Source organism: Acidisoma silvae (assembly GCF_020618775.1).
Taxonomy (GTDB): domain Bacteria; phylum Pseudomonadota; class Alphaproteobacteria; order Acetobacterales; family Acetobacteraceae; genus Acidisoma; species Acidisoma silvae.
In genome coordinates, this window is the sequence record NZ_JAESVB010000008.1 from 1 (window position 1) to 114,964 (window position 114,964).

The 114,964-nt window shown below is 62.4% G+C and carries 99 protein-coding genes and 1 pseudogene (1 of these 100 cut by a window edge); 36 read left to right on the forward strand and 64 right to left on the reverse strand.

The features are described from left to right. Positions 1–777: 777 nt before the first annotated feature. Positions 778–1,319, reverse strand: a pseudogene (locus tag ASILVAE211_RS16380) (IS3 family transposase); the annotation flags it as partial. 113 nt (positions 1,320–1,432) lie between these two features. On the opposite strand from ASILVAE211_RS16380, the gene ASILVAE211_RS16385 reads away from it, so the two are divergent. Both ASILVAE211_RS16385 and ASILVAE211_RS16390 read left to right on the forward strand, forming a co-directional pair. After that, complete coding sequence (locus tag ASILVAE211_RS16385) at positions 1,433–2,449, forward strand: ornithine cyclodeaminase family protein (protein WP_227322423.1); 1,017 nt, start codon at positions 1,433–1,435, stop codon at positions 2,447–2,449. Between the two features lie 5 nt (positions 2,450–2,454). Continuing rightward, positions 2,455–3,993 carry an HAL/PAL/TAL family ammonia-lyase gene (locus ASILVAE211_RS16390; RefSeq protein WP_227322567.1) on the forward strand — a complete coding sequence of 513 codons (1,539 nt, stop codon included), beginning with the start codon at positions 2,455–2,457 and terminating at the stop codon, positions 3,991–3,993. A 13-nt stretch (positions 3,994–4,006) separates the two neighbouring features. Here ASILVAE211_RS16390 and ASILVAE211_RS16395 read toward each other — a convergent pair whose 3' ends face one another. Genes ASILVAE211_RS16395 through ASILVAE211_RS16415 form a run of 5 tightly spaced genes read right to left on the reverse strand, consistent with a single transcriptional unit; the run spans position 4,007 to position 8,704 of the window. Beyond that, the gene (locus ASILVAE211_RS16395) at positions 4,007–4,828 is read right to left on the reverse strand and encodes a carbohydrate ABC transporter permease (RefSeq protein ID WP_227322424.1); all 822 of its coding nucleotides are present in this window, start codon (positions 4,826–4,828) and stop codon (positions 4,007–4,009) included. After that, positions 4,825–5,703, reverse strand: coding sequence for a carbohydrate ABC transporter permease (locus ASILVAE211_RS16400; RefSeq protein ID WP_227322425.1), 879 nt, complete (start codon positions 5,701–5,703; stop codon positions 4,825–4,827). The genes ASILVAE211_RS16395 and ASILVAE211_RS16400 overlap by 4 nt, the downstream gene beginning before the upstream one ends. A gap of 21 nt (positions 5,704–5,724) precedes the next feature. Then, positions 5,725–7,116 carry an ABC transporter substrate-binding protein gene (locus tag ASILVAE211_RS16405; RefSeq protein WP_227322426.1) on the reverse strand — a complete coding sequence of 464 codons (1,392 nt, stop codon included), beginning with the start codon at positions 7,114–7,116 and terminating at the stop codon, positions 5,725–5,727. Positions 7,117–7,158: 42 nt separating this feature from the next. Further along, positions 7,159–7,926, reverse strand: coding sequence for a FadR/GntR family transcriptional regulator (locus tag ASILVAE211_RS16410; RefSeq protein ID WP_227322427.1), 768 nt, complete (start codon positions 7,924–7,926; stop codon positions 7,159–7,161). Beyond that, positions 7,913–8,704 (reverse strand): SDR family oxidoreductase, encoded by a 792-nt coding sequence (locus ASILVAE211_RS16415; RefSeq protein ID WP_227322428.1) that lies wholly within the window; start codon positions 8,702–8,704, stop codon positions 7,913–7,915. Before ASILVAE211_RS16415 ends, ASILVAE211_RS16410 begins: the two co-directional genes overlap by 14 nt. A gap of 94 nt (positions 8,705–8,798) precedes the next feature. Between ASILVAE211_RS16415 and ASILVAE211_RS16420 the strand changes: the two genes are divergently transcribed. Together ASILVAE211_RS16420 and ASILVAE211_RS16425 are read left to right on the forward strand one after the other, a co-directional pair. After that, entirely contained in the window at positions 8,799–10,013 is a 1,215-nt protein-coding gene (locus ASILVAE211_RS16420; protein ID WP_227322429.1) for an NAD(P)/FAD-dependent oxidoreductase, read from the forward strand. Between the two features lie 32 nt (positions 10,014–10,045). Next, the gene (locus tag ASILVAE211_RS16425; RefSeq protein WP_264478921.1) at positions 10,046–11,155 is read left to right on the forward strand and encodes a M24 family metallopeptidase; all 1,110 of its coding nucleotides are present in this window, start codon (positions 10,046–10,048) and stop codon (positions 11,153–11,155) included. On the opposite strand, the gene ASILVAE211_RS16430 is transcribed toward ASILVAE211_RS16425, so the two are convergent. Then, positions 11,139–12,062, reverse strand: a complete 924-nt coding sequence (locus ASILVAE211_RS16430; protein ID WP_227322431.1) for a LysR family transcriptional regulator — start codon at positions 12,060–12,062, stop codon at positions 11,139–11,141. The genes ASILVAE211_RS16425 and ASILVAE211_RS16430 overlap by 17 nt on opposite strands. A 286-nt stretch (positions 12,063–12,348) precedes the next feature. Between ASILVAE211_RS16430 and ASILVAE211_RS16435 the strand changes: the two genes are divergently transcribed. Then, positions 12,349–14,508, forward strand: a complete 2,160-nt coding sequence (locus ASILVAE211_RS16435) for an FUSC family protein (protein WP_227322432.1) — start codon at positions 12,349–12,351, stop codon at positions 14,506–14,508. 101 nt (positions 14,509–14,609) lie between these two features. After that, complete coding sequence (locus ASILVAE211_RS16440) at positions 14,610–15,533, forward strand: DMT family transporter (RefSeq protein ID WP_227322433.1); 924 nt, start codon at positions 14,610–14,612, stop codon at positions 15,531–15,533. A gap of 9 nt (positions 15,534–15,542) precedes the next feature. On the opposite strand, the gene ASILVAE211_RS16445 is transcribed toward ASILVAE211_RS16440, so the two are convergent. The 8 genes from ASILVAE211_RS16445 to ASILVAE211_RS16480 all read right to left on the reverse strand — a co-directional run bounded on the left by ASILVAE211_RS16445 (position 15,543) and on the right by ASILVAE211_RS16480 (position 23,030). Next, positions 15,543–16,790: an aminotransferase class III-fold pyridoxal phosphate-dependent enzyme gene (locus ASILVAE211_RS16445; protein ID WP_227322434.1), complete on the reverse strand. Its 1,248-nt coding sequence runs from the start codon at positions 16,788–16,790 to the stop codon at positions 15,543–15,545. Beyond that, positions 16,787–18,073 carry a TRAP transporter large permease gene (locus tag ASILVAE211_RS16450; protein WP_227322435.1) on the reverse strand — a complete coding sequence of 429 codons (1,287 nt, stop codon included), beginning with the start codon at positions 18,071–18,073 and terminating at the stop codon, positions 16,787–16,789. Before ASILVAE211_RS16450 ends, ASILVAE211_RS16445 begins: the two co-directional genes overlap by 4 nt. Beyond that, positions 18,070–18,537, reverse strand: a complete 468-nt coding sequence (locus ASILVAE211_RS16455; RefSeq protein ID WP_227322436.1) for a TRAP transporter small permease — start codon at positions 18,535–18,537, stop codon at positions 18,070–18,072. The genes ASILVAE211_RS16450 and ASILVAE211_RS16455 overlap by 4 nt, the downstream gene beginning before the upstream one ends. Before the next feature lie 19 nt (positions 18,538–18,556). Continuing rightward, positions 18,557–19,552 (reverse strand): TRAP transporter substrate-binding protein, encoded by a 996-nt coding sequence (locus tag ASILVAE211_RS16460; protein ID WP_227322437.1) that lies wholly within the window; start codon positions 19,550–19,552, stop codon positions 18,557–18,559. Positions 19,553–19,692: 140 nt separating this feature from the next. Continuing rightward, complete coding sequence (locus ASILVAE211_RS16465; protein ID WP_227322438.1) at positions 19,693–20,052, reverse strand: MmcQ/YjbR family DNA-binding protein; 360 nt, start codon at positions 20,050–20,052, stop codon at positions 19,693–19,695. Positions 20,053–20,129: 77 nt separating this feature from the next. Further along, the gene (locus ASILVAE211_RS16470) at positions 20,130–21,026 is read right to left on the reverse strand and encodes a DMT family transporter (protein WP_227322439.1); all 897 of its coding nucleotides are present in this window, start codon (positions 21,024–21,026) and stop codon (positions 20,130–20,132) included. 134 nt (positions 21,027–21,160) lie between these two features. Then, complete coding sequence (locus tag ASILVAE211_RS16475; protein WP_227322440.1) at positions 21,161–21,940, reverse strand: manganese catalase family protein; 780 nt, start codon at positions 21,938–21,940, stop codon at positions 21,161–21,163. Positions 21,941–22,280: 340 nt separating this feature from the next. Next, the gene (locus tag ASILVAE211_RS16480; RefSeq protein ID WP_227322441.1) at positions 22,281–23,030 is read right to left on the reverse strand and encodes an MBL fold metallo-hydrolase; all 750 of its coding nucleotides are present in this window, start codon (positions 23,028–23,030) and stop codon (positions 22,281–22,283) included. A 134-nt stretch (positions 23,031–23,164) separates the two neighbouring features. Between ASILVAE211_RS16480 and ASILVAE211_RS16485 the strand changes: the two genes are divergently transcribed. The 3 genes from ASILVAE211_RS16485 to ASILVAE211_RS16495 are packed head-to-tail and all read left to right on the forward strand — an operon-like array spanning position 23,165 to position 26,153. Next, positions 23,165–23,917 (forward strand): SDR family NAD(P)-dependent oxidoreductase, encoded by a 753-nt coding sequence (locus ASILVAE211_RS16485; RefSeq protein ID WP_227322442.1) that lies wholly within the window; start codon positions 23,165–23,167, stop codon positions 23,915–23,917. Next, a complete protein-coding gene (locus ASILVAE211_RS16490) occupies positions 23,914–25,425 on the forward strand; it encodes an FGGY-family carbohydrate kinase (RefSeq protein WP_227322443.1) in 1,512 nt (503 codons plus the stop codon). The genes ASILVAE211_RS16485 and ASILVAE211_RS16490 overlap by 4 nt, the downstream gene beginning before the upstream one ends. Continuing rightward, positions 25,422–26,153, forward strand: coding sequence for a sugar isomerase domain-containing protein (locus ASILVAE211_RS16495; protein ID WP_227322444.1), 732 nt, complete (start codon positions 25,422–25,424; stop codon positions 26,151–26,153). The genes ASILVAE211_RS16490 and ASILVAE211_RS16495 overlap by 4 nt, the downstream gene beginning before the upstream one ends. 8 nt (positions 26,154–26,161) lie before the next feature. Here the strand turns inward: ASILVAE211_RS16495 and ASILVAE211_RS16500 are convergent, their stop codons facing one another. The 11 genes from ASILVAE211_RS16500 to ASILVAE211_RS16550 all read right to left on the reverse strand — a co-directional run bounded on the left by ASILVAE211_RS16500 (position 26,162) and on the right by ASILVAE211_RS16550 (position 40,401). Next, the gene (locus tag ASILVAE211_RS16500; protein WP_227322445.1) at positions 26,162–28,117 is read right to left on the reverse strand and encodes a primary-amine oxidase; all 1,956 of its coding nucleotides are present in this window, start codon (positions 28,115–28,117) and stop codon (positions 26,162–26,164) included. A gap of 34 nt (positions 28,118–28,151) precedes the next feature. After that, the gene (locus tag ASILVAE211_RS16505) at positions 28,152–30,380 is read right to left on the reverse strand and encodes a N,N-dimethylformamidase beta subunit family domain-containing protein (RefSeq protein WP_227322446.1); all 2,229 of its coding nucleotides are present in this window, start codon (positions 30,378–30,380) and stop codon (positions 28,152–28,154) included. A gap of 21 nt (positions 30,381–30,401) precedes the next feature. Beyond that, complete coding sequence (locus ASILVAE211_RS16510; RefSeq protein WP_227322447.1) at positions 30,402–30,731, reverse strand: hypothetical protein; 330 nt, start codon at positions 30,729–30,731, stop codon at positions 30,402–30,404. Between the two features lie 23 nt (positions 30,732–30,754). Continuing rightward, positions 30,755–31,816, reverse strand: coding sequence for an ABC transporter ATP-binding protein (locus ASILVAE211_RS16515; RefSeq protein WP_227322448.1), 1,062 nt, complete (start codon positions 31,814–31,816; stop codon positions 30,755–30,757). 38 nt (positions 31,817–31,854) lie between these two features. Next, the gene (locus ASILVAE211_RS16520; RefSeq protein WP_227322449.1) at positions 31,855–32,715 is read right to left on the reverse strand and encodes a carbohydrate ABC transporter permease; all 861 of its coding nucleotides are present in this window, start codon (positions 32,713–32,715) and stop codon (positions 31,855–31,857) included. Then, the gene (locus ASILVAE211_RS16525) at positions 32,712–33,626 is read right to left on the reverse strand and encodes a carbohydrate ABC transporter permease (RefSeq protein WP_227322450.1); all 915 of its coding nucleotides are present in this window, start codon (positions 33,624–33,626) and stop codon (positions 32,712–32,714) included. The genes ASILVAE211_RS16520 and ASILVAE211_RS16525 overlap by 4 nt, the downstream gene beginning before the upstream one ends. A 7-nt stretch (positions 33,627–33,633) precedes the next feature. Continuing rightward, a complete protein-coding gene (locus ASILVAE211_RS16530; protein ID WP_227322451.1) occupies positions 33,634–34,977 on the reverse strand; it encodes an ABC transporter substrate-binding protein in 1,344 nt (447 codons plus the stop codon). A 180-nt stretch (positions 34,978–35,157) separates the two neighbouring features. Further along, positions 35,158–36,102: a threonine ammonia-lyase gene (locus ASILVAE211_RS16535; protein ID WP_227322452.1), complete on the reverse strand. Its 945-nt coding sequence runs from the start codon at positions 36,100–36,102 to the stop codon at positions 35,158–35,160. After that, complete coding sequence (locus ASILVAE211_RS16540; RefSeq protein ID WP_227322453.1) at positions 36,099–37,697, reverse strand: GMC family oxidoreductase; 1,599 nt, start codon at positions 37,695–37,697, stop codon at positions 36,099–36,101. The genes ASILVAE211_RS16535 and ASILVAE211_RS16540 overlap by 4 nt, the downstream gene beginning before the upstream one ends. An 11-nt stretch (positions 37,698–37,708) precedes the next feature. Beyond that, complete coding sequence (locus tag ASILVAE211_RS16545) at positions 37,709–38,908, reverse strand: M20/M25/M40 family metallo-hydrolase (RefSeq protein WP_227322454.1); 1,200 nt, start codon at positions 38,906–38,908, stop codon at positions 37,709–37,711. After that, entirely contained in the window at positions 38,908–40,401 is a 1,494-nt protein-coding gene (locus ASILVAE211_RS16550; protein ID WP_227322455.1) for an aldehyde dehydrogenase family protein, read from the reverse strand. Before ASILVAE211_RS16550 ends, ASILVAE211_RS16545 begins: the two co-directional genes overlap by 1 nt. A gap of 105 nt (positions 40,402–40,506) precedes the next feature. Here ASILVAE211_RS16550 and ASILVAE211_RS16555 point away from each other — a divergent pair, with 105 nt between their 5' ends. Together ASILVAE211_RS16555 and ASILVAE211_RS16560 are read left to right on the forward strand one after the other, a co-directional pair. After that, positions 40,507–41,262, forward strand: coding sequence for an IclR family transcriptional regulator (locus tag ASILVAE211_RS16555; protein ID WP_227322456.1), 756 nt, complete (start codon positions 40,507–40,509; stop codon positions 41,260–41,262). A 115-nt stretch (positions 41,263–41,377) separates the two neighbouring features. After that, complete coding sequence (locus ASILVAE211_RS16560) at positions 41,378–42,556, forward strand: Gfo/Idh/MocA family protein (protein WP_227322457.1); 1,179 nt, start codon at positions 41,378–41,380, stop codon at positions 42,554–42,556. 19 nt (positions 42,557–42,575) lie between these two features. Here ASILVAE211_RS16560 and ASILVAE211_RS16565 read toward each other — a convergent pair whose 3' ends face one another. The 9 genes from ASILVAE211_RS16565 to ASILVAE211_RS16605 form a co-directional block, all read right to left on the reverse strand. After that, entirely contained in the window at positions 42,576–43,634 is a 1,059-nt protein-coding gene (locus ASILVAE211_RS16565; protein WP_227322458.1) for a sugar phosphate isomerase/epimerase family protein, read from the reverse strand. A gap of 239 nt (positions 43,635–43,873) precedes the next feature. Continuing rightward, positions 43,874–45,064 (reverse strand): amidase, encoded by a 1,191-nt coding sequence (locus ASILVAE211_RS16570; protein WP_227322459.1) that lies wholly within the window; start codon positions 45,062–45,064, stop codon positions 43,874–43,876. After that, positions 45,061–46,677 (reverse strand): ABC transporter substrate-binding protein, encoded by a 1,617-nt coding sequence (locus ASILVAE211_RS16575; protein ID WP_227322460.1) that lies wholly within the window; start codon positions 46,675–46,677, stop codon positions 45,061–45,063. Before ASILVAE211_RS16575 ends, ASILVAE211_RS16570 begins: the two co-directional genes overlap by 4 nt. Then, positions 46,674–48,095, reverse strand: coding sequence for an amidase family protein (locus tag ASILVAE211_RS16580; RefSeq protein WP_227322461.1), 1,422 nt, complete (start codon positions 48,093–48,095; stop codon positions 46,674–46,676). The genes ASILVAE211_RS16575 and ASILVAE211_RS16580 overlap by 4 nt, the downstream gene beginning before the upstream one ends. After that, complete coding sequence (locus ASILVAE211_RS16585; RefSeq protein WP_227322462.1) at positions 48,092–49,549, reverse strand: amidase; 1,458 nt, start codon at positions 49,547–49,549, stop codon at positions 48,092–48,094. Before ASILVAE211_RS16585 ends, ASILVAE211_RS16580 begins: the two co-directional genes overlap by 4 nt. Beyond that, positions 49,546–50,517, reverse strand: coding sequence for an oligopeptide/dipeptide ABC transporter ATP-binding protein (locus ASILVAE211_RS16590; protein WP_227322463.1), 972 nt, complete (start codon positions 50,515–50,517; stop codon positions 49,546–49,548). Before ASILVAE211_RS16590 ends, ASILVAE211_RS16585 begins: the two co-directional genes overlap by 4 nt. After that, entirely contained in the window at positions 50,514–51,500 is a 987-nt protein-coding gene (locus ASILVAE211_RS16595) for an ABC transporter ATP-binding protein (protein ID WP_227322464.1), read from the reverse strand. Before ASILVAE211_RS16595 ends, ASILVAE211_RS16590 begins: the two co-directional genes overlap by 4 nt. After that, a complete protein-coding gene (locus tag ASILVAE211_RS16600) occupies positions 51,497–52,348 on the reverse strand; it encodes an ABC transporter permease (RefSeq protein ID WP_227322465.1) in 852 nt (283 codons plus the stop codon). Before ASILVAE211_RS16600 ends, ASILVAE211_RS16595 begins: the two co-directional genes overlap by 4 nt. Positions 52,349–52,350: 2 nt before the next feature. After that, positions 52,351–53,376 (reverse strand): ABC transporter permease, encoded by a 1,026-nt coding sequence (locus ASILVAE211_RS16605; RefSeq protein WP_227322466.1) that lies wholly within the window; start codon positions 53,374–53,376, stop codon positions 52,351–52,353. A gap of 401 nt (positions 53,377–53,777) precedes the next feature. Here ASILVAE211_RS16605 and ASILVAE211_RS16610 point away from each other — a divergent pair, with 401 nt between their 5' ends. Continuing rightward, positions 53,778–54,944, forward strand: coding sequence for an MFS transporter (locus ASILVAE211_RS16610; protein WP_227322467.1), 1,167 nt, complete (start codon positions 53,778–53,780; stop codon positions 54,942–54,944). 55 nt (positions 54,945–54,999) lie between these two features. On the opposite strand, the gene ASILVAE211_RS16615 is transcribed toward ASILVAE211_RS16610, so the two are convergent. The 9 genes from ASILVAE211_RS16615 to ASILVAE211_RS16655 form a co-directional block, all read right to left on the reverse strand. Continuing rightward, positions 55,000–55,890, reverse strand: coding sequence for a ribokinase (locus ASILVAE211_RS16615; RefSeq protein ID WP_227322468.1), 891 nt, complete (start codon positions 55,888–55,890; stop codon positions 55,000–55,002). Then, complete coding sequence (locus ASILVAE211_RS16620) at positions 55,887–56,732, reverse strand: BtpA/SgcQ family protein (protein WP_227322469.1); 846 nt, start codon at positions 56,730–56,732, stop codon at positions 55,887–55,889. The genes ASILVAE211_RS16615 and ASILVAE211_RS16620 overlap by 4 nt, the downstream gene beginning before the upstream one ends. Beyond that, complete coding sequence (locus ASILVAE211_RS16625; RefSeq protein WP_227322470.1) at positions 56,732–57,403, reverse strand: TenA family protein; 672 nt, start codon at positions 57,401–57,403, stop codon at positions 56,732–56,734. The genes ASILVAE211_RS16620 and ASILVAE211_RS16625 overlap by 1 nt, the downstream gene beginning before the upstream one ends. Next, positions 57,400–58,170, reverse strand: a complete 771-nt coding sequence (locus tag ASILVAE211_RS16630) for a glutamine amidotransferase (protein ID WP_227322471.1) — start codon at positions 58,168–58,170, stop codon at positions 57,400–57,402. The genes ASILVAE211_RS16625 and ASILVAE211_RS16630 overlap by 4 nt, the downstream gene beginning before the upstream one ends. Positions 58,171–58,182: 12 nt before the next feature. Further along, positions 58,183–59,253 (reverse strand): phosphotriesterase family protein, encoded by a 1,071-nt coding sequence (locus ASILVAE211_RS16635; RefSeq protein ID WP_227322472.1) that lies wholly within the window; start codon positions 59,251–59,253, stop codon positions 58,183–58,185. Further along, positions 59,250–60,254 carry an ABC transporter permease gene (locus ASILVAE211_RS16640; protein ID WP_227322473.1) on the reverse strand — a complete coding sequence of 335 codons (1,005 nt, stop codon included), beginning with the start codon at positions 60,252–60,254 and terminating at the stop codon, positions 59,250–59,252. The genes ASILVAE211_RS16635 and ASILVAE211_RS16640 overlap by 4 nt, the downstream gene beginning before the upstream one ends. Continuing rightward, the gene (locus ASILVAE211_RS16645) at positions 60,251–61,030 is read right to left on the reverse strand and encodes an ATP-binding cassette domain-containing protein (protein WP_227322474.1); all 780 of its coding nucleotides are present in this window, start codon (positions 61,028–61,030) and stop codon (positions 60,251–60,253) included. The genes ASILVAE211_RS16640 and ASILVAE211_RS16645 overlap by 4 nt, the downstream gene beginning before the upstream one ends. Continuing rightward, a complete protein-coding gene (locus ASILVAE211_RS16650) occupies positions 61,027–61,980 on the reverse strand; it encodes a substrate-binding domain-containing protein (protein ID WP_227322475.1) in 954 nt (317 codons plus the stop codon). The genes ASILVAE211_RS16645 and ASILVAE211_RS16650 overlap by 4 nt, the downstream gene beginning before the upstream one ends. A gap of 199 nt (positions 61,981–62,179) precedes the next feature. Beyond that, positions 62,180–63,208 carry a LacI family DNA-binding transcriptional regulator gene (locus ASILVAE211_RS16655; protein WP_227322476.1) on the reverse strand — a complete coding sequence of 343 codons (1,029 nt, stop codon included), beginning with the start codon at positions 63,206–63,208 and terminating at the stop codon, positions 62,180–62,182. 323 nt (positions 63,209–63,531) lie between these two features. On the opposite strand from ASILVAE211_RS16655, the gene ASILVAE211_RS16660 reads away from it, so the two are divergent. The 5 genes from ASILVAE211_RS16660 to ASILVAE211_RS16680 all read left to right on the forward strand — a co-directional run bounded on the left by ASILVAE211_RS16660 (position 63,532) and on the right by ASILVAE211_RS16680 (position 66,593). Further along, positions 63,532–64,200: a GntR family transcriptional regulator gene (locus tag ASILVAE211_RS16660; RefSeq protein ID WP_227322477.1), complete on the forward strand. Its 669-nt coding sequence runs from the start codon at positions 63,532–63,534 to the stop codon at positions 64,198–64,200. A gap of 2 nt (positions 64,201–64,202) precedes the next feature. Then, positions 64,203–64,463, forward strand: a complete 261-nt coding sequence (locus ASILVAE211_RS16665) for a beta/alpha barrel domain-containing protein (protein WP_227322478.1) — start codon at positions 64,203–64,205, stop codon at positions 64,461–64,463. Between the two features lie 49 nt (positions 64,464–64,512). Beyond that, complete coding sequence (locus ASILVAE211_RS16670; protein WP_227322479.1) at positions 64,513–64,887, forward strand: hypothetical protein; 375 nt, start codon at positions 64,513–64,515, stop codon at positions 64,885–64,887. Between the two features lie 191 nt (positions 64,888–65,078). Then, on the forward strand, positions 65,079–66,044 hold the full coding sequence (locus tag ASILVAE211_RS16675; protein WP_227322480.1) for a hypothetical protein: 966 nt from the start codon (positions 65,079–65,081) through the stop codon (positions 66,042–66,044). A gap of 63 nt (positions 66,045–66,107) precedes the next feature. Beyond that, positions 66,108–66,593 carry a nucleoside deaminase gene (locus tag ASILVAE211_RS16680; protein ID WP_227322481.1) on the forward strand — a complete coding sequence of 162 codons (486 nt, stop codon included), beginning with the start codon at positions 66,108–66,110 and terminating at the stop codon, positions 66,591–66,593. Positions 66,594–66,731: 138 nt separating this feature from the next. On the opposite strand, the gene ASILVAE211_RS16685 is transcribed toward ASILVAE211_RS16680, so the two are convergent. Next, positions 66,732–67,304 carry a TetR/AcrR family transcriptional regulator gene (locus ASILVAE211_RS16685; RefSeq protein ID WP_227322482.1) on the reverse strand — a complete coding sequence of 191 codons (573 nt, stop codon included), beginning with the start codon at positions 67,302–67,304 and terminating at the stop codon, positions 66,732–66,734. A gap of 97 nt (positions 67,305–67,401) precedes the next feature. Here ASILVAE211_RS16685 and ASILVAE211_RS16690 point away from each other — a divergent pair, with 97 nt between their 5' ends. Further along, positions 67,402–68,088 (forward strand): glutathione S-transferase family protein, encoded by a 687-nt coding sequence (locus tag ASILVAE211_RS16690; RefSeq protein ID WP_227322483.1) that lies wholly within the window; start codon positions 67,402–67,404, stop codon positions 68,086–68,088. A 21-nt stretch (positions 68,089–68,109) separates the two neighbouring features. On the opposite strand, the gene ASILVAE211_RS16695 is transcribed toward ASILVAE211_RS16690, so the two are convergent. Further along, complete coding sequence (locus tag ASILVAE211_RS16695; RefSeq protein WP_227322484.1) at positions 68,110–68,691, reverse strand: TetR/AcrR family transcriptional regulator; 582 nt, start codon at positions 68,689–68,691, stop codon at positions 68,110–68,112. A 278-nt stretch (positions 68,692–68,969) separates the two neighbouring features. Here ASILVAE211_RS16695 and ASILVAE211_RS16700 point away from each other — a divergent pair, with 278 nt between their 5' ends. The 4 genes from ASILVAE211_RS16700 to ASILVAE211_RS16715 all read left to right on the forward strand — a co-directional run bounded on the left by ASILVAE211_RS16700 (position 68,970) and on the right by ASILVAE211_RS16715 (position 75,711). Further along, positions 68,970–70,196 (forward strand): efflux RND transporter periplasmic adaptor subunit, encoded by a 1,227-nt coding sequence (locus tag ASILVAE211_RS16700; RefSeq protein WP_227322485.1) that lies wholly within the window; start codon positions 68,970–68,972, stop codon positions 70,194–70,196. A gap of 15 nt (positions 70,197–70,211) precedes the next feature. Next, a complete protein-coding gene (locus tag ASILVAE211_RS16705; protein ID WP_227322486.1) occupies positions 70,212–73,352 on the forward strand; it encodes an efflux RND transporter permease subunit in 3,141 nt (1,046 codons plus the stop codon). Beyond that, positions 73,349–74,800, forward strand: a complete 1,452-nt coding sequence (locus tag ASILVAE211_RS16710) for an efflux transporter outer membrane subunit (protein WP_227322487.1) — start codon at positions 73,349–73,351, stop codon at positions 74,798–74,800. Before ASILVAE211_RS16705 ends, ASILVAE211_RS16710 begins: the two co-directional genes overlap by 4 nt. Before the next feature lie 107 nt (positions 74,801–74,907). Next, positions 74,908–75,711 carry a class I SAM-dependent methyltransferase gene (locus tag ASILVAE211_RS16715; protein ID WP_227322488.1) on the forward strand — a complete coding sequence of 268 codons (804 nt, stop codon included), beginning with the start codon at positions 74,908–74,910 and terminating at the stop codon, positions 75,709–75,711. A gap of 77 nt (positions 75,712–75,788) precedes the next feature. Here ASILVAE211_RS16715 and ASILVAE211_RS16720 read toward each other — a convergent pair whose 3' ends face one another. Then, a complete protein-coding gene (locus ASILVAE211_RS16720; protein ID WP_227322489.1) occupies positions 75,789–76,331 on the reverse strand; it encodes a molybdopterin-dependent oxidoreductase in 543 nt (180 codons plus the stop codon). Positions 76,332–76,490: 159 nt separating this feature from the next. Beyond that, the gene (locus tag ASILVAE211_RS16725) at positions 76,491–77,429 is read right to left on the reverse strand and encodes a LysR family transcriptional regulator (RefSeq protein ID WP_227322490.1); all 939 of its coding nucleotides are present in this window, start codon (positions 77,427–77,429) and stop codon (positions 76,491–76,493) included. A 212-nt stretch (positions 77,430–77,641) separates the two neighbouring features. On the opposite strand from ASILVAE211_RS16725, the gene ASILVAE211_RS16730 reads away from it, so the two are divergent. Together ASILVAE211_RS16730 and ASILVAE211_RS16735 are read left to right on the forward strand one after the other, a co-directional pair. Then, on the forward strand, positions 77,642–78,901 hold the full coding sequence (locus ASILVAE211_RS16730; protein WP_227322491.1) for a flavin-containing monooxygenase: 1,260 nt from the start codon (positions 77,642–77,644) through the stop codon (positions 78,899–78,901). A gap of 42 nt (positions 78,902–78,943) precedes the next feature. Then, the gene (locus tag ASILVAE211_RS16735) at positions 78,944–79,360 is read left to right on the forward strand and encodes a RidA family protein (RefSeq protein ID WP_264478927.1); all 417 of its coding nucleotides are present in this window, start codon (positions 78,944–78,946) and stop codon (positions 79,358–79,360) included. A 5-nt stretch (positions 79,361–79,365) separates the two neighbouring features. On the opposite strand, the gene ASILVAE211_RS16740 is transcribed toward ASILVAE211_RS16735, so the two are convergent. Then, a complete protein-coding gene (locus ASILVAE211_RS16740; protein ID WP_227322492.1) occupies positions 79,366–79,674 on the reverse strand; it encodes a (2Fe-2S) ferredoxin domain-containing protein in 309 nt (102 codons plus the stop codon). 42 nt (positions 79,675–79,716) lie between these two features. Beyond that, entirely contained in the window at positions 79,717–81,516 is a 1,800-nt protein-coding gene (locus tag ASILVAE211_RS16745) for a cytochrome c biogenesis protein DipZ (protein WP_227322493.1), read from the reverse strand. Positions 81,517–81,670: 154 nt separating this feature from the next. Between ASILVAE211_RS16745 and ASILVAE211_RS16750 the strand changes: the two genes are divergently transcribed. Continuing rightward, on the forward strand, positions 81,671–82,162 hold the full coding sequence (locus ASILVAE211_RS16750; RefSeq protein WP_227322494.1) for an MEKHLA domain-containing protein: 492 nt from the start codon (positions 81,671–81,673) through the stop codon (positions 82,160–82,162). On the opposite strand, the gene ASILVAE211_RS16755 is transcribed toward ASILVAE211_RS16750, so the two are convergent. Further along, entirely contained in the window at positions 82,092–83,216 is a 1,125-nt protein-coding gene (locus tag ASILVAE211_RS16755; protein WP_227322495.1) for a LacI family DNA-binding transcriptional regulator, read from the reverse strand. The two genes, ASILVAE211_RS16750 and ASILVAE211_RS16755, sit on opposite strands and share 71 nt — an antisense overlap. A 129-nt stretch (positions 83,217–83,345) precedes the next feature. Between ASILVAE211_RS16755 and ASILVAE211_RS16760 the strand changes: the two genes are divergently transcribed. After that, on the forward strand, positions 83,346–84,539 hold the full coding sequence (locus ASILVAE211_RS16760; RefSeq protein ID WP_227322496.1) for a phytanoyl-CoA dioxygenase family protein: 1,194 nt from the start codon (positions 83,346–83,348) through the stop codon (positions 84,537–84,539). 107 nt (positions 84,540–84,646) lie between these two features. Here the strand turns inward: ASILVAE211_RS16760 and ASILVAE211_RS16765 are convergent, their stop codons facing one another. After that, entirely contained in the window at positions 84,647–84,865 is a 219-nt protein-coding gene (locus tag ASILVAE211_RS16765) for a hypothetical protein (RefSeq protein WP_227322497.1), read from the reverse strand. Positions 84,866–85,036: 171 nt separating this feature from the next. Between ASILVAE211_RS16765 and ASILVAE211_RS16770 the strand changes: the two genes are divergently transcribed. Genes ASILVAE211_RS16770 through ASILVAE211_RS16780 form a run of 3 tightly spaced genes read left to right on the forward strand, consistent with a single transcriptional unit; the run spans position 85,037 to position 87,678 of the window. Beyond that, complete coding sequence (locus tag ASILVAE211_RS16770; protein ID WP_227322498.1) at positions 85,037–86,242, forward strand: hypothetical protein; 1,206 nt, start codon at positions 85,037–85,039, stop codon at positions 86,240–86,242. Positions 86,243–86,273: 31 nt separating this feature from the next. Continuing rightward, positions 86,274–86,513 (forward strand): DUF2188 domain-containing protein, encoded by a 240-nt coding sequence (locus tag ASILVAE211_RS16775; RefSeq protein ID WP_227322499.1) that lies wholly within the window; start codon positions 86,274–86,276, stop codon positions 86,511–86,513. Next, on the forward strand, positions 86,500–87,678 hold the full coding sequence (locus tag ASILVAE211_RS16780; protein WP_227322500.1) for a DSD1 family PLP-dependent enzyme: 1,179 nt from the start codon (positions 86,500–86,502) through the stop codon (positions 87,676–87,678). Before ASILVAE211_RS16775 ends, ASILVAE211_RS16780 begins: the two co-directional genes overlap by 14 nt. A 22-nt stretch (positions 87,679–87,700) precedes the next feature. On the opposite strand, the gene ASILVAE211_RS16785 is transcribed toward ASILVAE211_RS16780, so the two are convergent. The 4 genes from ASILVAE211_RS16785 to ASILVAE211_RS16800 form a co-directional block, all read right to left on the reverse strand. Then, the gene (locus tag ASILVAE211_RS16785) at positions 87,701–89,029 is read right to left on the reverse strand and encodes an NAD(P)/FAD-dependent oxidoreductase (RefSeq protein WP_227322501.1); all 1,329 of its coding nucleotides are present in this window, start codon (positions 89,027–89,029) and stop codon (positions 87,701–87,703) included. A gap of 132 nt (positions 89,030–89,161) precedes the next feature. After that, positions 89,162–90,715, reverse strand: a complete 1,554-nt coding sequence (locus ASILVAE211_RS16790) for a DHA2 family efflux MFS transporter permease subunit (RefSeq protein ID WP_227322502.1) — start codon at positions 90,713–90,715, stop codon at positions 89,162–89,164. Further along, complete coding sequence (locus ASILVAE211_RS16795) at positions 90,712–91,830, reverse strand: HlyD family secretion protein (protein WP_227322503.1); 1,119 nt, start codon at positions 91,828–91,830, stop codon at positions 90,712–90,714. Before ASILVAE211_RS16795 ends, ASILVAE211_RS16790 begins: the two co-directional genes overlap by 4 nt. 16 nt (positions 91,831–91,846) lie before the next feature. After that, positions 91,847–92,374: a winged helix-turn-helix transcriptional regulator gene (locus tag ASILVAE211_RS16800; protein ID WP_227322504.1), complete on the reverse strand. Its 528-nt coding sequence runs from the start codon at positions 92,372–92,374 to the stop codon at positions 91,847–91,849. 393 nt (positions 92,375–92,767) lie between these two features. On the opposite strand from ASILVAE211_RS16800, the gene ASILVAE211_RS16805 reads away from it, so the two are divergent. The 4 genes from ASILVAE211_RS16805 to ASILVAE211_RS16820 all read left to right on the forward strand — a co-directional run bounded on the left by ASILVAE211_RS16805 (position 92,768) and on the right by ASILVAE211_RS16820 (position 96,825). Further along, positions 92,768–93,886, forward strand: coding sequence for a porin (locus ASILVAE211_RS16805; protein ID WP_406566074.1), 1,119 nt, complete (start codon positions 92,768–92,770; stop codon positions 93,884–93,886). A gap of 103 nt (positions 93,887–93,989) precedes the next feature. Continuing rightward, the gene (locus ASILVAE211_RS16810) at positions 93,990–95,240 is read left to right on the forward strand and encodes a porin (RefSeq protein WP_227322506.1); all 1,251 of its coding nucleotides are present in this window, start codon (positions 93,990–93,992) and stop codon (positions 95,238–95,240) included. Positions 95,241–95,293: 53 nt separating this feature from the next. Next, a complete protein-coding gene (locus ASILVAE211_RS16815; protein ID WP_227322507.1) occupies positions 95,294–95,674 on the forward strand; it encodes a DoxX family protein in 381 nt (126 codons plus the stop codon). A gap of 140 nt (positions 95,675–95,814) precedes the next feature. Continuing rightward, positions 95,815–96,825, forward strand: coding sequence for an LLM class flavin-dependent oxidoreductase (locus ASILVAE211_RS16820; RefSeq protein ID WP_227322508.1), 1,011 nt, complete (start codon positions 95,815–95,817; stop codon positions 96,823–96,825). Here ASILVAE211_RS16820 and ASILVAE211_RS16825 read toward each other — a convergent pair. The 5 genes from ASILVAE211_RS16825 to ASILVAE211_RS16845 form a co-directional block, all read right to left on the reverse strand. Continuing rightward, the gene (locus ASILVAE211_RS16825) at positions 96,822–98,360 is read right to left on the reverse strand and encodes an MDR family MFS transporter (protein ID WP_227322509.1); all 1,539 of its coding nucleotides are present in this window, start codon (positions 98,358–98,360) and stop codon (positions 96,822–96,824) included. The two genes, ASILVAE211_RS16820 and ASILVAE211_RS16825, sit on opposite strands and share 4 nt — an antisense overlap. A gap of 108 nt (positions 98,361–98,468) precedes the next feature. Then, on the reverse strand, positions 98,469–100,451 hold the full coding sequence (pbpC, locus tag ASILVAE211_RS16830; protein ID WP_227322510.1) for a penicillin-binding protein 1C: 1,983 nt from the start codon (positions 100,449–100,451) through the stop codon (positions 98,469–98,471). After that, positions 100,448–105,637: an alpha-2-macroglobulin family protein gene (locus tag ASILVAE211_RS16835; protein WP_227322511.1), complete on the reverse strand. Its 5,190-nt coding sequence runs from the start codon at positions 105,635–105,637 to the stop codon at positions 100,448–100,450. Before ASILVAE211_RS16835 ends, pbpC begins: the two co-directional genes overlap by 4 nt. Positions 105,638–105,786: 149 nt before the next feature. Next, complete coding sequence (locus ASILVAE211_RS16840) at positions 105,787–107,067, reverse strand: MFS transporter (protein ID WP_227322512.1); 1,281 nt, start codon at positions 107,065–107,067, stop codon at positions 105,787–105,789. A gap of 72 nt (positions 107,068–107,139) precedes the next feature. Beyond that, positions 107,140–108,756: a serine hydrolase gene (locus tag ASILVAE211_RS16845; protein ID WP_227322513.1), complete on the reverse strand. Its 1,617-nt coding sequence runs from the start codon at positions 108,754–108,756 to the stop codon at positions 107,140–107,142. A gap of 419 nt (positions 108,757–109,175) precedes the next feature. Between ASILVAE211_RS16845 and ASILVAE211_RS16850 the strand changes: the two genes are divergently transcribed. Beyond that, entirely contained in the window at positions 109,176–109,646 is a 471-nt protein-coding gene (locus ASILVAE211_RS16850) for a DUF2721 domain-containing protein (protein WP_227322514.1), read from the forward strand. A gap of 87 nt (positions 109,647–109,733) precedes the next feature. Continuing rightward, on the forward strand, positions 109,734–110,573 hold the full coding sequence (locus ASILVAE211_RS16855) for a mechanosensitive ion channel family protein (protein ID WP_227322515.1): 840 nt from the start codon (positions 109,734–109,736) through the stop codon (positions 110,571–110,573). A 4-nt stretch (positions 110,574–110,577) separates the two neighbouring features. On the opposite strand, the gene ASILVAE211_RS16860 is transcribed toward ASILVAE211_RS16855, so the two are convergent. Continuing rightward, the gene (locus ASILVAE211_RS16860) at positions 110,578–112,101 is read right to left on the reverse strand and encodes an MFS transporter (protein WP_227322516.1); all 1,524 of its coding nucleotides are present in this window, start codon (positions 112,099–112,101) and stop codon (positions 110,578–110,580) included. Between the two features lie 129 nt (positions 112,102–112,230). Between ASILVAE211_RS16860 and ASILVAE211_RS16865 the strand changes: the two genes are divergently transcribed. Next, positions 112,231–113,163 (forward strand): LysR family transcriptional regulator, encoded by a 933-nt coding sequence (locus ASILVAE211_RS16865; RefSeq protein WP_227322517.1) that lies wholly within the window; start codon positions 112,231–112,233, stop codon positions 113,161–113,163. Here the strand turns inward: ASILVAE211_RS16865 and ASILVAE211_RS16870 are convergent. Together ASILVAE211_RS16870 and ASILVAE211_RS16875 are read right to left on the reverse strand one after the other, a co-directional pair. Further along, positions 113,141–114,532: an FAD-binding oxidoreductase gene (locus ASILVAE211_RS16870; protein ID WP_227322518.1), complete on the reverse strand. Its 1,392-nt coding sequence runs from the start codon at positions 114,530–114,532 to the stop codon at positions 113,141–113,143. The two genes, ASILVAE211_RS16865 and ASILVAE211_RS16870, sit on opposite strands and share 23 nt — an antisense overlap. A gap of 11 nt (positions 114,533–114,543) precedes the next feature. After that, positions 114,544–114,964, reverse strand: the 3' portion of a protein-coding gene (locus tag ASILVAE211_RS16875) for an HpcH/HpaI aldolase family protein (protein ID WP_227322519.1). Its footprint extends 377 nt past the window's final position; 421 of the gene's 798 nt are visible here — the last part of the coding sequence; its start codon lies beyond the right edge, outside the window; it ends in the stop codon at positions 114,544–114,546.

Below are 114,964 nucleotides of genomic sequence, written 5' to 3' on the forward strand. Positions count from 1 at the left end.
CTGCGAATGCTTTTAGTCCATGGAGCGCGTGCTGCCATGCCAATGCTCAGCCGGAGTGATAGTCCCATCGGCCAGCGGCTGAAGGGCATGCTGTCTCGGGGAGTGCATCGAAAAGCCGCAATTTGAAGAGATTGGCAGCGCTTATGCGTAGCCGATGACGTTTGTGAGAAGGACCGGAGATGGCCTGACAGTCGATAGGCGCACGGCAAGCCCTATAGTGAAAATGGTTCTCTGAAACCGTGTTGATTATTGAGGTTCCGGGCGTGCGGATACCCATCTTTGCCAAGGCACGTCCGTGAGACCGTATGCGGTGAAGCAGACTGACCAGGACTCGAATTTCTGACTTGCGAACCGGGCGGGCCATACGTTTTCACTGAGAGCTGGGCTCTTCCGCATAAAGCGTGCAGGTTATGAGCCCTGATTTTTAACTTCCTCAGATGCTGCAACAGGATTTCTATTCCAAAGGGCCGCCTTAAGTGCTTCGCTCTGAAGCATCCACGATCAGCCCCTAAAGCTTGTACAGGACAATATGTTAGCTTCGATTCGATGGGATTTCTTGGACGCTTTATGCGGAAGAGCCGAGAGCTGACCCGGGCGGGTAGGATGGGGATGCGGACGAAAACTTGGACTATTTTTAAATTCGTAGACCAAGACGAGACTCTATTGATATTCAATGGGACTGAGAGCGCTGAGGGATCTTGATGCGCTTTACATTATACCAGCGAATGCAGGAATCAACGGCTTCAATAAGTTGTTCAATTGTCAAGGTCTTCCAGCCACTAACCCATCGAAGCAGTCGATAATAGGTGTCAGATAGTCTTTGCCGGCCGCGAGCTGGAACTCGGTGATGTCGGTCAGCCACTTCTTGTTCGGGGCCGTTGCCAGGAATTCGTCATTAACAAGGTTCTTGGGCGCCAGCCTGATCTCCCCGAAATAGGATCCGTACCGGTGCCGCTTTTGCTTGGCAACGACCAAGCACTGCTGCTTCATTAGACGCTGCACAATAGTCTCAGAGATCGCAACGTGCTGCCTGTCCAACGACGTTTGCAGCCTACGGTAGCCGTAGCAGTGATGGTTCTGCTCGAAAATTTAAAGTGATACTGCGAAAAATCTCGCATTAATTGTAAGCTCCGTCATACGGGTCCGATGGCAAAAATATGAGCTTCGCGTCAGCTTCAACTAAGCAAGCAATTGCCGTAGCAGATAAGGATCTTTGAGGGCGTCAACCAGCGCTATCTTTTTCCGATTAATCAGGAGCTGCAGGTCGACGCCCAGACCTTTTTTCGCTGGAGTTCGTTGGACTTCTTCAGGAGATCATTCGGTCATAAAAAATCTCTTCAATCGGTGCGGTCAGCGTGGGTTGACGCTAGGGAGCTGCAAAGCGTACCGTTGTAGGCAGCGGTTCGCACTTGGTCAGCTTTGAAAGAATATGATGTCCACGCCTGACATGTCACCTATTTATATCGATTATCTCAACCGTCTTGATATCGACGAATTGAAGATGACGGATGCCGAGATCATCGGCGCCATCGAATCCTCTCTTGCCGAACAGGGGCGGGGCGAGACGGTGATTGAGCCGCGCGTTCATCTGGAACCCGGGGCCGCACGTGGCCATTTCAACGTTCTGCGCGGTTCCATCGGTGGTGCTATCGACAGCGCCGGCGTCAAAGTCGTCGGCGACTTCGTCGACAATTACAAGATCAACTTCCCCTCGGAATTCGGCGTGCTGCTTCTGCTCAATCGGCATAACGGGGCGCCCAAAGCCATTCTGGATGCTTCCGGCATTACCGATATGCGCACCGGTGCTGTCACGGCGGTCGGTGCCAAGTATCTGGCAAACAAGAATTCGAAGATTCTCGGTCATATCGGTGCACGCGGCACGGCTTATTGGAATGTGCGCTTGCTGGACAGCCTTTTTGACTTTGATGAGATCCGCGTGCATTCGCGCCGGCCGGAAAGTTACGAGCCTTTCGCCCGGCGGCTGGAACAGGATCTGGGCAAGCCGGTTATCGCGACGACAGATTGGCAAAGCTGCGTTGAAGGCGCGGATATCGTGGTGGAGGCATCGCGGCTTGATGCGCCCACACCCATGCTGCGCACTGAATGGATCAAGCCCGGCGCTTTGGTCATGCCCTATGGCACGATGAGTGCGGTGGAGCTGTCGCTCACCGATATCATGAGCAAGCTGGTCGTGGATGACTGGGGGCAGTGCAAGGGCGGCAAGTTCGGCAGCCTGCGCGCCCATGTCGAGGCCGGCAAACTGTCCGAGCAGACGCTGTATGCGGAAATGGGCCAGATCGTCGCGGGCCTCAAGCCGGGGCGGGAGACGGAGACCGAGACGATCCTTTTCTGGCATCGTGGCCTGTCGCTGTCCGATATCGCGCTCGGCCATGCCATGCTGGAGAAGGCAAAGCGTCTCGATATCGGCCAGCGGTTGCGGTTTGCTTGATCGACGTGCTGGAGATCGGTGAGCGGGCGATCGGCCTGACGGAGATTGTCACGGCATCGGCCGGCTCGACGCAGATCAGTCTCAGCCCGGCCGCTCTCGCCCGGGTAACCGCGTCCCGCGCGGTCGTGGAAACCTATGCCGAAGGCAATGAGCCGGTCTATGGATTGAATACGGGCCTCGGCGGCAATCTCGGGTATCGGCTTGACCCGACATCGCTCGCGGCTTTTCAGGTTCAGATGATCAGAGGACGAACGATCGGCGTCGGTCCGGCATTTCCTGAGACCGTCGCGCGTATCCAACTGCTCTGCCGCATCATCGGTCTTGCCCAGGGTGGCGCCGGCATTTCATTGGCGGTTCTGGAGGGGATGATCGCGATGTTCAACCGTGGCGTCACGCCCTGCATTCCCGGGCGCGGCTCGATCGGCGCAGGCGATCTCGGTCTGGCCGCCCATATGGCGGCGGTTGCCATCGGGCGGGGCGAGGCATGGTTTGAAGGCAGGCGATGGCCGGGGGCCGAAGCCTTGGCAGCCGCCGGGCTGCTTCCCGTTACCCTCGGGGCCAAGGACGGTCTCGGCCTTCTCAACACCAGCGCCGTCACCTGTGGCCATGCCACGGGCGTATTGGCCGATCTCGCCGATCTGCTGATCTTTGCCACCGCGACGGCGGCCTTGTCGCTGGAAGGCTATGCCGCCAATCCTGGGATTTTCGATCCGCGTCTGGCCGAAGCCCGCCCGGCTGGCGGCCAAGTCTGCGCGGCGGCGATGTTCCGTCAGATTCTGGCCGGCAGCTATCTGTATGACGCACCGTCGCGCTCGATCCAGGATGCTTTGTCATTTCGGGTTCTGTCGCAGATCTATGGCCCGCTCCTGACGGCGTTCGATACGGCGGCCGAAGCGGTGGCGCTTGAAATCAACGCCGCCGCCGACAACCCGCTGGTGCTTGCTGAGGACGGGGTCATCCTGTCGACCGCGAATTTCCACACGCCGGCCATCGCGCTCGCCTTCGACAGCCTGGCGATTGCGCTTTGTCATCTGGCAAGTGCCAGCATTCAGCGTACCATCAAGCTGATGGATGCGCGTCTGTCTGGCCTGCCCAAATACCTCTCCCCGATTGGTGGCGCATCGGTCGGGTTCAATGCGCTGCAAAAAACGGCGTCCTACCTTCATGCGGAAATCCGCCTGAAGGCGACGCCGGCCAGCCTCGATTCCATCCCGGTGTCCGAGACGGTCGAGGATCACGCACCGAATACGCCGCTGACCATCCGCAAGCTGGAGGAGCAGCTGCTGCCCTTGCGACTGCTGATCGCGATTGAGGCGATGACGGCGGCGCAAGCCGTCGATTTGCGCGGCAAGCCGGCCTTGTCGGCATCGACCACAATCCTTCATGCCGCCATCCGCGCGCGCGTGCCGACGCTTGGCGAAGATCGCGAAATCGGGCCGGATGTCGATCTGATCGACGGGATCGCTCAGAACCAGGCCCTGTTGGCGTCTCTGCGCGAAAGTTTCAAAGGCCTCTCGCTCAACCCGTTGCTGTCTGGGGCCTGACGGCGCGCTTCCTTTACTTGCCGATGCCTGAGGTCATGCCGCGCACGAAGGCACGCTGGCTGAAAAGATACAGGATGAGGAGGGGCAGGATCGACAGAAAGGCGCCCGCCATCATCAAGGGCTCGTTGACGGAATAGCGCCCCTGGAACAGCGCAAGCCCGGCCATGACAGTGCGCCCGTCATTATTCTGCAAAAATACGAGCGCGAAAAGCAGCTCGTTCCAGACCCAGATGGTATTGACGACGATGAGCGTGAACAGCGTGGCGAGCGATAGGGGCAGCACGATGCGCAGCAGGATGCGAGGGTGGGATGCGCCGTCAATCGTCGCGGCCTCGATCACGTCCAGGGGGAGTTCGCGCAGAAAATTCGTCAGGAAAAAGACCGAGAAGGGGATGAGCAGCCCGGTATAGACCAGCATGACAGAGGGCAGCGTATTGATGAGTCCCACCTGCACCATGACGGTGAAGAGCGGCACCACCAGGGCCACCGGCGGAAGCGCCATCAGCGCGATATTCAGACTCAGGAAGGTGGTCTGGCCCCTGAAGCGACCGAAAGCGACCGCATAGGCTGCCAGTAGTGCGATAACGGTGGCGGCGGCGACCGAGACGAGAGCGACGAGCGCGCTGTTCAAAGTCCATTGGGCGAAAGGCATTGCCCGGAAGACGGCGGCAAAACTTTGCAGACTGAAAGGCGCAGGCAGGTCGGTTGGGTTGCGCGTATAATCCTGCTGGGTTTTGAGGGCGGTTTGCAGGATGAACCACAGCGGATAGAGCGAGACGATGCACAGCAGGATCAGTAAAGCCTGCTGGCCGAGGGCGGAGGCATGGCGTCTCATCGGGCAACTCTCACAGCGCGTGCCTGTAGCCGCAGATAGATTCCAATGAAAATACTGGCCAGGACGAGCAGGACCACGACAGCGGCGGATGCCGCGCCGATGGCGCCATTCTCGAACCCGTTCTGGAAAATATAGAATTCCATGACGCTGGATGTATTCGCCGGGCCACCTTTGGTCAGCACATAGACATAGGTGAAGATTGAAGACAGCACGGTGATGGCTTCGACAATGACGAAGAACTCGATGGTCCGGCGGATATTGGGCACCAGAATGGACCACTGTATCTGCCAGCCCGTGGCGCCATCGATGCGGGCCGCCTCGACAAGCTCTGTCGGCACCGCCAGGAGGGCCGCGACGAAGACGACGATGCCGAAGCCAAGCTGCTGCCAGATAATCACGCTGCCGATCGTCGGCACCACATTGGCGGCGGACCCTAACCAGTCTCGCGCGAGGAAGCCTATGCCGTGATTGCGGAGCAGCGTGTTGAGCACGCCATTGCCGCTCAGCAGATAGCTGAAGCTCAGTCCGATAGCGGTAGCGGGCAGGATATAGGGCAGAAAAACAATGGCGCGGTAATGCCGCCAGCCTTTGACCTGGCTATTGAGGACCAGCGCAATCAACAGTGCCAGCACCGTCATCACCGGCACGGTCAGCAGAAGCTTGAGGTTGTTAAGGATCGACTGCAAAAAATCAGGGTCTTGAAACAGACCCTGGTAATTCATGGTGCCGACATAGGTAAGATCGCCGACCGAGCCCGCATAGAAGCTGAACCGTATGACGGCCGCCAGCGGATAGGCGAAAGTGCCTGCCAGCGCGATAAGCGCTGGCAGGATGAACAGATAGGGCCAAAGCTGGCGAGGGCGACGAAGCATCATGCGTCGTTATCGGTTCGCGTCTCAGCTATTGCCGCCCGCCCATTTCTTGAACTGAATGAATTCGGGAATCTGCTGCATGCGCCATTTTTTGATGACGCGATTCCAGATGGCCACCGCCTGTTCCGGCGTGCCTGACTTTGAGAGAATAAGCTGCCCGGCCGGCGTATCGGCGTCGGAATCCACTTCCGGCGGAATATAGTTCTCAAGCCAGATGGACTGTTTCGCCGTATCGAGCGCGAAGAGCTGCTTGGCAAGCCCGTCGGTGATCGAACTGGTCGGGAAGCGCTTGTCGGCGGGAAAGGCGCCGGTCTGGGTATAGAGCGCCGCCATATTGTCCGGCTGGTGCAGCCAGACGAGGAAATCGGCGGCCGCCTGCTTGTTCTTCGCCCAGCTGGTAATGAATTCATCCGAGGACTGGGTAACGTCATAGGTATCGGCAAGCTTGCCGCCGCCCCAGATCGGAGGGGCCGCGACGCCGATCTTATCTTCCCCAAGCGTCTTGCCCCAGCTCAGGACATTGCCGTCGGTCGTGAAGGCCATGGCGGCCTTCTGCTGCGGAAACAACTGCCAACCCTGAGTGAGGCTCAAGGATGAAACGTCGGAGTTGATATAGCCCTTGGCCACCAGATCGGCCATCATGGCGTACATCTTGGTGAGCAGACCGTCGAACTGGTCCAGGCTGAAGCCGCCGGTATTGCCGATCGCGGATTTCAGTTCGTCCAGAGAATTGAGTTCCTGCTTGAGGTAGATCGCGAACATCCAGGCGCCGAAGGAACCGTCGCTATTGCCCATGCCGATCGGTGTGATGCCATGCGCTTTCAAGGCCGCGCAATCGGCCAGGAAATCGCTCCAGGTCACGGGCGCCTTATCGGGGTCAAGGCCAGCCTTTTTGAACAGATCCTTGTTCCAGACAAGCGGCACGCCGATCAGATAGATCGGCATGGCGACGATTTTGCCGCCGGCCTCATTCTCGGAGGCATTCACCCATTGCGCGATTTCAGTGGCGGGCACGTAGTCTGAAATCGCGACGGCCGCCTTGTTCCAGTAGGGGGTGAGCGTCGGCAGCGTCGCCCATTGCGTATCGATATCCGGGCCAGAATGGCTTTGGGACGCGAGGCGGAAGCCGCCGATCAGCGTGTCGGAGGATTGCGGCACGACATTGATCTGGGTATCGGCATGGACCGCCTGATACTTGCTGACCATGCCCTTCATCCAAGTGTCGATGCCGGGAATATCGCTTTCGCCCCAGAACCAATAGGTGATCTTGGTGGCGTCGGCGGCCTGCGCGGGCCGCGTGCTCAATCCGGCCGTCGCGATCGCGGCCAGGGCGGCGATTGCGGTCACTGTCGTCTTCAGGCGCTGGCGCCAGCCCCGGCGTCTCTGTCCGGTCGGGCCGATCGATAGATTGTCCATCTCCGCTCCTTCACGCTTGTATTGTTAAAACTTTCACGATCATCAGATAGCCGCCACCGGTCGCTTTGCCCGGTCGGCCTGGTCTTGTTTCAGGCGTTGTCCAGGTGCCACCGCAAGGCGTTCGGCAAGGTCGAGATAAGGCATCATGACAAGGCTATGCGACAGCGCTTCCGCCTGGACGGCGGCCCCCTCGGCGATTGCGCGGGCCAGCGCGCGATGCAGTGGCAAGCCGCGCTCGAAGGCGCCGGCATGGTCGGTCGTCGTGCGGATCTGCGCCGCCATCATATCGCGCAGTCTTTGGCCGATACTGGCAAGAAGCGGATTGCCCGCCGCCGTCAGGATGGCCCCATGAAAAACGAGATCGCGTTCCGCGATCACGCTAGGCTGCGTCAGCCCGTCATCCAGGGCGTGGGCCGCAGCCATAATCGCATCACGCTCCGCGGCGGTGGCCCGTAAGGCGGCGAGTTCGGCGGCGGGCGGCTCAACAATCAGCCTGAATTCGGCAAGATTGAAGGCAATCTCAAGCCGGTCATCGCCTTCGGCCATCCAGCGCAGCACGTCCGGGTCCAGCAGGTTCCAATCCGCACGGGGGGCCACCCAGGTACCCATGCCCGGCCGCAATCCGATAAGGCCTTTGGCGGCCAGCGCCTTCACCACCTCCCGCAGCAGATTGCGTCCGACCCCGAATTGGGCTGCCAGTTCAACTTCAATGGGCAGAGCGCCCGGTGGCAGATCGCCACGCAGGATGGCACCGCCGAAACTATCCAGCGTCTGACGAAAGATCGAGCGCGGAACGTCAATCCGACGCACGGTCAAAGACCTCAAGGACGTCGAGCTTTCCCTTGAAGGCGCTGTAGCCGCTGTCGCAGACATGAATGCCGCCCGTCTGGTAGCGCGCGCGGTCCGACAACAGAAACAGTCCGAGTTCGGCGGCGTCCATGGCGGTCATCACCGGCATGAGCTGTAGCGATTCAATCCGCGCGCGCAGGGCGGGCACTTCCAGAAATTCACGCTGATGCGGGGTATCGACGAAACCTGGGCAGATCGCATTTATCCGCACGCCCTCGGGCGAAAGACCGGCCGCCATGGAACGGGTCATGGAAATGACGCCACCCTTGGCAGCGGTATAGGCGTCGAGGCCCGCTTGGCCGATCAGCGCATCGGCGGTCGCCGTCAGCACCAGGCTGCCACCACCGGGCTGGGTCAACATCTGCTTCGCTACGTATTTGCTGACGAGAAAGGTTCCGGTCAGAACCAGGGTGATGATGTCATCCCAGACGGATTCAGGAAGTTCAGTGACCCGCCGGTCATTCTTGTTGACGAGCGGGACCGACATGGCGGTATGGAACAACCCGTCGATACGGCCGTGCCGCGCGACGGTTTCACGGACCAAAGCCTGAACCGAGAGACTATCCCGCACGTCGACGGTCATGGCGTCGCCGCCGCAGGAAGCGGCAACGCGCTTTGCCGCAGCCTCTGAAATATCCGCGACGACCACCTTGGCGCCATCGCGCGCGGCGCCTTCCGCTGCGGCGGCGCCGATGCCCGAGCCACCGCCGGTGATCAGGATTATTTTGCCGTCCAGCATCAACAATCCCCCTCTGGTGAAAAGCCCTGTTGGCAACTTCATCCTACTATGGGATGAACGGTCAAGGCATAAAATGATCTTCGGGAGATTTGGTTTGACCGAACGTGCTGACGCCGTCGTCATCGGCTCCGGCGCCCTGGGTGGCAGTCTGGCCTATCTGCTGAGCCGCACGGGCCGTCGGGTTCTGCTGCTGGATCGTCATGGCATCGCCAGCCAGACATCCCCCCGCGCGGCTGGGCTGAGCGCCGTTCTGCGGCCTGATGCGCTGATGACGCGGCTGGCGCGGCGTGGCGCGGCCCTGCTGGAAAACTTTGAGCCGGAAACGGGCATCGCCATCGGCCTTCATCGCAGCGGCAGCCTGAAGGTCGCGCGGTCACCTGCGCTCGCTGAGCAATTGCGCCAGGAGGTGGCGCGCGGTGCGGCGCTCGGCGTGCAGGCGGCTGTGATCGATGCGGCGACGGCCCGGCACCTCATGCCGCTGCTGCGGACGGATAGCGCGGCGGCAATCGCCCATTATCCGGAGGACATTTATCTCGATCCTGCGCTGTTCACGCGCGGCGTCTGCGAGGCAGCGCGCCGCGCCGGCTGCGTGTTACGGCCCGGCACGCGGGTGGAGGAGATACTGGTCGAATCCGGCAAAGTGAGCGGCGTGCGCTGTTCCTCGGGTACCATCACGGCCCCTGTGATTATCGACGCTGCCGGCGCCTGGGCGCGGGCATTGGCGCGCAGCACGGCCTTGCCGATGGTCGCGGTGCGGCATCAGCTTCTGGTCACGCCGCCGCTTCAGGCCTCCCGCGCTGATCAGCCGGTCACGCGCATTCTGGACGCGAATGTCTATGTCAGGCCCTGCGACGGCGGCCTGATGCTGGGCGGCTACGAGGCGACGCCGCTGATCCTGGAGACCGTGCCGGACAGCGTCGATGAGATGCCGCTTGATATGACCGTGATGCGGGGCCTGGCCGACGCCGTCGCGGCGGAGTTTCCGGTCTTCGCGGATTTGAGCGGTGCGAAACTGCGCGGCGGCATGCCGACAATGACGCTGGATGACGAACACCTGATCGGCCCGGTGCCTGGCGCCGAGGGATTGTTCGTCCTCGGGGGCTGCAATGTCGGTGGGTTGTCCACGGCGCTGGCTTTCGCGGAAGCGCTCATTGCCATCATTGAAGATCCGGATGCGGCCGCGGCGATAGCGCCGCTCCTGCCGGCCCGGTTCGCCGGGCAGACAGTAACCGAGGCGGCCCTGATAGATGCATGCCGCCTGCACTATGCCCAGCACTACTGGTCCGCGGCGGCTCGGGCAGCGATGTAGACCGCGCGGAGGCAGGTCCGATGGATGAGAGATTGTCCCGAACGGTAGCGGTCTTGCGTGAGCTCGGTGCCGATTGGGCGGTGCTGACGGCACCTGAAAGTCTTGTTTATGCGCTTGGCTATGCGCCCGCCGTGGAAACCGGACCGTCACCCTTCGCAGCCGGCCCGGCGCTGGCGCTGGTCGGGCGTGACGGCGAGGCCGCTCTCATTCTGCCCGCAACGGAGGTGGCGGGACCGCGGGCAGGGCAGGTGTTCCGCTATGATAATTACGGTCTCCATCATGCCGACCTGCCGCGTGGCGCCTTTGAAGCCGAATTTCAAAAGCTTCGCGGGCATATGCGGCCTTCGGGCCGCTTCGCGATAGACGGCGCCGCGCATAGTGCCTGGATCGACGGGCTATTGCCGCCGGGCGAACGGATCGACCTGACAGCCGCGCTCCGCCGCCAACGCATGACCAAGACCGACGCTGAAGTGGCGGCGCTGACCCGTTGCGCGGAGCTGGCTGCCATCGGCCAGACCCGCATGATGGCGGCCGCGCGTCCTGGGATCAGCGAGCTCGCGCTTTTCGCGGCGATCCGGGAGGTTATGGAGCGTGAGGCGGGTGAGAGGCTGGCCGTGACCGGTGACCTGCTGAGCGGGCGCGCGCGAACCGCCGGCATGACCGGCTGGCCCGGCAAGCGCGTGCTCGGCCAAGGCGATGCCATTATCGCAGATATCGCGCCGCGCTTTGGCGGTTACTGGGGCGACAGCTGCGCGACGGTCGTTCTGGGGACACCAACGGAGGCGCAGCTCAGGGTGTTTGGCGCAGCACGCAATGCGCTTGACCTTGCTATCGCCGAAATCCGCCCGGGCATGACGGCTGGCGCTGCCCACCGTCTGGTTCGTGGCTGTGTGCAGGGTGCCGGTTTCGACTATCCGCACCATACTGGCCATTCCATCGGCACGGCCGTGCACGAGCATCCGCGTCTTTGCGATGACGAGACTACGGTTTTGCGGGCCGGCATGGTCTTGATGGTGGAGCCCGGTGCTTATGATCCCGCCATCGGCGGCGCGCGGACGGAATGGATGCTGCATGTGACGGAAACGGGTTGCCGGCCCCTCGCGCCATTTCCGCTGGTGGCAGCGGTCAATTCGGTCGAATAGCCGATCCTTGCCAGCCCCGGCGGGCGGCCAGGGTCGCGATAATCGTGAGCAAAGCCGCAAGGGCGGGCGATTGGTCCTTAACGCGATAGCGGATCAATAGTGGCACGGTCGCTTTCTCTCGTATCGGGGCGAAGCGGATGTCTGGCCGCGCCAGGGCCGTGACCGAGGCGGGAACCACGCAGGCGCCGCTGCCGGCGGCCACCATCACCAAAGCGGTCTGCATTTCCTGGACTTCCCGCACGATTGCAGGCACTGCGCCATATTGGGCGAAAGCGGACAGAACCACGTCAGCATAGCTGGGTCGGGGGTCACGGGGAAAAACGATGACCGGCATCGCCGCGATCGCCGCAAGCGGGATATTGCCTTGGGCGGATAGCAGCGGATCGTCCTGTTGAAGGGCTACGGCCAAAGGCTCGTCGTGCAAGACGTGATGCTGAAGTTCCGGGTCTTCGATCTGAATACGGTCGAAACCGATGTTGATCCGCCCATCTCGCAAAGCGGCGGCCTGTCTCGGCGCGTCCATTTCCGCCAGGGTAACGTCGAGATCGGGAAAAGCCTCACGCAAGGCGCGGATCATCTCGACCAGCCCGGCATACAGGGTTGATGGAACCACGCCGAGCACGAAACGAGGATTGCTGGACGCGATGGATCGCCGCATCGTCGTTTCCAGCTGATCCATGCGGGACACCACTTGCTGCGCCTGCTCAAACATGAGCTGCCCGGCCGGTGTCAGTACCAAGGGACGGCTGTCGCGCAGGAATAAGGGAGCGCCTAATTGCGCCTCCAATTCCTGGATGCGCTTGCTCAGCGGCGGCTGCGCCATATTCAGCCGCGCGGCGCCACGCGTGAAGCTGCGCTCCGTCGCGACGGCCAGAAAATACTTCAGGGAGCGGATATCGAGATTCATACTACTTAGATATAAACAGCATATGATGGTTTCGCTCGACCCTGGAATGTTCTGCGGTCTTTGATTTTATGAGTGAGCTTATGAGCTTCCACAAGGTGAATTATACCATTTTGGTATAATTTTTGATTGATTTGGTTCTTCCATTCCCCTCCCGTCCACGGCAATCCGATGGCTTGGGATTGGCCCGCAGGGCCGGCTGAGCGAATGGGACCACCAGAATGCCTTTTCCCGCGGGGTTGGCGCTGCCGGGGCATAGGATTGGCGTGCAAAGGCTGAGCAGCAGGCAATGATGGGCCGATCGCTCAGGGCTATTTTGCCCCTTTCGGACATTGTCTTTTCCGCGAAGACTTTTGTGGCAGCAATGGGGGCCTATTACATCGCTTTGTCGAGCGATATGGATCGCCCCTACTGGGCAGTCATCACGGCCTATATTGTTTCTCAGCCTTTGGCCGGAGCCGTAAGGTCAAAGGCGGCTTTTCGCATGGCCGGGACGGTGATCGGGGCGGCGGTCGCGATTATTGTGATAGCGAATTTCGCAGACGCACAGGCGCTTCTCACACTAGCCTTGGCATTATGGGTCGGGCTTTGCACCTATATCGGAATACTCGATCGCACGCCGCGGTCTTACTTGTTTTTGCTTGCCGGCTATTCTGCGGTCATCATCGCCATTCCGGCCGCTGCCGCACCTGACACAACTTATGCGACGGCCAGCTTGCGGGTGCAGGAGATCGTCGTCGGTATCCTCTGTGCCACAGTCACGCATAGCGTGTTTTTTCCGCGCTCGGTGACCGCGTATATTCATCGCCGAGCCGAAGCTGTTCTTCAGGACGCCCGTCGTTGGTCGCATGGCGCGCTGGGGCGACCGCTCCGGGACATGGGGGCGACACCGGCCATGACCGTAGGAAAAGCGCATAATCGCGATCGCCGCAGGTTGGCAATCGACATTCATGAATTGCATCTTCTTTCGGTGCATCTTCCCTTTGATACACAGATACCGACCTGGCCTATCGACGTGCTGCGGAAATTTCAGGACCAGATATCGCGTACTTTGCTTTTAGCAGCGACGACTGAGGCGCGGATCGCCCAGTTAAGCAGCATGGGCAAATTAACAGCCGAGATTGCCGATCTGATAGACAGCACAAATGCGTGGTTGGATGATCCGCAGACAGACAGTGACGCTCAAAAGAAGGCAGAGGTTTTGATCGCACGGGCGCGATCGCTCGAGCCCTCTTGTAAAGAGCGCGTGCCTCCGGGATGGGAGGACATTCTTAATATCGATATATTGGGTCGGCTTGCTGCGCTTGTCCGGGCCCATGCGATGGGACATCAGCTTGGGCAGTTGATGCAGAGCAATAGCCCGCCGGGCTCCGACATTATGCGCGTGACACTGTCTAAATCTCCGCCGCGACCCTTGCACCGTGACCACGCCGGTGCGTTACGCGCTGCGCTGGCAACGTTTCTGACGGTGGCTGTGGGCACAATCTTCTGGATAGGCACGTCCTGGCCCGACGGCGCGAATGCGGTCGTGATCGGGACGATTGTATGTGCGCTATTCAGCACCAGTGATGATCCGGCACCTGTTGCGCGCCGGGTCTTGTGGGGGACGGGCCTGTCCATACCGGTCTGTGGCATCTACGCATTGGGAATACTGCCGGCGGTTCACGGCTTCCTGCCGCTCGTGATGGTATTGGCGCCGTTTTTCTTGACGATCGGCTTTCTTCTGCCGCGCCCTCGCTGGGCGGCCAGCGCCATCGGTATGCTGCTGACGACACCGGGCCTTATCGCCCTGGATGATCGCTACTCAAGTTCCTTTGATGGTTTTGCCAATGCGGCACTGGCGCAATTCATTGGCACCATGCTTGCTGTCGCCATGCTGTCATTGGTGCGTCCGGTCGGTCAGGAAAAATCGGCATGGCGCGTCAGGCAAATCTGCCAGAGAGAGTTGAAGCGCCGCTTGGCCTCCGCTCAAGAACCCGACAGTTCCGCCTGGATTGCGCGCATGACGGACCGGATGGGACTTTTGGCGCCTGCGGTCAGCGAAAGTCGAGCCATGGACGATATGCTGACAACGACTTGTCTGGGCTTGGCAATCGATGAGTTAAATCGCTTTCGCATAACTGCGCGTGGACGCGACGCCGCTATCGTCTCACTGGTATTGAAGCGTCTGGACGGCCAGCTTGTCAGGCACGCTATCGATATTTTTCAGAGTACAAAAATAAAAAAGCCGGGACCAGGCAATGCGGAATTTTTGCGCGCCCTTGATATGGCGCTTCGCCAACTCGGCCGGCAAGTGACGCAGCCAAGTTATAAATCCGCCTTGCTTGCTCTCGCAGATTTGCGCCTGATAGTGGCGCCGCAGGAATCTCCGCCGCTTATGCGTTGGGATAGGACGTCTCATTGGGTGCGTGGGGTTGCGGTTGTCCAGCAACAGGCCAGTTCAGATTGAACGGGCTATGCGTTTTCTGCGTAAGGTCAGGGTAGTCCCGCGTGAGATAGAGCAGCCACTGGTGGTTCCGGTTGTGGACCCGCCCCGGAGAGAGCGAAGCGATGCAGGCATTGGCCGCCGACGACACGCGGCAGAGAACGGTGCAGGGCATTCTCCTCTCCTTTCTCGGTTACGTTGTTTATGCCTTGAGCGATGCCTCCGTCAGGCTGCTGCACGGCGCGCTGCCGGCCTTCGAAGTGGTCTTCTTCGGCTCCCTGCTCGGCCTGCTGGCGGTGCCCTTCGTGCGGGGGGAGGGGGATCGCTGGCGGGATCTGTTCACCTGCCGGGATCGCCGCATGTGGGCCATTCGGGCATTGGCCGCCGTCGTTGGCGCGGTCTGCTCGGTCGTCGCCTTCACGCAGCTGCCCATGGCCGAAGCCTTCGCGCTCCTGTTCCTGCTGCCGGCCTTCGTGACGATCCTATCGGTGATTTTCCTGAAAGAGCCAGTGGGCTGGCGCCGCTGGTCCGCCGTCATCATGGGTTTCGCCGGCGTGCTGATCGTGCTGCGGCCAGGCTTTCACGCCCTTAAGCTTGGACATTTCGCGGCCATCGGCGGTGGCTTTGCCGGCGCGGTGACAGTCGTGCTGCTGCGCCATCTGGGCAATTCCGAGAAGCGCATTTCGCTCTATGGCGCTGGGCTGATCGGTCCGCTGGTCGCTGGATTGGTGCTCAGCCTGCCGCATTTCGTGATGCCGACGCCGCGCGACCTGATCTTCATCACGTCTTACGGGCTGCTGGGCGCGGCCGGCAATGTGCTGATGATCCTATGCGGCCGCATGGCGCCGGCCAGCGTCGTCGCACCCACGCAATATAGCCAGATGCTGTGGGGCATCGGCCTGGGCTACGGGCTGTTCGGCGACAAGCTGGACGGGGTGATGATCCTCGGCGCCGTCGTCATCATCGGCGCCGGGCTCATCACGTTCCTGCGGGAAAAGGTCAAACAGCCCAAGGCCGCTGCTCAGCACCCCACGGTTCATCCGCAATAGGCCGAAGCGTCAGGCGGCCTGGGCCAGCTCCGCCGCCGCCGCGTCAAAACTGTCGCCGAGTTCGGCAACGGCTTTGGGCAGATGCGCGAAGGACAGATACACGCGCCCATAGGGGGAGGGCATGACCAACGCATCATGGCGGCGCATGGCCTTATGCAGCGCCAGCGTCAGGTCCGGCCGCGCGACACGGGCGGCATCGCCATAGCTTTGCGGCGCCTGATCCGTGAACCAGAGCGTGAAGACGTCGTTCAGTCCGGTGGTGACGGCGGCCATGCCAAGACCGTTGAACCGCGCCTCGATCCTGGTGCGGAGCCCGGCACCGGCCGCCAGCAATGCCGGATAATCGGCCGTCTTCAAGGCCTCCATCGTGGCGATGACGCCGGCGCAGGCGATGGGATTGCCGCTATAGGTGCCGGCACGGATGGCGCGGCCGTCCGTCAATGCTTCCATGACAGCAGGCTTGCCGAGGACACCGGCCACGGCGATGCCGCTGCCGATGGCCTTGCCCACGGTCGCCATGTCCGGGTCCAGACCCATCGTATGGGACGTCAGCCCGGCATGGAGCCGGAAGCCTGTCAGAACCTCATCCATGATGAACAGGGCACCGTGGCGGCGGGCAGTTTCCTGTAGATGGGCGAGGTAGCCGGGTGCAGGCAGGATGCAGCCGGCATTGGCCAGCACGGGCTCGGCGATGACGCAAGCGATATCGGGGTAATCCCGGAACAGCGCCTCGGTATCGGCCTTGTCGTTATAGCGCAGCAGCACGATGTCGCCCTGCTCCGGGCGGCTGTTGCGGGCGAGGTCGGCTTCGGGCGTGCCGGCATTGCCGAAGGCGATTTCATCATACCAGCCGTCATAGCCGGCGGCGATTTTGGCGACGCGGCGGCGGCCGGTGACGGCGCGGGCGATGCGGCAGGCAAGATGCACGGCTTCGCTGCCGCTATTGGTGAAGACGACCTGGCTCAGCGCGCCGGTCTGGGCGGCCAGCGCGGCGGCGGCGGCTTCCTCGCGGGCATGGCCGAAAGCCGGCAGCGGTCCGTCGCGCAAAGCCTTTTCGACGGCGGCGATCACGCCCTCCGGCGCATGGCCCAGAATGGTGCCGCCGAAGCCTAACGCCGTATCGACATAGCGGCGGCCGGCATCATCCCACAGATAGGCGCCGGCGCTGCGGTCGATCTGCAAGGCCGCCCCGTCCAGCAGGGGAAGGGCGCGGCCGGCACTGGAAATGCCGCCGACAAGGGCAGTGGAAGACGTCACAGTCCGAATACTCCGGGAAGCCATTGCGTGATCGCAGGGATTGCCACGAGCACGACGACGCAGAGGATGGCGGCGATCCAGAAAGGCACCAGGCGTCGGGACACCGACCACATGTCGATGCGGGCTACGTTGCAGACAACAAAGATATTCGTGCCGATGGGCGGGGTGAAAAGCCCGATGCCGAGCGTCACGATGAAGAGCAGGCCGACCTGATAGGGGCCAAAGCCGGCGGCCTGCGCGATGGGCGTCAGGATCGGGCCGAGGATGACGAGCGCCGGGCCAAGGTCGATCCAGAAGCCCACGACCTTCAGCACCAGAAGAACGAGCGCGATGGTCTCATAAGGGCCGGTATGCAGTCCGGTGATCCAGCCGGCCGCCATCATCGGCACCTGTTCGATGGTCAGGATCCAGGCGAAGGGGGTGGCCACCGCCATGATCATCATGATCGCACCCGTGGTCGACAGCGCTTCCAATGCGATGCCGGGCAGATCCCGCCAGGACAGTTCGCGATAAACCAGGAAGCCGACGAGAAGCGCGTAGACGAGCGCGAGGGCAGCCGCTTCCGTCGCGGTCGCGATGCCACCGACGATGGCGCCGATGACCAGCAGCGGCATCAGGAGTGCCGGCAGGGCGCGCAGCGTATCGCGCGAGAAGCTGACGATCGTGGGCCGGCGTTCGGAGCGCTGGAAGCCCTGCCGCGCACCGACCAGATAGGCGACCAGCATGAAGGCCGCGCAGACCAGAAGGCCCGGCAGGATGCCAGCCACGAACAATCCGCCAATCGAAGTATTGGTGATGACGCCATACAGGATGAGGATGACGCTGGGCGGCACGATCATGCCGAGCGTGCCCGAGGCCGCCGTGACAGCCGCCGAGAAATCGCGCGGATAGCCGCGCTTTTCCATGGCCGGAATCATGATGGCGGCGACCGCGCCGGTATCGGCCGTGGCGGATCCGCTGATACCGCCATAGACAAGCGCCGTCGCGACATTGACGAGGCCGAGGCCACCCGGCACGCGGCCGAAGACGTCTTCCGCGACGCCGACGATGCGATGCGTGAGGCCGCCCTTGTTCATCACCCCGCCCGCCAGCAGGAACAGCGGAATGGCGGAGAGCGTGATGGAATCAGCGCCATGCAGCACCTGCTGCGACAGCCAGGCGATGGGCAGGCCGATGCCGCCGAAGGTCGTCGTCAGGATGACGGCTGCGGCCATCGCCCAGACGACCGGAATGCCGAGCAGCAGCAGAAGAATGAAACTGCCGATGAGAAGGCCGGTAATCATGCCTTCGCGCTCCGCTGGATGGCCGTTCGGCGGAAGACGCGCAGCAGTGCGATCAGCATCAACCCGACGCCCAGGACGGGTGCGGCGCCTGACTGCACGAAGCCCGGCCAGCGCAGCAGTGGTGTCGGCACGAAGGCAGAGCGCTGCAGCATGGCAATGCTGCTGAGAAGCAGCGTGAGGCCGATCAGCCCGATGGCGACATCCGCCGCGCGGGTCAGCGCGGAAGCAAGCCAAGGGGCCAAGGCATCGCGCAGCACGGTGAAGGCCGCGTTCTCGCCCTTGGTCTCAGCCAGAACCGTGCCGAGGAAGGTTACCCAGATGAAGGCGATACCCGCCACTTCGTACGACCATTCAAAACCGGTCATTCCGAAATAGCGGGCGGCGACGGCAAGCAGGGTATTCGCCACCATCACGAGAAGGGCAATGCAGCCCAGGAAGCCCGAGAGGCGGCGTAGCCAGATCATGCAAGTATTCCAGTCAGTTTCAGCGATCGGCCTTGGCGGCTTGCTGCACCTGCGCCACCAGATCGGCACCCCAGATCTTGCCGTATTTGGCATAGACGGGGGCGACCATCGCCTGGAAGGGGACGGTGTTCACGGTGTTGAACTTCACGCCCTTGGCGGTCAGCGACGTATCGAGGCTGGCATAGACGCTGGCGAGCTGGGCGCGGTACCAGGTGGTGGTGTCGGCGACGGAGGCGTCGAGCGCTGCGCGCTCATCGGCCGGCAGCGCGTCATACCGGTCCTTGTTCATGTACCAGTAATTGGCGGTCCAGATGTAGTTGGAGATCGACACATATTTGGCGACCTCGTACCACTTCTCGTCCGAGTAGTCGCGCAGCTCCGGCTCCACGCCATCGACCACATGCGACTGTAGGGCGGTGTAGACCTGCCCGAATGGGATGGACTGCGGCAGCGCGCCGAGCGTGTGCAGGGTGTCGAGAATGACCGAAATCGGCGGTGTGCGCAGCTTCATGCCCTTGATATCGGCGGGCGTCGCGATCGGATGGCGGCTATTGGCGAAGTTGCGGAAGCCGGAATCCAGGAAGCCCAGCATCTGGTAGCCGTGGTTCTGGCCCATCGCCTTCAGCTCGGTGCCGACCGGCCCGTCCAGCACGCGATGGACATTGTTCAGATCGCTGAACAGGAAGGGCAGCGCCAGCACATTGAGGCGCGGATCGATATCGTCCACCACGCCGCCGAGGCCGATATCGCTGGAGCCGGAGCCGACGCCATCGGCGATCGGGCCTTCGTCACCCAGTTCCGCATTCGGAAAATCCTGGATCTTCAGCTTGCCGCCGGTGCGCTTGGCAACATCGTCGGCGAAATAGTGCATCGCCTGATCGATAAGGCTGTTGGTGCTGCTGGCATGGGCCAGACGCAGCGTCTGGGCTTCCGCCGCGTGGGTCACCCCGAGCGCGGAGACGGCGAACAGGCAAAACGGCAGAGCCGCTTTCAGAATCGTGCGACGAACCGACATGCGAGTGTATTTCCCTGAATGCAAATTCACGGGAGTTTCATGGCGGTCCATAATGCCATAAGTCAAAGTAGAAATCCGCGTCGAGCAATGAGCGGAATCCCCAGGGCCACAAGTTTTATTTATGGCCTGCCGGCCTGGGGTCAGATGGCCAGGCCCAGCTCCCCGCGTTTCTTCCGCGACAGACCGAGCGCGACCAGCCTGTGTGATTCCGCCAGATAGGCGCGGAGATCGGCGTCCGACAGGCCTGGTTTCGCGCAGTGCTGAATCCATTTGAAGCCCCGCGAGGCAAGATAGGGGGCGGGGCGCAGGCCGGGCTGCTCCTTCAGCAAATCGTAGGACATCGGGCTCGTCTTGAAGGTCACGAGCATCGTGCGGCCCTGCGGCACGCCGATGGCGAAGACCTTGCCGCCGACCTTCCAGACATCCGCACCACCCCATTGCACGACATGGGTGGTGACGGGCAGGCCGCTACAGAAGGCGTTGAAGCCGTCGCGTGTCATCAGCCCTTATCCGTCGATCGTCGGCTGCTTGCCAAGGCCCGCGACCGGCGTGGCAAATTAACGCCCGTTAGCCGGCGTCAATTCTTGCTTTGGCGTAGCCGAAATCCGCGCGGCCTTGCGCCTGTCGTTCCAATGCAAGCGACGAGGATAAGGCTGGCACCAATAATTGTGGTGAGGGTGGGAATTTCTCCGAAGAAGACAAAGCCCAGAATAGCACCCCAGAAAAACGCTGAATATTCAAGAATGCCGAGTCTGCCCGCGTGAGCCCGCGCATAGGCCCAGCCGAGACAGAAATGGCCGCAGGCGCCCATCAGGCCACCGAAGGTCACGGCCGTCCAAATGGCTGTTGTGGGCGGCCGCCATTGAACGATGAGGAATGGCAAGCAAAACAGAGCGGCCCAGCTATTGGACAGAAGCACGATCGTTTGAAGAGAATCCTGGGTCGTCTGCCGTCTCATCAGCACGTTCGACAACGCATAAAAGAAGGCGGCCCCAAGGGCTCCCGCGAGACCTGGCAGATCGAAGGCATGGCCTCCGCGCATTGGATTGCCCAGCGCGATGACGACCACGCCAATAAGCCCCAGAATAACGCCGACCATGCTCTTAGAAGCAATCGGCTCTTTCAAGATGAAACGGCCCATCAAGGTCAGAAGAAGCGGGGCGATGAAGGACAGGGCGATGGCCTCGGCGAGCGGCAGGCGGGCGAGAGCGACAAAAAAACAAGCCGTCGACGTCAGCATTGCCAAGGCACGGGACGCATTGCGGCGTAACGCATTCCAGGTCGGCCTGCGCTCACCTTTGATAAGAAACACGATAGCCGCAAAAAATGACGCGGCAAGATAACGGAGTTCGATGACTTCCCCCAAAGGGTAAGTCATCGATGGCCTCTTCATCAGAGCGTCCATGAATGTCAGGGCGCATACGCCGAGCGCCGCGGCCAGCACCGGGGCAGATGATGATTGATTGGCTTGCACGTCCCGCTTCCTCCGCGGGCCGCTCTTAGCGCTTTCGAGCCGCAAGCGCTACGGGGGGAAAGTATGCGAGGCAGAGCCCTGAAGTGAGCCCGGCACGCCGCAGCGGGCCGGGATCATTTGCAAAATGGTCGGTGTTATTTTGACTTCCCGGGCGGTTTTGGCTTGGCTTTGCGGTCTGCCGGGTGGGGTGACTCAGACCGCTCGTCATCCGGATTGATCGGAGGAAGCGGCATGCCGCCCTGAGGCTGCGGATCTTCGATATAATCGAAATCCGGCTCTTGATTCCATGGGCCGCGTGCGTCTTCACCCTGAGAGAGGTTAAAGACGAGTTTGACAGTATCATCCGGAGGAATATTGCCAAAAAAGGGATCGTCCAACTTGCCCATGCCATCGAGCGCTTTCATGAACATATTTGCATGAGTAATTTCGCGCGTCAGAAGATGATGCAGCGTCTTTTTAGTTCCCTCATCATTGCAGACTTTAATAAGTGCCTCATAAGTTTGGCGAGCGCCGCCCTCAGCTGAGATATTTGCGCGCAGGTCGCGGATGACATTGCCACCTTCTTGAATATAAGCTGCTGTCCAGCAGCTTCCTTGACTGTCAAGGAAGTGTGGGCCGCCACCCTTCAACTTAAACAGTGGCGCGTCATAGACCGACGTTTGATCCAGTTCACTTGTGTGCTGAGCGATGAGTTTGCCAACCATCTCCAGATGGCTGAATTCTTCGATGGCGATATCTTGCAGCATGTCGCGTATCGAAGCATTTTCGACATGAAAAGATTGCACCCAATATTGCAGAGCGGCCGTAAGCTCACCGGTCGCACCGCCAAACTGCTCAAGTAAATATGTACCAAATCTTGCGTCCGGCGTTCCAACATTGACCGGCTGAATAAGCTCTTTTCTGTGAAAAAACACGGTTCATCTCCTTAATTGCACTGTTTTGGGCGACCGACCGAGGGCAGATGCGATGACCACGCCTAGCGGTGCAAATAAGGGCGATGTCCTCACGGAGTATAAGAGCCGCAAGCATCACAGCTTTGGTAGCTCATGCAAAACGTGTCAGCCGCAAAAGGCAGCCCACGGCTGAACTGTAATGAATTCTGTTATTCAGGAATGGCCGCGCTCGCGGCTCTTTCTCAACTCTGTGAAGACTGCCGCTGACCCTCCAGACATCCTCGCCATCCCATTGAACGATATGAGGTGGCGCCGCAAGATTTTGGCGGGCGCGGTCAGAACGCCCTTATGTCATCGGGCGTTATCCGCCCATGTTAGGGGGCGCCAGACCGCGATTGGCGAATGTCGCTGCCCTTTGCGCATGGCGCGCGCCATCCTTCAGGGCGAAAGCACCGTGGCCGGGCAGGAAGATATCGAAGGACAGACCGGCAAGCCGTCTTACGCTGGCAAGCGTGGCGGTGACGCTGCAATCCGGAATGTCCTGCAAAAAAACGGTGCCGCCGGCGAAAAGGGCGTCACCGGACACCAACGCCGTCTTGCCGTCGAGCGTCACGAGGTAGGAGCAGTGATCGGCGCTGTGGCCCGGTGTTTCCAGCAAGCGGATGGTGGCGTTCCCAATATGCGTTACGGCGTCATCGGTCAGCACGTGGTTGATAGTGGCGCCTTCCCAGCGATAGCTGTCCGGATAGACGCCGTATCGCCGCGCGGTGTCGAGACTGATGCGCGTCTCGTCATGCGATTGCATGCGGGCCGCCGCCTCTGCCCCGGCAAAGAGCGTGATAGAATGGGACAAGTGTTGCAGGATCGGCGCGACCCCGCCTGAATGATCGGCATGGCCATGCGTGAGGAAAATATATTTGAGATCGGCAGGGTCGAGGCCGCAGGTTGTCATTTCGCTGAAGATGGATGCGATGTCGCGCCCGGCGCCGGAATCGAACATTGCCAATCCATCGCCCGTATCGATCAGCCAGACATTGCAGTCATAAACATCCGACAAAGAAAATCCGATATTGCCGCTGGCGACAAGATGAATTTTTGGAGCAACCCGCATCACTTTTCCTCTCGATCAACAGACCATGCCGGAGATATTTTAGAAGACACAAGTCGGTATGACAATCACGGGCTCTTTCAGAGAGCCATCGAAAGCGATAGCCTCAATTCTGAAGCGATGGTGAAGGAAAGCGCGTGAAACTCAGCGGCAAGGTTGTTGTGGTGACAGGCGGCGCTTCGGGCCAGGGCGAGGCCGCATGCCGGCTTTTTGCGGCTGAAGGCGCGTCCGTTGTTATTGCTGACTGGAACGGCGCAGGGGCCGCGCGCGTGGCGGCCGAGATCGGCGGCGCAGCCTTTACGGTCGATGTCTCGCAGGAGGATCAGGTTGCGGCGATGATCGCTTTCGCCTGCGACCGTTTCGGCAAGCTGGACGTGCTCTTCAACAATGCCGGTGTCGGCTACAGTTCCACCGCGCGGTTCAAGATGGCGAGCATCGTCGACACCCCGGGTGACGCCTGGGACGCGATCCTTGGCATCAATCTCAAGGGCCAGGCCATGGGCTGCAAATATGCCATTCCGCGCATGCTGGAAAATGGTGGCGGCTCCATCATCAATAATGCGTCCATCATGGCGATTGCCGGCGTTCCGGGGGCCGATGCCTATACCGCCGCCAAAGGTGGCGTCATCGCGCTGACGCGCACGCTGGCCGTGGAATGGGCTGAGAAAGGTATTCGCGTGAACTGCATTTGCCCCGGCACGATCGAGACGCCGATGGTGGGTGCGATAACAAGCGATGCGGAACGTGCGCGGCTTGGCGAAAGCACGCCGATGAAGCGTGTCGGCCAGGCGGAGGAGATCGCGCGTGCGGCCTTGTTCCTGGCTTCGGCAGACAGTTCCTATGTGAACGGTGTCATGCTGCCGGTGGACGGAGGATGGTCCGCCCTGTGACCGGGTATCTTCTCGGCATCGATATCGGCACGTCGATCGTCAAGGCGGCGGTCTTCGATCGCGGGGGCCAGGAAGTGGCTTATGCGACGCGGCGGACGAATATAGCCTCGCCGCAGCCTGATTGGGCTGAAGCAGACCCGGCGGAGATCTGGAGCGCGACCTGCATCGTGATCGGTCAAGTTCTGACGATGGTGCCGGCTGAAAACATCGCGGCCATCGGCCTGTCCGGCGCCATGGTCGGCGCCTGGGTGCTGGATGCGCAAGGGCAGGCGCTGCGCCCCGGTATCTTCTGGAGCGATGGCCGCGCACAGCCGCTGATCGATGAGAGGATCGCGCAAGATCCGGCGTTTCTGTCGCGAATATTTGCGGAATCCGGTTCCGCCATGCAGCAAGGCTGCACGCTGCCGGTGCTGGCGCATCTGGCGGTGCATGAGCCCGCTGTTCTGGCGCGCGCCCATGCGGTCGTCGGTGCGAAGGATTTCATCCGCGCCCAACTGACGGGTGTCATTGCAACCGATATCGTTGAAGCGGCTGTCGCGCCGGGCAGTGCGCGGGCTAGGGGCCGGTCGCCTGCTTTGATCGCGCTATTCGGTCTCGAGGATTGGGCGCATCTGTTGCCCGAGCCGCAGCCGAGCGAGAGCCTCGCCGGCTTTGTCACCGAGGCTGCCGCAGGCGTGACGGGACTGCGCATTGGCACGCCGGTCGCGATCGGTGCGGGCGATGTCGCCGCAAGCGTGATCGGTGCGGGGGGCCTCGCTTCGGGCGCGGCCGTCAGCATCCTGGGCACGACCTGTCTCAACGGCGTCACCGTGCCGCAACCGGTTTTCACGCCGCCCGATTTGGGCATTCTGTTCACACTGCCCGGTGATCTATGGTTGCGCACCATGGTCAATGTCGCGGGTACCCTGAACATCGACTGGGCTCTGGCGGCGCTTTGCCCTGACTTTGCCGATGCGCCCGACGCCTATGAGCGGCTTGCGGTGATCGCGGGTGAATCGCCTGCGGGTGCGCAAGGGGCCGTCTATGTGCCCTATCTCAGCGAGGTTGGCATCATTGCGCCCATGGTAGAGCCGGCTGCGCGTGGTGGTTTTGCGGGTCTTGCGCCACGGCATCGCCGGCCGGATCTGCTGCGCGCCGTCTATGAAGGCATGGCCTATGCCATTCGCGACTGCTTCGCGGCGACGGGACTGGATTTCGATACGGTGCGGCTTGTGGGCGGCGGTGCGCGCAGCGCCTTCTGGCGGCAGATGATCGCGGATGTGCTGGGTCGCCGTGTTGAGGTGCCGGAGGGGCGTGAGTTCGGCGCCAAGGGCGCGGCCCTTCTCGCCGGCACGGCAATCGGCTGGTATGCGTCGATCAGGCAAGCCTCAACAAGTACTTGCCGCATTCTCCATGTCCATGAGCCTGTACGCGACAAGCGGTATGCGCGCGGCTATGCCCGCTACCGCACTTACGCCGGAGCGCTGGCCGAGGCGCGACCCCCGACAGAGCAAAGGCCTATGTCATGACCCAGGCTGCATTGTCCTACCTTGCTCTGGCGGCGGATGCTTTGGCAAAATTGCATGACGGGCAGGAGCAGGTTTTCGAAGCGGCGGCCAAGGCCGTGACGGAAGCGCTGATGGCCGATAAATTGATCTATCTCTTCGGCACCGGTCATTCCCACATGCTGGCGGAGGAAGGGCATTACCGCGCGGGCGGGATAGCGGCGGTGGTGCCGGTGCTGGCGCCAGTGCTGATGCTGCATGACGGCGCGGTGGACAGCACGAAACGCGAGCGCGAGACGGGCCTCGCCGCCGATGTTCTGGCGCGCTATCCGATTGCAGCGGGCGATGTGCTGGTCATATTTTCCAATAGCGGCGTCAATGCCGTGCCGGTGGAGGCGGCCGCCTATGGTCGTGCGCAGGGAGCGGTGGTTGTGGCCGTAACATCGGCCGCCTATTCGCAGGCAGCAGCGGCGGGGCGGGCGCGGCTATATGACATCGCCGATATTGCCATCGACAATCGCACGGTGCCGGGCGACGCCGGATTTCAGGCGGCTGAGGGTCAGCCGGCGGTGGGGCCGCTTTCGACCGTCATCGGCGCGGCGATCCTTAACGCGCTGCTGGCGGAAGCGGTTGCCCGCATGGCGGCGGCGGGCAAGGAGGCTCCGATCTATGTCAGCGCTAATATGCCCGGCGCCAAAGAGCGCAATGCGATGCTGGTCGCGCGCTATCAGGCACGCAACCAGCATCTGTAATCATCCAATCAGGCGCAGCAGCTTTTCTTGTTGACGGCAGGCGGCAGGTCGATGACCGGATTCTGATCGAAGAATCCTGAGGGCATCAGCTTAAAGCCGCAGACGACGCAAGGCTGCACCGGATGGTCTTCCGGCCGGGTGATATGGTGCAGACCGAAACTATGCCAGACGACGATATCGGTATTGTCGGTCGGCCGGTCGGCCTTGGTCCATTTCGGCAGGCCTTCGGAATCGCCATCCTTGGTGCTGGACTGGTTGACGAATTCGCCGGCGGGATAGCGCTCTTCCGCGTTATAGGCCGTCACCCAAAGCTGATGCTGGATGAAGCGGCCACGACGGCCGGACGGGCTGTCGGGATGGGTATAGGGCTGCACCGCCGACATCGGCTCCAGCTTGAAGGCCGTCGGCCGGCCAACCCAGTTCGTCACCTCGGGATTGGTGATGCGCCAGTAGCGGCTTTTAGCGAAATCGACATCGCGCTGCGCGCCGAGTTCGCTGACCAGCGGCTTTTCCTCCATCAAGAAGGCATTGCCGTAGGGGTTTTCGGGGCCGAGCGGCAGCGCGCGGGTGTCGCATTCGGTGACCGTATTGTTCGGCCCGTCGATTTCCATATCCAGACGCGCGCAGAAAATGTGCTGATGAATATGACCGACGATGCCGGGCGCCACTTCCGTGCCGAATTTACCGGGCTGGCCAGGATGGCAGGCCCCCGTATTAATGATGCCGGTCGCCTTCATTTCATATTCGATGCGCCCGTCCTGATGCAGATACCAGTAGGAGGCATATTCGTAATTGCCGATGGTGGAGATGGAGGAGATCACCAGCTTGCGGGCGCGGCGCACATCGGTACGCTCGGTGCGCACGTCGAAATGCTTCCACGACAGGCCGGCATCTTCCTCATGCAGGCAGATGGCATTGGTAATGGTACGCGGCGTGCCATAGACGGTCGGCACTACGGCGTCGAAGTAATGGATGGTGCCCAGGCAATCGCAGCCGAGCGTCAGCGAATTCGCCATGCGGCCGAAGCCGAGTTCGCCGCTGTCAAAAACATTCTTGCGATAATGGCTGCGCTCCGGCGTGCCATAGGGCACCACCATTTCCGCAATCGAGGCGCGATAGACGATCGGCCGGCGTTCGCCGCCATGGGTATAGCCGATGCGATACAGCACCAGGCCCTCGCGGCCATTGAAGCCGACACGGAAATCCCAATTCTCCCAGGTCACCTTATGGCCGTCGACCTTGAAGCCAGCGCCATCCGGCTGCACGACATCAAGCGTGGAAGAGGGCGGGCGGAATTCCGTCAGCAGAGCGGCGTCGTAATTGCGCGGCGTGCGCGGCACGGGAATATAGTCGCCGCTTTCCGCGAAATGATCGACCACTTCCAGCACTTCCAGCGTGCTGACGTCGATCAGCGCATGCAGACCTTCCACCGGATGGGCATAGTAATTGTCGAGCGGAAAGGTACGCATCCAGATGAAGCAGTTCAGCACACGGCGACCCTGCTCAATCGCATGGCCGAAATCGCCCACCGTCCAGGGATCGACTGCCATGAATTCCAGATCGTCGATCAGCCCGCGCTTACGCAGCGCGTCCTGAAAGCGCGGATCGGCCTTCACGGTCTTTTCGATCTCCAGCACTTCCTCGATCGCGACCATCGCGCGCGCGTCTTCGCGGAAGACCTGGGAGATCAGGTCGCCACTGCCCAGATCGACGCGGCCGGTGATGACGCCCATGACGCCACGGCGATAGATATTGAAGCGCGCGACGCGGGGGAAGCTGGCGCCGTCCACATAGTCGCGCACCAGATCCTTCGGCGGCTCGTCCAGATCGACGGTCTCGACGCGCAGATCAGCCCCCCAATCGAAATGCTGGGCAATCAGCGCGGCGGCACGGGCCAGTTCCGCGCCAGAGAGCGGGTCGAGCGGGTGCAGTGCCGCTCTTGTCTCAGTGACGTGACTGTCCATGCGTCTTGCTCCTGTGTTCGGTCTGGTCGCGATCTTACACGAAAGGTTTCGGGTCCATGAAGCGCCGAAGTGTGTTCAGGGTGATTCGAGAGACATTGTTTTCGTAATTATTCCAGGGCAGGGAGCCGATCCAAGCGATGGAACCGGTGGCGAAAACCGCCCCGCCCGCCGGCGTTTCGTAAAAGCTCAGATCAGCGCGGACCTTTTCGTTCTGATCGCCGCCGAGATTGGGCAAGGTCGCGGTAAACTCCTCGTTCACCAACAGCATCAAAGGACTGTGATCTTCGGAGGAGGCGAGGCGAAGGATATTGGGCGGAGAGCCGAGCAGGGGATTGATACAATCCAATTCGATGCCGGCGGCACCCCCGCCGATAAGGCCGAAATCGCCGATCACCTCATCCTCCACGCCTTCGAAGACGAAGGCGGCGCGGGGATTATCGGCATCCGGGGCGCGGCGATAGGGGCTGGAAACGTCAAAACCCTGCGCCACGAAGCCGATGCCGGCCATCATATTCGGCGGGCGGCCGCAACGGCGCCAGAGGCCGCCATATTCCCCGGTGAAGGAATGGTAGTATTCGCCCGGCTCGGCTTCCCAGGAGCGGATGCCGTCTTCCGCGCGCCGCACTTCGATGACGCCGGGCAATTCATCATGGAAGGCGATGCGCCAGTACCAGCCATTACCGCCCATATACATCAAGCGGCCGCCACGATCGGTCCAGGCCTTCATCGCGTCCCACATCGCGGTCGAATGGTATTCCGGATGCGATCCGGTCAGGATGACGCTGTAATCCTCGATGAGCGGAAAGCCGTCGCGATGCAGGTCTTCGTCGGTGATGATGTCGTAGTCGATATCGTTATGCGCCAGCCAGCCGAAGAGATGCGTGTCGGCATTGTACTGGTATAGGCTTGATCCGTCACCGCCGAGCCAGGAATGATAGCGGGGCGCGCAATTGATATTGGGCCGCATGCGGCTGGAATAGCAGACGCCCGAACCGTCGGCGTGCTTGTCATACAGCGAATGGCAAAGTTCGGGATGATCGTAGAGATAGACGTCCTGATGACCGAAATGCAGCAGCCGGCCCATCAGCCGCTCCACGCCGCGCACGGTGATATGCTCGCCGTGATTGGCATAGGCCATATAGGAACAGGTGGGGGCCAGGAAGGCAACTTTGGGCCGCGTAACGCCGGGTTTCTTGATGCGCGGCGGACGGATGAAGAAGGGGATATAGCATTCCCGCATGGCCTCGGCCTCCGTTTCCCCGCAGGAGAGATGCAGGGCATAGGCGCCGCTTTTGGCATCCTCCGGCAGGGTCCAGACGACATCCGCCGGCCAGCCGGCGTCATAGAGGTCATCCTCGTGGAAATGCACCGCGCCATATTCGGCAGGGGCCGCCTGCCAGCTGTGGTGGAGGCCAGTCCAGCCGCTGCCCTTCATGCCGCGTGCCGGCAGATTGACCAGACGGCCGTGATGGCGGAAGGCTGCTTTGTCCGTCGCCTTGATGCTGCGGATGCCGTCCGAGAAATCCCAGGCGGCGATCAGCTTCGGCGAAAGCCCTGCGGGCAGCGGATTCACCGCCAAAGTCGCGTGGCTTTGCGCACCTGCGAGCAGGCTCGGGGCTTCGATCTTGCCGTTGAAATGCGAGCCGACGGTGCCGTCGGCGAGCGGCATGCCAGCCAGGATGAAGGGTGCGGCCACAGCTTGAGACGCGCCAAGGCTGCCGGTTATCTCTCCCTCATCATCGGTGCCGACATCGGCTTTCAGCGGCGACAGCGAGAGGCGGAAAGCGCCCGTCACTGCGTTCAGGCTGAAGCTGACGGCATACCACTTCCGCTCCAACAGCGTTTGCGGCAGGGTCTGGCGCCGGCCATCACCGGTGACGAGCGATAGTTTGCCCTCGTCCAGTTCCAGCATGAAGCCCGTCTTGCTGGCGGCATCCCATTGCGAAGCGATGACCTGAGCACGGCGCGCGAGCAGCGTCGGCCAGATCAATGCGCGGAACGAAAAGTCTTCCAGCGCCGGAACGGTGTCAGCGATAAGATAGGAACCCGCGTCGGCGCGGCGCTGCTGGCCGAGATAGGTGCCGTCGATGCTGCTGGGATGATGCGGCAGATCAAGCCCGGGCCCAGCCGGATTGCAATCACCGTTCAGCACGCGGACGATGCGGGCGGAAAAGCTGTCGCCCTCTTCCAGCGAGACCTGAAAGGAAATCGCCTCGCCCGGTGCCACGCTATAGCGGTCAGGATAGCCCAGAATCTTCAACATTGTTCGCTCTCCCGCTCGCGATCAGGCTTCGTCGGCGCTTCTGAAAGGCTGGTTCAAATGCTGGCCCGTGGCCTTGAACCAGCGCCTGCGGAAAATCTCCCATTCCGCCTCGTCCCGGTTTGTGAAGATCGGGCTGTCCTCCAAAACCAGCGGGTCGAGCCGGTTGGCGGGCATTTCCGCGATCTGCCATTCGGCGAAAGGCTTGCGGCAGAACAGCACGATCTGCCGGCCGCTCGGGTCGTAGCGCAGCGCGTTGAGCAGGCGCATGAGGCCGGGGCTGTGCCGCCCCACCGGCAGGCGCCGGAACTCCTCGACAAATTGCTGATCCGTCTCAGGATTGATGCGGTACATGATCGCCCTCTCTGCGGGGAGGTTTATGCGGAAATCCGACGGCCGTCGGGCCCGAAGAAAAAGCAGGCGCTGGCTGCGGGCATGATACCAAGCCGGTCGCCGATCCGCGCATGAAATCCGGGGTCGACCAAGGCGCGCAGCTTGTTGCCGCCTGCGTCATCCGCGATCACCACCGATTCACGCCCCAGATGTTCCAGCGCATAGACGGTAACGGGTATGGCGCCGGCCGCATCGGGCGCGGTGACGGTCACATGCTGCGGCCGCACCCCGAGGCTGACGGGGCCATTGGGTATCGCACGGCCGGCAAGGTCTATCGCGACCGGCCCGGCATGAAAGACGCCGCCAGACACATCACCGGCCACGATATTCATCGGCGGCGACCCAAGGAAGGTCGCAACGAAAAGGCTTGCCGGCTGGTTATAGATTTCATCCGGCGTGCCGATCTGCTCCAGATTGCCCTTGGACATGACGGCGATACGGTCACCCATCGTCATCGCCTCGACCTGGTCATGGGTCACGAAAACCGCTGTTGTGCCGAGCCGCTTTTGTAGATTGACGAGTTCCGAGCGCAGCGACAGACGCAGCGCGGCGTCGAGCGCGGATAATGGCTCATCCAGCAGGAAGCAGGCCGGTTCGCGCACGATGGCCTTGGCGGTGGCGGCGCGCTGGCGCTGGCCGCCCGACATCTGGCTGGGTAGCTTGTCCAGCATCGGCTCCAGTTCCAACATGCGCGCGGCATCGGCGATGCGCTGCGCCCGCTCGGCCTTGGACAGTTTGCTGTGCCTGAGGCTCGCTTCGATATTCTTGCGCACCGTCAGATGCGGATAGAGCAGGGATGACTGGAAGACCATGGCGATATTGCGCCCATGCGGCGGTTCGGCCGTGACCTCGCGCCCATCGAACAGGATCTGTCCCTGGGACGGATAGTCCAGTCCCGCGATCATGTTCAGCGTCGTCGTCTTGCCGCATCCGGACGGACCGAGCATGACGAGAAATTCGCCGTCGATGATGTCAAGGTCGAGATTCTCGACGGCGACGTAGCGGTCATAGGTTTTGCGGATCTGCCGCAGTTCGATCTTTGCCATTCAGACAAGGGCTCCAAACAGGGCTTGGTGCGTCATCGTCAACGAACCGGGTCGGCGATGTTCATCTCCGCCAGATGGCGCTGCAGGAAAAAGGCAACCAGCGCGGGCGGGATGATGGTGATGAGAATGCAGGCGGCGAGCTGGGACGGATTCGGGTCCTGGCCCAGGAAGCCGGAAATGGCCGCGGGCAGGGTCGTGGCCGGGGTGCCGTTGACGAGAACAAGCGCGAAGGTGAATTCGTTCCAGGCAAACAGGAAGGCGATGATCGCCGAGACCGCGACACCGCTGCGTGCCAGCGGCAGAATAAGAAAGACGAGCGTGTGCAGGCGGCTGAACCCGTCGATCCGGGCCAGCCGCTCGATCGGCGGCAGATTGCGGAAATAGCCGATGAGCATCCAGGTGACGAAAGGCACAGTCGTCGTCAGGTCAATGATGATCAGCCCCGGCAAGGTGCCGACCAGGCCAAGCTGGACATACATCGTGTAGAAGGGAATGAGGGTCGAGACCGGCGGGATGGCGACCGCAAGCAGAACGGCGTTGAGCAGAACATTCTTGAATTTGAAATCGAGCCGGGAGAAGACATAGGCCAGCGGTACGACGATCACCATGGTGATCAAGGTGACGACAACCGAGACGATGACGCTATTCTGCAAGCCGAGCTCGATCTGGCCGGCTTGGCCCGAGGCCGAGGAAATGGTACCGTCCGCCAGCTTGTAGTCATAGCCGAAGATATTGACGAAGGAGGAGAGATTGAAGCTCGACGGCAGGATATGCGGCGGGAAGCTGGCAATTTCCGCGTGATTCATGAAGGCCATGCGGACAAACCACAGGATCGGCAGAAGCGACCAGATGATCAGGATCGCCATGGCGATGACGAAGTTGGGGCGATGCGTCTTCACAGCGCCTTCTCCCGCCGGCCCCAGACAAGATAAAGAGCCATGGTCGAACCGATGATGAAGAAGAGCAGGAAGAACGACATCGCTGCGCCATAGCCAAGGTTCAGGTTCTTGAAGCTCACCTTATACAGCTGATAGGTAAGCGTCGATGACGCATCACCTGGGCCGCCGTCCGAGAGCACGAAGATAAGATCGAACAGCTTCATCGACAGCACGATGCTGATGGAGGTGAAGACGAACAGCGTGAAGCGCAGCGGCGGCAGCGTCACGTTCCAGAAGGTTTCCAGCGGCGTCAGCTGATCGATAGCCGCGAGATCGTAAAGCCGCTTCGGAATGGTCTTGAGATTGGCAAGCACGAAGAACCCGACGAGTGGTGCCATGGTCCAGGAACTGCCGATGGCCAGCACCTCGACGATGGAACGCGTCGTCATGAAATCCGGCACGTTCTGCATGCCGAGATCGGCCAAAATCGCGGTCGGCAGGCCTGTCTGTCCGCGGGCGAGATAGGCGAACATGAGCCCGGCGCCATAAAGCGAGACGCACCAGGGCAGAAAGACGAGCGTGCGCCACAGGCTGCCGAAACGCGACGGCCGATTGAGCAGAAGACCGATGCCAAGGCCCAGAAGCATCGTCAGGATGACGCTTTCCAGCGTGAAGCGGATCGTGACCCAGGTACACCACCAGAATTCCGGATCGCTCAGCACCGTCGCGAAATTCTTGAAACCGACGAATTTCGCGCGGTAGCCGCCGAAGAACATAATGCGGTGGAAGGCCATCCAGGCCGAATAGACGAGCGGATAGGCGACGATCACGACGAGAAGAAGGATAACCGGCAGGCCGATCATCAGTGCGAACTGCCCGTCGGTCAGTTCGCGCCGTCTCTGTCGGCTCTTCTTGTTCGCGATCGTCGCCATGCCTGTGTCAGATCCCGTATTTGTCGTTCAGACTGCTGATCTGATCGTTCATCGCCTTGATGGTATCCGCGATATCGCCATCATTGAGCAGGAACTTGGATAAGGTGTCGCGCAGGTAGGAATTGAATTCTTCAGACCAGACCACGCGCCAGATGCCGGTCGGGAAGGGCGTCTTCTTGTAGACGTCAAGCAGGACCGCATAATCATCCGGCCTGGCGACGGCCTGTTTGATGCGCGCTTCGGTCGCGGGCGAATCCATGACGGATTTATAGGCGGAAAAGAGCAGATGGCTTTCCATCCAGCGCTCACCGACATAAATCTTGCCGTCACCGTCCTTGAAACCATACCAGGACGTGAATTTCTTCACGTCATCGGTCTGCGCTTCCGGGCGCTTGCGATTTGTCATGAGATACAGGGCTGAATCGATCAATCCCCAGCTCTGCTTCACCACCGGCAGAATGGTCGCATGGCCCGCGATCTGGCTGCGGCCCGGCGTGTTCATGGTCTGCACGTCATAGATTTGCTGCGGGCTGAAGACGTAACGGCCGGAGGCGAAGGCGTCGATATAGGCCGCTTCGTTATAGGTCAGCACTTCCTGGGGAACGAGCTTCGATTTCCAAAGCTTCTTCCACTGCGCAAGCGTCTTATAGGCCGGGCCGTTAGGGTCCGTCGTCATCGTCGGCTTATGCGTCGTGGGGTCGGCGACCGGGTTGCCGCGATTGAGCACTTCCATGACGAAGCCCCAGGAAATGCCGAAATATTCACCGAACCAATGCGGCAGGATCGGCGTCGCGATGCCTTTGTCATGCAGCGCATAGACCTGATCGTACAGCGCGTCCCAATCTGCCGGAAAGTCTTTGTCGGTCATTCCGGCCTTGTTATAGGCAAGAAGATTCGTGTGGATGCAGCCACGAGTACTGGCGAAATAGGAAAGGCCGAGCAGCTTGCCGTCATAGGACCAGGCATCCAGAAACTGCGGCAGCATATCGGCCTTAATATCGGCGATAGCAGGTAGGGTTTCCGCAGGCATCACCCAACCGCCCTCGTAATAGCGCACCGCGCTGGACGGATTGGCGTAGAGCACATCGAGATCGGCCTTGGCGATCAGACTCTGCTCCATGATGGACGGATAATCGCCCGTCACGGTCGCGTACGAAATCTTGCCATGCTCTAAGTCGTTGTACCGTTTCACATTGGACTGCACGATATCCGTGGCAAATTGCCAGCCCCGGAAATAGACAGGCTTGCCGCTTGTGGGTTCCAAGTCCGCGACGGAGGCAAAAGCGCGTCCGAAGGGCGTGGCGGCAAGGCCAATGGCCGCAGCCATAGTCCCGAATTCACGACGTTTCATTGATCACCTTCGACTTTCTGAATGGGTGGAGACGGAGGCATGAGGCGTCCCGGCCGGTCATCCGGATAGACAAAGCAATTCTCTGCAGAATTTAAAGCAAATCGCGTGCCAGATTAGACGAAAAGCCGAACCGGTTTTTAACTGTTATCGGTCTGCAATTCAAACGTACAGAAAGCAGAGTCAGGAAAAGGCGTCCAGACCCGCACCGCAGACAAGCGCGCAGATGCGCGTACCCGGTGCGACGGAGATCTGCCCGGAGAGAAGGGCAGCGGCGGCAGCCGCACCGCTGGCATCAGCGGCGAGACCGAATTCAAACCACAGCCAGCGCGCGGCATCGAACATGGCCGCATCATCAAGAAGAATGATGTCATCAACATTCTTCCGAACAATATCAAAAATGCCTGGATCCGTCTGAGCGCAGGCCATGGTCGGCACGCTTGTGGTCACGCTATCCAGCTTGGCAACAGAGCCTTGTTCGAGACTGGCGTAAAGCGTAGGCGAACCGACAGGTTCGATGCCTATGATGCGGGCATTCGGGTGCAGCGCACGCAAAACGGTGGACATGCCGGCAATCAGTCCGCCGCCGCCGATCGCGATCAGAAACAAATCGATGTCAGGTGCCTGTTCCAGAATTTCGAGTGCGACCGTGCCTTGTCCGGCGACGATGGCCGGGCTGGCAAAGGGATGAAAATAAGGAAGGCCGGAATCTTGCGCGAAGGCTGTTGCCGCCGCATGCGCCTCGTCCCAAAAACGGCCGACAAGATGCGTGGTCGCGCCCCAGGCGGTCAGTTTCTCCAATTTCGCGGGTGCCGCATTTTCAGGCAGAAAGATGGTCGCGGCCACGCCCGCGACATGGGCCGCGCGGGCGACAGCGATGCCGTGATTGCCACCTGACGCGGTCACGATGCCGCGCGCCACGATTTCCTTTGGCAGTGACAGCAATTGATTGATGGCACCGCGCGCTTTGAATGAGCCGGTTACCTGTAAACTTTCAAGTTTCAGCAGCAGCGAGGCACCATCCGGCAAAGGCGATCGTTGCGCGAGGGTCACTTCCATCAACGGCGTGCGCCTTACGAAGCCTTCGATACGCTCTTGGGCTGCACGAACGTCGTCGATGGTAATCATGCGGCATCGGCCAGGAAGGTGTCGGCCAGTTTCTCGCCGATCATGATCGTTGTGAAATTGGTATTGGCCTTGCAGTCGCGCGGCATGATGGAAGCGTCAATGACGCGCAGACCGCGCATGCCATGCACGCGGCCATGTGTATCCACTGTGCTGAAGTTTTCGCCTTCCACACCCATGACACAGCCGCCCGCACCATGCTGCGCGTCATTGCAGTCCGTCATCAGCCATTCATCGACCTGATCGTCGGAAGCCGTGAGAAGTTCGGAAAGCGGCAGGCCGGTATTGCCCATTTGGACATCGCGGCAAAGGCTGCGCGTCGCCTCATGATTGCAGATCAGCGCGAGGTGGCGCGCACCCGCACGCATGCGCGCAAGATCGAAAGCGTCGCTCATCATATTCTCGTCGATCTCGGGATGATGGCGCGGATCGGCCGACAGCGTGCGCACGGTGCCGCGGCTGCGGCATTCATACAGCATGACATGAATGCCGGCCTCGCCGAACTGCGACATGTCCTGATCGACGCCGATGCCGCCATGATTGAAGGAGGCGAGCAGCATGTCATGCTTGGCAGCACCCGGCAGGCCGGAGCTGAACTTCACGCAGCAATTGGTGTGGCGCGTATCCAGTCCCTTCGCGCGGAATTCGGGCTTGAGTTTAAGCTCGACGCGGACAAACGGATGGTCGAAGAAGCCCTGGCCGACGGGCAGGTCATGTATCTGCGCGATGCCGGCTTCTGCCAGCCAATCGGCAGGCCCGACGCCTGACCGATGCAGGATGGCAGGGGAATGAATGGCACCGGCCGAGAGGATGACATCGGCCGCAAAAAACTCCTGTATCCCGTCCGGCAGGGCGACGCGCACGCCCGTGGCAACCAGCCCGTCCAGCAAGACGCGATCGACCAGTGCATCGCCGATGATGGTCAGGTTCGGACGGCTGCGCGCAGGTTCCAGATAAGCGTCATTGGTGGAGACGCGCTTGTGGTCGCGGCTATTGATCGCAAAACTGCACACGCCTTCGGCGGCCGGTGCATTGAGGTCGTCGCACCAGGGATGGCCCAGACCCATCGCGGCGTCGCGCAGCGCGAGATCGACCGGTCCCCAGGTCTCGACCGGCGCGCGATAGACCGGGATCGGGCCGCCGGAGCCGTGATAGGGATAATTGCCGAGCGTCAGGTCATCTTCCAGCTTGTTGAAATAGGGTAAAACTTCATCGGCGGACCAGCCGGAGCAGCCGTATTCGGCCCATTCGTCAAAAGCATCGAGCACGCCGCGAATGGCGATCTGGCCGTTGACGGATGTGCTGCCGCCGACGCCTTTGCCGCGCCAATAGAGGCGCGGCTCTTGCCGATGCGTGCGCCGCGCCATCAGGTCGTCGAACATATACTGTTTCTGGAATTTCTCGGGCAGAAGCAGGTTGAACGGATTGGGGCTGACCATTTCCGGCGGCTGTTCGGCACTGCGGTAGTTGGGGCCGGCGTCGAGCAGCAGCACGCTGCGGCGGCTGTCGGCGGATAGGCGATTGGCCAGTACCGCGCCGGCCGCACCCGCGCCCACGATAATCACATCAAACCGGTTTCCGGTGGCAGGCGCGGTCATGTCCTCAATCCTCAAGCGCGTTTGAAGTGCCGGGCGATATCTTCGATCATGCGGGCGGCGCGCGTGACATCCGCCACGGCTACGAATTCCTCGACCGCATGGGCCTGGGCGATACTGCCGGGACCGAAAACGATGGTCGGCACGCCGACATCCGTCATCTTGGTCGCGTCCGAACCGTACGCCACGCCGACCGGCGTGTCGTTGATGCCATGCTGGCGGCAGACCGCCCGGGCACTGCGGATGATCGGATCGTCCCCATTTTCAATCGCCATCGACAGGCTGTCGATGAAGGGAGAATGAACGATGACCTCGAAACCTTCGGGGAAGGTTCGGGCAAAGGCTTCGGCAGCCTGCTTGGCATCCCTCCAGGCATCCATGCCGCTTTCGCCCGGCAGCGTGCGGCGGTCGAATGTCAGCAGGCATCGCTCGGCGATAGTATTGGGGCCTTGGCCGCCTTCGATCATGGAACAGACAAGGGTGGGGGAGCCGACGAGCGGGTGGCTGCGAGCGGCCAGTTGCGCGTTCAGTAAGGCACGCAAATGCGCAAGCAGATCCGTGGCGGCGGCAATCGCGTCCAAACCTCGGGCTGGTTCGGAACTATGGGCGGCACGGCCGATAACCTCTATGCGCCAGCGCACGCAGCCCTTGCAGGCTGTGACGACGCGCAGGCTGGTGGGTTCGCCCGCGATGCCGCCATCGGCCCGATGCCCGGCGCCGAGATAGGCCGAGACGCCGCGATACTGAAACTCCTCATCCATCGCGGCGAGCAGAATGACATCGCAATCCGCCGGGTCGGCGGCCAGGGCCTGCATCGCCAGCATCATGGCGGCGACGCAGCCGCCGTCATCCACGGCGCCGCGTCCATACAGGCGGCCGTCACGCAAAACAGGCGTGAAAGGCGCGGCCATGCCCGTCACCTGCACGGTGTCGAGATGGCATTCCAGTAGCAGGCTGTGCTGGCCCGTGCGGCCTGGCACGCGGGCGATAACATTGGGCCGGCCGGCCAAGACGTCCTGAAATTCGACGGCAATGCCGGCGTCACGCAGCCAGCTTGCGACAAATTCGGCCTTCGCCTGCTCACCGAACCAATCGGCAGGATCGCCCTCAGCCCGAAAGGCCGGGTTGATGCTCGGGATTTCGATCAGGCGTGACAGCAGGTTTGTCGCTGCGTCATCGGCCGTCGGCCCGGAGACGGGAAGGGGCGCCCCCATCAGCGGGAAATGTCGATCGTGATGGTCTTGAGGTCAGACATTTCCAGCAGCGTATGCCGTCCGCCGGTGCGGCCGATGCCGCTGGCCGTGCCGGCAGCGCCGCCGGCTGGGATATGCGTCTCCCAGAAGGGGCTCATTTCGTTGATATTGACGATACCGACGCGCAAGGATTCCGCCCACCGAAAGGCATCCTTGATGGTATTGGTGAAGACGGCGGCCGAAAGGCCGAAGCGGCTGCGGCCGATAATGTCCCAGGCGTCATCATCGTCGCGAAAGCGGATCAGCGGGGCGACGGGGCCGAAGGTCTCATGAATATTCAGTTTTGAGTCTGCCGTCAGATTGGTGACGACGGTCGGCTCGTAATGCAGACGCGTCGGCATGCCGTCCATCCGGCGGCCGCCGAACAGGATGCCGGCCTGCCGCTCACGCGCATCGGCCAAATGCTCGTCCATCTTGGCGGCCGTGGGCTCGTTATTGAGCGGGCCCATGGTCGTAGCGGGATCAAACGGGTCACCCATCCGCACCAGGCTGGCGGCTTTCACCATGGCTTCGGCAAAACGGTCATAAACGCTGTCATGCACAAGCACGCGCTCGGTTGATGTGCAGATTTGTCCGGCATTGGCAAAGCAACCGGTAGCGATGCGTGACGCCGCCATCTCAATATCGGCGTCGCGCAGAACCAGCGTCGGGCCGTTGCCGCCCAGTTCCAGCATCAGCGGCTTGCCGGCACCGCGCGCGGCAATGATGGCGCCGGTCTCCGAACTGCCGGTAAAGGCAATGGCATCGACGCCGGGATGCGTCACGACGGCGTCACCGGCGACATGACCTTCGCCGGTGACGAGGTTGATGACACCATCCGGGACACCGGCTTCCACAAAGCATTCCATCAGCTTGGAGGCGATGAGCGAAGTTGTCGGCGCCGTCACCCAGACCATGGCATTGCCGGTGGCAAGGCCTGGGGCGAGGTAATAGATGCAAGGCTGGGACGCCGGGAAATTCCACGGCGTGATGACGCCGAAGACGCCCTTGGGCTGTAGAAAGCTATAGGCGCGCTTATTGGCATCGGCGAGCGGGAAGGCCGATGTTTCCAGCCATTTGATCTGCTCGGCGGCATCCCGGAACGCCGTGACGGCCCCGGCAATTTCGCCCTTCGCTTCGGCATGGAACGGCTTGCCCTGTTCCAGCGTGAGAAGCCTAGCCAATTCCTCCGACCGCGCCTCGATCCGCTCCGCGACGGCGAGGCACAGCTTTGCGCGATCCCAAACCGAGAGTTTGGAGATGAAAGGTTTCGAGGCGACGGCAGCTTCAACCGCCAGCGCGGCGTCCGCGCGCGTCGCCAGCGGCACCGCGCCGATCCGCGCACCTGTCGCGGGGCTGACGATTTCCAGAAAACGACCGGAGGTGCCCACGCTCCAGCTGCCGCCGATGCGCATCCGGCCGATGGCGAGGCCATCGGGGCTTTCCAGCACACGCAGTCCCTTGATCAGGTGCAAGCGGGCCTCCTAAATCGGATCAGCATTGTGACAAAACGCTAGTGGTGTTTTGTCTGTGGTGTCAATACCACTAATGAAACGCCGTTCCCGCTTCGGAGTCCAGGAATGAAATCAAGCTATTCAGCCCCGGCCTTGGAAAAAGGCCTCGATATCCTTGAGGCTTTGTCCGTTCAGGCCGAGCCTTTGTCGCTGACCCGCCTGGCCGCCCAGCTCGGGCGCTCCAAAAGCGAAATCTTCCGCATGGTGATGGTGCTGCTGGAGCGCGGCTATGTCTCCCGGGACTCAGACAGCGATACCTTGCAGCTGACCGACCGGCTGTTCACCCTCGGACTGCGCACGCCCCGCGCGCGCGACCTAGTCTCCGCCGCCATGCCGCTGATGACGGATCTGGCGGACCGGACGGAATTCTCCCTCCATCTCGTCGTTCTGCATCAGGGCAAGACGGTGGTGCTGGGCGCTGCCCCCGGCGGGCGGGATCTCGTGTTCAGCCTGCGGCTCGGCTTTCACCGTCCGGCTCTGGATGCAACCTCAGGCAAGGTTGTCATGGCGTTTCAAAAACCGGTTGTGCGGGATGCGATTATCAAGGAAGGGGCACCCCTGATGCCCGGCGGATTTGATGCCGCCAAACTGGCGGATGATTTGGCGCGCATCCGGCGCGACGGTTTTGACTATCACGAAAGTCGGCATTTCGTGGGACTTGTCGATCTCTGCTGCCCGGTGCTGGATGGGCGCGGCGAAGCGGTCGCCAGTATCCTCATGACCTGCCTGCGCCGCCCGGGAGAGGAAGTGTCCTTGAAAGATCACCTGCCGGCTTTGGCCGAGGTTTGCGCCGGCGCCGCGCGGGCCGCCGGGCTCGCTTAGGCGTTCTTACGCAGCCGGGCGCATTGCGGAATACCCCTGTCCGCGTGTTGGGAAACTGTCTTTTGCGATCTGATCATCTCAGTTAGCTTGAGAGACTAATGGGAGAAACGAGCCAATGGCCTCATTCCGATCTGCGTCGCGGCGGCTTCGTCTGGGCATGGTGGGGGGCGGCCCCGGCTCATTGATCGGGCCGGTTCATCGGATGGCGGCGCGGCTGGATGACCATTTCGAGCTTGTTGCGGGTGCTTTGTCGTCTGACGCGGAGCGTGCGCGTCAGGGTGCTTCCGAAGCGCATATCGCGCCTGATCGCAGCTACCACACCTGGCAGGCGATGGTTGACGGAGAGCGCAATCGTGATGACGGCATCGATGTCGTCGCGATCGTGACACCCAATCATTTGCACTATGGCCCCGCGAAAGCCTTCATGGAAGCCGGCATCGATGTGATCTGCGACAAGCCGCTGACGCTGAATACGGCGGAGGCGGAAGATCTTGTTGCAGTGCAGCAGAAAACGGGCCGGCTCTTCGGCGTCACGCATACCTATGCCGGCTATCCAATGGTGCGGCAGGCCAAAGCCATGGTGGCGGCAGGTGCGATCGGCCCCGTGCGGCTGGTCAATGTTGAATATGTTCAATCCTGGCTGACGGAGCCAATCGAAGCGGCGGGCAATAAGCAAGCGGGCTGGCGCACGGACCCGGCATTTTCAGGGGCCGGCGGATGCGTCGCTGATATCGGAACGCACGCCTATCACCTTGCCGGTTTCGTAAGCGGCATGCTGCCGGATGCGATTTGCGCCGACCTCACGGCTTTCGGCAAAGGCCGCGTCTTGGACGACAATGTTCATATCCTCATGCGCTATGCGTCAGGTGCGCGCGGCATGATCTGGGCAACACAAGTGGCACCGGGAAACGATAACGGCATCCGCGTGCGGATTTATGGTGAGACTGGTGGGCTCAGCTGGTTTCAGGAACAGCCCAACGATTTGCACTTTACCCGTTTCGGAGAGGCGCCGCAGCGCCTGGGCCGGGCGGGGGTGATGCCGGGCGGCGTTGCTCGTCCCTATGAGCCGCGGGCGGCCGTCGGCCATCCCGAAGGCTATCTTGAGGCTTTCGCGCAGCTCTACACGGATATGGCCGAGCAGATTACGGCGCGCAACGAAGGCCGGGCGGCAAAGCCGGACAGTCGGCAACTGGCAACGATCGGTGAAGGGCTGATCGGCATGCGGTTTGTCGATGCCGCCGTCGCTTCCAGCCGGCAAGGCGGCGTTTGGGTTGGCCCAGACAGTCAAGTCTAAGTTCGTCTCCGGATAGCCATCAGTCAGCGATGCCCAGAAGCTGGTTCAGCATCGCCTGATCCGCGCGAACCGCCGCAAAATCATCGAAGGCTTTGTCGCTCGCTTGGATGATATGATTGGCGATGAAAGGGGCGCCCTCGGCGGCACCCTGCGCGGCAGCCTTGATGCAGCATTCCCATTCCAGAACGGCCCAGCCGGCATAACCATATTGCGTAAGACGAGAAAATATTCCGCTGAAATCTACTTGGCCGTCACCGACCGAACGAAAGCGTCCAGCGCGGCTCAGCCAATTTTCGAAACCGCCATAAACGCCTTGGCGCGCGGAACGGACAAATTCGGCGTCTTTCACATGAAAGGCGCGAATCCGCGAATGATAGATGTCGATGAAGCCCAGGTAGTCCATCTGCTGCAACAGCATATGGCTGGGATCATACAGAATATGACAGCGCGGATGCTGCCCGACGGCATCCAGAAACCGTTCGAAGGTGACGCCATCATGCAGGTCTTCGCCGGGATGCAATTCATAGCAAAGGTCGACGCCGGCATTGTCGAAAGCATCAAGGATCGGGCGCCAGCGCCGCGCCAGTTCATCGAAGGCGGTATCGACCAGCCCCGCCGGCCTTTGCGGCCAAGGATAAAGATAAGGCCACAGCAAGGCGCCGGAGAAGGTGGCATGCGACGACAGACCAAGATTGACGGACGCGCGGGCTGCGAGCTTGAGCTGATCGATTGCCCATGCCTGGCGCGCCGCAGGGTTGCCGCGCAGCGCTTCAGGCGCGAAACCGTCGAAAAGCGCATCATAGGCGGGGTGAACCGCGACAAGCTGACCCTGGATATGGGTGGAAAGTTCCGTGATCTCCAGGCCCCATTCCGCATAGCGCCCACGGAGATCATCGCAATAGGCAAGGCTTTCTGCCGCCAGCGTAAGATCGATGGCGGCGGAATTGCCTGTGGGCAGTTGAACGCCGCGATAGCCAAGCGCCTTGGTCCATTGAGCGAGGACGGCAACTTCATCCCCGTCTGCGTCAGGGTTCAAAAACTGCGCCAGAAAAATTGCCGGCCCTTTTATGGTGCGCATGATTGGCTCTTTCCTATGCGTTGCCATTGGCGGGGCGCTTGCTGTCGCGCATCACCAGGGCAGTTGGCAATATGATACGCCAAATCGGTATCTCGGTATGCCGTCGTTTCTCTTCGAGCAACGACAAAGCGCATCGCCCCATCTCAAATGGGGGATGTGCGACTGTCGTCACGCGATCCGTAATCTGGCCATTCCGGCCGTTTAAGGCTGATGTCGGCGGTTAAACCCGCCCGACTTGCCTAGGCTGCGGCCAGCGTCTTCGCGAGCGCCAGAAGCACCTCGTCCGATCCGGGCCAGCCGATCAGCGACAGGCCTACAGGAATGCCGGCCGCCTCGCCCAAGGGCAGGCTGATCTGCGGCAGACCCGTCAGGCCGGCGATGCCGGTCAACTCGGTGATGCGCCGCCCAGCCTCGCCCATGGCCGACAGCGGAATACCGCGCAGCGGCGGCAGGATCGGCGTCGTCGGCAGGCAGATCAGCGCGCGTCCACCCAACCGATCGGTGATCTCAGCCCGCACGGCGATCCGAAAAGCCCGTTCGGCGCTCAGGTCCATCTCGGCGGTCAGTGCCGCCAGTGCCAAGCCGCGCCCGACCTCGAAGGAAAAACGCGGATTGAATGCGTCGATCCAGTCGCGGAAAGTGACGGCGAATTCGGCCTGTTGCAGGCGACGCTGACGCTCCGCCCAGCGCGGCAGGCCTTCCTGCGACAAGGTGATGTCCTCGGCCGGCAGCAGCGCGCGCAGCTTCGCCAGCGCCGGCTGCAAGGCCTCCCGCACCGGGGCGTCGGCAATCGCGAAGGCATCGGTCGCGACCAGGATTGTCTCGACCTTGCCCGCCTGCGCCTGATCATCCAGCAAAAGCCCATAGGCAGTATCCAGCAGCGCCGCGTCGCGCGCGAAAACTCCCACCGTGTCGAAGCTCGGCGATTGCGTCATCAGCCCGGCGACGGAAATCCGCCCATGGGTCGGGCGCATGCCGTAAAGTCCGCAGAAGCTGGACGGCACCCGCACCGACCCGCCGGAATCCGTGCCCAGCGCCAGGTCGGCCAGACCGCCCGCAACGGCGGCGGCAGACCCGCTGGACGACCCGCCGGGCAGGCGCTCCGGCGCACGCGGGTTGATGGGCGTGCCGTGGAACTGGTTGCGGCCGAGCAGGCCCAGTGAAATTTCATCCGTGATGGTGCGGCCGACCAGGGTTGCTCCCGCATCCAGCAGGCGCTGCACGGCGAAGGCATGGGCGCGGGCGGGCGGATGGCTGGCTGCCCAGTCCGGGTTGCCGCAACCGGTGACGAGACCGGCGACATCGAACAGGTCTTTGGCGGCGAAGCCAAGACCTTTGAGCGGGCCGGTGGCCGCCCCGGTCGCATGGACCGGGGCGGAAGGCACGAAAGCGCCGAAAGCGTCGTTCGGCGCGCGCAGAGGATGGCTCAAGACTTGTACAGCTTCCGATAATCGAGATGCGTGTGGAACCAGTATTCGTAGCCCTGCACGTTCTTCTGCATGGCGACGTCGAAGAACAGGCGTGCGAGCGGAATGCGCGGCAGATCGCTCATGACGATGTCATTCATCTTGACCAGATCCGCGTCATAGAGCTTCGGATCGTTCTGGAACCGCGCATCCTCGATCAGTGCGTCGAGCTTGGGATTCTTGTAATCGGCCGTGTTGAAGACCGCATTGTTCTTTCCGTAGAAATTCCAGTAGTAGAAATACTCAGGCGGCACCAGCCAGCCATAGAATTCGGTGATGACGAAGGGCATCGACTTCGATGCCATCTGGGCGAACCAGTTGGCCCCCGGCACCTTGTTGAGGGTGACGGTCACGCCGATCTTGGCGAGGTTTTCCTGGAACAGCAGCGCAATCGGTTCGCGTGTCGTCGCCTGGCTGAGATCGTAGGACAAGGTCGTCGAGAAGCCTTTGGCGTAACCGGCCTGGGCCAGCAGGGCCTTGGCCTTGTCCAGATCGGTCTTGTAATGGGAGACGATCGGCCATTCCGCCGGATAGGGCTGGGACGGATCACCGCCGAACATCGCCACGCCACGGTCGTACAGCGCGGCATCCATGATGGACTGATACGGCACCGCATAGGCCATCGCCTGGCGCACCAGGGGATTGTCGAAGGGCTTCATCGTCACATTCATGTCGATGAACAGAAGATCGTTCTGGATCGGTGTGCCGATCACCTGAACCTTCCCGGCCTTGGCCAGTTCCGCATAATCCTTGGGCGGCAGACCGACCGAGATATCGACGTCGCCCTTTTCCAGCAGCGCGCGGCGCGTGCCGGGGGAGGCGATTTCGCGGTAAATGACGCGCTTCAGCTTCGGCAGCGGGCCGGATTTCCAATCCTCGAAGCGGGTAAAGACGATTTCCGTGCCAGGCTTCCAGCTCGCGACCTTGAAGGCGCCGCCGCCGGCATCATTGTGCTGCACCCAGTCCAGCGCCCAGGGGTCGGACGCCGTCGCATGCTTCTTGGCAAGTGTGGAATTGACCACGCAAGGAATCGGCACCACCAGATCCGGCAGGCTGAGCTTGTTGGCCTGATCGAAAGTGATCTTGAAGGTATGCGGATCGACGACCGAGAATTGCTCCGGCTTGGTCATGGCGCCGGCGCCCATCTGCACCTGCGCGAAGCCACCCACCGAGACCGCACGGTCGAAGGACCATTTCACGTCATCGGCGGTGACGGGCGTGCCGTCATGGAAGGTCGCATCCTTGCGCAGATGGAAAATGAAGGTCTTGCCGTCGGCGCTGATCTCCCAGCTTTCGGCAAGCTCGGGCTCGACCTTCGTCACGTCATAGCTCACCGTGCCATTCGGCAAGGTTTTGGCTCCATGGGTCACCAGCCGGTCATAGACCTGCCAATTGACCATGCGGCTGTAGTCGTTCGCGACCGGCACCATGGTGTCGAGCGAATTGGTGCCTTGTTCGCCGACGACCACCATGACGTCGGGCGGGGTTTTGGCGAAGGCTTTGGATTCGCCGACCGCAATCAGGACGGGCGACAAAATCGAACAGGCCAGCAGGCCGCGTCGACTGATCGAAGTCATGCAAAGGCTCCTTCCAAGGGTGTGGGTAATGGCGTCTGTGTGGCGCCGAGCTTGCCGCCCAGTGCGGTGTGAAATGCTTGCGCGAAACTGGCGGCGGCACTGTCTTGCAATGCCTGGCCGACGAAGCTGATGCCCAGCGGCTGGCCGTCGCCACGAAAGCCCATCGGCACGGTGACGGCGCACATATCCAGCAGATTGACGAAATTCGTATAGGTGCCGAGCATCGCGTTGTTGCGGATGTTGTCGGCCAGCATCTGCTCGATCGTGAACGTTGTGGGCGTGGTCGGCGTCACGAGGATGTCCAGGTCTGCCGTCATCTGCCGAATGGTGCGGGCGTGACGGGCCAAGGTCTGCTGCGCGACAAAGACATCCGCGCCAGAATAGCCGCGACCCCAGCCGATGATGTCGCGCGTCGCAGGATAGATCTGATCCTCATGCGCGTCGAAGAAGCTTTGCAGATTGGCGTAGCGCCGCGCGATGAAAGCATCCTCGTACAGCATCTTCGCCGCCGCATAGAAGGGCGCGAAATCCAGTTCCACTGGCTGCCCGCCCAGTCTTTCCAAACGGGCGATGGCCTCGTCGAACAAGCGCTCGGCCTCGGCGTCACCCGCGAAGATGCGCGTTGCCTTGGACGGCACGCCGAAGCGGAAGACGTCCGGCAGCGCCGTCAGCTTGAGATGGAACGTATCGGCCTCAGCCCGCGACAGCGGATCGTCCAGGTCATAGCCTATCATCACCCGCGTCGCGATCACGCCGTCAGCCACCGTCAGCGTCATGACATTATGGCTGGCGCTCATGCCCGCGCGCGAGCCGCCGCCGAGCGCGATCAGCCCCGGTGTCGGTTTGATGCCGACGGTATTGTTCAGCGCCGCCGGCACGCGGCCCGAACCGGCGGCATCACCGCCGAGCGCCATGCTCACCAGCCCGGCCGCCAGCGTCACGCCGCCGCCGGAAGTCGAACCACCGGAAATGAAGGCCGGATTGAAGGTATTGCGCGGAATGCCGTAATCGGTGCGGGTACCGTTAATGCCGACACCGAACTGATCCATATTCGTCTTGCCGATGATGATGGCCCCGGCATCCAGCAGCCGCTGGACCACAGGGTCGGTCTTCGTCGCCATGCGGGAATAGGCACGGCAGGCCTCGGCGGTCGGGTAGCCGGCAATGTCGAAATTGTCCTTCACCGACAGCGGCAGGCCCCAAAGCGGCAAGTCGCGCTGGCCGTCCCTTTCCAGCTCAACCGCCCGCGCCAGCACCGACTCGCGCGGAAAGGGCAGAATCCAGGCGGGGTCTTCGCCGCGCGCATCGATACGGGCGAAGATCGCCAGCACAACCTCTGTCGGCGTCAGCCCCGTCGCATAGCCCGTGCGCAGCGTGGAAAAATCCAGGCTGCCCGTCTGCTTATCCCAAAGCGTCAAAGCCCAAGCTCCGCGAGCAGCCCGGGTTCGCGCCCGGCCCAGGGACGCGCCGCCTCATAGGCGGTCGCCGCCGCGATCACGCTGGCATCGGCCAGATGGCGCCCGACGATCTGCAGCCCTACCGGCAGGCCGTCCTTGGTGAAGCCTGCGGGCACCGAGGCTGCCGGTTGACCGGTCATATTCATCGGGAAGGTGAAGCACAGCCAGTCGGCTGGTCGCACCATCCGGCCTTCGATAATCTCCGGCCCCTGCATATGAACCGGAAAAGGCGGCACGGCGAGCGTCGGCGTGAGAAGGAAATCGTATTTCTGCATGAAGCGCCACATGCGGTTCATCACCATCTTGCGGGCCATATTGGCATTGGTGAAATCCTCGGCCGTCCATTTCCGGTCGAGCAAGGCGAGCAGGAAGGGCGAAATCTCGCCCCGCCGCCCGTCCACCATGGCGCGCATGCCGACAAGGTCGCTTTCCATCGCGACCAGGCTCCAGAACTGCTCGGCCGGGTCTTCCCAGCCGGGATGCGCCTCTTCCACGATGCAGCCGAGATCGGTTTCGAACACGCGCACGGCTTCCGCCACCACGCGGCGCACTTCCGGGTCCACCGCCGCATAGCCCCAATCGGCGCTATAGGCGATGCGCATCCCCTTCATGTCCAAAGGCTTGGCTGAGGCCAGCCAATCGACATCGCCGGACGGGATCGACAGGCGGTCGCGCGGATCGGGCCCCGCGATCACGCTCAGCATCAGCGCGGAATCCGCGACCGTGCGGCTCATCGGGCCGATATGTTCCAGGCTCTCCCAACTCGACACGCCGGGGTAACGCTCATCCTTGCAGCCAGGATACAGCGGCACGCGGCCCATGCTGGCCTTGATGCCGACGAGGCCGGAATGCGCGGCGGGAATGCGGATCGATCCGCCGCCGTCGCTACCGATGGCGAAGGGGGAGACGAAAGCGGCGACCGACGCGCCGGAACCCGCGCTCGACCCACCCGGCGTCATCGCCAGGTTCCAGGGGTTGCGCGTCGTCGGGAAGACCGGGTTATGGCCGACGCCGCTATAGCCGAATTCCGGCACATTGGTCTTGCCCAGGATGACGGCGCCGGCATCCTTCAGCCGCTCCACCACCACGTCATCCTCGTCCGGCACGAAGTCGCGGTAGATATTGGATCCCATGACGGTGCGAATGCCCGCCGTCGCGACCAGATCCTTGATGCCGATCGGCACGCCGGCCAGCGGCCCCACGGCCTCGCCGCGGGCGATGCGCGTGTCGATATCGGCCGCCGTCGCCCGCGCCAGTTCCGGCGTGGGCGTGCAGAAGGCATGGATATGCGGCTCCAGAACCTCCATGCGCTGCAAGGCCACTTCCGTCACCTCGGCGGCTGAAAGTTCCCGCGTGCGGATCTTGGCGGCAAGTGTGCCGGCATCCATGCGGGCGATGTCATTGGACGCGCTCATGCGGAAGTCTCCTCGGCGAAATGACAGGCGGCGCGATGCACGCCGTCCGACCCGACAGCACGCAGCGCCGGCATCGTCTTGGCGCAGGCGTCTTCCTGGCGCGGGCAGCGGCCATAGAAACGGCAGACGGTGGGGGATGGATCGATCGGGCTGCTGGCCGATCCTTCCAGCCGCCAAGGCGTCTGGCCCCGTCGCGCGGGGTTTGGGATGGAAGCGAGCAGCGCGCGCGTATAGGGGTGGCGCGGGTCACGGAACAGCGCCTCGGTCGGGCCCTCCTCCACCACCTTGCCCAGATACATGACGACGATGCGGCTACACAGCAGCCGCACGACGTTCAAGTCATGCGAGACAAACAGGTAGCTCATCCCAAGTTCGGAGCGCAGATCGGCGAGCAGGCGCAGGATGACGGCCTGAACCGAGACATCGAGCGCCGATGTCGGCTCATCCAAAATCAAAAGCGAGGGTCGCAGCGCAATCGCGCGGGCAATGCCCACACGCGCCCGCTGCCCGCCCGACAGCTGATGCGGCAGGCGCGTTTCCATCTCCGGCGGCAGGCCTACCAGCGCGATGGCCTTGCGCACCTGCGCCGCCAGCGCATTGCGATCTCCGGCAGTCCCCAGCCTGCGGATCGGATCGGCCACGGTCTCGAAGACCGTCAATGTCGGATTCAGACTTTCCGTCGGGTCTTGAAACACGACCTGAATGCGCCCGCGCGCCGTGTCATGCACGAAGCGGCGCAACGGCACCGGCGCGATGTCCTGGCCTTCGAAAACGATGGCGCCGTCGGTCGGTTCGATCAGCCGGCCCAGCAGCCGCACCAAAGTCGATTTGCCGCAGCCCGATTCTCCCACAAGGCCAACGCTCTCTCCAGGCTGGATGGCGAGATCGACCTCATCCACGGCATGCAGCATGCCGCCGCCGGTCGGATAGCGTTTGACGAGGCGCACAGCCTCCATGATGGCACTCATAGCGGGTTCCAACAGCGCACGAGGTGATCCGCGCCGATGGCGACCGCCGGCAGAGGGTCGACGGCGCAGCGGTCAAGTTTGCGGTCGCAACGGTCGATGAAACGGCAGGGCGGCAGGTCGCGGCGCAGATCGGGCAGGGATCCGGGGATGGAGGCCAGATCGTCGATACTCTCATGCCCGCCGGGCGTCGCGCCGATCAGCCGCGCGGTATAGGGATGTTTGGGACTGTCCAGCATGGCTTCGGTCGAGCCGATTTCCACGATATGGCCCGCATGTATCACCGCGATGCGGTCGCAATATTCGCCGGCCAGAGCGAGGTCATGGGTGATGAGCACGACGGAGGCATTAGCGCTTCGCACTTGGTCGCGGATCAGGTCCATCACCACCGCCTGGGTCGTAACATCCAGCCCCGTCGTCGGCTCGTCCGCGATCAGCAGATAGGGATTGCAGGCCATGGCCATGGCAATCATCACGCGCTGGCACAGCCCGCCCGACAGTTCGAACGGATAGGCGTCGAAGCGTCGCTCGGGGTCTGGAATACGCACGCGCGCCAGGGCTTCGATCGCGCGTGTGCGGGCCTCCTTTTTGGACACATTGGCGTGGCGCAGCAGCACGTCCTGCACCTGAGTGCCGACGCGGCGGATAGGGTTCAGCGCCGTGCGTGGGCTTTGAAAGATCATCGCGATTTCACGGCCGCGCGTTTCGGCCAAGGCGCGCTCGCTTTCCGTCAGCATGTTGCGCCCGGCGAAGCGGATGCCGCCGCGTGGCACGCGCGCCGCCGGGTCAAGCAGGCCCATCATCGCATAGGCCAGCACGGATTTGCCCGATCCGCTTTCGCCGACGATGCCCAGAATTTCGCCGCGCTCCAGCGTCAGCGAAATACCGTCAAGCACATGAACGGTACCGCTGCGCGTGCGGAAATCGAGCACGAGGTCATCGACCGTCAGCAGTGGCACGCTGTCCGTCATCGCGGCTGCGCTCATGTCCGGCGCCTCGGGTCGACGATATCGCGCAAGCCGTCCCCCAACAGGTTGAAGCAGAAGACGGCAATCACCAGCGCGCCGCCCGGAAACACGAAGGTCCACCATTCACCCGAAAAGATGTAGCTCGCCCCTTCGGACACCATGATGCCCCATTCCGGGGTCGGCGGACGGACACCGAGGCCGATGAAGGATAGGCCGGCGGCGTTCAGGATGGCCCAGCCCATGTTCAGCGAGGCCTGCACCAGCATCACGGGCAGAATATTGCGGACGATATGGCCCCACAGGATGCGCACGGCGCCGTTGCCGCCCATGCGTGCGGCCTCCACATAGGCCAGGTCGCGCCGCACATTCACCTCGGCGCGGGCAAAGCGTCCGTAGAAAGGCAGATTGATCACCGCCGTCGCGATGATGATGTTCGTCACGTTGTTTCCCAGAGCTGCGACGATGCCCATGGCCAGCACGAAGAGCGGAAAGGCCATGATGGTATCCATCACGCGCCCGAAGATCGCATCCACCCAGCCGCCCCAATAGCCGGCCATGGCGCCCAGCGCCGTACCGATGACAAAGGAAATTACAACCGCAGAAATCGCCATGCCAAGGTCCAGACGCGTCGCGATCAGCACGCGGCTGAAGATGTCGCGCCCCAGCGCGTCGGTGCCGAACAGATGCAGCCAGGACGGCGGGTGCATCCGCGCACCTTCATTGGTCAGCAGGGGGCTATAGGGGGCCATCAGCGGTCCGAAGACAGCGCAGAAAATGAGCAGTGCGAAAAGGATTGCCGCCAGAAGCGTCATCGGGTTTTCGGATAGGGCATAGCGGGTTCGGCTGATCAGGCTGGTGTCACTCATGCTCAACCCTCGAACTTCACGCGCGGATCGACGACCATGCTGAGCAGATCGACCACCAGATTGAGCAGGATGTAGAGAACCGCCATCATCAGGATAAAGCCCTGCACGGCCGCGTAGTCCGAGGAGATGACGGCTTTCACCGCATAGGCGCCCACACCGGGCCAGCCATAGACATCCTCGATGAGGACATTGGAGCCGAGGACGAAAGAAAAGACCATGCCCAGCACGTTGACCACCGGCAGCATGGCGTTGCGCAGCGCATAGGTGATCAGGATACGCCGGCGCGACAATCCGCAGGCCCGCGCGGTGCGCACATGATCGCTGGCCAGCGATTGCAGCATGGCGGCGCGCGTGATGCGCGCGATCGGCGCCAGCGCGAAAAGCCCGAGGGAGATGGCCGGCAGAATGATTTGCGCCAGCGCGCCGCCGAAGGTCTGCCAATTGCCCTCCAGTATGGAGTCAATCAGGTAGAAGCCAGTGATGGTCGTCGGGGCATCGAAATAGACGTCGTTCAGCCGTCCCACAGGTTCGGGCGCCAGCGGGATCAGGAAGTAAAAGACATAGACCAGCAGCAGTGCGATGAAGAAGGTCGGGAAGGCCGCCGCCACCGTCACCGTGCCGCGGCACAGATGATCGATCCAGCTATTCGGCCGGGTCGCCGCCCAGATACCAAGCGGTACCGCGACGCCGATCGCGAAGATCAGGGCGACAAGCGTCAGTTCCAGTGACGCTGGCAGTCGTTGCAGCAGATCGGTCATCACCGGCTGGCCGGTCGTCAGCGACTGGCCCAGATCGCCATGGGCGAGCTGCCAGACATAGGTCAGGAATTGTTGCGGCAGGCTGTGGTCCAGGCCCAGATGCGCGCGGACCTGCGCGACCGAGGCCGCGTCCGCCGCCGGCCCCGCGAAGAGCACCGCCGGGTCGCCCGGCAGCGCGTGGGACAAAAGGAAGGTCACGATGATGACGCCGATCAGGCTCGGCACCGCGCCCAGCAGCCGTTTTCCGGCGATGCGCAAAAACCGGATCACGCGGCAGATACGCCGACGACGGCATCGCGGTGAGCAGGATAGGGCTGGATCAGTCTGGTCATGCCTGAACCCTATCAAGACTCATGCCAACGCTGCGTCGGGCCTGTCGGGGCGGGCAGTCAGCGCCGCATTATGTGAACCGTTTCTCGCTGCCCGGCGAAAAACAGTGGCTTGGCCGCGAGCGTCATCTGTTGAAAGCCATGGCGTTGCATGGTCATTTTTCAGGGCAAAATGCCCGTTTCGGAAATCGCTGCGTCAGGTAATCGAGACATAACCGGATTTTGGCGCTGGCCATCCGCCTTGAATTTCTCACTATTGATGGAACAGTGTAGGGTTATATTTGCCGAATGAGAATTTCGCCTGACGCCCACGCATCGATACAGCCTGAGATGACCAGGGGAATGGGGTTCTTGTTTGCCGTTGCCTGTGGCGCGACGACAGCGAATGTCTATTACGCCCAGTCGATTGCCGGCCCCATTGCAGCCAGCCTTCATATCCATGCGAGCCTCGCTGGCCTGATTGTGACGGCGACACAGCTTGGCTATGGGTTGGGACTTTTCTTTATCGTCAGCCTTGCCGATCTGGTCGAAAATCGTCGCCTCGTCCTGCTGGCAACGGCCGGAACCGTCGTCAGCTTGTTGTGGGTGGCGACAAGCGCCTCCACCGCCAGCTTCCTCGCCGCATCGGTGCTTTTGGGTATCTGCACAGTCGGCAGCCAGATCCTGGTGCCACTGGCCGTGCATCTCTCCTCTGAAGCGCGGCGCGGACAGGTCATCGGCAGCATCATGGGCGGGCTGGTGACCGGCATCATGCTGTCCCGGCCCCTCGCGAGCTTTCTCACGGGTCTTTTGGGGTGGCGTGCCATCTTCCTTCTATCGGCGGCTGTGATGCTGGGTCTGTTTGGCGTTCTGTGGTGGCGCTTACCTGGCTGGAGACCACGTTCCGGCCGCAGCTACGGGGCGACGCTGAAATCGATCCTGCGCTTGCTTGCGACCCTGCGACCGCTGCAACGCCGTGCGGCTTATCAAGGCACCCTGTTCGCTGTCTTCAACATGTTTTGGACGGCGGCGCCGCTCATGCTGCATGACCGCTTTGGCTTCAATAAAACTGAGATCGCTGCCTTTGCCCTGGCAGGTGCCGCTGGCGCTTTGACAGCGCCGCTGGCAGGTCGGGCAGCAGATCGGGGCTTTTCCAGGCGAGGCACCGGTCTCGTTCTGTGCTGCGCCGCCTTTGCGCTGCTGGTCAGTGGCTGGGGACAGGCATTGGCCTCGGTTGCCGTTATGGTCGTCGCCGCCCTCATTCTCGATGGCGCTGTCCAGGCCAATCAGGTGTTCGGCCAACGTATTGTGCAGAGCATAGACCCGAAGGCGCGGGGGCGCCTCAACGCGGCCTATATGACGGTGATCTTCATATGCGGCGCAGTCGGCTCAGCACTTGGATCTTTGACCTATTACCACGGGGGCTGGTGGCTGACTGCGTCGGTCGGCATCCTTATGCCGCTCGTCGTCTTTACGGTTTTTCTTACAGAAAATCCTATGCAAGCCGCCCCAGCGAAAGGGCTGTCCTGACGTGGCATGACGGCTTGTCGCAATACTGATTGCTTCAGCGCATAGCGCGTTTCAATTATTTTCGCAGAGCGGAGCCGAGCCGCTTCAAATCCTCGGCAGACGGCAAGGCCGCATAGGCTCCGGCCCGCGTCACGGTCTCGGCCGCTGCCGACTGGCCGAATTGCAGAGCCTCCAGCAGCGAATTGCCTCGCGCCAGCGCGGCAGCCAGGACGCCGCATAGCGTATCGCCGGCGCCGGTCGTGTCCAAAGCCACAACCTTTGGCGCGGGCAGGGTGCACAGCCCATCGGCCGTCGCCAGAACGGCGCCCGCGCTGCCGAGGGTGATGATGACGCAACGCGCGCCCATCGTCTGCATCCTGGTCGCTGCTGCCGTACCTTCGCAGCCGGTAATCTCGGCAGTCTCGACGCTATTGGCAATCACGACATCGCAAAATGGCAGAAGCTCAGCCACCGGCCAGCGCAGCGGTGCGGTATTGAAGATCACGCGGCCCGGCGTGGCCCGCATCGCGGCCTTTGTTGCGGCCAAGGATAGATTGCCTTGCAGCAGCAGCCAGTCGTCAGGCCCGGCACGGCGGGCGAACTGCTCAGCCGCCGCCACATCAAGCCCGTCTGCCGCAAGGCCCGCGGTCGCAATGCAGTTCTCGCCCTCCGGCGTCACCATGATGACGGAGAGATCGGTCGGCTGGTCAAGCGCGATCGCCTCGAAAGTCAAAGGCTCCTGCGCCAGCACAGCTTTCAGCTGCGCGGCGTCGCTGTCCCGGCCGATAGGCGCGGCAAAGATGACCTGAGCGCCGGCGCGGCCAGCGGTCACGGCCTGATTGAGCCCCTTGCCGCCGGGCGCGCGCGCCACGTCATGCGCCACCAGCGTCTCGCCCGGTGCGGGCAGTCGGGCCATGCCGAGGGACAGGTCCATCCCGGCATTGCCCAGAACATAGACAAGGCTCATGCGCGGACGCGATCGGCCTCGGCCATGAAGACCTTGACCCGCTCGGGGTCGACCTCGTTCCACCAGACACCATCGCGTTTCAAAAAGCTGGCGATGATGACGCCATCCGCGATGCTGAGGATCTCGCCGACATTCTGCGGCGTCACGCCCGAACCGATAACCACGGGCAGGCTACAGCCTTCGCCGATGGCGCGGATTTCGTCCGTCGTCGCGGCATCGCCCGTGCGCTGGCCGGTGGCGATGGCGACATCGGCATCGAAGAACTCGGCGTCCCGCGCCAGTTCCGGGATCGTGCGGTCACCGGTAATGGCATGTGCCCCGTGCTTGACATGAACATCCGCGAAGACCTTGACGGCGCGTGCTTGCAGCCAGGCGCGGTAGCGCATGGCCTGCCCGGCCGGGCCGTCCATCAACCCTTCATTGGCGACATAGGCATTGGTCCACTGGTTCACCCGCACGAAGGCCGCATTGGCCGCTTTCGCGACGGCCAAAGCCTGAATCGCGCCATTGGCCAGCACATTGACGCCGACCGTCAGCTTGCTCGCGCGACGCACCGCGTCCGTCATCACCGCCATGCAGGCGGCGGTTTCCGGTCCCAGCTGATCGGGCTTGGCGAAGGGAATATCGCCGTGATTCTCGACGATCAGCCCATCCAGACCGCCGGCCTCGTAACGGCGGGCTTCCTCGACCGCATAGGCGACGATGCTGTCCATGCTCTCGCCCTCATAAGCGGGGGATCCGGGCAAGGGGCGCGAATGAATGACGCCGATCACCACCTTGCGGCGGCCGAACAGGCTTTCCAGCGCATGGGGCTTGGTCTTGAAGACGGGTTTCGCGGACATCAGGCGTTTCCTTCGGCCTTCGGCACAGGCCATGTACTGTCATAGGCGGCTTCATGGAAGTCGATTTCAAGCTGTAGCGCGCGGCCGAACAGATCCGCCAGGCGCATGCGGCCGGCGTCATCCAAAGCTGCCGCCTCGCGGTCCACTTCGGCGCGCAGCCAGTCCGCGCCGCTGAGGAAGTCCGGCTCGGCATGAAGCTGCACCCAGGCGCGCAGCATGGGCTCGGTGCTCGGGTGCTGATGCGCTCGCATGCACCAGGTGCCATACATCCATTCCGCCGCCATCATGATGGTGACGATGGCGGCATAATCGCCGTCTTCCGCAATCCCAAGCATCCCTGTCGCAAAGTCATCGACGGCTTTGGGCAGGGGGGAACCCTTAGTGCCGATGCCAAGCGCGGCAAAGCAGTCCTGAAACCAGACAAGCTGCGCCTCGGACAGCGCCGACAGCGTCGCGATCAGCTTGCGCTGCTGTGCGAAACCCGGCGCTTTGAGCAGAGCATGGCCGAAAATGAGTACAGCCGTTTCGACAAAGGCATGTTCGAAGAAGAAATAGCGCCGCAAAACGTCCAGCGGCAGCTGGTCCTTTTCAATATCGGTGACGAAGCGATGCGTCTGCATCGCTTCCCACAGATACTGATTTTGGGATCTGATCCAGTCCGAATGTCTCACTGCGCCGCTTCCGTCAGCCAGGTCAGCAGGTTCCGCCACAGCTTGCCATAGCCTTCCCAGGCGACGAATTCGTTCGGAACCCAATGCGGCCCGATGTCGGATGTCCAGGCCGCGGTGCGGCCCTTGCCGTGGCGACCGGTCACCAGCAGCGGATAGCCGCCTTCTTCAGCCGGCAGCTTCGCCACGACATGCGCGCCGGGCTTCAACTCAACTTCGTTGGCCCCCAGAAGCACGGGCCAGGGCCCTGTGATGTCCTTCACGATCGGATGAGCGGGATCGGTGACGTCTGCCGTGAAGCCGTCTGGCACTTCCACGCGGTCGTCATAAGGCAGGCAGGTCACGGGTAGAGCGTCTTCCACCGGCGTCTTCCGCCAGCGGCCACGCCCGTCGATGCCCTGGAAGCTGAAATAGCCGCCGATCATGGCGAGGCCACCGCCGGCTGCGGTCCAATCCCGGATCAGCTTCAGGCGGTTCGGCATCGGCTTGCCCTGTAGCCAGACGGCGGGCGGCAGCAGCAGCGTATTGGCGCCGATATCGGACAGCAGCATGGCCTTATATTCGGCAAGCCCGGCGGCATCGAAGGGAAACCCCTCGGAGGCGACATGCGACGGCATATAGGTCAGCTCGAATGGGCTGTCCTTCAGCGCCGCGACCAGCGGCTCTGCGCCCAGATGGAAAGTCACGCTGCCGAACTGGTCGAAACCCTTGAAATGCGTTGCTGACGTGACCCAGCTTTCGCCAACCAGCAGCACCTTTGTCTTAGTCACGATCGATCAATCCTATTCTTTGGCGTGGGTCTGAAACACGTCACGGGGATTGTTGATCATCAGATCCGTGATGGTCTGCTGATCAACGCCGTGGCGGCGCAGGCGTGGAATGAAATGTTTCTGCAGATAGGCATAGCCGAAGCCGCCGTAGTGGGTCAGCATCATCTTCAGGAAAACATCCTGCGACATCAGGATGCGGGATCCGAATCCCCGGTCGATCAGGGCTGCGATGGCGGTCGCGTTATCCTCGTCGGACGGGCACTGGGCCTGTTGATCGGCATAGAAGACATCCATGCCGATCATGTCGTATTCCAGAAAGGCGCCACGTTCAGCGAGTGCCGATTGATAGTCCAAATCTTTGCCGGACGGATTCATATGACACAGCACCGTATGGCGCAGGTCGCCGCCCTCGGCTGCGACGATATCAAGAACCCTATGGCCGTAACGGTACCAGGCGGGAAGATGGATCATCAGCGGGAGTCCGCAGCGCGCCTGCGCCTGGGCAGCGCCGCGCAGCGACTTTTCCTCGATCGCGGTGAATCCGGGGGAGACGCCGATCTCCCCGATGATGCCGATCTTCACGCCGCTGTCGCCGATGCCATGCAGCGCTTCGCCGACGATTTCGTCTGCGATCGCTTCAACAGTCATCTCCGCCAGACGTGGCGGGGTTGACCCTTCCAGGTAAAAGCCACCGCCGGTGATGATGTTCAGACCCGTTTCGCGCGCCATGCGCTGATGCGCCAGCGGGTCGCGTCCGATGCCGGAACAGGTGGGGTCAACCACGCTGCGCCCGCCAAGGTCGGCCACCGGCAGCAGTTCGGCGATGGCCAGGCGCTCATCATCCAACCGGCAATTATCGAGATTGACGAATGGGTCCATCCGCAGCTCGCCCAGGATGCCGATACTGACGGGCTCGCAGGCGAGACGCCGGCGCTCGGGTTCCTTCGGCTTGTGCCACCAGCAGCTGCAATCATTCAGCAGATGCTCGTGCATCAAGGTAACGCCAAGGTCTTCCGCCCGGATCGGGCCGAGCACCGTCATCACCTGGCCCGACCGGATATGCGCTTCCGAAAGCTCGCTCACCCTTTTCGGCCCGCAGAAAGGCGGCCGAAGATGCGCGTGTTCAGCCAGATGGCGAGCAGGATAATGGCGCCTGTCACAATCTGCACCAGGAAGGGCGAGGTATGGACCAGGATCAGCCCATTGCCGATGACCCCGATTGTCAGCGCACCCAGAACCGTGCCCAGAATAGTGCCGGTGCCGCCGAGCAGCGATGTGCCGCCCAGAACAACCGCCGCGATGACATCCAGTTCGAAACCTTCGGCGGCGTTGGAAGAGCCTGACCCGAGGCGCCCTGCGATCAGCAACCCGGCCAGGGCCGAAGTTATCCCCGTCAGCACAAAGACCGAGGTCAGAATGCGGGCGGACGGGATGCCGACACGGCGCGCGGCTTCGGCATTGGCGCCGACAGCGGTGACATAGCGGCCGTATTTCGTCTCCCGCAGCACGAAGGCGCCGATCGCCAGAATGACAATCGCCAGGATTGCAGGAATCGGAAAACCGAAGATCCAGCCACGGCCGATGGCCAGCAAGGGTGCCGCACTCGGCTCGTCGATCGGAATGGAATAGCCTTTGGTCAGCAGCAGGGCGATGCCGCGCAGGATGGAGAGCCCGGCGAGCGTCACAATGAAGGCCGGAATTTTCTGATAGGAGACGAACCAGCCCTGGGCCAAGCCCACGATGCCGCCGAGAATCAGAACAAGCACGGTCGCGAGCGGCCAGGGCAAGCCTGCCTGAAGCGCCAGCGCGCAAACGGCATTCGTCAAGGCAACGATGGAACCGACCGATAGATCGATGCCACCCGTCGTGATGACGAAGGTCATGCCCACCGCCGTTACCAGCAGCGGCGCCATCTGCCGCAAGACATTGAGCAGATTGTCCGGCATCAGAAAGAACGGCGACAAAATCGAAAACAGCAGGCAGCAGAGGACAAAGAAGACCGTTATCGACAGAACCTGCGCGTGTTCGATCAGAAAATCATGCCAGCTGCGGGAAGGAGCGGGGATGGTTGCATGACGGCTCATGACCCGGCTCCCATCCTGTCCAAGGCTGCGGCTTCCTGGCGGTTGCCGCCCACGATCAGCTTCACGATCTCATCCAGATTGGTGTCTTCCATGCGCCGCTCTGCGACCTTGTTGCCTTCATACATGAAGGCAATACGGTCGCAAACGCGGAACAGATCCTGTAGGCGGTGCGTGACGAGCACCACCGCCACGCCCTGAGCCTTGACGCGATTGATCAGCGCCAGAACCGCTTCCACCTCAGCGACGGCCAGGGCGGAGGTTGGCTCATCAAGCAAAAGAACGCGGGGCGCGAAAGATGCCGCGCGGGCAATGGCAATGGACTGCCGCTGGCCGCCCGACAGCATCGCGACCTTGGCGCGCATGTCGGGGATGCGGATATCCAACGCATCCAGCATTTGGCGGCCCTTCTGCAGCATTTCGGTCTTTCTGAGAACACCTCCGCGCGACAGCTCGCGTCCCAGGAACAGATTGCCGGCGACGTCGATCGTGTCGCAGAGGCTAAGATCCTGGTAGACCATTTCGATGCGGTGACGGCGTGCCTCGCCCGGCCCCGCAATATGCACGACCTCGCCCCCGAGGCGGATTTCTCCACCGTCGGGGATATAGGCGCCGGACATGACCTTGCTCAGCGTGGACTTGCCGGCGGCATTATCGCCGACAAGCCCCAGGCACTCGCCGCCATAGAGATCGAGATCGATGCCTTTCAGCACCGTATTCGATCCAAAGACCTTGCGGATGCCGCTGAGCGACATCAGCGGTTCGGCGGAGCGGCTCATGCCTTGTAGACAGCCCGGAACGGACCGACATTGCTTTTGGTGACGATCGTGACAGGAACAGGGATGGTCGCCGGCACGCTGCTGCCTTTCAGCTTGGCGGCAAGCGCCTGCACAGCGGCGCGGCCCATGCCTTCCGGGTCCTGCTGCACGACCGCGACGACATAGCCGGCGTCAATCGCGGCGATCGCCTGGGCGGTCAGATCCCAGCCGAAGATTTTGATCTTGTCCTGCAGGCCCTGGCTTTGTACGGCGGCGATGGCGCCCAGCAGCGCGGGCTCACCGGTCGCATAGATGGTGTTGATGTCCGGGTTACCGGTCAGCAGTGATTCGGCAACGTTCAGCGCCGTATCCTGGATATTGCGGCCATCGACGACACCGGCGACCGAAACGCCAGCCGTTCCCTTGATCGCGTCAAGGAAAGCCGACTGCCGCTGGTTCTGAATGAAGGAGTTGAGCGCGCCGACAACGCCGATCCGCGCATGGCCTTTCATCTCGCTCTTGACATAGGGCAGGAAGACATCAGCCAGCATCTTGCCGGCGGTCTGGTTGTCGACACCCACCTGTGCCAGCTGCGGCCCCTTGGGCAAAACGGCGTCGACGGCGACGACCGGAATATGCGCGGCTGCGGCTTCCTGAATGGCGGGCATCAGGCCATTGACGTCGATCGCGTCGACAACAATGCCCTGAACCTTCTGCTGGATATAGGCTTCGATCGCATTGTTCTGTGCGGTCGGCTCGTCATTGGCATTGAAGATAACAAGATTGGCACCGGCGGCTTTCGCCGCTGCGGCCGCGCCGGTCTGCATCTGATTGAAGAACAGAGCCTGTTCGTTGATCTGGATCAGGGCGAAGGTCGGCTTCTGCGCGGCCAGCGCAGGTGCGGCAACAAGGCCCGTTACAGCCACGCCCAAAGTGCCGCGCAGTGCCGCGCGACGGGTAATCTCGGTCATTCCTAACGATTCCTCAAATAACGCGCCGTCGCGCTGTCGCGGAGACGCGCGGTCGGCAACAGAAAATGTGAAGCTGGTCCGAAGCCGCGTCCTCGGTTTCAGGCCGGATAAGTAAACCGGTTTACTAATTGCGTGCTGCGATGCAGCGCGTCAAGAGGAATCTGCAAAACTGTCAGCCTGGATAGGAAAGGGTTGCAGACTACCGCAGGCGGGCGCGGCGGCGCGGTGGTCGCACGGAGTCTCGCTTCATAAGCTCCATCGGCACAAGGATATGGCGCTCGGGAACCGGCTTCCCCGCGATGGTGGAGATCAGCAGATCCAGCGCCTGCCGCCCCATTTGCGGCAGATCCTGACGCAAAGCGGTGATGGCGGGTTCGAACAAGGCCAGCGGCTCGACGTCGTCGCAGGTGACGACCGAGATATCATCGCCGATGCGCACGCCATGACGCCGAAACACCTTGAGCATGCCCAAAAAAAGCTCGTCGCTCCCGGTAAAGACGGCAGTGGTTTCAGGATGATCCCGCAACAAATTCTCTGCCGCGGCCTCTCCGGCTTCCACAGTATAGGCGCAGTCGAAGATAGCGACGGCGTCATGGCCAGGGCCTGCCTCCTGGATGGCATCCAGGAAGCCAAGCCGGCGCTCCTCCGCGCTCAGCAATTTCTTGGGGCCGGACAGCATGGCGATCTTGCGGTGGCCGGCCTCCACGATATGCCGTGTCGCTTCCAGCGCGCCGCCACGGTTTTCGGCGAAAACACCCGGCACGTCGGCGCCGGCGATATCCTCGTCAACCAGGACAAAGCACGGCACATCCTTCAGCGCATCCAGCAGCCGTCCGTCATCGGGATGATTGGTCGAGAAAAGCACGCCGTCGACCTGCTTGCTCTCGATCCGGCGGATATAGTCGATCTCGCGATCGACATTGTTCAGCGTTACGCACAGAAGCACGCCATAGCCGCGCTCGGCGGCCGTTGCTTCGACCGAGGCCGCAAGCCGCGCGAAGAAGGGGTTGGCGATTTCCGGAATGACAAGGCCGATCGTCTCTGATTTGCCGCGGCTGAGGGATCGGGCAAGGGGATTAGGCGTGTAGCGCAGCGCCTTCACGGCGTCGTCAATGCGCTGGATCGTCTCCGCAGGCAGCCGGATCGAGCCGTTCAGGTAGCGGGAAACGGTGGTGACGGACACATGAGCGGCCAAGGAAACGTCCCGGATCGTTGCCTTCCTCGCCATGCTCGTACTCCTGTCCGTCTGCTCGTCCTGGCCGTCCGGACGCTGCGCGCCAAACCCTTAAAGCAGCGGCGGATGCCCCCCGGCAAGCCGGCGCTCCATGCGCGATTGTTTTTACGCCGTCCGATTGCCCTGCGCCGCCTGCTTAACGTGGCGGCAAATGCCGGCCAAATGCGCGTTCGATGCCTCAGGAGGATCGGCGACAGGGAGCGCGCCGCGCGGTTGCGAGCCAGAAGATGAGGCAGATCATGCTCAAACACCGAACGCTCAATCTTGGATGCCATTGGCATACCACATGCATACCATAAAGCCGAACAGAGGCCTTCATGCGCGCAGACATCGAACGAACCCCATCGCTGGATCCTCTCCAGCTCAACGTCAGCCTGGCCGCCTACGCGGCGCTGCGCGACCGCTTGCTGTCCGGCGCGCTGCCGGGCGGCTCCGTCATTCAGGAGCGGAGGCTGGCTGAGGAGCTTGGTTTTTCCCGAACCCCCGTTCGCGAGGCGCTCCAGAAGCTGGAAGGCGAGGGCCTGCTGGCGCGGCAGGACCGTTTCCTCCGCGTCGTGGAAATAACGGTATCCGAGGTCATGGAAATTCTGGCGGTTCGCCAGACCCTGGAAAGCGATGCCGCGCGCGCGGCGGCGGGCAGAATGTCGGCCGCGCTGATCCAGGATATCCGCGAGCGGATCGAGAGCATGGCCGATCCCGGCGCGGTCAGCGACGCCGCGCATTGGGCGGTCGATGATCTGCTGCATCTCTCGATTGCCAAAGAGAGCGGCAACGGGTTGCTGCTTCGCCTCATTTCAGACTTGCGGCAGAAAACGCGTCTTTTCGGTCTGCACCGAATCCCCTCCCGTTTCGGCTCAGGCAAGGACGAACATCTTGCCATTCTTGACGCCATCGAACAGGGCGACGGTGCGCTCGCGGCGCAGCGGATGACGCATCATATAGGCCAGGCGCGCGAAGGCATTCTGCGCGTCCTTTCCGGCAGATAAGGGTGAAACTTTTAGACCCGTCGGCGCGCCGCGTCTTCCTCATCGCGCCCACGCCGTTTCAGGTCAATGGCGCGCTCGCGCTGGACGATATTCCCCGCATGGTGGATTTCTTCCTCGCGCGCGGCGTCAGCGGTTTCACCATCCTCGGCATGATGGGCGAGACGGTTAAGCTGACAGAAGCGGAAAGCCGTGCCGTGACGGCTGTTTGGCACTCCAGCAGACGGAGGTGCCCCCGTTACGGGTGCTCGTTACGCGGCTGTTGACGGTGACTAGGCGGCCGAGCAGGGTGCCGATAGGCATAAGGCTGATCCCATGCGCAGTCGCTTTTTCTGGGGCCTCTGGATGTTTAGCCCTGCGACGATGCTGTGCATCGTCGTTCTATCCGCGTGCGTCTGGATGCAGGCGCTAGGCCTGAGGCTGCCGCGCCTGGTACTCATCTATCTTGGCGGCATCGAGGGCGCGTCCTTGATCGGGGCGCTTGTATGCTCTGCGATCAGCATCAACCGGGTATCGCTTTCAGCGCCTGCGGCAACGCGTCCCGAACCGATGGAAGACAGCCAAGGCCTGTCAGGAAATCCAGTGGCGGGTGATGCGTATCCAATGCCGCCGCCTCAGCCAAAGCCGGATAATGAACCAGGACATGAGGACGGCCGTATCGTGAGTCTGGACAGGTTTCGCAGGCGATAAGGAAGGGCGCAGTCGTCGCGCGCTGCCTCTGACGTTGAGCCAGCAGACTGGTTATCGGGTTTTGGACGTGAGACAGCCTGCCTATCGTGCCGCGCCGAATTGTTCTAGAACCATACTATAAAGCAATGACTTGCCAGGCCGCGACCGTCCATAAGCATCGATGACCACATCTTGGGATAAAAGACGGCACCATGATTGCCGAACCGTCAGCAGGCGCCGCCGAGCCTGTATTCCTTGCGACAGCCATCATGACCAAAGTGGTCGTGCGGGACGAGGGAAAGCGTGACTTCGCGGCTTGGCAGTCAAGTTTCTCTCATTTGGCGAGCATGGCGCCGGGGTTTGTCAGTCTTGAGATCATTCCGGCTTTTGTGGGTGCTTCGGAATGGCGGATTATTCAGCGTTTCCAGACGGCGAGCCTTTTGGCGCAGTGGCGGGATGCCCCCGCGCGTGTGCAATGTCTGGCCAAGCTTGATTCGCTTCGTGGCACGGGTAACGGTGACCTGATCGATGAAGTGACACAGGATTTTCATTCCTTGTCCTGCGTCACCGAGGTTATCGCGACAGAGATCGAACCAGGGCGCGAGGACGCCTTCCAGAGTTGGGCGGAAGGCATGCAGACGGCCCAGGCGAGCTTCCCCGGCTATATGGGCACGCTGATCCAGGCGCCGATCTCGGCCGATATTCCCTATTGGACGACCTTGGTTCGCTTCGCGATGCCGGAGCAGCTTGAGGCCTGGCTGGCCTCTGCTGAGCGTCGCGCCTTGCTGGAACGGTCAGACCCCACGGTATCGCACTGGAAAAGCCAGCGCCTGGCCAATCCATTCTCCGGCTGGTTTCCGACGGGGCCTGATCAGGCCCCACCGGCCGCATGGAAGCAGACCTGTCTGGTGCTTCTTGTGCTTTTTCCCGTGGTGATGCTGGAAATCCGCTTTCTCAGCCCGCTGCTGACGCATGTGCCAATGGCAATCGCCACCTTCATCGGCAATGCCATCAGCGTATCCCTGGTTTCCTGGCCTTTGATGAAAGTCGCAATCGCTTTGCTTGGCTGGTGGCTTAACCCCGACCCGAAAAACCGGCAGCGCGCCGAGATGCTTGGTCTGTGCACGATCGCGGCGCTGTATGCGGTTGAGATTATCTTCTTCATGCTGGTCTACTAGGTCGGACGGTTTATCCTGCCGCCTGGCTGACGATGTCCGTAACCTTGACCCAAAGAGAGTGACATGGCCGACGAAGACGACAAGACATACATGGCTCGCGCGATCGAGCTGTCCCGCATCACCTCGATGGTTGAAAGCGCCGGCGGCGTCTTCGGCTGTGTCATCGTGAAAGACGGCAAGATCATCGGGGAAGGCGCCAATCGCGTCGTCGCCGAAAACGACCCGACCTGGCACGGCGAGATCGAAGCCATTCGCAAGGCCTGCAAGGCCGAGGGCAGTTTCAAGCTTGAAGGTGCCACGCTCTATACCAGCGCGGAACCCTGCCCGATGTGCATGGGCGCCACCTATTGGGCCGGAATCGAGAAGGTCTTCTACGCGGCTTCGGTGGAAGACGCTCTGGAATACGGCAATTTTGACGACAGCAAGATCTATGCGGAAATCCGCAAGCCGGTCGACCAGCGCGAAATGCCGATCAAGCAGATCATGCGTGCCGAAGCGGTGGAGATCTGGAAAATGTACAAGAACAAGACGGACAAGGTTCAGTATTAACTATGTGGGCGCAAGATATTTGAGCGGTAAACCGCAGTCAGCGGAGCTGAATATTCAAGCCATCACCTGGACGGTGATGGCTTGAATAGAGAAAACATCCCGGCGTGCCAATGCAGCGGTTGAGTTGGGTATGTCTGGTCAAGGCATAAGGCCGGCGGCCCGATAGGCGCGGATGCTGCGGTCATAGAGTCCGATGTCCTGACAGCCGCGCGCCACGAGTTGCGCCCCTCCGATCGCCGCGAAAATCGCCACCGCCCGGTCGGACAGGGCCTGCTGCGATGCCTTGGGCTCGGCGATGACAAGAACCCGTTCAAGCCAGGCGACATTGACCGCCGCGAATTGATCGACTTCGGTCCGAACCCCCGGCGGCAGGTCATCCAGCTCAGCACTCATGATGCCGCAGAGGCACATGCGATTATCGTTGCTGAGCGCGGCCCGGAAGATTGCGACATAGCGATCCATGAGTTCCGCCGGCGCATGGTTTTCGGCCAGCATCCCCTCCAGATAGGCGGATCCTGTCTCGGTATAGCGGCGCGCGAGCGCCGCCCCGAGATCGCCCTTGGTCGGGAAGTGATAGTGCACGCTGGCGCTTTTGACGCCGACATCCTTGGCGAGTTCGCGGAAGCTCAGAGCGTTATAGCCATGGGCCTGAACGGCGAGGCGGCCGGCCGCCATGATCGCCTCGCGAATATCCGTCTTGGTTTTAGCCATCTGCGACCTCTGTCTATCACTCGATAGATAGTGGTTGACTCGCGAAAAAGAAAGCCCTATTCGGCCCTTGGCTATCTATCGATAGACAGGAAAAATGATGAAAATCTTCGATCGTCCCGGCTTCCCCAATCCGGCCCGCATTCGCATCGTCCTGGCCGAGAAGGGGCTTGATCAACAGATCGAGTTCGTCTCGGTCGATCTCATCGGTGCCGAGCACAAACAGGCGGAATTCCTTGCCAAAAACCCGTCCGGCGTATTGCCGGTTCTGCAACTGGATGACGGCACCTATATTTCCGAAAGCACCGCCATTACGGAATATCTCGACAATCTGGATGGCAATCCAAGGCTGACCGGCAGGACGCCGAAGGAAAAGGCGATGATCCATATGATGCAGCGGCGCGCGGAAGCCGATCTGCTCGACGCGGTCGGCATCTATTTCCATCATGCCACGCCGGGGCTGGGCGCCGCCCTTCAGGCGTTTAAAAGTCCGGACTGGGAAAGCCGCAGGCAATGGGGCGAGCGTCAGCGCGAAGTTGCTCTGAACGGCATGCGCTATTTCGATACGGTCCTGACATCCTCGCCCTTCGTGGCCGGCGATACATTCTCGCTAGCCGACATCACGGTATTTGCCGGTTTGATGTTCGCCGACGTCGCCGGGATCAGCAGTACGGACGGCTATGCCGCCCTCAATGCCTGGCGCGCCAAAGTCGCGGAAATCCCAAGCGTGAAGAACCGTAGCGGCCAGCAATTCGAACCAGACGATCTGCGCCGCCTCGGCTTCTGACAGGCAGGCAGCCGGGTCTGATCACCCCGGCTGCATCAGCTTTGCCAGTTCCGTGCGGGTATCGTCCAGAATCGCCTCTGATGCGGTCGGGTCGGTCATGATGCGCGACATGGTGACGGCGCCCACCATCGCGGACACGGTCAGCACCGCGCGGGCCTTCGCCTCTTGGAGAGGCATGTCATCGAAGCGCTTTGCGATGGCGTTGACCAGACCCAGCACGCGTTCCGACGCCGCCGCGCGCGTCTCCTCTCCGGCCCGCGCCAATTCGCTGCCCAAGGCCGCGAAGGTGCAGCCCGTTGCGATATCATCGCGGTGGGCGGTCGAAAGGTAGTTTTCCACGATGGCCTCGGCGCGTGTCCGGTCGTCCGGGCTCACCGCCGCCAGCTGATCCTCGACCGATGCCAAGGTGCATTCGTTGCAGGCTTCCGCGACCAGCTGCTCCTTTGAGGCAAAATGCCGGTAAAACGCGCCCTGCGTCAGACCCGCAGCCTCCATGACATCGGCAATGCTCGTCTCGTGAATGCCTTTGCGTCGAATTTCCGCAACGGCCGTGAGAACGATCCGCCGTCTGGTCTCGGCCGTTTCGGCCTTTGATTTCTTCACCCCAGAGAACTCCCTGGCCAATCGCCCGCAATACGCGCGTCGATTGCTTATAGGTGACCGCTAAAATCCTGTCGATTGCCCGCCGGGCTTAGCACCCATCCGCTCCAGGCCGGTCACAGATGCTTGACGTTTTAGCGGTCAAGTGACCTCTATATGCACAATTAGATAGCGATCTAACGACGTCCTGCCCGCGCGCGCAAGCCCAGTCGGCATTGGCGTCCCAACCGACACGGCGTCCCGGACGCCTTTTCTGACAGAGTAAAACGAGGATGGAACCGATGAGCAGATTGGATGAACCCGAGACGAGCGGACGCAGAAAGCGCCGATCCGTCTCCCGTTCCCTATTGGGGCTGACGACCTGTCTGGTGATCCTGGGTGGCTCTGGGATCGTCTATTTTCACGGTCACAGCCGGGCCGATACGCCGGCCGCACCCCCTGCGGCTGCCTTGCCGCAAGTCGTCGCCAGCCACCCGCTGGAACAGGATTTGGACCGACGCCTCGGGTTCCTCGGCCAATTTTCCGCGGTGAATCGTGTGGAGCTGCGCGCTCAGGTCGGTGGCACACTGACCGGGATTGACTTCAAAGACGGAGACATCGTGCAGCAAGGCCAGCTGCTCTTCACGATCGACCCGGTTCCGTATGAGATAAAACTGTCCGAGGCTCAGGCGGCACGGGAAACGGCAGTCGCAAGATTGGCCCTGGCAGTTCGTGAGCTCTATCGCGCCCAGGCTTTGGTGAAGGGCAGCGCCGGCACGGTCGAAGACGTCGATCAGCGCGTGGCGGACCAGCGCGCGGCGCAAGCCGCTGTCGATGACGTGGATGCCCGTATCCACGATGCGCAATTCGACCTCGACCATTGCCGCATTACCGCGCCCTTCACGGGGCGGATCGGCAATCACATGGTCTCCATCGGCAATCTGATCGCCGGCAGCCGCGCCGCCACAAGCCCCACGACTTTGCTCGCGACCGTGGTCTCGGTCGATCCGATCTATCTGGATTTCGACATGAGCGAGAGCGATTACATCGCTTTCTCCAACTATCGCGCGGCCCAGAAGGGGCCTTTGGATGACAAGGTCGAACTCGCGCTGACCGGGGAGACGCAATATTCCCATCAGGGCGTGCTCGACTTCGTTGATAACGTACTCGATCGGTCGAGCGGCACCATCCATGCGCGCGCCACTGTGCCGAACGCAGATCTGTCGCTGACGCCTGGTGAATTCGCGCGGCTGCAAGTGGCGGTAACCCAGCCGGCGCCGACGCTGCTGGTGCCGGATGCCTCCGTTCTGCCGGATCAGTCCAACTATGTCGTCCTGACGGTCTCGCCTGATGGCACGGTTGTGCCGAAGCCGGTGAAGCCCGGCGACATGCGCGGTGGGCTGCGTGTCATCCAGTCGGGCCTCAGCCCGAATGACCTGGTGATCACGGATGGGCTTGCCTATGCCGCACCCGGATCGCACGTCCGCGTGCAGAATGGCGATATCCGCTTCGCTTCGGCCCAGCAGTAGGATCGGGCCGCCATCATGCGCCTTACGCATTTTTTCATTGATCATCCGCGTTTCGCGACCGTTCTCAGCATCTTCGTGACGCTGCTCGGCCTCGGCGCGCTTTTCGTTCTGCCGGTGGCGCAATATCCCGAGGTTGTGCCGCCAACCGTGCAGATTACCACCACCTATCCCGGCGCTTCGGCGGAAACCGTGGCCAAGACGGTGGCCACGCCGCTGGAGCAGGAAATCAACGGCGTCGAGAATATGCTCTATATGGGCAGCCAGTCGACGGGCGACGGCAAGCTGACGATTACCGTCACCTTCCGGATCGGCACCGACCTGAACGTCGCGCAGATGCTGACGCAGAATCGCGTTGAAGATGCGCTGCCGCGTTTGCCGGATGACGTGCAGCGGCTCGGCGTGCAGGTGCGCAAATCGACGCCCAGCATTCTGCTGGCCGTGCATGTGTTTTCGCCCAACAAGTCGCGCGATCTCCTATACCTTTCCAACTACGTGACCTTGCACATCAAGGATGCCGTCGCGCGTCTGCAAGGCGTGGGTGACGTGCAGTTTCTGGGCGGCCGCGAATATGCCATGCGCATCTGGCTGGACCCTGACAAGGTTGCAGCGCATGACCTGGATGCGTCGGAAGTTCTGGCCTCCCTCCGCGCCCAGAATATCCAGGTTTCGGCCGGCATTCTCAACCAGCCGCCGGTGGCGGGCAGCGAAGCCTATCAGATCAATGTCGAGGCCTTGGGCCGTCTGACGACGCCGGAGCAATTCGCCAATATCGTCGTCAAATCGGACGGACAGGGCCGCATCACCCGCGTGCGCGATATCGGCTGGGTGGAAGTCGGCGCCGCCGATTACGGGTCATCCGCCTATGTCGACCGGACCGATGCGGCATCCTTGCTGTTCTATGCCGAGCCGGGTGCCAATTCGCTGGCCGTCGAGCATGAAGTGCTTACGACCATGAAGACGCTGAGCGCGGATTTTCCGCCGGGCGTCGCCTATGAAATCGTCTACGACCCGACCATCTTCATCGCCAAATCGGTGCATGAAGTTATCATCACCATCTTCATCGCCATCCTGCTGGTGGTCGGCGTGGTCTTCGTCTTCCTACAGACCTGGCGGGCGACCATTATTCCGGTCATCGCCATCCCGGTTTCGCTGGTCGGCACTTTCATTATCCTCGCGGCCTGCGGCATTTCGCTGAACAACCTGTCTTTGTTCGGCCTTGTCCTCGCGGTCGGTATCGTGGTGGATGACGCGATCGTCGTCGTCGAGAATGTCGAGCGGAATATCCGCGCCGGCATGTCGCCGAAGGACGCCGCCCATAGAACCATGGATGAGGTCGGCGGCGCGCTGATTTCCATCGCGCTGACGCTTTGCGCCGTCTTCGTGCCGGCGGCCTTCTTGTCAGGCATTGCCGGCCTGTTCTTCAAGCAGTTTGCGGTGACCATCGCTGCTTCGACCGTGATTTCCTGCCTCGTCTCGCTGACGCTGAGTCCGGCGCTCTGCGCCGTGCTGTTCAAAGCCCATACCGCGCATGACGCCCATAGCCGCAACTTTGCCCGACGCGCCTTGGACGGCGCTTTCGGTGGCTTCAACACAGGCTTTGAAAAACTCTCGGCGGGCTATGCGGGCCTGACGCGACGCCTGATCCGCGGCATGGCGCTGGTGCTGGTCGCCTATATCGGGCTTATCGGCCTGACCGGCTTTCAGTTCTCGCGCGCGCCGACCGGCTTCATTCCCGAACAGGATCAGGGCTATCTGATCACCATCATCCAGTTGCCGCCAGGCGCGACCCTCGCACGCACCGAGAAGGTCGTGAAGCAGGCAACCGATATCATCCTCAAGACCAAGGGTATCGAGCATGCCGCGCCCTTCGCGGGTCTGGATGCCATCACCTCGACAGTCGCGTCCAATTCCGGGACGATCTTCTCGGGCCTGCCGTCGCTCTACAGTCATTCGCTGAAGGGTGTGACGGCGAATACCGTGTTGGCCGACCTTCGCCAGCGCCTGTCGGTCATCAAGGATGCCTATGTGCTGACCGTGCCGCCGCCGCCCGTGCAAGGTCTGGGCAGTTCCGGCGGCTTCAAGATGATGCTGGAGGATCGTGCCGGCGTCGGGCCTGACGCGCTGGTGGCCGCGACAAAAAAACTGGTGGCCGCCGCCAATCAAGACCCGGATTTCGCGGGTGTCTTTACGCTTTTCAATGCCGGGTCGCCCTCGGTCTATGCCGATATCGACCGCGAGAAGGTTGAAAAGCTGGATTTGAGCCCGACGGACGTCTTTTCGACGCTCGAAGTCTATCTCGGCTCGCAATATGTGAACGACTTCAACTATCTCGGCCGCACCTATCAGGTCATCGTGCAGGCGGATGGGCAGTTCCGGCGCTCGGCCGATGACGTGTCACGCCTCAAGGTGCGCAACAGCCTGGGTGAGATGGTGCCCATCGGCTCGGTCGCCGATCTCAAGACGGACACCATCCCCTATCGCGTGCCGCGCTATAATCTGTTCCCGGCGGCGGAAGTGCAGGGCGTGGCAGCCCCTGGCGTTGCCACCGGCACGGCGCTGCACCGCATGGAGGAGCTGGCTCATCAGGTTCTGCCACGCGGCGTCAGCTTCGAATGGACGGAATTGGCCTTCCAGCAGCAGGAGAAGGGCACGCCGACTTTGCTCGTCTTCGGGGCGGCCGCGCTCTTCGTCTTCCTGGTTCTTGTCGCTCAATACGAGAGCTGGAAACTGCCGCTGGCGATCGTGCTGATTGTGCCGATGTGCCTGCTCGCCTCCGTCACCGGCCTGCTGGGGCGCGGCATGCCGATCGATATCCTGGCGCAGATCGGCTTCGTGGTGCTGGTGGGCTTGGCGGCGAAGAACGCCATCCTGATCGTGGAGTTCGCAAGACAGAAGGAAGACGACGACAAGGCAACGCCGGCCGAGGCGGCCGTGCATGCGGCGCGCACTCGCCTGCGTCCGATCCTCATGACCTCCTTCGCCTTCATCCTGGGTGTGGCACCCTTGGCGGTCGCGACCGGCGCGGGGGCAGAGATGCGGCAATCCCTCGGCACGGCCGTGCTGTTCGGCATGCTGGGCGTGACTGTCTTCGGCCTGCTGTTCACGCCGACCTTCTACACGGTCATACGCAAGCTCGGCCGGGGGGCAAGGTCATGATGGCCACTTCTCTTCGCCTGCCTAGTCTCATCCTGGCACTCGGCCTGGCCGGGTGCATGGTGGGACCGAATTACAAAAAGCCGGACGTCGCTCTGGCGCCCTTCCATAACCCGGTGCCGCATGAGGGAGCGGCACCAGCGCCCCAGCTCGACACCTGGTGGACAGGCTTCAATGACCCGATGCTGGTGACGGTGGTTCAGCGCGCGTTGGACCAGAATCTGGATCTGGCCGCCGCCTTCGCCCGCGTGCAGCAGGCGCGGGCGGAAGCCAATGCGTCCGGTGCGCAGCTTTTGCCGACCTTCGATTTCAATGCGAGCACGACAGCCGAGCATCAAAGCACGGTCAGTCCGCTCGGCGCGCTCGGGGAAAGCCTGCCGAACTATAATCGCGACCAGCGCGAATATACGCTCGGCAGCGCGGCAAGCTGGGAGATTGACCTTTTCGGCGGCCTGCGGCGGGGCGCGCGGGCGACGCGGGCTGAAGCTGAGGCGGCCCGTGCCGAGCAGGACGGCACGCGCATCACGGTGGCGGCCGACGCGGCCGACGCCTATCTCCAGATCCGTGCCTATCAGGCGCGGATTGCGGTGACGACCGACCAGATTGCGACCGACACGAAACTGGTGGGGATCGTGCAACTGCGCGAAAGCCTGGGCAAAGGCGAGGATCGTGAAGTGGCCCAGGCGCAGGCGGTGCTGGAACAGGCGCAGTCAACCCTGCCGCCGCTTCGCATCGGCCTCGAATCGCAGATGAACCGGCTGGATGTGCTGATGGGCGTGCAGCCCGGAACCTATGCGCGTGAACTGGCGGTGGTGCAGCCCATACCGGCAATACCGGCCATCGGCGGCAATGACCAGCCGCTGGACGTGCTGCGCCGTCGGCCGGATGTGATAGCCGCCGAACGGCGGCTGGCTGCCAGCAGTGAGCAGATCGGCGCCGCGATTGCGGATTACTATCCCAAGATATCGCTCTCCGGCGCTTTGGGTTTCGATAGTCTGAGCACAAACCAGCTTTTCACGGCCAAGGCTTTTCAGCCGATTGGCACGGGCCTGCTGCGGTGGCGGCTTTTCGATTTCGGCAAGGTCGATGCCGAGGTCGCGCAGGCGAGGGGCGGCAATGCGCAGGCTTTGGCGCAATACCGGCAATCCGTCCTAAAGGCGACGGAGGATGTGGAGGATGCGCTCGTCACCTTGTCGCAGACGCAAACGCGCGCCGTGACTTTGCAACAGGAGGTCGCTTCTCTTGATCAGGCAAGAAAGCTCTCCCAGACGGCCTACGAGGCCGGGGCCATTCCGCTGACCGATGTGCTGGACGCTGACCGGCAGCTATTGATCACACAGGATGAATTGGACGCAGACCGCGGGGATGCCGCCCGTGCGGCGGTCCAGACCTTCCGAGCCCTGGGTGGCGGATGGGATGTGTCAAAGCCTTCGCAGCTTGCCCAACGGTAGCTGTTGCCCTGGCTCCTAAGCTTCCGCTAAGGAAGGCCGCACGCAGGATCCTGCGTGCGGCCTTCCTTTTATGTCTAAAGCGACCAAGCCGGGATTCAACCGACGCCATGACAGACCATTCGATAGCCGGCGGCAGATGCAAGATTTGTGGCGGGCCGAGCCAGTTTTTCGCGGCCGTCGACGCATCGCAACACTGCAATCTACAGCTTCCGTCGATCTCTCATCCGTCCAGCGATACGGTCACTTATTTCAAGTGCCAATCCTGCGAGTATATATTTACGAATTATCTCGATGGCTGGTCAAAGGAGGAATTGTGTGATCGGATTTACAACAGCGACTATGTCAAGTTCGATCCGCTCTATCCTCGTATCCGGCCTGAAATCAATGCCCGCTTCGTCAGGGGGATAATGGCGGAATCCTGGCTGGGTGAGCGCGCTCCCGCTGTTCTGGATTACGGCGCCGGAAGTGGATTATTGTCCCGCATCCTGGAGCCTGATGTCACGGTCGACAACTTCGACGCCATGAACCCGGAATTCGATATTTTGCCGGACGCGCGGTACGACGTCATATTCTGTGCGGAGGTGGTGGAGCATATTCCCTTTCCAGCGAATTTTGCGAAAGACTGGAAAGCATTGCTCAACGGCGGCGGGGTCGTTGTTTTTTCAACAAAAATCCTGCCTGACGATATTGATATCCAGAGGGGCGGCTGGTGGTATCTGGGACCAAGAAACGGTCATGTCAGCCTCCACTCGCAGAAAAGCCTGGGCATTCTTTTAGGCGAGGTCGGCCTCGAATACGAATGCCTGTCGGAGGATTGGCATCTCGCGATCAACGGTGGCAGGTCCGTTTTGAATCTCGATGTCGTCAGGCAGCTGGTGGACATGCAGCCCAAGGGCTTCATCGAAATCTAGATCGCACTGCGTTCAGGCAGAAACGGCGGGATGTGCCATCATGATGGGCAACGGCACATCCAAAGCCTTTTGGCGCGTCAGACGGCCTGCATGGTCTGCAACTGCCAGGGGCAACGATTATAGATAAGATTGGATTGCCATTCAGGATGGCGATCAAAGTCGAAAATGACGAATAACGGCCCGAAGTGATCGATGGGCATGAATTGGCCGTTGATGCGCGTCGCCATCAGCGGCTTATCCTGTGCGATCATATCAAGCGGAATTTCGCAACCGTAATCATTCAAGGCCGTGCAGACCAGCTTCGTGCCGGAGGCCCCGAGATAGCGCAGGAATTTGTCCAGATAGACGCCCTCGAATTTGACTCTTTTCGTCCAGGGCGTCAGCGTCGTGAAGCTGTCGAGGCCAAGTGCCTCGATCGACGCCATGTCGAAAACCGCCGTATTGCCGACATTGTGGCGTGTGATTTTGCCGGAAACGGTCAGCACCGTGTCGCCTTTTGGAAGGCCGAGGGGGGGCAGGGCATCATCGGCGAAGGCCGTCGTGGTGCTCAAGGCCGCCGTGGCTGCCGCCGCGCCCAGAAGCAGCGACCGACGTGTCAAACTGGTATCGATGCTCGGCAAAGCGGGCCTCTTTCGCTATGGGTCTGCCCCTGTCAGGCACAGGACGTCTCGTAAAGTCTCATTGCAGAATGGCGGCAGCCTAGCCTAGGCGATTGGCTTTGTGAACCAGGATCACCAGTCGAAAGCGGCTACAGCCGGTATTCTCCTGTCCCGATGGACTTATCGCTCGTCTTGGAAAGGCGCGTCCATGCCGGGTATATAGCGGTTGGAGATGCTGGCGCGGCAATGCGTCTCGAAGGCTGTCAGCAGCAGCGGCTTGCGAAGGGTGGAAAGCGTCGCGGTTCCCACGGTCATCGGCCGATGTTTTCCCTTCAGGCGCAGCCGGATGAGGCGTCGCCCATCCAATGCAATGTCGGAGCGCGGGCGCACATTCGCCAGCGTATAGCCGTAGCCATTCGCGACCATTGTCCGCACGACGTCCTGCTGAGCCGAGGAATAATAGATCCGTGGCTCGAGATTTTCCTTCGCGAACAGACCCAGGAAGTAATCCCGGCTGATGGGAAGATCGAGCAGTATGAGCGGCTCATGCGCGAGCTGGCCGAGACTGACAGCGCCCTCGCCGGCGAGGCGGTGACCGTCGCTGACCATGACATAGGGGGGCAATCGCGCCAGAGGGACAAAGGATATGGGAGGTGGGATCTGCAGATCGTAGGTCAGCGCGATGTCGATCTCGGCGCGCTGTAGGGCGTCAAGCAAGGATGCCAGTCCGGCCTCCACTTGCGTAATTCTGGCCTCGGGGTTTTGAGACATGAAACTATGCGCCAGTTCCGGCATGATCATGGGCGCCATGGTGATCATACAGCCGACCGTAAGCTGCCCCCGAACGTGCTGCGTTGTTTCAGACGCCACCGCATAGAGGGAGTCAGCCTGGGACAGCAACAGCTTGGCTTCGACAAGAAGACGGCGGCCGGCAGCGGTGAGCGACAGTCCTTGCGCGTGGTGGCGAACGAACATCTGGACGCCGAATTCACGCTCCAGAAGCGTAATCGCGGCGGAGATGGAGGCTTGCGAAATGGCGATTTTCGCCGAACCCAGCGTGATCGACCCAGCCTCGGCGGCGGCGACAAAATACTGAAGCTGGCGCAGGGTATACCTCATCGCCAGAGCCCTGCTGCAATTCCGGACAGCTTGCCGGTGAAGGACTGATCGCAGGCGCACGTGGCGGCGGTTATGGGCATCGGTCCTGCTTCGGTTTTCCTGGGGCAGTGCTACAATAAAAATTCGTATTCACGAACTATGCGGGTCATTATTTCCTGACGAGAGTCAGGACCGGTCGTCAGATACGTGCGGAAGGCCGCATCAGGAGAGCCATGTCAGTCGAGAAGATCGATACCCTCGTGGTCGGCGGCGGCCAGGCTGGCGTGGCCGCCAGTGAGCATCTGACGCGCGGTGGCGTACCTCACCTGGTGCTGGAACGCGACCGGATTGCCGAACGCTGGCGCACGGGCCGCTGGGATTCGCTGGCCGCCAACGGGCCTGCCTGGCATGACCGTTTTCCGAATATGGAATTCACGGTGACCGGCCCGGACGGGTTCGCGCCCAAAGACGAAGTGGCGGACTATTTCGAGGCCTATGCCAAGCGCTTCGACGCGCCCATTCGCTGCGGTGTGGCGGTGACGCGGGTCACCCGGCTGAACGGTCGCCCCGGCTTTCTGGTCGAAACCTCGGCCGGCGCCATCGAAGCGCAGCGGGTCATCGCCGCGACGGGCCCTTTCCAGCGTCCGGTCATTCCCACCCTGCTGCCAGCCGATACTGATATCCGGCAATTGCATTCCGGCGCCTATCGAAACCCTGGTCAGCTTCCCGAGGGCGGGATTCTTGTCGTCGGCAGCGGCTCCTCCGGCGTTCAGATTGCGGAAGAACTCGCTTTGGCGGGGCGGCGCGTCTACCTTTCGGTGGGGCCGCATGATCGTCCGCCACGGTCTTACCGTGGCCGTGATTTCGTCTGGTGGCTGGGCGTGCTGGGCAAATGGGATGCGGCGCCGAAGGCGGCGGGTAGTGAGCATGTGACCATCGCGGTCAGTGGCGCCCGGGGCGGCGAGACGATCGATTTTCGTAAGCTGGCCAAAGCGGGCCTCACTCTGGTCGGCCGGACGGAAGGCTTCTCAGCCGGCACGATGCGCTTTTCCGCCAATCTGGCCGAGACGATCGCGAAAGGTGACGCGAATTATCTCGCGGTGCTCGATGAGGCGGATGCCTATATCGCCCGCAATGGGCTCGATCTGCCGGAAGAGCCGGAGGCGCGCAATTTCCTGCCGGACCCGGACTGCATAAGCCAGCCGCTGACCGAATTGGATCTGGCTGCGGCCGGGGTCAATACGATTATCTGGGCGACCGGCTACACCGCCGATTTCAGCTGGTTGGAGGTCGATGCGTTTGATGAATCCGGCCGGCCGCAGCACCAGCGCGGCATCGCGCGGGAACGGGGAATCTATTTCCTCGGTCTACCCTGGCTGTCGGGGCGCGGTTCCAGCTTCATCTGGGGTGTCTGGCAGGATGCGCGGCATATCGCCGAGCACATCGCCATTCAGCGCGGTTACCTTGATTATAAGCCGCAGATAGCGGGTTGAGTTTCAACACGCTCCTGACCCAGCCTTTTTCGGAGACGCCCCATGGTGACGCATAACCGCATCCGTATGTTCAATACGAAGGAAACCTACCCCGAGCAGAAGCTCGACAATGACCTGTGCCAGGTTGTGGTCGCACGCGGAGCGATGGTCTTCGTCCGTGGCCAGATCGGCCAGGACCTTGATACCTCGCAGAATGTCGGCGTCGGCGATGTCGAGGCTCAGGCCGAGCAGGCGATGAAGAATATCGACATGCTGCTGCGGGAGGCCGGATCGGAACTCTCCCACATCACCAAGATCGTCATCTATCTGGTCGATCCGCGCTATCGCGAGACGGTGTATCGCACGGTCGGCAAATGGCTGAAGGGCGTCTACCCGGTATCGACCGGTCTGGTCGTTTCCGCCCTGGCCCGGCCGGAATGGCTGGTGGAGATCGACGTTACGGCCGTCATCCCGGAATAAGACCGCTAATCCCGGGCCAAAATCCGGCTCAAGGCCTCTTCGGTTTCGGCGCCCTTGGGAATACTTAAAATCCGCCCCGGGTCGCGGCCGCTGACAGCCGCGACCGCTTTCTTGGGGCAAAGCCCCAGGCAGCGGGTTTCGACGAGACGCACCTGCCGTCCCTGGCCCTTTGCCTTGAGTTCGGTCCTGAGCGCTTCACGCAGCGTCTGCTTGCGATCAGGGCCGAAACCCGCCTTCATCTTGCCGGTGCATTTGCCGCAAAGCAGGATCACGTCACGCCAGGGTGTGGCACGCTGGTCTATGGCTTTGGTCATGCCGTGAAGATAATGCCGCCGGACAGCCGGTAAAGATGCCCCTTAGCCGAAGGTGAATGAAAACGCCTGCACGCCCGGGTCCAGGAACTCGATCTGGAAGGTCCGATCGGTAATGTCGCCGGACTGACGGACAAGCTGATAAAGGCGCTGGTCCGTCACCGTGCCATTGCCTTGCGCATCCACATCCGTGCCATGCTCGGCCAATGGCGGCTTGCCGTCGATCAAGACGCGAAAGCGCACGGGCTTGCCGTCGCTCGTCGGCCCCAGGACCAGATGCAGATCGCGGGCATGGAAGCGGAAGCTGATGCTGCCGGTGCTCTGATCCAGCGTGGCGCTTTGGCCCTGCACGGTCCAGTTTCCGGCCAGACCCCATTGGTTGAGGGCCAGTGGGTCGGGCGTCGTATAGGCATGGCTTTTGCCACCCACGGCACCGCCGGGTGAGACGAAATTGGCGGCGCGCTCGAAGCCGATATAGGTCTCGGGCGACTGCATGTCGGTCTCGTCGGCCGCAGCCTCGGCACCGTGGCCGTCGACCGAGACGATGCCCTGGGGGACATTCTGATTGCCGGCTTCCGTCAGCAATTGCTGAATGACCCGCTCGGAATGCGCGTCGTCACCTTCGCCGAAATGGTGGTAGCGGATGCGCCCCTGGGCATCGATGAAATACTGCGCCGGCCAATACTCGTTATTGAAGCCGCGCCAGATCGCGTAATTATTGTCGATGGCGACAGGATAGTTGACGTGCAGGTCTTTGATCGCCTGCCGGACATTGCCGATATCCCGCTCGAAGGCGAATTCGGGCGCATGCACGCCGATGATGACAAGGCCATGGTCTTGGTATTTGGCGGCCCAGGCTTCGACATAGGGCAGCGTGCGCAGGCAGTTGATGCAGGAATAAGTCCAGAAGTCGATCAGCACCACCTTGCCGCGCAGCCCTTCGGCGGTCAGCGGCGGAGAATTCAGCCATTGCACCGCGCCGGTCAGCGGCGGCAGCACGCCTTCCACCGGCAGGGCGTCGGCGGCAGGCTTGGCGGCCATCATCATCATGGCGCCGGCAGCCGCATTATTCGCCTGCATGGTCATGGTCGGCGCGGGTTTGGCCGGCTGGCCGCCGCCTTTGACATCCGCCTTGTTGAGCAGTGCCTGTTCCAGATTGTTGGTGCTGGCGGAAGCAACCTGCGTCAGCAATCCACGGTCCAGCCCCAGGCTGATGACGACGACACCGGCGAGGACGGCGACACCCAGGCCGCGCCGGATCCATTCACCGGCACCAAGCGATCGTTTCATGGCCGTGAAGACGCGGCCACCGATGAGCAGCGCGACGGCGAGGGAGGTCGCGGCGCCGGCGGCATAGGCGAGCAGAAGCAGGGAGGTTCCGACATTGGCGCCCTGCAGCGCGGCACCGGTCAGGACGAGGCCGAGAATGGGGCCGGCGCAGGGCGCCCACAGCAGTCCGGTCGCGATGCCGAGCAGGAAGGAGGCCGCGAAGGGGGACTTCGCCTCTCCGCTATCGGCCGATTGCGACAGGCGGGAGCCGAGGGCGACCAGGGGCCGCGTCAGCCGGTCCGCCAAATGCGGAAACAGCAGCGTGACGCCGAAGAGGGCGAGAAGAATGATGGCGGCGACGCGGCCGTAGCGATTGGCGTCCACCGCCCAGCCCCCGCCGACGGCGGCCAGTGTCGCGACCAGGGCGAAGGTGATGGCCATGCCAAGCAGCAGCGGCAATCCGCTGGTGACGAAGGGCCGATCGGCGCGCGCGAAGACGAAGGGCAAAACCGGCAGGATGCAGGGGCTGAGGATGGTCAGCACGCCGCCGAGATAGGCAACCAGGAACAGGATCATCTCAGACGCCTCGCAGCCAAGGTTTCCAAACCAACCCAAAGATCGGTCCAGTGGGATGATGTCGTCCCGCTTTGGTTACGCGGAAGCGGAAGAGCGTGTTACGGTGCGGTTGAAAATAACGCCGATTTAATGCGCGTTTTGGGGACGTATCGGGATGGACGTAGCAGACAGTCGGACTGCCGTGACGCGGGATGTGCCGCCGGTTGCACTATCCGCATTATTGATCGCGAGCTACGCGCGGCTTGTCGGGCGGGCGCTGGTGCCAGCGGGCTTCGGCGCACGCGGAGCGGCACATTGGCTGTATGAGGACGCGCCCTTTTGCGTTCTGGCGCATGACACCGCGCAGGATCCGCGTTTCGTCTACGCAAATAAAGCGGCGCAAACCTGTTTCGAATATTCCTGGGCCGCCTTTACCGCCCTGCCGTCGCGTCTGTCGGCTGAGGCGCCGGACCGGGCCGAACGGCAGGCTTTGCTGGATCGTGTTTCGCGCGACGGTTTCGCGACCGGCTATGCCGGCTTGCGCATCAGCGGGTCCGGCCGTCGCTTTTGGATCGAGCAGGGCATTGTCTGGCAGATCATCGATGACGACGGCGTTCTGCACGGTCAGGGTGCCATGTTTCCGCGCTGGCGCGATGCGGCCGGCTGATCGGCCGTAGCGACTTCTCCGGCTCCAATGACACGCTCGGCGGCAGGTTGAAGGGCGTGATGACCTGCACCGGGGACAGTGCCGCGCCCGGCACGTCCTTCAATGCGCCATGGGCCTGCATGATATGGCGGCAGGCCGTTCGCATATCCCGGTTCAGATCGTGATGCAGGACGGCGCTAATCTGCCGATCCCGCAGCAGGGGCGCGTTTTCGGCGTCCAGATCATGGGCGATGAAAGCGGTACAAGGCCGCTGGGCTTCCGCGAAGGCCGCCAGCACGGCGCGATTGCCGCCGCCGATGGAATAAGCGCCGGTGATCCGGCTGTCCGCCAGCAAGGCACGGCGGGCGAGCGCCACCGTTTCCTGATCCATGCCGAAACCTTCGCTGACCTCGACAATGCCGATCTCGGGATGCAAGCGGCGCAGCGCCTGGCGGAAGCCGCTCTCGCGCTCCTCCTCGCCCCTAAAGCGATTGCTGCTCAGCGTCACCAGAACCCGCGCGGCGCTGGGCTTGAGCCAGGCCCCGATCAGATAGGCGGCGGTTTCCCCTGCTGCGCGATTGTCGATGCCGACATAGGCGTGGCGGCGGGAATGCGGCAGGTCCGTCACCAGGGTCACAACCGGTATGCCGGCCTCTGCCAGACGATCCACGGCTGCGGCCACATCCGGCACGTCCGGCGCCTTCAGGATGACGCCATGGCTGCCGCGCCGGCGAATGCCGTCCAGCGCCTGCACCAGTGCCTCCGTCGGGATCATCTCCCACAAATGGAACCGGGCGCGGAAGACAGCGGGTTGCAGGGTCGGCAGTTCGGCTTCCAAGGCGGCGCGAACAGTGGCGGAGAAACGGGCCGGGGTTTCCATCACCAGGTCGATCGTAAATTTTCGGCCTGACAGCGCCCGTTGGCGGCTTTGTCCCTCCAGGTCACGGATGGCTTCTTCAACGCGCAGCCGCGTCAGCGCCCGCACGCCGTCGCGTTTGTTCAACACCCGATCGACGGTCGCGACACTGAGACCCGATTGGGCGGCGATTTCCTTGACGAGAAAGGTGCGGGACATGTTCGGCACCTTGCCGCAAAGCAGCATGAGGCACCATGCCAAATTGATGGATTTCTGATGGATTCCTGAGCGCCCTGATACGGCAGGGGCGCCTATGTATCGGTGACGACTTCAATTGGGAGAAACGCCATGAAGAGCGACAACCTGACCAAGCTGCGGAATGACCGCATCTATCTGTCCCCCGAGCGCGTCTGGCTGGAGGAGCTTTCCGCCCTCGCCGCGACGGAGACGCGGCTCGAGGATTACCCTCTGGCCGCCGATGTCGCATCTCGCGTGCTGATCTATGATTGCGATGCAGTTCGCCGCACGGCGGCGACGGCAGAGGGCCGCCGCTCGGTTCTGGCCGAATGGGCGGAGGCGCTGCTGACCGGGCCGGGCATCATCGTGCTGCGCCGCGCCTTCGCCGATACGGCGCCGATCGACGCGGCCAGTGACGTGTTCCGCGCCATCATCGCTGAACAGCACGCCAATAAGACGGGCGGCGGCGATCACTTCGCGAAGCCCGGCGCCAATGACCGCATATGGAATGCGCTCGAAAAGCTTTGCCTGCGGGCGCCGGATGTCTTTGCCGGCTATTACGGCAATGAGATTCTGGCCATGGTCAGCGAGGCATGGTTGGGGCCAGCATACCAGTTCACCTCCCAGGTCAATGTCGTCAATCCGGGTGGCGAGGCGCAATCCGCCCATCGCGATTATCATCTCGGCTTCATGACCCCGGCGCAGATGGCGCAATACCCGGCTCATGTGCATCGCCTGTCGCCGGTGCTGACATTGCAGGGCGCGGTCGCGCATTGCGACATGCCGGTGGAAAGCGGCCCGACGCTGTACCTGCCCTATAGTCAGGCGTATGAGCCCGGCTATCTCGCCATCACCACGCCGGAATTTCGCACCTATTTTGAAGAGCACCATGTGCAATTGCCGCTGGAAAAAGGCGATGCCGCCTTCTTCAATCCGGCACTGTTCCACGCCGCCGGCACCAACCGCTCGAAGGACATCAAGCGGATGGCCAATCTGCTCCAGGTGTCTTCGGCTTTCGGCCGCGCCATGGAAAGCATGGACCGTACGCGCATGAGCGCGGTGCTTTACCCTGCGCTTCAGGCCATGCATGCAAGCGGACAGATCAATGAGGTTCGGGCGCTGGATGCGATTGCGGCCTGTGCGGAAGGCTATCCTTTCCCCACCAACCTTGATCGTGATCCGCCGATCGGCGGGCTGGCGCCGCAAAGCCAGCAGGCTTTCATGCGGGACGCATTCCTGGCCGGTCAGCCGACCGAAGCCTTTCGCGGGGCTTTACAGGCACAGGCGGAAAAGCGGCTGACCTGATATTGATGTAGCAACGATAGCAGAAGCGCGGGCCAGGCCCGCGCTTAAGGAAAATATGAGACATCCGCGCAAATTTCGCGCGGATGCTTGTGCGCAAATGGGCGCTGTTACTGACCGTTAGCCTCTGCGGCCTTCTTTTTTTCATGCTTGTTCATTTCATGGCCGACGACACAGCCGGCCGCAGCACCCAGCACGGCATGATGATGCGCGACATGGCCGGCAACGCCGCCGACAACGGCGCCGGATACGCACCCGGCCGCATTGGCCGAGGTCGCGATGAGAAGGGTGGCCGCAGTCGTGCCGAGAAGAGCAAAAATCTGTTTCATGGCCCGTATTTAGGGATCTGGGCGCCGCTGGCAAGAGTGCGGTCGCCGGCAAAGCGATCACCGGTCCGCGCCGGTCAGACGAAGAGAGATTCTTGAACGCAAATCGATGCGGCCGCATCTTGCTTTCGGTTCAGTCGACATCAGGGCTGACCAAATGTGGAGATGCCGATCATGCAGCCCAATCGTGCGATCTGGACCTATCCTTGGGATGTGCAGGATCTCGGGCTGGATGCCGTGGCGACGGAGCTGCGCGAGCGTGCGGGTCTGAATCGCATTAGCCTTGCCAGCGCCTATCATGCCGGACGTTTCTTGCAGCCGCGCAGCCCGCGTCGCACCACCTTTTCCCCCGAGGACGGGACAATCTATTTCCGTCCTGACCCAGCGCGCTGGGCGCAGTCCCGTCTTCAGCCGCAGGTGGCATCCCTGGTGGCCGAGAGCGATGTGCTGCGTGATCTGGTGGCAGCGCGTGACAGGACCGGACTCAGCGTCGCAGCTTGGACCGTATGCCTGCACAACAGCCGGCTCGGCGCCGCCTATCCCGATGCCGCGACCGAAAGCGTGTTCGGGGAGCGCTATGCCCATGCACTTTGTCCCTCCCATCCCGATGCGCGCAATTATGTCTGCACACTGGTCGAAGACCTCACCCATGGCTGCCGGGTGGATGCCGTGGAACTGGAGACGATCGGCTTCATGGGATACCGGCACGGGCTGCATCACGAGAAGGACGGCGTCGGACTGACGGCCGAGGATGACTTGCTGCTCTCCCTCTGCTTCTGTCCTTTCTGCCGTGATGGCGCCGCCAAGGCGGGCGTGGATGTCGAATCTGCCGCGGCCACGGCCCGGAACTGGCTGTCAGAAAGCTTCGGCCGCGCCGTGCCGACGCCGCGCCTACCGCGACTGCTGACCGAAGGGCTGGCCGCCTTCGCGCCTTGGCCGGCGCTGCACGCCTATCTTCTATGGCGTTCCGTTCCGGTCATGAGCCTGATCGCGGATATCCGTGCGCGGGCGCATCCCGATAGTGCCATCCATGTCATAGATTTGGCCGCCGGCTGGCTGGGCGGGGTCGATCAGGCCGGGCTGCGGGATGTCTGCGACGGGCTCATTCTCTGCGCTTACGATATCGGCCCTGATGAGATTACGCGGCAGACGTCTGAAGCGCGGCGCGCCCTGGGGCCGGATCGCTATCTCGGCACAGGCTTGCGCGTTTTCTACCCGGAGGTTGCAGGGCCTGACATGCTGGCCGAGCGTGTCGACGCCGCTATCCGTGGCGGAGCGTCGGGCGTGAATTTCTACAATTACGGTCTGATTCCGGCCGCGCGACTGGACTGGATCAGGGCGGCCGGCGCTGGGCTTAGCCATCATGGCTTTTCCTGCTAGGGATAAGCGATCCGATCGAAAGGTGAGACCAATGGCGAAAATTCACTACAAGATCGTTCAGCATGATGGCGGCTGGGCTTACACTCTGAATGACGTTTTCTCCGAGCCCTTCCGCTCCAAGGAGATCGCGCTCGCTGCCGCCAAGCGCGTTGCGGCCGAGCAGCATGTGCCCGGTGACAGCGCCCTGATCTCCTACCAGGATGAAAAAGGCCAATGGCACGAAGAGATGTCGCAGGGCGATGATCGGCCGGACGCCGATGTCGTCGGCTGACGGCGTGTCGCCGCTGGACGGCGCAAGCGGGGCTCCGTCTTTGCAGCGTATCCTGCGCCGGCCGGCAGAGCCCGGCATGGCGCTCGCCCAGATTGAGACGCCAGCCTTGCTGGTCGATCTCCCTGCGCTCGACAGAAACATCGCGCGCCTGGCAGCCTATGTGCAGAGCCAGAGTCCGGGCGTGCGCCTCCGGCCTCATGCCAAGACGCATAAATCGCCCGACGTCGCGCGGCGGCAGATCGCTGCCGGGGCGGTTGGTGTCTGCTGCCAGACAGTGGGCGAGGCGGAAGCCATGGCGGCTGCCGGCATCGCGGATATTCTGTTGAGCAATCAGATTGCGGGCGCCGGAAAGGCCGCGCGTCTGGCCGCGATCGCAGGCCAGTCCAGGCTCTCGGTCTGCGTCGATGACCCGGCACAGGTCGCCTTGCTGTCGGAAGCGGCATTGGCCGCCGGGGTCACGATCCATATTCTGGTGGAGCTCGACGTCGGCGGCGCGCGCTGCGGCGTGCAGTCAGCCGAGGCTGCGCGGGCTTTGGCCGAATTGGTCCAGTCCACGCCCGGCCTCGGTTTCGGCGGCCTGCAAGCCTATCACGGCCGGGCGCAGCACATGCGCAAACCGCAGGAGCGGAAGGCCGCCATTGAGCGGGCGATCCTGTTGGCGGGCGAGGCTGCCGCCAAAATTCGCGCAGCCGGCATAGCCTGCGATACCGTAACCGGCGCAGGCACCGGCAGTTTCGAATTCGAAGCCGCCAGCGCCCTCTATACCGAATTGCAGTGTGGCTCGTACGTCTTCATGGATGCCGACTACGCCCGCAATGAGCGTGACGATACGACGGCAATGCCGCGTTTCGAGCAGGCGCTGACGGTGCTGACGACGGTAATCAGCACGCCGCTGCCCGATAGGGCTGTCTGCGATGCCGGTTTGAAGGCGATGAGCCTGGATAGCGGCCCGCCATCGCTGCAACTTCACCCGGGGCTGGACTATGCCGGTGTCTCTGACGAGCACAGCACCTTGACCATGCATGCGCCCGCAACCTTGCGCGTGGGGCAGGCAATTCATCTCGTACCCGGTCATTGCGACCCGACGGTCGCCATGCATGACTGGATCATTGTCCATGACGGTAAGAGGGTGTTGGACGTATGGCCGGTTACGCGCGGATGGTGACAGGCGGCCGGTGCCTCGGCCGTCAGGCCGCCCGCTTTTGCCCTGCACGGAACAGCGCATAGTCGATCCGGTCGCGGATGCGAAAATACTCGCCGATTGCCGGCAGCATCCAAGGATTGCCGGTATAGAAGGGGCGGGTGGTGAGCGGGCGCGCTTCGAAAGCGGATGGCGCGGCGCTGCCCAGCATGCGCAGCGCTGTTCGATGGCCGAGCCAGGACGCCATGGCGACCCCGGAACCGCAATAGCCCATGGCGTAATCGACGCCGTCCTGCTGACCGGCATGGGGCAGGAAGTCGAAGGTGAAGGCGACGAAGCCGCCCCAGCAATGGCTGATTTTGGCGTCCGCCAGTTGCGGAAAGATGGTCAGCATCATCCGGCGCAAGCGACGCGCAGTTTCGGTGATATCGATGGGCCGGAAGGTTGCGCGGCCGCCATAGATCAGGCGTTTGCCGTCCGGTGACGGCCGGAAATAACTCAGAATGCGTCTGGTGTCATTGACGGTGGCGCCTGTCGGAAACAGGCTTGCCATCCGTTCCGCGCCCAATTCCTCCGTCGCGATAATTGAACTCTGCATCGGCACGATGCGGCGACGGTACCAGGACAGGGCCGGCGAGGTATAGCCGTTTGTCGCCATCAAAACGCGACGGGCGGTGACGGTGCCACGCGTGGTTTGCAACCGGAATTGCTCTGCCGTGCGAGAGACCTCTGTGACACGGCAATCTTCGATGAACTGAACGCCGAGACGGGCCGCATTCTGCGCCAGACCGCGATGATATTTCGCGGGATGGACAGAGGCGCATTGTTCATGCACCCGCCCGCCCTGGTAATGATCCGTCGCGATATAGTTGCCCTGGCATCCCTTCTGCACCATCTGCATCGGCAGGCCACGCCGCTGGTATTGCGACATGCTGCGTGCGAGGGATTCGTAATGGGCGGCGGTATAGGCGCCCATGAAATGATCGCCGATCCGGAAGTCGCAATCTATGGCAAAGCGTTCCATCTGGTTCGCCATGAAAGGCACCAGTCCGCGCGCTTCCCGGCTCATGCTTTCGGCAAGCTCCGAGCCGAGGGATTTGGCCATATGTTCGGGCGTATCATGCAAGGCGCCGGTGATAAGGCCACCATTACGGGTGCTGGCACCATGGCCCAGGGTTTCCGCTTCGATCACCAGCACGCTATGGCCGGCTTCGGCGAATTCCAGCGCGGCAGACAGGCCGGTTAAACCACTGCCGATGACGGCGACGTCAAAAACCGTTGTATCCGGTTGCCAGTTCACCAAGCCGGAGATGCGTTCGGGCCACCAATAGGGCAAGCCATCCGGGCGATAGTCACGGGTGAAAATATCGTCCATCGGCGAACCCTTTGTCGGCATCGCCCGTGGCGTTATCACCCATAAAAGGTATCCACCGGCCTAGCCTCAGACGAAGGTGATCACAAAGGTGGTAGTCTGTCCAGCAGCGTCGCGATTGATATTGTAACAGGACTAGTGGGAGGCGGGCGCGGATTTGGGGGCGCCGACCTTGCGCAGAAGCGGAGCCAGCAGGGTGGCGACGACGAAGGCCAGCATGATGGCGCGGAAGGCATCGGCAAAAGCCAGCGTCCTGGCCTCGCGATAGGCGAGATCCCATAACTGTTCCAGCGCGGCGCTATGCGCGACCGCGGGCCCGCCAGGCAGCACCGCGTAACGCTCCGTCATGGATTGCAGGAACTGGCCCATGGGCAGGTTTGCCGGTGTCAGGTGGCTGACGATCCGCTCGAAATGCAGGTTGGTCTTGTCGTTTAGGATAGCGGCGGAGACCGCGATCCCGACAGCGCCGCCCAGATTGCGCATCATGTTGAACAGGCCACTGGCATATTTCAGCCGGTCCGGCGGCAGGCTGCCAAGGCCCAGGGTAACGCTGGGCGCGACGGCAAAGACTTGCGGGAAACCGCGCAGTATCTGTGGAATCATCAATTCTGCTGCGCCCCAGTCATGGGTGATGAAGCTGAAGCTCCACATGGACAGACCGAAGCAGGCAAGGCCTGCCATCAGCAGCCAGCGCGTGTCGAAGCGGCGGGCCAGGATGATGTAGACGGGCGTGCCGACCAAGGAGGCGACGCCGGTGGAAAAGACCGCAAGCCCGGTCTGCCACGCACTGAAACCGCGCACATAGCCAAGAAAGAGCGGCGTCAGATAGATGGTCGTGAAGATGCCAATGCCGGTCACGAAGGACAGCAGGCAGCCGAGAGCGAAATTGCGGTTGCCCAGCGCGCGCAGGTCCATCACCGGGTTGCGGTAGGTCAGGCTGCGCAGCACGAACAATGTCAGTGCAATGCCCGCGATCCAGGCCGTGGCGGTGATGGTCTCGTCGCTGAACCAGTTCCAGCGCGTTCCTTCCTCCAGCGTGTATTCCAGCGTGCCGAGGCCGATTGCCATCAGCAGGATGCCGAGATAATCGGCGCCCCGCAGCAGCGACAGATCGGGCTTGTCGATGCGGACCATGGTCGGCACCAGAAGCGTAATGGCGAGGCCGGGCAGAAGGTTGATGTAGAACAGCCAGTGCCAGTTCAGCGCGTCGGTAATCCAGCCGCCGATGACGGGGCCGAGTGTCGGCGCGGTGGAGGCGATGGTGCCCACAACCGCCGCCGAATAGACCCGGCGCGACCCCTGGAAATAATAGAAGGACGACGTAAAGACGGTTGGAATCATCGAGGCGCCAAGCAAGCCTTGCAAGGCACGAAAGACGATCATGCTCTCGATGTTCCAGGCCAGCCCGCAGAGCATGCTGGACAGCGTGAAACCGGCCGCCGAGATGGTGAACAGCCAGCGTGTGGAAAAGACCCGCGTCAGCCAGCCCGAAAGCGGAATCATGATGATCTCGGCGATCAGATAGGCTGTCTGTACCCAGCTGATCTCGTCCTGTGCTGCCGACAGGCCACCGCCGATATCCTGGAGTGAGGAGGCGACGATCTGGATATCGAGAAGTGCGATGAACATGCCGCCGCACATGATGGCGAAGGGCAGGATGGGCGGATGCTTATGTCCGGCGTCGGTCACGGCGCATTCCGCTCCTGCCGGATGTCGACATTGGCGACAGTGGACAGGCCTGGGCGCAGTAGCGCCGTTGCCGGATCCTTGTCGTCAAGTATCAGCCGCACCGGCACGCGCTGCACGATCTTGGTGAAATTGCCCGTCGCGTTCTCGGCCGGGATGACGCTGAAGACGGCGCCTGTGCCGGGGGCCAAGCTCGCCACACGGGCGTGGAAGACATGGCCCGGCAGCACGTCGGCCGTGATGGTCGCGCGGTCTCCATCGACCATATGGGTCAGCTGGTCTTCCTTGAAATTGGCATCGACCCAAAGACCTGTTGAGGGGATGACCGAAACGAGATAGGCGCCGGCACCGACGTAACTGCCCTGTTCCGCGGCGCGATTGCCGATATAGCCGTCGATGGGCGCGCGGATATCGGTATAGCCAAGATTGAGACGGGCCATTCTCAGGCTGGCCTGCGCCTGTGCCAGATCCGCGCGGGCGCCTGTGATCTCAGCGCTCAGCACCGTCAATTGCTCGTGCCCACCCTCCAGCGCGGCTGAGGCGGCAGCCAGATTGGCGCTATCCTGCTGTGCCAGGGAGTCCGCGCGTTGCGAATCCTGTCGCGACCCGGCGCTGGTCGCGGCCAACCGCCGATAGCGGTCGGCGTCACTCATCGCGAAGCTCAGCTGGGCATTCGCTGCCGTCAACTCGGCGGCCTCTTGCCGGATGGTGGATTGCTGAAGCACATAGCGCGCCTGCAATTCGTCCAGTGACGCCTGCTTGGCGGAGACGACGGCCTGTGCATTGTCGGCGGCCGCCTGATAATCGCGCGGATCAAGTTGTATCAGCAACTGACCTGCATGCACGAACTGGTTGTCGGCAACCAGAATGTGCCCGATGAAGCCGCTGACATGCGGCGCGATGGTGGTCACATCGCCGCCGACATAGGCGTCGTCTGTGCTTTCGATGAAGCGGCCGTTGGTCCACCAGTCATGCCCGTACCAGGCACCTCCGGCGATGACGGCCAAGGCCACGCCCATTGAAGCCAACCGTTTCAGGCTCGGGCGCTTACGAAGGCGTGTCGTGGTATCAATCGACGGCGGGAAGGCAGCGTCTCTGCCGGAAGTTGCGTCGGACATGGGATTTTCCTGCGGGTCAGGCGTCTGACAGAAGGGCGGCGGCGACTTCCGCTCTAAGTGCCGCGCGTTTCGCGTGCCGCGCGCGGAAGGCATCGCTGGCGCCGGGACCGGGCGCTGTGCGGAAGGCTGGCGCCTCGATCCGGCGCAGGCTGGTGGCATCCACCATCACAGGCTCGGCAATCGCGCCTGTCTCGGCATCGACGATAACGAGGCTGGCGCCGTCTGGTGCGAAATGGCGGTTGCCCCAGGCCAGCAGCGCCCACAGTACGGGACGGAAATCCTTGCCCTGTTCCGTCAGCACATATTCGTCGCGCGGCGGCCGTTCGCTGTAGCGCCGTTTCTCCAGCATTCCGGATTCGACCAAGGCGGTCAGACGCCGGGTGAGGATATTTGGGGCGATGTCCAGATTTTTCTGGAATTGCTCGAAACGAGTCGAACCAAGCAAGGCATCCCGCAGAATGAGGATGCTCCACCATTCGCCGACCCGTTCCAGGCTGCGGGCGATGGGGCATTCCAGATTTTCGAAGCTCTTGCGGCGCATCATCCGAGCCCTGTCACTATCAATATGAAAGTGATGATCCGAATCACTACTATCATGCAAGTGACATCGCCGCATGGCGGCTAAGCACTGATCAGCCGAAGCAAACAGCAGGGCGGCAAGATCGATCGTGGATTTATTTCGCAATGCAAAAAATCACACTTGATTCAATATAAATTATTGTTCACCATAATTTGAGGTGAAATTTATTATCAAATACTGATGTGGAATCGTGCAATGCGTTCTGACTTAGCTTGGCCTGTAGGCGGAAAGTCTGTCCGGCGATCTCTGATGGTGACTGCGGCGGTCCTGACTGCCGCACTCGGCTTCGCTGATACAGCGCGAGCGCAGGTTTCAAGTCCTGACTTCACCAAAACAGTCGCACCGGGCTCGGTTGTCGTGCGCCTAGACGGTCGCGTCTCTGCCTGGGTCGGCGTCGATGGGTTCACAGGGCAGAGCTATGCCGGGACGAAATATTCCGGGGCGAGCACGGCCGGCTATCTCCGGCTTTATCCGGGTTTTGATGGTGTCGCCGCCAATGGCCTGCAATACGGTGCCCAGGCAGAAATCCGTGAAAATACCGAGACCAGTTCGACAGCCGGAGCAAGCACCGAGACGCTCTATATCCTGCGCGACTTCGGCTATCTGGGCCTGCCCCAGTTTGGGCTCGTGCGGTTCGGCCAGCAGGAGGGTGCGCTGTATCTGAACGACACCGGTCGTTTTGAAAGCGGCAAGGAAGCCTTTGATTCCGGTGGCTGGAATGGCGACGTGCAGAATTTCTTTGTCAATGCATCGGCCCGGCCGATCTATCCCTGGACCTGGAGCAACAGCACGCGCACGACGGATAAGATCGACTATATCACGCCGAGCTTCAGCGGCCTCAGCTTCGCGGTCAGTTTCGAGCCGAACCAGACGGGTGAGAATTATGCACCGGCCGTGACCTCGACCACGACCAATACCGATCTGCGCCGCAATACCTTTGAAATCAGCACCAGCTACAGGGCCAAGTTCGACGGCGTCGGCCTTATCGTTGACGGCGGCTACATGAATGCCGCTGCGGTCGCCTATAATACCACCGCCAATACGCAGCCCTATCAGGGCCTCAGCGTCGGCAGCCTGGGTGCGACCGTGAACTATGCGGGCTTCACCGTCGGCGGCAATACGAAGTTCGGCAATATGAACGGCCAGTTCGAGCCCAACTATAAGGGGGCGGCGAACGCGGTCGGCTGGCTGGCCGGCGGCATTTACTCAACCGGTCCGCTCAGCATCGGCGGTAGCTATTTCGTCTATGACAGCCAGGGTGACTATTCGCATCCGACGACCGAAGGCACACGCCGTGAAACCGGTGCCGCCGCCGGTGCGACCTATATTCTGGTCCCCGGCGTGAAACTGTTTGCGTCCTACCTGTACGGCACGCGCCATCAGGACGGGTACAACTTTCTGTCGGGCAAGGCCGGCAGTGCCGAGAACGACACCACGGCCCAGGTCTTCGCCATCGGTACCTGGATCTACTGGTAAGGCTTTCCCATATCAGGACATGACCGCGCGTCATGTCCTGATACCCAGATCCCGGCCGCAACCCGTGCTATGCGATTTCTCACGATGAGGTGGGAATCGCGCAATGCGTCGCGGCACTAGACTTTGGGCGGCTAAGGCCGCTGCGATCGTGCTCGGGCTCGGCTTTACCGGCTCCGCCAGCGCCCAGGTTTCAAATCCCGATCTCACCATGGCCATCGCCCCCGGCTCTGCCGTAATGCGGCTCGGCGGGCGTATTGCTGAATGGTACGGCGTCAGTGGCTTCACCGGCCAAAGCTATAAGGGCCGGAAATATTCCGGATCGGGATTGGCGGGCTATATCCGCCTTTACCCTGGCTTTGACGGTGTCGCCGCCAATGGTTTGCACTATGGCGCTCAGGCCGAAATTCACGAAAACACGGCAAGCAATTCAACGGCCGGGGCGATGGGTGGAACGCTCTATATCCTGCGCGACTTCGGCTATCTCGGATTGCCTCAACTTGGGCTTCTGCGTTTCGGCCAGCAGGAAGGCGCGCTTTATCTTTTCGATACCGGCCGCTTCGATAGCGGGCCGGATGGTTTCGATGACGGCGCCTGGAGCGGCGACGTGGAGCATGACTTCGTCAAGGCCGCCGCGCGCGCGATCTATCCTTGGACCTGGAGCCGCACTATCCGCACCACGGATAAGATCGACTATATCAGCCCGACATGGAGCGGCGTGAGTTTCGGCCTCAGCTTCGAACCGAACCAGACTGCCGAAAACGACGCTCCGGCCGTAACCTCGACCACCACAAGCACCGATCTGCGCCGCAACACCCTGGAACTCGGTGGGCGGTACAAGGCAGTCTTCGACGGTATCGGTCTTAACGTCTCCGGCGGCTATATGACCGCAGGCGCGGTTGCGTATAACACGCCATCGAATACGCAGCCCTATCAGGGTCTGAGCGTCTGGAGCTTCGGCGCGGAATTGAGCGATGCGGGCTTCACGCTCGGCGCCAATACCAAATTCGGCAGGATGAACGGGCAATTCGAGCCCGATTATAAAGGCGGCGCGACGGCCGTCGGTTGGCTCGCGGGTGGCGCCTATACAATCGCCAAGTTCAGCTTCGGCGGCAGTTATTTCGTCTATGACAGCCAGGGCGATTGGTCGAGCCCAGCGACCGAAGGCACCCGGCGGGAGACGGGTTTGGCGGCCGGTGCCAGCTATGGTCTGATGCCGGGCGTCAAACTGTTTGCGTCCTATTTCAACGCGACGCGCCATCAAGACGGATACAATTTCTTGGCCGGCGAGGCGGGCAGCTCTGACAACGACACCATGGCACAGGTCTTCGCTGTGGGTACCTGGCTCTACTGGTAATCCCCGACCCAGCTATCACGTTCTGAGCGGTGTCAGACTTCGAGGAAAAATCCGTGACTGTCAGCCGACGTATCGTACTCGGCTTCGTCTTCCTGTGGTTCTTCGTCGGCGGCATAGCCCATTTCGCGCTGACGACGACGGAGATGGGGATTGTCCCGCCTTGGCTGCCCGACCATCGGGCGCTGGTGCTGATCAGCGGCGTCTTCGAATTGCTGGGTGCGGCCGGCATTTTACTGCGGCCGACGCGCAGCCTGGCGGGATGGGGTCTTATGCTGCTGACCGCCGCCGTGACGCCGGCCAATATCTTCATGTGGCAGCACGCGGCCCTTTACCCGGCCATCCCCTATTGGGCGCTTGTGCTGCGACTGCCGGTCCAGGCGCTGCTCATGCTGGGCATCTGGTGGTCAACCCGGCCTGTTGGTGCCTCTGGCTGATCGCCCGGATTGAGCGGCCCATGCCCCTGTTGCAGGCCAGCCTCAGCCATCGCCATCGCCCCAAACGCATAGTGCGATGCTTATATACCTGTCTTAGCGGCGGCCCGGCTTTGCCTGGGTGACCCGGATAGGAGTGACTGATGACCACATTCTCGATCCTCGACCTTGTCCGCGTGCGGGAAAACGGCACGCCGCGCCTGGCGCTGGATCATGCGCGCGACCTTGCGGCGCATGCGGAAGACTGGGGCTATGAGCGCTTCTGGGTTGCCGAGCATCACAATATGCAGGGCGTCGCGAGTGCCGCGACTTCGGTGGTCATCGGCCATATCGCGGCCGGCACCAAGCATATCCGCGTGGGTGCCGGTGGCATCATGCTGCCCAACCACGCGCCGATGGTCATTGCCGAGCAATTCGGCACGCTGGCCCATCTTTTTCCCGGCCGCATCGATCTCGGTCTGGGCCGCGCACCTGGCACAGATCAGACGACGGCCTATGCACTGCGCCGGTCCTTCAACAATGCCGACAATTTCCCGCAGGATGTGCTGGAGTTGCAGGCCTATCTCTCGCCAGGGGTAGAGGGTCAGCGCATTCATGCCGTGCCCGCCACCGGCACCGAAGTGCCGCTATGGATTCTCGGCTCCAGCACATTCGGCGCCCAGTTGGCCGCCCAGCTTGGCCTGCCCTTCGGCTTCGCCTCTCATTTCGCGCCGGATATGCTGATGCAGGCACTGGATATCTATCGCAGCCGCTTCAAGCCCTCGGCCCAGTTGGCCAAACCGCATGCCATGGTCGGCGTCAATGTGATTGCGGCGGAAACGGATGAGGAAGCGACCTTCCTTGCCACCACGCAGCAAATGTCCTTCACCAATATCTTCCGGGGGGCCAGAGGCCTGAGCCAGCCGCCGATCGCCGATATCGAGACCTATTGGTCGCCGATGGAAAAGGCGCAGGCCATGCGGATGCTGCAACTGAGCATCATCGGCTCGACGGAGACCGTGCGGCAGGGATTGAACTGGCTGATCCGGGAGACGGGCGCGGACGAGCTGATGATCGTGTCCGACGTCTATGATCACGATCTGCGGTTGCGGTCTTTCCGTCTGATCGCCGAGGCGATGGGCGTCTTGCCTGCGGTGGCCGCCGCCGCCGACTAATGGCCGATGGTCGGGCCTGCGGGCTTGGCCGAGGACTGAAGCGCGATGTCCCGCAGCCCGGTGATCACCAGAAGGGCAAGAACCAGCAAGATGGCTGTCACCAGATAGGCGAGCGTAAAGCCGGCGGCGAGGCCGTGGCGGATGGCGTCGTGGGCATGGGCGGATAGCCCGTCCAGCGCATGCGTGCCCTGGCTGAGGGCACCGAAATCGATCGCATGGCGCAAATGGGCGGCGTGTTCAGACTGGCGGAAACGGAGGGTCAGCAACGAACCCGCGACCGTGCTGCCGAAGGCGCCCCCGATGGAGCGCAGCAGCAGCAGCGCGCCGGTCGCGGAGCCGATATCGCGATGCTCGACAGCATTCTGCACCACCACGATGGAGGTCGGCATGCACATGCCGATACCGCCGCCGAGGAGCGCGCTTTCGATCATGATGATGATGACACCGGTATCCACGGTATTGAGGGTGAGAAGCAGGAAGCCGAGGATGGCGCCGGCAAGGCCCACGAGCAGGATCAGTTTCGATTTGCCCAGCCGCCGGGCGATCAATCCCGCGACATAGGAGCCGGCGGTGCTGATGACGAGAAAGGGCATGACGAGCAGGCCCGCCGTTTCCGGGCCATAGCCGTGGACGAGCTGGAAGTTGATCGGCAGCAGAAAGGTCGCGACGAACAGGCCGAGCGATCCGAAAAAGGCAACCGAAACGCCGCGCAGGAAAATGTCGTTCGTAAAAAGGCGTGGCGGCAGCAGGGGATCGGGCGCCCGCCGTTCCTGCATCATCAGTCCTGCGAGGAGAAGCACGCCCAGCAGCCCGGTGGTGATGACCGGCCAGGACAGCCAAGGATAGGCGGCGCCGCCCCAGCTCAGCATCAGCAGCAGAGCGGTCACGGCGCCTGTCAGCAGCAAGGCGCCGGGGATGTCGATCCGGCTGGCGCGCGGCACCACAACCAGCAGCCGCAATGCCCGGTCGCAAAGGACGATGGCGAGCAGGCCCAGCGGCAGATTCATCCAAAAGATCCAGCGCCAGCTAAGCCCTTCCGTGACATAGCCGCCGATGACGGGGCCGGCGATGGAAGCCACAGCCCAGGTTCCGGCCAGATAGCCCTGATAGCGCCCGCGTTCGCGCGGGGAGACCACATCGGCGATGGCAGCCTGGGCCATAGCGAACAGCCCAGCGCCGCCGATGCCTTGCAGGCCGCGTGCGATGATCAGCTCAGGCAGATTCTGCGACAGCGCGCAGAGCGCCGAGGCGGCCATGAAGATAGCGATGGCCGGGTTCATCACGGCCCGTCGTCCGTGAATATCGGAGAGCTTGCCGAAAATGGGCGTGGCTGCCGTCGATGTCAGCAGATAGGCGGTCACGATCCAGGCGAGATGATCGTAGCTTCGCAGATCATGGGCGATGGCCGGCACGGCGGGGATGACGACAGTCTGGTCCAGCGCCGCCAGCAGCATGCAGAGCATGATACCGAAGATAACGCGCAGGATCTGAGCATGATTATAGCTCTGGCGCGGGGATTCGGAGATGGACGTCATCTTGTGACGCTAACGGATGACAAAAAAGAAGCTAGGCTTGAGGCCCCATCAACGGCTTTGTGAAAGCGCGCGGCTGCCCTGCAACGAAAAGTCTTGGTCGCGCCAGCGTCAGTTCCCGGCGGTGACGCGGATGGCGGCCTGGACGGCTGCACCCGCCGCATCCAGCACGGTGACATGATAGAAACCGGGGCCAGGCGGCAGCCATTGCGTTTGCCGCAATGCGCCAATGGAGGATATCGGTGCATTGTCAATCAGGAAGCTCAGCGGCCTTTCACCGCCCATGGCTTTCAGATCGAGCGGCCCCAGCCCTTCGATAACGGCGCCGGGCGGCGGAAAGAGCAGGCGCAGCGGATCGGCGGACGGCGCGGCCGCGAAGGACAGCATCCGCGTCTCGGGGGTCACCACACGCGGGGCGGCTGGCACGGCGCTGAACAAACGGGCCAGGATCGGCAAGGCATGATCGGCGGCGGCACCGCTATCCATCGCCGTGCCATCGGGCCGGCCGACCCAGACACCGATGATATGGGTACGGTCGAAGCCGAAGGCCCAGTTGTCGCGGTCGCCCCAGCTGGTTCCTGTCTTCCAGGCGATCCCGCGCGCGGTCGTCTCATTCGGAAAGGGTCGGGTCAGGATATCGGCGACCGTTTGCGCCGCTGCCGGCGATAGCAGGCGATGGCCTATGGGCTTGTCGTCGAAAAGCGTCAGTGTCTGCACCCGACCATCGGTCGCGAGGCCTGCGTAAAGCGCCATGAGCTGGCGCATGGAAAGCCCGGCCCCGCCCAGGATGATCGGCAGGCTGGGCGCCGCATTGCGCGGCAGAACAAGCGGCGTACCAGCCGCCGTCAGGGCAGCGCTGAACCGCAGTGCGCCGTAGCGTGCCAGCAGACCAACGGCCGGAAGGTTGAGCGATCGCCGCAAGGCTTCCGCCGCCGTGACCCGTCCGGCAAAGCGCCCGGTGAAGTCTTCCGGGTCATAGCTGCCAAAGCGATCCGGCGCGTCGGCCAGCAGCGTGTCGGGATGCGCGAGACCATCGGAAAAGGCCAACGCATAAAGGAAGGGTTTCAGCGTCGAGCCGGGACTGCGCAAGGCGCGCGTGAGGTCCGTCCGGCCGGCGCGTGCCGTGTCGTTCCAATCGCCAAGCCACAGCGCTGACAGTGTCCGAGACTTGAGATCGCCGACCATCACCACCAGCGCCACCTTCGGCGGCAGGCCGGTCAAGGCGGCCTGCGCCGCCGTATCGACGGCTGACTGGATCACCGGATCGATGCTGGTCAGCACCACCGGCGGATGCCGGACGGAGGCCAGAAGCTGCGGCACAGCGCGGGGCATGGGGAAGCGGTGAAGCGGCACCGGCTCGGCTTGCGCGGCGGCGACCTCGGCGGGGGTCAGCAGGCCGCGCTGTCCGGCGAGTGCCAGAATGCGGTCGCGCAACCGCTTCGCGGCCAGTGGATGGCGGTCAGGCCGCAGCGCTTCGGGCCGGCGCGGCAGCGCCACCAGCAGGGCGGCTTCCGCCGCATCCAGCGCGCCGGGCGGCTTGCCGAAATAGGCGTAGGAGGCAGCTTCAACGCCGACCAGATTGCCGCCGAAGGGCGCCAGCGACAGCCACAGGCCCATGATGCGGTCGGGCGGCAGGCGTCGCCACAGATCGATGGCGCGCGCCGTTTCCAGCAGCTTTGCGGATAGGCGGCGCGGACGCGGATCCAGCAGCTTCGCAACCTGCATGGTGAGCGTGGAACCGCCGGAGACGACATGGCCAGCGGCGGCCCATTGCAGACCGGCGCGCAGTACGGCGCGCGGGTCGACTCCAGGCTCCGTCCCGAAACGACGATCCTCCACCGTGACCAGCAATTGCCGCAGGAAGGGGGAGACATCATCGGCCGAGGTTTCGAACCGCCAGACCCCGCCGGGCGCGGGGGACAGCGCCAGCAAAGACTTGTCGGAGGCAAGAATGCGCGTTCCCCAGGCGTTTGCCGCCGGCATCGGTGCCGGGTCAAAGCGGCCCAGCGCCGCCAGACCGGCCCCGCCTGCCGTCAGAGCCAGCAGGGCAGCGAGGCCGGCAAAGCCGAGCCGTTTGATTCGGCGGCGCGTCACGGGGCCGCTGGGGTGACCGTGATATGCACCGTGCCTTGGCGGGCGAAGATCGCCGGCCGGTACATGTCGGCGACGGTAATGCCGGGATATTCGTATGTACCCGGCGTGACCGCCCGTAGAATGACGGCGAGGCGAAAGCTCGCCTGGTCGCCCGTCAGGCTGATGGCGGCGGCATAGCGGTCATCGGCGGCGGCTTCGCTGTCGGTCGCGGTCAGCGTGCCGAGCCAGTCCATGCTCGGCACATCGCCGCCCGGGAAGCGCCCGGCAATTTCCCAGCCCGCCGGCAGCCCGGCAAGCACGACCGCATGATGGTCCTGCCCATCCGTCGCCTGACCGTCGATAACCATGGCGAAGGTCGTATTCTGGGCCAGCTTGTCCGGGTTGAGTTCCGTGCCGTCCATGGCAAAGAAATGCCGATGCACGACGATGCCGGCATGGGCGGCGGCAGGCGCGACGGTTGGCACGCCCTGCACAACGACGCTTCCCGGCACCATGATCTTGCCGGGGTTCTGCACGGTCAAAACGGTCGCCAGCGGCAGGTTGATGGCGGGTGCCGGGCCGAGACGCTTCCCATTGGCGATGAGCGTCACCGGTCCGCTGCTGGCTTCCATGGCCGCCGCGGCCGCCCCTGCCCAGGCTTGTTCCTGGGTATTGAGGTCATCGGGATTGAGGTCGGATCCAGGCAGCGCCGCACGGATGGATGACAGGCGATCATTCATGACGCCGCTTTCGGCGATCAGCACCGCCGTCGCCAATTGGTCGCGGAGGGAAGACCCGTAATCGCCATACCAGGGCTTGCGGCGGGGGTCGGCAACTACCGAGGCGAAGATCGCCTTGGCCTGATCGACCTGCCCTAGACGGGCGAGGGCGGCGGCGATCTGCGCGCGCGCCAGGGGCGTCGGCTCGGAGTCGACGGTGGTCGCCGCCACGCGGATGGCACCGGCTGGGGCCTTGCCGGCCAGCGACAGGACATAGAGCGCATAGGCCTGGGACGCGTAATCGTCCGGGCTGGAAGGCGGCGTTGCGATTTCGGTCGTCAGCCATCCCATGGCCTGATCGATCATCGGCTGGGGCACGGCGGCACCGGCCTTCTGGGCGCGCAGCAGCAGGTCGGTCGCATAGGCTGTCAGCCAGGGCTCGGCATCGCCGCCGGAAGACCAGAGGCCGAAAGCGCCGTCGTAACGTTGGCGGTCGGCCAGCGCCGAGACGACCTGCTGCAAGGTCGCAGCGCGATCCGGTCCGGCCGCCGCACCCGTCAGCATGGCCAGCGGCAGGCCACGGCTGGTGAGCTGTTCCAGGCAGTTCAGCGGATAGTCTTCCAGCGCGCGGACCATGGCCGCCGGGTCATAGCGGACACCAAGACCGAAAGCCGCGCTCGCCCGCCAGGTGCCTGGGATGAAGGCGGAGGTGTCAGGCGTGACCGCCAGCGCTGGGCCGCCGGGCGGCAGGTTCAGCACCGTCACCTGCGCCACCGGCGCACGGGCGGAATGGACGCTGATGCTGCTGTCATGCACGACATGAAAGCCCTTCGGTCCATCGGCCGTGACCGTCAAATCGCCCGAACCGGCGCCCTTGGCCGTCAGCGCAATCGGCACCAGCAGCCGCTGCTGAGACGCGAGCGTGACCGGCGCGGGGTCTTTGCCCGTCAAGGTTAGCGTACCAGACGTCTTCACATGCAGGGTGAATTGACCCGGTGGAAGTTCCAGATTTTGCAGCATAATTGCAATCTGCGCCTGATCGCCGGGGGCGAGGAAGCGCGGCAGCAGGGGCTCCACGATTGCCGGGTCGCGCATGATGATATCCTTGCCCAGACTGCCGCTTTGGTTGCCGCCCCAGCCGACCGCCATTAGTCGCAGCGTGCCGTCGAAATCCGGCAGGTCCAGCGGGAAGGTCGCAATGCCGTCCGGCCCGGCCTGCACCGGCCCGGCAAAAAGCGAGACGATCTTCTGCGGAATGGGCGTGGTCGAGACGTCAATATCGCCGCCGGCGCCTTGGCGCAGGATGGTATTGGCGGCGCCCGCCGGGGCCAGCAGGCGCGCCCAGTCATCATGGATCCCGACGCCGAGCGTCCGCTTGCCGAAGAAATGGCCGAGCGGATCGGGCGTCTGGAAATTGGTGAGCGACAAAATGCCTTCGTCGACAGCGGCGAGCGTCACCCAGGCGCCGGGCGTCGTCTTGACGGCGAAGCTGACCGTCGTGCGGGGGCGGTAGATCGGCGCGGTCTCGATGCTCAGTGGCAGGGTGCGCGGCTTGGGGTCAAGCGCCACCCAGGTCAGGCCGATGGCGCGGGCCGGGGCCACCTGCTTGTCGCCGTCCGACGTCGTGCCGCCGGGGCGGAACACATGCACGCCGATATAGGCGCCCGGTCCCCAATCGGCGGTGACCGGAATGCGGACATCGAAACTGGTCGCGGATGGCGTGAGGTCGATCAGGCGCTTGATGCGATCCGTCATCACCAACACGGTTGCGGTGCCGGCATAGGGCGCCTCGACATGGATGGTGGCGGTATCGCCGGGCTGATAGCTCTGCTTATCGGCGCGGACGGAGACGCGGGCCGGCACATCCGGGTTATCGCCCACCGCCCAGCCGGAATAGAAGATGGCGGAACTGGCCGCCATGCCACCGCTCGCTTGCAGCACCTGCAAGCGGTAGCGGCCGAAGGGCAGATTTTTGCTATAGGCGACGGGCGCGCCGCCGGCCGGGATGGTGATGTCCTGGCTATCGACAGGCTCCTCCCGCCAGACCGTCTCATATCTTGCCTGACCGTTGGTGACGGACAGGCGCCAATCCGGCGTCTGCCGCACCAGACGGACCTGCACCGGCATGGCCACGCGCTTGCCGTCCGGCGCCACGGCGACAATGCGAAAGCCCGCCTTGGCATTCTCATTGACGGAATCGCCGGAAAAATCCTCGGCAATGCCGATCATCGGTGCGGCCGGGCGGATGGGAACGGTTGTAGTGGCGCCGACACTGCGGCCAGCCGGATCATTGATCGTCGCCGCCACCTGCGCTTGCAGGGCCAGGCTGGTATCGGGCAGTTTCGAGAGATCGACCGGCACGGCGGTATTGCCGCTATCGTCGGTCGCGGCAATATCGGGCTGGGACTGGCTGGATGTGAAGGCATCCTCCGCCAGACCGAAACTGTAATCGCTGAAATCGGCGAAAGGCGTCTGATTCGGGACGATGGTGACTGTCGCCGAGCCTGACAGATCATTGCCCGGCGCGCCGTAGAGAAAGCGGACATTCACCGGCAGGTCGGTCTCACGCCCTGGTTCCAGGATGGTCGGAGCGCTTTTCGGGAATTCGACGGCGAGGCGCGGCGGCACGAAAGCATCGACCGTGAAGCTTTGGTCCGCGATGGCCGGGCCCTGGGGATCGGTTTTGAGCACGATATCCCAGGTGCCGAACTGTGCGCCCGATGACAGTGTCACAGCTTGATGGATGGAACTGTCGGCCGCGCGGGGTGGGACGGTATCCTGAAACACGCGGCCGTCGGGCCGCGTCACGATCAGATGCAGCGGCAGGTCGGTCGGTGCGCCGCTTTCATCCCTCAGCAGCGCCATGACCTGCACGGTCTCACCCGGGCGGTAGATGCCGCGATCGGTCCAGATGAAGGGATCGACCGGGCCGGGCTGCGGCAGGCCGGAAGCACCACGGTCGGACAAATCGAAATCGGGTGCCGTCAGGTCAAGCCGGGTAAAATCCCCGTCCGCGCCGCGGATATGCAAGGCGGCTGGGGCAAGGCCGTTCTGCCCGGCCAGCAGCGGCTGGGCGAAATGAACGATGCCGTCATGATCGCTGGTGCTGCTCGCCAGAATATCGTTGTCGGTCGCGATCAGGTCGACCTTGGCATCCGGGATGGGCAGTCCAGACGCATAGCTGCGAATCTGCACGGTGTCGCCGTCCGTGCCGTGCCAGACGGTCGGTGCCAGATCGGTGCGCAGGATCAGTTGCACGGCGCTGGGCGCATTGCCATCGGCGAAGGGCGTGCCGTCACCCGGTGTTGCGATCAGAGCGTAAAGACCCGGGGCCGAGAGCGCGGCGGGCAGCGGCAACACCGTATGCGTCAGCGCATTGCGGGAGAAATGCGCGATATCGGCGCGGCCGGACCAGACGGTGGTGCCTTGGTTCTGTGCCAGATCCTGTGCGCCATAGGTATCAATGGCACCGTTGCTCGGCGGGTAGGTTTGCATGACATGCAGAAGGTTGCGCTCACCGATCTTCACCAGCGAGAGCTTCACGGCCGAGAGATTGACGGCGTCGAGTGCGACCGTCGCCAGCGCATCCTTCGGTTGCAGGAAGCGGGCGCCGTCGAAAACCAGACGGGGCGCACGGTCCGGCATGGCGACCGGCACGGTCAGGTTTTGCCGTAGCGACAGGCCGCCGTCCCCTGGCATGCCCTGGCGGAAAGTGACATCGGTTTCAGCCCCTGCGGGCAGGCCGGTAATGCAGATCTGACCGGATTCCAGCGTGACGGCGGCATCCTTTACGCTGGGTTGCAATGTCACCCAGTCGCCGGGATGAAAATCGGGCGAGGTCGAAGGATTACCGAGGAAAGTCAGGCAGGCGCGGGCCGGAAAAGCCTCGGCGTCGGTCGTGAGGCCGCTGAACACCAGACCGATGGCCTGCCGGCGCTGAGCGAGCGCCGCCTGGACGGCCGCATCGTGCGGCAGGCGGCGCGCAATGGCGGCCATGACCTGCACTTCCGGGATCGGCTCCTTCAGTGCCGCCAGCGACGAACGCATCAGTTGTAGGGCTGCCACCTGGTCCGCCACCTGCGTCGGGCTGTTCTGATCGACGCTGGTGAACGCCAGCCAGGCCGCGTCTAAAGCAAGCTTCGGCTGGCCGGGCGAAGCCGCAAGTTCCGCCTCGGCTAGGACGGTCCAGATCTGACTGTTCGGAGCGGCGTTCTGGCCCAGGCCGCCGATGAGCATCTGCAAGGCCGGCAGCGCCTTGGCGTAATCCTTGGCGTCGAGCGCGGCCTTGGCGGTGTCGGCCGCGACCTTGAGCTTGGCTTCGGTCAGTCCTGCCGGATAGGCGGCGCGCAGCTTGGCGGCAAAGCCGTCCGCGTCGCTTTGCAGACCGGGAAGATTGATCTCGCTTGCCGCATCCTGCGCCCGCGCCTGGGGTGCCAAGGCAAGCACCGATCCAAGCGCGAATATCGTCAAGCGGCTGAGAAGCGACATTTTTTTCTCCCAGGACAGCGGGTCTTTGCCTGGGTGTTTAAGCCGTTGCGCTGGGCTTTGATATCCCGCCCTGACAGGACAAGGCGCTTGTCACGGTTTTCTCATCCCGTCCGCCGCCCGGTCTGGTTTGGGGTTGCGGGTTTCGGGTTTCAGGTTTCGGGCAGCCGGTCCTCATCTGGGCGATGAAACAGAGTGACGATGACGGCCGAACACAGCGACAGCGCCCCCATGAGCCAGAAGGCAGCGGTGAAACTGCCGGTCAGAGAGACGACATAGCCGGTCAGGCTTGGTGCCACGAAGGCGGCGATTGCCAGCCCGGCATCCATGATGCCGAGTGCGGTACCGGCCTGCTGGCGCGCGACATCCACACCGGCTGCGAAATAGACGGCATTGGTGCTCATGTTCAGCCCGACCGCGAGAGAAATGAACAGGATCGCGATGGTGCTGTTGCCGGATATCACAACGGGAATGACGGCAAGCGCCGCGCCTAACTGGCTGACGATCAGCAGATAGCTGCGGGCTACGCGCAGCCTGCCGGTTCGGCGCAACAGATAATCCGAGAAGGGTCCGCAGGCAAAAAGCAGGACCGCCGCGACGCTCCAGGGCAGGAAGGAGAAGAGGCCGACAGTGCGGATGCTCAGATGATAATGAGTCTCCAAAAAGCTCGGCAGCCAATTCATGAAGAAGAACAGCGAATAGCCGAAGACGAAGAAGGCGAAGGTATTGGCGGCCAGCGTGCGGTTGCTCAGCACCAAGGCAATATCACGCCTTCGGAAGCGATGGTCAGTCTGCGCGCGTTCAGTATCGGCGATCAGCCGCATTTCCGCAGCATTGACGTGAGGGGAAGCGGCAGGGCGGTCGCGAAACAGCCAAAGCCAGAAGGGAATCCAGGCGAGCACGAGAAGGCTCAGAACCCCGAACATCAAGCGCCAGCCGGCGACGGACAGAAGAGCGGTCAGAAGCGGACCGCCGATTGCGAGCGCCACCGGCACGGCCACGATCACGCCGGCCAAGGCGGTCGCACGCTCGGTGACCGGCAACCATTCGGCCAGGGCTTTGCTCGCGGCCGAGAAATTAGGCCCTTCGGCCAGACCCAGCCCGGCGCGTGCGGCCAGTAGCGACAGGGTGCCGAAGGCCAGGGCTGTGCTGCCGATCGCTGTACTCCAGACCAGGGACGCGATGAGCAGTATGATCCGCGTGCCCCACCGGTCGATGGCGACGCCGCCGAGCAGCGTGGTGACGAAATAGCCGAGCCCGAAAACGCCGAGGATCACGCCCATCGTGGCAGGTGTCAGATGGAATTGACGGCTGATATCCGGCACGGCGTAAGCGATGGCGGAACGGTCGATATAGTTGAAGACCGTGATGACAAAGAGAAGAAAGACAATCCACCAGCGAAAGCGGGAGGCAGTCTGGGTGCTGGAAGGCATCGGGCTTCGTTCCGCCGGTCAGACCGTCATCATTGCGTCGATTTCGATCCGGCGCCAGGGCAAGGGCTGTCTTTAGTCCTGTCGTCGTGCGAAGCGGTTGCGGCCGGTATCGGCATAAAGGTCGATGGCGAAAGACGCTGCTTTGCCGGCCGGGCCGGGTGTGAAGGTGACGGCTCCGACCGAGCCCACCGGCGCGCTTTCGCCGGCGGGTGTATAGACGAAGATATCGCCATCCCAATGACGCAGCGGAAACTCGGTCGCGTGCGGACCGAGTTGCAGGGCCAATGTGTCGCCATGCCGGACAATATGGGCGTCGCCGAAATAATCGTTGCCATAGGTGCCGGCATAATCCGCAAGCGGTTCGGCCGGCCTGGGGTTTGCGGGCGGTGTCTTGCCCGCCAGGGTGCCTTCCGGCGCCATCAGGGGGACCATGAGCTGCCCATAGTCATGCAGCCAGTCGCGGGTCACGTAACCGAACTGGACCAGATCCATGAACATGGCGTTGAGCGCTTCGGCGGCGCCGGTGGGCGGCGCGTTGGTCAGCGTGATGATGCCGATGCCGGCCGAAGGGATGATCACGAAATTGGTCGCCGCCCCCAGGCTGAAGGCGCCGGAATGGCCGATGCTGGTGCGGCCGGAGGCTTGCGTGCCGACATTGAAACCATAGCCATAGAGGCTGGGGCGCGCATTCATGCTGGCGGAATGGCCGGCGACGATCTCGCCGGTCACCGCCGGCAATAAGGCATCGCGGTCGACGACAGGCTGCGCGTCATAGACACCATCCTGCATGACCATGGCCATCCATCGCGCCATGTCGTTGACGGAAGAGCTGACACCCCCGGCCGGCGATTGCGCATCGGGTTGGGGCTGATACTTCGGCACATAGGCGCCGTTCACCAGGATGTGGCCAATGGCCCTGTCCGGCCGTTTCGCGAAATCCGCGAAGCGCGAGCTTGTCGATGTCATACCAAGCGGGCGGTAGATCGCGTCTTCAGACAGGCTGGCCCAGTCGGTTCCGGCGGCAGCGGCCACGGCTTCCGCCGCCGCCGTCAAGCCGAAATTGGTATAGGCATAGGTATCGCGGAAGGAATGCAGCGGCAGATAGCGAAGCCGTTGCAGGATTTGCCGCTGATCGTAGCCGAGGTCCTGGATGTCGTCGCCGGCGTGATCAGGCAGGCCGGAGCGATGGGCATACATATCGGCGATGGTGACGTGCTGCGTCACCCAAGGGTCATCCAGTGCAAACCAGGGCAGGTGCTGGACGATAGGCGTGTTCCAGCTGATGACATGCTGGCCGACCTCGTGCGCGACAACTGTCGCGCCGACAGGTTTGGACAGGGATGCCAGCAGGAAGACCGTATTGGCGTCCACCTTGTCGGGCGCGCCCATGCGACGGACGCCAAAGCCTTTCGCGTAGACGGTGCGGCCATTGCGCACGACCGCGATTGCCATGCCCGGGATGCCGCTCTTTGCCATGACCTGCGTGGCAAGCGCGTCCAATTGCGCCATGGCCCGGTCGATCTGTCCCGGTGGTATCGGCACGCCAGTCATTTCCGGCGGGGAAACTGAATTATCGATCGGGGGAGCTGAGGGTGGCGAGTCGGCGCGGGCCTCGTGAAAAGGCATAGCGAATAAGGTCGCGGCCAGGATGCCGCCACGAAACAGCCAGGGGAGGGGATTGCTCATCATGGCCCACGAATCTCTCTACCGGTCGATACGGGAGAGTGGGGCGCAAACCCAGATCGCCGCCAGCGAAAATGTGAATGCTGCGGCGCACAAAAAACTTGCAATTTCGATTTGAAGGACTTAGCAATTATGACAGCAGCGTACGGTGGTCCCTGATCGTGTCGCTGCTTTTCTTGGACGTTTCCTCCCTAAACTTGGCGGTGCCTCGGCACCGCCTTTTTTTCGTCCAGGGATTAGTTCTATAGACCGGATCCTGGCCGATCGGCAAGAGCCGAATGATCAAGCTTTTCGACATACGCTATAACAATCTAAAATTCGTTATAACGAACAACATCTAGGGCGGCTCTGCGGCATGACGGGCTGGACTTGCCCCGGCCGAAAGGGTGGAACACTTACCCGCAGAGATGAGAAAGGGCGCGTGGATGGTTTTGCCGCTGAATGGCGATGTCGTGGATGGCACCGCCCATATTGTGCAGGTCGCTTTGACGCCCATCTTTCTTCTGACGGGCGTCGGCACTTTGCTTAATGTTTTTAATACCAGACTGGCGCGGGTCTCCGACCACAATCAGCGTCTGGCCGAACTGATGCGCGCGGAAGAGGATAAAGCCACGCGGCAATGGCTGGCGCAGCACTGCACCCGGCTTCAGCACCGCCTATGGGCGCTCGACGCTGCCGTCGCCCTGACCGCATTGGCTGGGGCCGCGACCTGCGGCACGGCCTTTATTCTGTTTCTTGGCAGCCTGAGCGACAAGGCCATCGCCTCCTGGCTCATCGTGTCATTCGGCGTGGCGCTGGTCTGTGTCGTCTGCGCGCTCATCGCCTTTGTCATCGATACCGTCCTCGCCTGGCATGGGCTGCGGCGGGAGGGGCCTTTGCCGCGCGATCCCGGCTGACATCTTAGCCTTTGCATCTTGGTACGGTTGAATTCGGTCGCCTCTTACCGATCTGCCGGGCAGGTTTTTCTAAAACGGAGAACATCTATGGCGACAACCTCTCCGCCGGCGTCCACGGGCCTTGGCATCGATCACATCATCTCCGACCCGGGGATTATCCTCCCTTTCATCATGAACAACGCGCTGCATGTCGTCGGCGCCATCGCGATCCTGATCATCGGCTTCTGGCTGGCCGGACGGGCTGACTATCTCGTCGGCCGCGCCTTGAAGCGGTCCAAGCATGTCGATGAAATGCTGCGCGGCTTCTTCAGCTCGATCGCGCGCTATTTCGTCCTCACCATCGTCGTGCTCGCCGTGCTGTCGCAATTCGGCATCCAGACGACCAGCCTTGTCGCGGTCATCGGTGCGGCGTCTCTGGCCATCGGCCTGGCCTTGCAGGGAACGCTGTCCAACCTGGCCGCCGGCGTCATGCTGCTGATCTTCCGCCCCTTCCGCATCGGCCATTCCGTGACCGTCGGCGGCAATACCGGCACGGTGCGCAGCCTGTCTCTGTTCTGGACGGAGGTGGTGACGGACAGCAATACGCAGATCATCATCCCCAATGGCAGCGTCTGGGGTCAGTCTATCCGCAATATGACGACCTACCCGCAGCCCATTTCGACCGCACAATTGCATGTGCCGGTGCCGAGCGGCTGGGGGCTGAACGATGCCTGCCTGCGCATCCAGCAGATGACGGCAGACACCCCCAAAGTATTGGCGAGTCCGGCACCGACGGCCCGGCTGGACCGTGGCGGCACCGATAACGCCCTTCAGATCGTCATCACCTTCGCGCCGGACGGCGATACGGCGGCCTCCGTCAAGAACGATATCCTGCGGGCTATCGACGAGCAGATGGAAAAGCCCGCCCGCCAGCAGCGTTTCGCCTGAAGGCCTAGTCTCCGACGGCGGGGCATTCCCGTAGCGCGACCTGCGTCGGCTGCTCTCCGCGTCCAAGGAACAGGAAGACCACAATCGCGGTCAGGACTGTAATGCCGGTCAAGAGCAGAAGCAGCGTGCCGAAGGCCGCCGAATAGCCCTGCACCAACAGCGCCCGCGCGACGCCCGGCAATGCCGCCGCCGCACCGGCCAGGTCACCGGTCGCCAGCCTTTGCGCGGCGGTGGCGCTGCCGCCGGGCAGGTGTGCGGCCGTCATGGCGGACAGGATGGCGCTAACGACCGCCAGGGCGACGCCTTCGCCCGCGACACGGGTGGTGCTGAAGATGCCGGTCGCCATGCCGGCGCGCTCCTTCGGCACGACGCTGACGGCAAGCCCGTCCATCAGCCCCCAGGGCAAGCTGATGCCAATACCGATCATGGCCAGGGGCGCGACGAGAAAGCTATGCGCTAACCCGACCGGTACTCCGCTCAGCCAGAACAGCCCGCCGGCGGAAACCAGCAGCCCGATGCCGCAGATGATTGCGGGCGACAGAAGTCGGGTCAGCAGTCCGGCCAGGATGGGCAGGATCAGCAGCGGTGCGGACAGGGCAATCATCAGCTGCCCGGCGCCGATGACGCTCATCCCTTCGATGCCGACGAAGCGGATCGGCAGCAGAATCAGCAGCACGACGAAGGCATAGGCCGGGGCTGCCGCCAGCAGCTGCACGCCGACGAAACGCGGATAGCGGAACAGCGTCAGGTCCAGCATCGGCCGTGCCACGCGTTTTTCGATCAAGCCGAAAACCGCGAACAGGGCCGCCGCACCGATCAGCAGGGCGATAACGCGACTATCGACCCAGCCGCGCTGCGGCGCCAGCAGCACGCCGAAGGTGAACAGGGTCAATGCTGCCGTGAAGCTGATGGCCCCGCCCCAGTCGAGGCCTTTGGCGGCCGGGTCGCGCGAGTCCCGCAGCACGCGCGCGGCCAATACAAAACTTGGCCCGACCAAAGCCAGCACGAGCACGAAGATGCTGCGCCAGCCGAAGGCATCGATCATCATCGCCGAGGCAATGGGACCGAGCGACAGGCCGACGCCGAAACTGGTACCGACGATGCTGAAGGCCCGCGTGCGCGCATGGCCGTCGAACTCCTGCGCGAGCGCTGCCATGCCGCCGGCGAAGGCTGCGGCCGCCGCCAGACCCTGGGCCGCGCGCAGCAGATCAAACCACAGAATATTCGGGGCCGCGATGAGACCGAGCGAAAAGAGAGCAAAGGCGCCGGTGCCGGCCAGAAAGACGCGCTTGCGGCCGTGATGGTCGGCCAGAGCGCCTGCCGCCATCAGCGCGCTGCCGAAGGTCAGCATGAAGGCATTGGTGACCCAATTGAGCGCGATCGGGCTGCCACCGAGGCTGCGGCCGATATCGGTCAGCGCGACGGCAGGCCCGGTGAAGGTCAGTGGCATGGCGGCGGCGGCGAGACAGACGGCCAAAAGCCCGGCTGTCTTCTCTGCGGCCGTCGGCGGATTGTCGGATATCGTCATGAGAACCTCTGCATGGACTATCGGAGGCGGATTGCCGCCCATCGCCAAGCAAGATAGTTTTGCGATAATATCATCAAAATAGTCGTTTTTTCTGAACATTGCGGAATAAAACGCTCGAATAGGTTTGCCATGGATCGTCTGAGTGGTCTCGATGCCTTTGTCAGCACAGCCGATCTCGGCAGTTTTGCCGCTGCCGGCCGTGTGCTCGGCCTATCGCCCTCTGCCGTCGGCAAGGCCGTAAGCAAGCTGGAGGAGCAGCTGGGCGTCAGGCTGTTCCAGCGCTCTACCCGCAGCATCCGTCTGACCGAGGAAGGCAGCATGTTTCATGAACGCTGCCGGCGGATTCTGGACGATCTGGGTGATGCCGAGGCGGCGCTGGCCCGCACGCTGGAGGTGCCGCGCGGCCGGCTGCGCATAAGTTCTCCGGTTGCGACCCATCACATGCTGATGCCGCTGCTGCCCGAATTCGTGGCGCGCTATCCTGAGGTCGAGCTTGACCTCGACTTCAATGACCGCATCGTCGATCTGATCGATGAGGGCGTCGATGTCGCGATCCGCAGCGGCGATCTACCGGATTCTCGGCTGATGGCACGAGCCTTGCGGCCCTTCCGCATGCTGCTTTGCGCGGCGCCATCCTATCTGAACCGGCACGGTGTACCAGAGGTGCCGCGCGACCTCGACAGTCATCTGGCCGTACGCTTCCGCTTTCCGAACAGCGGCAAGATTCAGGATTGGCCGCTGCTATTGCCGGCGGGCGCGCCAGAACCGCATCCGCGCGCAGCCATGACCTGCAACAATATCGAGGCGGTGCGCCATGCCGTGATCAATGGTCTTGGTATCGCGACGATGCCGGATTTTCTGGCGCGCGAGCCTCTGGCGGCGGGCGCGCTGCGCACGATTTTGGATGAGCATATGGACGGCCCCGGCCAGTTCAGCCTGCTCTGGCCGTCCAGCCGCAACCTGTCACCGAAAATCCGGGTGCTCGTCGATTTTCTCAGCGAGAAACTGTTCACGACGCAATGCGAATGTCCCTGTGACGTTAGAGAACTTTCCCAGGATTGAGCAAGGCGTTCGGATCGAGCGCCTGTTTGATCACCTTCATCAGGGCCAGTTCTTCCGGCGTACGCGAAAAGGGCAAATAGGGTTTCTTTTTCAAGCCGATGCCATGCTCGGCCGAAACTGTGCCATGAAAGCGGCGAACCTCGTCATAGACAATGGCGTCGATCGCGTCATAAGGCTGCGGCACCGCGTCCGGCACGCAGGCGATGATATGCATATTGCCATCCGCGATATGGCCGTAAAAGAAACTGACGCAGCCGGGAATGTCGCGCGCAAGCCGCGCCCGGCAGCTTTCTGCGTATCGGTCCATATCGGCGACCGCTAGGCCGATATCGTAGGAATTATGCGGCCCCAGGATAAGCTTGAAATCCGCTGCCGCGTCGCGCGTGCCCCAGAAGGCCTTCACATCGGCCAATGACTGCGCAACGGCCGCGTCCGAGATGACCTCCGCCTCCACCTGGCTTTCCAGCCAGGACTCAAATCCCTCGATGTCGCTGTCCTTGTTTCCCTGGGCTTCGACCAAAACATAGAAGGGATGGGCCGAGGTCAGCGGGTCACGCACGCCGGCGACCTTCCGTGTGGCGACGTCCCAGTAATCCGGCCACATGACCTCGAAAGCCGATAGCAAAGGGCCAAGCGAACCGCGTGCGGAGGCAAGCAGCGCCAGTACCGCATCGTAACTCGGCAGACCGCACAAAGCGGCCATCGTGCATTGGGGACGCGGAAACAGGCGCAATACGATGCGCGTGATGATGCCGAGCGTACCCTCGCTGCCGATGAAAAGTTGCTTCAGGTCATAGCCGGCATTGTTCTTGAGCATCTTGTTGAGGCTGGTGACCAGCGTGCCGTCCGGCAGCACCACTTCCAGGCCCAGCACCATTTCCCGCGCCATGCCGTAGCGCAGCACGCGATTGCCGCCGGCATTGGTGGAAACGTTGCCCCCGATGGCGCAGGACCCGCGCGCCCCCAGGTCGAGCGCGCAATAGAGGCCGGCATCCTCGGCGGCTTTCTGGATCGTCTCCAGCGTCGTCCCGGCGCGGACCGTCATGGTGGAGGAGTCCCGGTCGATCTCCTCGATGCCGGTCAGCCGTTCAAGGGAGAGTGCAATGGCACCGTCGATGGGCCTCGCCCCGCCGGCCAAGCCTGTCAGGCCGCCTTGCGGCACCACGGGCACGCCATGGGCAGCGGCGATCCGCATGGCGGCGGCGACACCTGCCGGATCGTTCGGACGGACAACGGCAAGCGGCAGGACGGCGCTCAAGGTGCTCCAATCCTGCCTGTTGCGGTCGGGGATATCCGCGCCTGACAGCACGGCACGGTCACCCAGCGCTTCGCGCAGAGCGGCGATGACAGCCTCAGAAACCATGGTCATATGCGTGCCGATCAATAGCCGGAGCGCGACGGCGTCTGGCTGGCTTCATTCCGCCATTGCGCAAGCAATTGCAGTCCACCGTCGCGCAGCAGGGAGATGTCGCTGGTGGCGGCTATCAACTTGTAGCCCGCAAGAACCAGATCCTGCGGCGTGGCACCGGCGCTTGGCACCGTGCCGAGCGGCTTGCCGGAGGTTGCGGCGGCAGCCTCGAAATCGGCGACCAGAGACCGGACTTCGGGACGGGCGAGCTGTTCCAGAAGACCGATGGACCCTGCCATGTCATTGACGCCGAGGAATGGCACATCAACACCGTCGACCGCGCATATTTGAGCGGTTTTTGAGACCGCATTCGCGGATTCGATCTGCAGGATCAGCAGCAGTTCATCATTGGCGCGGGCCATGTAATCGGCCGATGCGCCATAGCCGGAGGCG

What these genes read in the sequence shown, in the direction of transcription:
- ASILVAE211_RS16385 (WP_227322423.1), top strand. Translation starts at nt 1,433, where the DNA reads ATGTCCACGCCTGACATGTCACCTATTTATATCGATTATCTCAACCGT.
- ASILVAE211_RS16395 (WP_227322424.1), bottom strand. Translation starts at nt 4,828, where the DNA reads ATGAGACGCCATGCCTCCGCCCTCGGCCAGCAGGCTTTACTGATCCTG.
- ASILVAE211_RS16400 (WP_227322425.1), bottom strand. Translation starts at nt 5,703, where the DNA reads ATGATGCTTCGTCGCCCTCGCCAGCTTTGGCCCTATCTGTTCATCCTG.
- ASILVAE211_RS16405 (WP_227322426.1), bottom strand. Translation starts at nt 7,116, where the DNA reads ATGGACAATCTATCGATCGGCCCGACCGGACAGAGACGCCGGGGCTGG.
- ASILVAE211_RS16415 (WP_227322428.1), bottom strand. Translation starts at nt 8,704, where the DNA reads ATGCTGGACGGCAAAATAATCCTGATCACCGGCGGTGGCTCGGGCATC.
- ASILVAE211_RS16430 (WP_227322431.1), bottom strand. Translation starts at nt 12,062, where the DNA reads ATGAATCTCGATATCCGCTCCCTGAAGTATTTTCTGGCCGTCGCGACG.
- ASILVAE211_RS16435 (WP_227322432.1), top strand. Translation starts at nt 12,349, where the DNA reads ATGATGGGCCGATCGCTCAGGGCTATTTTGCCCCTTTCGGACATTGTC.
- ASILVAE211_RS16440 (WP_227322433.1), top strand. Translation starts at nt 14,610, where the DNA reads ATGCAGGCATTGGCCGCCGACGACACGCGGCAGAGAACGGTGCAGGGC.
- ASILVAE211_RS16450 (WP_227322435.1), bottom strand. Translation starts at nt 18,073, where the DNA reads ATGATTACCGGCCTTCTCATCGGCAGTTTCATTCTTCTGCTGCTGCTC.
- ASILVAE211_RS16455 (WP_227322436.1), bottom strand. Translation starts at nt 18,537, where the DNA reads ATGATCTGGCTACGCCGCCTCTCGGGCTTCCTGGGCTGCATTGCCCTT.
- ASILVAE211_RS16460 (WP_227322437.1), bottom strand. Translation starts at nt 19,552, where the DNA reads ATGTCGGTTCGTCGCACGATTCTGAAAGCGGCTCTGCCGTTTTGCCTG.
- ASILVAE211_RS16465 (WP_227322438.1), bottom strand. Translation starts at nt 20,052, where the DNA reads ATGACACGCGACGGCTTCAACGCCTTCTGTAGCGGCCTGCCCGTCACC.
- ASILVAE211_RS16480 (WP_227322441.1), bottom strand. Translation starts at nt 23,030, where the DNA reads ATGCGGGTTGCTCCAAAAATTCATCTTGTCGCCAGCGGCAATATCGGA.
- ASILVAE211_RS16495 (WP_227322444.1), top strand. Translation starts at nt 25,422, where the DNA reads ATGACCCAGGCTGCATTGTCCTACCTTGCTCTGGCGGCGGATGCTTTG.
- ASILVAE211_RS16500 (WP_227322445.1), bottom strand. Translation starts at nt 28,117, where the DNA reads ATGGACAGTCACGTCACTGAGACAAGAGCGGCACTGCACCCGCTCGAC.
- ASILVAE211_RS16505 (WP_227322446.1), bottom strand. Translation starts at nt 30,380, where the DNA reads ATGTTGAAGATTCTGGGCTATCCTGACCGCTATAGCGTGGCACCGGGC.
- ASILVAE211_RS16510 (WP_227322447.1), bottom strand. Translation starts at nt 30,731, where the DNA reads ATGTACCGCATCAATCCTGAGACGGATCAGCAATTTGTCGAGGAGTTC.
- ASILVAE211_RS16515 (WP_227322448.1), bottom strand. Translation starts at nt 31,816, where the DNA reads ATGGCAAAGATCGAACTGCGGCAGATCCGCAAAACCTATGACCGCTAC.
- ASILVAE211_RS16525 (WP_227322450.1), bottom strand. Translation starts at nt 33,626, where the DNA reads ATGGCGACGATCGCGAACAAGAAGAGCCGACAGAGACGGCGCGAACTG.
- ASILVAE211_RS16530 (WP_227322451.1), bottom strand. Translation starts at nt 34,977, where the DNA reads ATGAAACGTCGTGAATTCGGGACTATGGCTGCGGCCATTGGCCTTGCC.
- ASILVAE211_RS16535 (WP_227322452.1), bottom strand. Translation starts at nt 36,102, where the DNA reads ATGATTACCATCGACGACGTTCGTGCAGCCCAAGAGCGTATCGAAGGC.
- ASILVAE211_RS16540 (WP_227322453.1), bottom strand. Translation starts at nt 37,697, where the DNA reads ATGACCGCGCCTGCCACCGGAAACCGGTTTGATGTGATTATCGTGGGC.
- ASILVAE211_RS16545 (WP_227322454.1), bottom strand. Translation starts at nt 38,908, where the DNA reads ATGGGGGCGCCCCTTCCCGTCTCCGGGCCGACGGCCGATGACGCAGCG.
- ASILVAE211_RS16555 (WP_227322456.1), top strand. Translation starts at nt 40,507, where the DNA reads ATGAAATCAAGCTATTCAGCCCCGGCCTTGGAAAAAGGCCTCGATATC.
- ASILVAE211_RS16560 (WP_227322457.1), top strand. Translation starts at nt 41,378, where the DNA reads ATGGCCTCATTCCGATCTGCGTCGCGGCGGCTTCGTCTGGGCATGGTG.
- ASILVAE211_RS16565 (WP_227322458.1), bottom strand. Translation starts at nt 43,634, where the DNA reads ATGCGCACCATAAAAGGGCCGGCAATTTTTCTGGCGCAGTTTTTGAAC.
- ASILVAE211_RS16575 (WP_227322460.1), bottom strand. Translation starts at nt 46,677, where the DNA reads ATGACTTCGATCAGTCGACGCGGCCTGCTGGCCTGTTCGATTTTGTCG.
- ASILVAE211_RS16585 (WP_227322462.1), bottom strand. Translation starts at nt 49,549, where the DNA reads ATGAGCGCGTCCAATGACATCGCCCGCATGGATGCCGGCACACTTGCC.
- ASILVAE211_RS16590 (WP_227322463.1), bottom strand. Translation starts at nt 50,517, where the DNA reads ATGAGTGCCATCATGGAGGCTGTGCGCCTCGTCAAACGCTATCCGACC.
- ASILVAE211_RS16595 (WP_227322464.1), bottom strand. Translation starts at nt 51,500, where the DNA reads ATGAGCGCAGCCGCGATGACGGACAGCGTGCCACTGCTGACGGTCGAT.
- ASILVAE211_RS16600 (WP_227322465.1), bottom strand. Translation starts at nt 52,348, where the DNA reads ATGAGTGACACCAGCCTGATCAGCCGAACCCGCTATGCCCTATCCGAA.
- ASILVAE211_RS16610 (WP_227322467.1), top strand. Translation starts at nt 53,778, where the DNA reads ATGGGGTTCTTGTTTGCCGTTGCCTGTGGCGCGACGACAGCGAATGTC.
- ASILVAE211_RS16615 (WP_227322468.1), bottom strand. Translation starts at nt 55,890, where the DNA reads ATGAGCCTTGTCTATGTTCTGGGCAATGCCGGGATGGACCTGTCCCTC.
- ASILVAE211_RS16620 (WP_227322469.1), bottom strand. Translation starts at nt 56,732, where the DNA reads ATGTCCGCGAAACCCGTCTTCAAGACCAAGCCCCATGCGCTGGAAAGC.
- ASILVAE211_RS16640 (WP_227322473.1), bottom strand. Translation starts at nt 60,254, where the DNA reads ATGAGCCGTCATGCAACCATCCCCGCTCCTTCCCGCAGCTGGCATGAT.
- ASILVAE211_RS16645 (WP_227322474.1), bottom strand. Translation starts at nt 61,030, where the DNA reads ATGAGCCGCTCCGCCGAACCGCTGATGTCGCTCAGCGGCATCCGCAAG.
- ASILVAE211_RS16650 (WP_227322475.1), bottom strand. Translation starts at nt 61,980, where the DNA reads ATGACCGAGATTACCCGTCGCGCGGCACTGCGCGGCACTTTGGGCGTG.
- ASILVAE211_RS16655 (WP_227322476.1), bottom strand. Translation starts at nt 63,208, where the DNA reads ATGGCGAGGAAGGCAACGATCCGGGACGTTTCCTTGGCCGCTCATGTG.
- ASILVAE211_RS16660 (WP_227322477.1), top strand. Translation starts at nt 63,532, where the DNA reads ATGCGCGCAGACATCGAACGAACCCCATCGCTGGATCCTCTCCAGCTC.
- ASILVAE211_RS16670 (WP_227322479.1), top strand. Translation starts at nt 64,513, where the DNA reads ATGCGCAGTCGCTTTTTCTGGGGCCTCTGGATGTTTAGCCCTGCGACG.
- ASILVAE211_RS16675 (WP_227322480.1), top strand. Translation starts at nt 65,079, where the DNA reads ATGATTGCCGAACCGTCAGCAGGCGCCGCCGAGCCTGTATTCCTTGCG.
- ASILVAE211_RS16680 (WP_227322481.1), top strand. Translation starts at nt 66,108, where the DNA reads ATGGCCGACGAAGACGACAAGACATACATGGCTCGCGCGATCGAGCTG.
- ASILVAE211_RS16685 (WP_227322482.1), bottom strand. Translation starts at nt 67,304, where the DNA reads ATGGCTAAAACCAAGACGGATATTCGCGAGGCGATCATGGCGGCCGGC.
- ASILVAE211_RS16690 (WP_227322483.1), top strand. Translation starts at nt 67,402, where the DNA reads ATGAAAATCTTCGATCGTCCCGGCTTCCCCAATCCGGCCCGCATTCGC.
- ASILVAE211_RS16700 (WP_227322485.1), top strand. Translation starts at nt 68,970, where the DNA reads ATGAGCAGATTGGATGAACCCGAGACGAGCGGACGCAGAAAGCGCCGA.
- ASILVAE211_RS16705 (WP_227322486.1), top strand. Translation starts at nt 70,212, where the DNA reads ATGCGCCTTACGCATTTTTTCATTGATCATCCGCGTTTCGCGACCGTT.
- ASILVAE211_RS16710 (WP_227322487.1), top strand. Translation starts at nt 73,349, where the DNA reads ATGATGGCCACTTCTCTTCGCCTGCCTAGTCTCATCCTGGCACTCGGC.
- ASILVAE211_RS16715 (WP_227322488.1), top strand. Translation starts at nt 74,908, where the DNA reads ATGACAGACCATTCGATAGCCGGCGGCAGATGCAAGATTTGTGGCGGG.
- ASILVAE211_RS16725 (WP_227322490.1), bottom strand. Translation starts at nt 77,429, where the DNA reads ATGAGGTATACCCTGCGCCAGCTTCAGTATTTTGTCGCCGCCGCCGAG.
- ASILVAE211_RS16730 (WP_227322491.1), top strand. Translation starts at nt 77,642, where the DNA reads ATGTCAGTCGAGAAGATCGATACCCTCGTGGTCGGCGGCGGCCAGGCT.
- ASILVAE211_RS16735 (WP_264478927.1), top strand. Translation starts at nt 78,944, where the DNA reads ATGGTGACGCATAACCGCATCCGTATGTTCAATACGAAGGAAACCTAC.
- ASILVAE211_RS16740 (WP_227322492.1), bottom strand. Translation starts at nt 79,674, where the DNA reads ATGACCAAAGCCATAGACCAGCGTGCCACACCCTGGCGTGACGTGATC.
- ASILVAE211_RS16745 (WP_227322493.1), bottom strand. Translation starts at nt 81,516, where the DNA reads ATGATCCTGTTCCTGGTTGCCTATCTCGGCGGCGTGCTGACCATCCTC.
- ASILVAE211_RS16750 (WP_227322494.1), top strand. Translation starts at nt 81,671, where the DNA reads ATGGACGTAGCAGACAGTCGGACTGCCGTGACGCGGGATGTGCCGCCG.
- ASILVAE211_RS16755 (WP_227322495.1), bottom strand. Translation starts at nt 83,216, where the DNA reads ATGTCCCGCACCTTTCTCGTCAAGGAAATCGCCGCCCAATCGGGTCTC.
- ASILVAE211_RS16760 (WP_227322496.1), top strand. Translation starts at nt 83,346, where the DNA reads ATGAAGAGCGACAACCTGACCAAGCTGCGGAATGACCGCATCTATCTG.
- ASILVAE211_RS16765 (WP_227322497.1), bottom strand. Translation starts at nt 84,865, where the DNA reads ATGAAACAGATTTTTGCTCTTCTCGGCACGACTGCGGCCACCCTTCTC.
- ASILVAE211_RS16770 (WP_227322498.1), top strand. Translation starts at nt 85,037, where the DNA reads ATGCAGCCCAATCGTGCGATCTGGACCTATCCTTGGGATGTGCAGGAT.
- ASILVAE211_RS16775 (WP_227322499.1), top strand. Translation starts at nt 86,274, where the DNA reads ATGGCGAAAATTCACTACAAGATCGTTCAGCATGATGGCGGCTGGGCT.
- ASILVAE211_RS16780 (WP_227322500.1), top strand. Translation starts at nt 86,500, where the DNA reads ATGTCGTCGGCTGACGGCGTGTCGCCGCTGGACGGCGCAAGCGGGGCT.
- ASILVAE211_RS16785 (WP_227322501.1), bottom strand. Translation starts at nt 89,029, where the DNA reads ATGGACGATATTTTCACCCGTGACTATCGCCCGGATGGCTTGCCCTAT.
- ASILVAE211_RS16795 (WP_227322503.1), bottom strand. Translation starts at nt 91,830, where the DNA reads ATGTCCGACGCAACTTCCGGCAGAGACGCTGCCTTCCCGCCGTCGATT.
- ASILVAE211_RS16800 (WP_227322504.1), bottom strand. Translation starts at nt 92,374, where the DNA reads ATGATGCGCCGCAAGAGCTTCGAAAATCTGGAATGCCCCATCGCCCGC.
- ASILVAE211_RS16810 (WP_227322506.1), top strand. Translation starts at nt 93,990, where the DNA reads ATGCGTCGCGGCACTAGACTTTGGGCGGCTAAGGCCGCTGCGATCGTG.
- ASILVAE211_RS16820 (WP_227322508.1), top strand. Translation starts at nt 95,815, where the DNA reads ATGACCACATTCTCGATCCTCGACCTTGTCCGCGTGCGGGAAAACGGC.
- ASILVAE211_RS16825 (WP_227322509.1), bottom strand. Translation starts at nt 98,360, where the DNA reads ATGACGTCCATCTCCGAATCCCCGCGCCAGAGCTATAATCATGCTCAG.
- ASILVAE211_RS16835 (WP_227322511.1), bottom strand. Translation starts at nt 105,637, where the DNA reads ATGTCGCTTCTCAGCCGCTTGACGATATTCGCGCTTGGATCGGTGCTT.
- ASILVAE211_RS16840 (WP_227322512.1), bottom strand. Translation starts at nt 107,067, where the DNA reads ATGCCTTCCAGCACCCAGACTGCCTCCCGCTTTCGCTGGTGGATTGTC.
- ASILVAE211_RS16845 (WP_227322513.1), bottom strand. Translation starts at nt 108,756, where the DNA reads ATGATGAGCAATCCCCTCCCCTGGCTGTTTCGTGGCGGCATCCTGGCC.
- ASILVAE211_RS16850 (WP_227322514.1), top strand. Translation starts at nt 109,176, where the DNA reads ATGGTTTTGCCGCTGAATGGCGATGTCGTGGATGGCACCGCCCATATT.
- ASILVAE211_RS16855 (WP_227322515.1), top strand. Translation starts at nt 109,734, where the DNA reads ATGGCGACAACCTCTCCGCCGGCGTCCACGGGCCTTGGCATCGATCAC.
- ASILVAE211_RS16860 (WP_227322516.1), bottom strand. Translation starts at nt 112,101, where the DNA reads ATGACGATATCCGACAATCCGCCGACGGCCGCAGAGAAGACAGCCGGG.
- ASILVAE211_RS16865 (WP_227322517.1), top strand. Translation starts at nt 112,231, where the DNA reads ATGGATCGTCTGAGTGGTCTCGATGCCTTTGTCAGCACAGCCGATCTC.
- ASILVAE211_RS16870 (WP_227322518.1), bottom strand. Translation starts at nt 114,532, where the DNA reads ATGACCATGGTTTCTGAGGCTGTCATCGCCGCTCTGCGCGAAGCGCTG.